109 protein-coding genes (2 of these 109 cut by a window edge) are annotated in these 111002 nt (G+C 67.0%); 41 read left to right on the top strand and 68 right to left on the bottom strand.

Translation table 11 applies throughout. The features are described 5' to 3' along the window. On the bottom strand, positions 1-623 hold the 5' end (the start) of the coding sequence (locus tag ACT531_RS16165) for a glutamate-5-semialdehyde dehydrogenase (protein WP_476018064.1). The gene continues 658 nt to the left of window position 1, outside the view; the window shows 623 of its 1281 coding nt (coding positions 1-623); its start codon is at positions 621-623; its stop codon lies beyond the left edge, outside the window. 63 nt (positions 624-686) lie between these two features. Between ACT531_RS16165 and ACT531_RS16160 the strand changes: the two genes are divergently transcribed. Next, the gene (locus ACT531_RS16160) at positions 687-980 is read left to right on the top strand and encodes a hypothetical protein (protein ID WP_476018063.1); all 294 of its coding nucleotides are present in this window, start codon (positions 687-689) and stop codon (positions 978-980) included. 460 nt (positions 981-1440) lie between these two features. Here the strand turns inward: ACT531_RS16160 and holA are convergent, their stop codons facing one another. Further along, the gene (gene holA / locus ACT531_RS16155) at positions 1441-2496 is read right to left on the bottom strand and encodes a DNA polymerase III subunit delta (protein WP_476018062.1); all 1056 of its coding nucleotides are present in this window, start codon (positions 2494-2496) and stop codon (positions 1441-1443) included. A gap of 188 nt (positions 2497-2684) precedes the next feature. Here holA and rocF point away from each other — a divergent pair, with 188 nt between their 5' ends. After that, a complete protein-coding gene (gene rocF, locus ACT531_RS16150; RefSeq protein WP_015016121.1) occupies positions 2685-3662 on the top strand; it encodes an arginase in 978 nt (325 codons plus the stop codon). A 40-nt stretch (positions 3663-3702) separates the two neighbouring features. Here rocF and ACT531_RS16145 read toward each other — a convergent pair whose 3' ends face one another. From ACT531_RS16145 to ACT531_RS16120, 6 genes are all read right to left on the bottom strand, one after another. Next, on the bottom strand, positions 3703-4200 hold the full coding sequence (locus ACT531_RS16145; protein ID WP_476018061.1) for an LPS-assembly lipoprotein LptE: 498 nt from the start codon (positions 4198-4200) through the stop codon (positions 3703-3705). A gap of 4 nt (positions 4201-4204) precedes the next feature. Continuing rightward, entirely contained in the window at positions 4205-6898 is a 2694-nt protein-coding gene (gene leuS, locus ACT531_RS16140) for a leucine--tRNA ligase (RefSeq protein ID WP_476018060.1), read from the bottom strand. Positions 6899-6997: 99 nt separating this feature from the next. Beyond that, positions 6998-7450, bottom strand: coding sequence for an ExbD/TolR family protein (locus ACT531_RS16135; RefSeq protein ID WP_476018059.1), 453 nt, complete (start codon positions 7448-7450; stop codon positions 6998-7000). Positions 7451-7473: 23 nt separating this feature from the next. Further along, positions 7474-8154, bottom strand: a complete 681-nt coding sequence (locus ACT531_RS16130) for a MotA/TolQ/ExbB proton channel family protein (RefSeq protein WP_476018058.1) — start codon at positions 8152-8154, stop codon at positions 7474-7476. Between the two features lie 12 nt (positions 8155-8166). Further along, complete coding sequence (dapB, locus tag ACT531_RS16125; protein ID WP_476018057.1) at positions 8167-9006, bottom strand: 4-hydroxy-tetrahydrodipicolinate reductase; 840 nt, start codon at positions 9004-9006, stop codon at positions 8167-8169. 63 nt (positions 9007-9069) lie between these two features. Next, entirely contained in the window at positions 9070-9633 is a 564-nt protein-coding gene (locus tag ACT531_RS16120) for an outer membrane protein assembly factor BamE (protein ID WP_291441932.1), read from the bottom strand. Between the two features lie 90 nt (positions 9634-9723). On the opposite strand from ACT531_RS16120, the gene fur reads away from it, so the two are divergent. Continuing rightward, the gene (fur, locus tag ACT531_RS16115; RefSeq protein ID WP_056068069.1) at positions 9724-10140 is read left to right on the top strand and encodes a ferric iron uptake transcriptional regulator; all 417 of its coding nucleotides are present in this window, start codon (positions 9724-9726) and stop codon (positions 10138-10140) included. A gap of 120 nt (positions 10141-10260) precedes the next feature. Here the strand turns inward: fur and hprK are convergent, their stop codons facing one another. The 4 genes from hprK to ACT531_RS16095 all read right to left on the bottom strand — a co-directional run bounded on the left by hprK (position 10261) and on the right by ACT531_RS16095 (position 13656). After that, a complete protein-coding gene (gene hprK / locus ACT531_RS16110; protein WP_015016129.1) occupies positions 10261-11217 on the bottom strand; it encodes an HPr(Ser) kinase/phosphatase in 957 nt (318 codons plus the stop codon). Positions 11218-11266: 49 nt separating this feature from the next. Then, entirely contained in the window at positions 11267-11734 is a 468-nt protein-coding gene (locus ACT531_RS16105; RefSeq protein ID WP_015016130.1) for a PTS sugar transporter subunit IIA, read from the bottom strand. 114 nt (positions 11735-11848) lie between these two features. Further along, the gene (gene hpf / locus ACT531_RS16100) at positions 11849-12184 is read right to left on the bottom strand and encodes a ribosome hibernation-promoting factor, HPF/YfiA family (protein WP_015016131.1); all 336 of its coding nucleotides are present in this window, start codon (positions 12182-12184) and stop codon (positions 11849-11851) included. Positions 12185-12426: 242 nt separating this feature from the next. Beyond that, the gene (locus ACT531_RS16095; protein WP_209816938.1) at positions 12427-13656 is read right to left on the bottom strand and encodes an MFS transporter; all 1230 of its coding nucleotides are present in this window, start codon (positions 13654-13656) and stop codon (positions 12427-12429) included. A 221-nt stretch (positions 13657-13877) separates the two neighbouring features. Here ACT531_RS16095 and ACT531_RS16090 point away from each other — a divergent pair, with 221 nt between their 5' ends. Then, entirely contained in the window at positions 13878-14798 is a 921-nt protein-coding gene (locus ACT531_RS16090) for a phosphoribosylaminoimidazolesuccinocarboxamide synthase (RefSeq protein WP_476018056.1), read from the top strand. Positions 14799-14872: 74 nt separating this feature from the next. Here ACT531_RS16090 and trxA read toward each other — a convergent pair whose 3' ends face one another. Further along, positions 14873-15781: a thioredoxin gene (trxA, locus tag ACT531_RS16085; protein WP_476018055.1), complete on the bottom strand. Its 909-nt coding sequence runs from the start codon at positions 15779-15781 to the stop codon at positions 14873-14875. 151 nt (positions 15782-15932) lie between these two features. Here trxA and purE point away from each other — a divergent pair, with 151 nt between their 5' ends. The 4 genes from purE (at position 15933) to ACT531_RS16065 (ending at position 19656) form a co-directional block, all read left to right on the top strand. After that, entirely contained in the window at positions 15933-16427 is a 495-nt protein-coding gene (gene purE, locus ACT531_RS16080) for a 5-(carboxyamino)imidazole ribonucleotide mutase (RefSeq protein ID WP_015016135.1), read from the top strand. Next, positions 16424-17596, top strand: a complete 1173-nt coding sequence (locus tag ACT531_RS16075; protein ID WP_476018054.1) for a 5-(carboxyamino)imidazole ribonucleotide synthase — start codon at positions 16424-16426, stop codon at positions 17594-17596. Before purE ends, ACT531_RS16075 begins: the two co-directional genes overlap by 4 nt. A gap of 14 nt (positions 17597-17610) precedes the next feature. Further along, a complete protein-coding gene (locus ACT531_RS16070; protein WP_015016137.1) occupies positions 17611-18627 on the top strand; it encodes an L-threonylcarbamoyladenylate synthase in 1017 nt (338 codons plus the stop codon). Positions 18628-18702: 75 nt separating this feature from the next. Further along, a complete protein-coding gene (locus ACT531_RS16065) occupies positions 18703-19656 on the top strand; it encodes an SGNH/GDSL hydrolase family protein (protein ID WP_060986234.1) in 954 nt (317 codons plus the stop codon). 84 nt (positions 19657-19740) lie between these two features. Here ACT531_RS16065 and ACT531_RS16060 read toward each other — a convergent pair whose 3' ends face one another. From ACT531_RS16060 to dacB, 5 genes are all read right to left on the bottom strand, one after another. Then, entirely contained in the window at positions 19741-20427 is a 687-nt protein-coding gene (locus ACT531_RS16060) for an OmpW/AlkL family protein (protein ID WP_288852252.1), read from the bottom strand. Between the two features lie 25 nt (positions 20428-20452). Further along, positions 20453-21595, bottom strand: coding sequence for an SGNH/GDSL hydrolase family protein (locus ACT531_RS16055; protein ID WP_476018053.1), 1143 nt, complete (start codon positions 21593-21595; stop codon positions 20453-20455). 164 nt (positions 21596-21759) lie between these two features. After that, complete coding sequence (locus ACT531_RS16050; protein ID WP_295937088.1) at positions 21760-23058, bottom strand: lipase family protein; 1299 nt, start codon at positions 23056-23058, stop codon at positions 21760-21762. A 133-nt stretch (positions 23059-23191) separates the two neighbouring features. Beyond that, entirely contained in the window at positions 23192-23461 is a 270-nt protein-coding gene (locus ACT531_RS16045; protein ID WP_056743054.1) for a SemiSWEET transporter, read from the bottom strand. 31 nt (positions 23462-23492) lie between these two features. Beyond that, the gene (gene dacB, locus ACT531_RS16040; protein WP_476018052.1) at positions 23493-24968 is read right to left on the bottom strand and encodes a D-alanyl-D-alanine carboxypeptidase/D-alanyl-D-alanine endopeptidase; all 1476 of its coding nucleotides are present in this window, start codon (positions 24966-24968) and stop codon (positions 23493-23495) included. A 78-nt stretch (positions 24969-25046) separates the two neighbouring features. On the opposite strand from dacB, the gene ACT531_RS16035 reads away from it, so the two are divergent. The 5 genes from ACT531_RS16035 to corA all read left to right on the top strand — a co-directional run bounded on the left by ACT531_RS16035 (position 25047) and on the right by corA (position 29365). Next, positions 25047-26027: a DMT family transporter gene (locus ACT531_RS16035; protein ID WP_110960884.1), complete on the top strand. Its 981-nt coding sequence runs from the start codon at positions 25047-25049 to the stop codon at positions 26025-26027. Positions 26028-26073: 46 nt separating this feature from the next. Next, positions 26074-26787, top strand: coding sequence for a tRNA (adenosine(37)-N6)-threonylcarbamoyltransferase complex dimerization subunit type 1 TsaB (gene tsaB / locus ACT531_RS16030; RefSeq protein WP_116748221.1), 714 nt, complete (start codon positions 26074-26076; stop codon positions 26785-26787). A 21-nt stretch (positions 26788-26808) separates the two neighbouring features. After that, positions 26809-27309 (top strand): ribosomal protein S18-alanine N-acetyltransferase, encoded by a 501-nt coding sequence (gene rimI, locus ACT531_RS16025; RefSeq protein WP_015016146.1) that lies wholly within the window; start codon positions 26809-26811, stop codon positions 27307-27309. A 53-nt stretch (positions 27310-27362) separates the two neighbouring features. Beyond that, positions 27363-28157 carry a uracil-DNA glycosylase family protein gene (locus ACT531_RS16020; protein WP_476018051.1) on the top strand — a complete coding sequence of 265 codons (795 nt, stop codon included), beginning with the start codon at positions 27363-27365 and terminating at the stop codon, positions 28155-28157. A gap of 221 nt (positions 28158-28378) precedes the next feature. Further along, the gene (gene corA / locus ACT531_RS16015; RefSeq protein ID WP_015016148.1) at positions 28379-29365 is read left to right on the top strand and encodes a magnesium/cobalt transporter CorA; all 987 of its coding nucleotides are present in this window, start codon (positions 28379-28381) and stop codon (positions 29363-29365) included. Positions 29366-29567: 202 nt separating this feature from the next. Here corA and ACT531_RS16010 read toward each other — a convergent pair whose 3' ends face one another. The 8 genes from ACT531_RS16010 to ACT531_RS15975 form a co-directional block, all read right to left on the bottom strand. Next, positions 29568-30320 (bottom strand): 5'-methylthioadenosine/adenosylhomocysteine nucleosidase, encoded by a 753-nt coding sequence (locus tag ACT531_RS16010; protein ID WP_476018050.1) that lies wholly within the window; start codon positions 30318-30320, stop codon positions 29568-29570. Between the two features lie 118 nt (positions 30321-30438). Beyond that, complete coding sequence (locus ACT531_RS16005; RefSeq protein WP_056068036.1) at positions 30439-32118, bottom strand: long-chain-fatty-acid--CoA ligase; 1680 nt, start codon at positions 32116-32118, stop codon at positions 30439-30441. A 94-nt stretch (positions 32119-32212) separates the two neighbouring features. Continuing rightward, complete coding sequence (gene pntB, locus ACT531_RS16000; protein WP_476018049.1) at positions 32213-33625, bottom strand: Re/Si-specific NAD(P)(+) transhydrogenase subunit beta; 1413 nt, start codon at positions 33623-33625, stop codon at positions 32213-32215. A 35-nt stretch (positions 33626-33660) separates the two neighbouring features. Further along, entirely contained in the window at positions 33661-35259 is a 1599-nt protein-coding gene (locus ACT531_RS15995; protein WP_476018048.1) for a Re/Si-specific NAD(P)(+) transhydrogenase subunit alpha, read from the bottom strand. 63 nt (positions 35260-35322) lie between these two features. Further along, positions 35323-36048, bottom strand: coding sequence for a hypothetical protein (locus tag ACT531_RS15990; protein ID WP_444826001.1), 726 nt, complete (start codon positions 36046-36048; stop codon positions 35323-35325). A gap of 317 nt (positions 36049-36365) precedes the next feature. Then, positions 36366-37430 (bottom strand): class II fructose-bisphosphate aldolase, encoded by a 1065-nt coding sequence (gene fba / locus ACT531_RS15985; RefSeq protein WP_099731867.1) that lies wholly within the window; start codon positions 37428-37430, stop codon positions 36366-36368. 91 nt (positions 37431-37521) lie between these two features. Continuing rightward, positions 37522-38913, bottom strand: a complete 1392-nt coding sequence (locus tag ACT531_RS15980) for a histidine kinase dimerization/phospho-acceptor domain-containing protein (RefSeq protein WP_476018047.1) — start codon at positions 38911-38913, stop codon at positions 37522-37524. Further along, complete coding sequence (locus tag ACT531_RS15975) at positions 38910-39614, bottom strand: response regulator transcription factor (protein ID WP_476018046.1); 705 nt, start codon at positions 39612-39614, stop codon at positions 38910-38912. Before ACT531_RS15975 ends, ACT531_RS15980 begins: the two co-directional genes overlap by 4 nt. Before the next feature lie 92 nt (positions 39615-39706). On the opposite strand from ACT531_RS15975, the gene ACT531_RS15970 reads away from it, so the two are divergent. Both ACT531_RS15970 and ACT531_RS15965 read left to right on the top strand, forming a co-directional pair. After that, positions 39707-40459, top strand: coding sequence for a phosphatase PAP2 family protein (locus ACT531_RS15970; protein ID WP_476018045.1), 753 nt, complete (start codon positions 39707-39709; stop codon positions 40457-40459). Then, a complete protein-coding gene (locus tag ACT531_RS15965) occupies positions 40452-41015 on the top strand; it encodes a phosphatase PAP2 family protein (RefSeq protein ID WP_015016158.1) in 564 nt (187 codons plus the stop codon). The genes ACT531_RS15970 and ACT531_RS15965 overlap by 8 nt, the downstream gene beginning before the upstream one ends. A gap of 67 nt (positions 41016-41082) precedes the next feature. Here the strand turns inward: ACT531_RS15965 and pyk are convergent, their stop codons facing one another. The 5 genes from pyk to speD form a co-directional block, all read right to left on the bottom strand. Then, a complete protein-coding gene (pyk, locus tag ACT531_RS15960; RefSeq protein WP_060986152.1) occupies positions 41083-42519 on the bottom strand; it encodes a pyruvate kinase in 1437 nt (478 codons plus the stop codon). Between the two features lie 107 nt (positions 42520-42626). Then, on the bottom strand, positions 42627-43412 hold the full coding sequence (locus ACT531_RS15955; RefSeq protein WP_476018044.1) for a CPBP family glutamic-type intramembrane protease: 786 nt from the start codon (positions 43410-43412) through the stop codon (positions 42627-42629). Positions 43413-43426: 14 nt separating this feature from the next. Further along, positions 43427-44824 (bottom strand): aminopeptidase P N-terminal domain-containing protein, encoded by a 1398-nt coding sequence (locus ACT531_RS15950; protein WP_476018043.1) that lies wholly within the window; start codon positions 44822-44824, stop codon positions 43427-43429. After that, a complete protein-coding gene (locus ACT531_RS15945) occupies positions 44821-45597 on the bottom strand; it encodes a nucleotidyltransferase family protein (protein ID WP_476018042.1) in 777 nt (258 codons plus the stop codon). Before ACT531_RS15945 ends, ACT531_RS15950 begins: the two co-directional genes overlap by 4 nt. Then, positions 45594-45983 carry an adenosylmethionine decarboxylase gene (gene speD, locus ACT531_RS15940; RefSeq protein WP_343735470.1) on the bottom strand — a complete coding sequence of 130 codons (390 nt, stop codon included), beginning with the start codon at positions 45981-45983 and terminating at the stop codon, positions 45594-45596. The genes ACT531_RS15945 and speD overlap by 4 nt, the downstream gene beginning before the upstream one ends. Positions 45984-46106: 123 nt before the next feature. Between speD and tkt the strand changes: the two genes are divergently transcribed. Together tkt and gap are read left to right on the top strand one after the other, a co-directional pair. Beyond that, positions 46107-48188: a transketolase gene (gene tkt / locus ACT531_RS15935; protein WP_476018041.1), complete on the top strand. Its 2082-nt coding sequence runs from the start codon at positions 46107-46109 to the stop codon at positions 48186-48188. A gap of 88 nt (positions 48189-48276) precedes the next feature. Then, complete coding sequence (gap, locus tag ACT531_RS15930; RefSeq protein ID WP_476018040.1) at positions 48277-49275, top strand: type I glyceraldehyde-3-phosphate dehydrogenase; 999 nt, start codon at positions 48277-48279, stop codon at positions 49273-49275. A gap of 109 nt (positions 49276-49384) precedes the next feature. Here the strand turns inward: gap and ACT531_RS15925 are convergent, their stop codons facing one another. Then, complete coding sequence (locus ACT531_RS15925; RefSeq protein ID WP_476018039.1) at positions 49385-50488, bottom strand: mechanosensitive ion channel family protein; 1104 nt, start codon at positions 50486-50488, stop codon at positions 49385-49387. Positions 50489-50862: 374 nt separating this feature from the next. On the opposite strand from ACT531_RS15925, the gene ACT531_RS15920 reads away from it, so the two are divergent. Then, positions 50863-51240 (top strand): DUF4398 domain-containing protein, encoded by a 378-nt coding sequence (locus ACT531_RS15920; RefSeq protein ID WP_476018038.1) that lies wholly within the window; start codon positions 50863-50865, stop codon positions 51238-51240. A 122-nt stretch (positions 51241-51362) separates the two neighbouring features. Further along, on the top strand, positions 51363-52283 hold the full coding sequence (locus tag ACT531_RS15915; RefSeq protein ID WP_476018037.1) for an OmpA family protein: 921 nt from the start codon (positions 51363-51365) through the stop codon (positions 52281-52283). Between the two features lie 158 nt (positions 52284-52441). On the opposite strand, the gene ACT531_RS15910 is transcribed toward ACT531_RS15915, so the two are convergent. The 3 genes from ACT531_RS15910 to ACT531_RS15900 all read right to left on the bottom strand — a co-directional run bounded on the left by ACT531_RS15910 (position 52442) and on the right by ACT531_RS15900 (position 55040). Next, complete coding sequence (locus ACT531_RS15910; RefSeq protein ID WP_476018036.1) at positions 52442-53461, bottom strand: aldo/keto reductase; 1020 nt, start codon at positions 53459-53461, stop codon at positions 52442-52444. Positions 53462-53548: 87 nt separating this feature from the next. Then, positions 53549-54157 carry a YdeI/OmpD-associated family protein gene (locus ACT531_RS15905; protein WP_110960864.1) on the bottom strand — a complete coding sequence of 203 codons (609 nt, stop codon included), beginning with the start codon at positions 54155-54157 and terminating at the stop codon, positions 53549-53551. 64 nt (positions 54158-54221) lie between these two features. Further along, the gene (locus ACT531_RS15900) at positions 54222-55040 is read right to left on the bottom strand and encodes an RNA polymerase sigma factor (RefSeq protein ID WP_476018035.1); all 819 of its coding nucleotides are present in this window, start codon (positions 55038-55040) and stop codon (positions 54222-54224) included. A gap of 136 nt (positions 55041-55176) precedes the next feature. On the opposite strand from ACT531_RS15900, the gene ACT531_RS15895 reads away from it, so the two are divergent. The 3 genes from ACT531_RS15895 (at position 55177) to ACT531_RS15885 (ending at position 57708) form a co-directional block, all read left to right on the top strand. Further along, a complete protein-coding gene (locus tag ACT531_RS15895; protein WP_110960862.1) occupies positions 55177-55524 on the top strand; it encodes a FlxA-like family protein in 348 nt (115 codons plus the stop codon). 123 nt (positions 55525-55647) lie between these two features. Further along, complete coding sequence (locus ACT531_RS15890; protein ID WP_476018034.1) at positions 55648-56964, top strand: flavin-dependent oxidoreductase; 1317 nt, start codon at positions 55648-55650, stop codon at positions 56962-56964. A gap of 144 nt (positions 56965-57108) precedes the next feature. After that, entirely contained in the window at positions 57109-57708 is a 600-nt protein-coding gene (locus ACT531_RS15885) for an ATP-dependent Clp protease proteolytic subunit (RefSeq protein ID WP_476018033.1), read from the top strand. Positions 57709-57788: 80 nt separating this feature from the next. Here ACT531_RS15885 and ACT531_RS15880 read toward each other — a convergent pair whose 3' ends face one another. From ACT531_RS15880 to ACT531_RS15850, 7 genes are all read right to left on the bottom strand, one after another. Continuing rightward, positions 57789-58742, bottom strand: a complete 954-nt coding sequence (locus ACT531_RS15880) for a Gfo/Idh/MocA family oxidoreductase (protein ID WP_476018032.1) — start codon at positions 58740-58742, stop codon at positions 57789-57791. 24 nt (positions 58743-58766) lie between these two features. Then, a complete protein-coding gene (locus ACT531_RS15875) occupies positions 58767-59633 on the bottom strand; it encodes a class III extradiol dioxygenase subunit beta (RefSeq protein WP_015016174.1) in 867 nt (288 codons plus the stop codon). A gap of 2 nt (positions 59634-59635) precedes the next feature. Then, positions 59636-60076 carry a protocatechuate 4,5-dioxygenase subunit alpha gene (gene ligA, locus ACT531_RS15870; RefSeq protein WP_060986128.1) on the bottom strand — a complete coding sequence of 147 codons (441 nt, stop codon included), beginning with the start codon at positions 60074-60076 and terminating at the stop codon, positions 59636-59638. 4 nt (positions 60077-60080) lie between these two features. Then, positions 60081-61010 carry an amidohydrolase family protein gene (locus tag ACT531_RS15865; RefSeq protein ID WP_476018031.1) on the bottom strand — a complete coding sequence of 310 codons (930 nt, stop codon included), beginning with the start codon at positions 61008-61010 and terminating at the stop codon, positions 60081-60083. 81 nt (positions 61011-61091) lie between these two features. Further along, positions 61092-61775, bottom strand: coding sequence for a 4-carboxy-4-hydroxy-2-oxoadipate aldolase/oxaloacetate decarboxylase (gene ligK / locus ACT531_RS15860; protein ID WP_476018030.1), 684 nt, complete (start codon positions 61773-61775; stop codon positions 61092-61094). Position 61776: 1 nt separating this feature from the next. Then, complete coding sequence (locus ACT531_RS15855) at positions 61777-62811, bottom strand: amidohydrolase family protein (protein WP_015016179.1); 1035 nt, start codon at positions 62809-62811, stop codon at positions 61777-61779. Between the two features lie 35 nt (positions 62812-62846). Then, positions 62847-63539 (bottom strand): substrate-binding domain-containing protein, encoded by a 693-nt coding sequence (locus ACT531_RS15850; RefSeq protein WP_476018029.1) that lies wholly within the window; start codon positions 63537-63539, stop codon positions 62847-62849. A gap of 163 nt (positions 63540-63702) precedes the next feature. On the opposite strand from ACT531_RS15850, the gene ACT531_RS15845 reads away from it, so the two are divergent. Then, positions 63703-64668, top strand: a complete 966-nt coding sequence (locus ACT531_RS15845; protein WP_476018028.1) for a LysR substrate-binding domain-containing protein — start codon at positions 63703-63705, stop codon at positions 64666-64668. Between the two features lie 134 nt (positions 64669-64802). On the opposite strand, the gene ACT531_RS15840 is transcribed toward ACT531_RS15845, so the two are convergent. The 8 genes from ACT531_RS15840 to ACT531_RS15805 all read right to left on the bottom strand — a co-directional run bounded on the left by ACT531_RS15840 (position 64803) and on the right by ACT531_RS15805 (position 72552). Then, positions 64803-65717, bottom strand: coding sequence for a DUF1932 domain-containing protein (locus ACT531_RS15840; protein WP_476018027.1), 915 nt, complete (start codon positions 65715-65717; stop codon positions 64803-64805). A gap of 42 nt (positions 65718-65759) precedes the next feature. After that, positions 65760-66737 carry a tripartite tricarboxylate transporter substrate binding protein gene (locus ACT531_RS15835; RefSeq protein WP_476018026.1) on the bottom strand — a complete coding sequence of 326 codons (978 nt, stop codon included), beginning with the start codon at positions 66735-66737 and terminating at the stop codon, positions 65760-65762. An 8-nt stretch (positions 66738-66745) separates the two neighbouring features. Continuing rightward, positions 66746-67477, bottom strand: coding sequence for an ABC transporter ATP-binding protein (locus ACT531_RS15830; protein WP_056743247.1), 732 nt, complete (start codon positions 67475-67477; stop codon positions 66746-66748). Continuing rightward, positions 67470-68330, bottom strand: coding sequence for an ABC transporter ATP-binding protein (locus tag ACT531_RS15825; RefSeq protein ID WP_476018025.1), 861 nt, complete (start codon positions 68328-68330; stop codon positions 67470-67472). Before ACT531_RS15825 ends, ACT531_RS15830 begins: the two co-directional genes overlap by 8 nt. A 1-nt stretch (position 68331) precedes the next feature. Further along, positions 68332-69327 (bottom strand): branched-chain amino acid ABC transporter permease, encoded by a 996-nt coding sequence (locus ACT531_RS15820; RefSeq protein ID WP_476018024.1) that lies wholly within the window; start codon positions 69325-69327, stop codon positions 68332-68334. Next, positions 69327-70199, bottom strand: a complete 873-nt coding sequence (locus ACT531_RS15815) for a branched-chain amino acid ABC transporter permease (RefSeq protein ID WP_015016187.1) — start codon at positions 70197-70199, stop codon at positions 69327-69329. The genes ACT531_RS15820 and ACT531_RS15815 overlap by 1 nt, the downstream gene beginning before the upstream one ends. 246 nt (positions 70200-70445) lie before the next feature. Beyond that, positions 70446-71630 (bottom strand): ABC transporter substrate-binding protein, encoded by a 1185-nt coding sequence (locus ACT531_RS15810; RefSeq protein ID WP_015016188.1) that lies wholly within the window; start codon positions 71628-71630, stop codon positions 70446-70448. A 145-nt stretch (positions 71631-71775) separates the two neighbouring features. After that, complete coding sequence (locus ACT531_RS15805) at positions 71776-72552, bottom strand: GntR family transcriptional regulator (RefSeq protein ID WP_476018023.1); 777 nt, start codon at positions 72550-72552, stop codon at positions 71776-71778. Between the two features lie 251 nt (positions 72553-72803). Here ACT531_RS15805 and ACT531_RS15800 point away from each other — a divergent pair, with 251 nt between their 5' ends. Both ACT531_RS15800 and ACT531_RS15795 read left to right on the top strand, forming a co-directional pair. Further along, positions 72804-73859 carry an aromatic ring-hydroxylating dioxygenase subunit alpha gene (locus ACT531_RS15800; protein WP_476018022.1) on the top strand — a complete coding sequence of 352 codons (1056 nt, stop codon included), beginning with the start codon at positions 72804-72806 and terminating at the stop codon, positions 73857-73859. After that, positions 73856-74821 (top strand): PDR/VanB family oxidoreductase, encoded by a 966-nt coding sequence (locus ACT531_RS15795; RefSeq protein ID WP_476018021.1) that lies wholly within the window; start codon positions 73856-73858, stop codon positions 74819-74821. Before ACT531_RS15800 ends, ACT531_RS15795 begins: the two co-directional genes overlap by 4 nt. Positions 74822-74938: 117 nt before the next feature. Here the strand turns inward: ACT531_RS15795 and ACT531_RS15790 are convergent, their stop codons facing one another. The 3 genes from ACT531_RS15790 to ACT531_RS15780 all read right to left on the bottom strand — a co-directional run bounded on the left by ACT531_RS15790 (position 74939) and on the right by ACT531_RS15780 (position 80940). Next, a complete protein-coding gene (locus ACT531_RS15790) occupies positions 74939-75292 on the bottom strand; it encodes an HPF/RaiA family ribosome-associated protein (RefSeq protein ID WP_476018020.1) in 354 nt (117 codons plus the stop codon). An 85-nt stretch (positions 75293-75377) separates the two neighbouring features. Then, entirely contained in the window at positions 75378-77399 is a 2022-nt protein-coding gene (locus tag ACT531_RS15785; protein ID WP_476018019.1) for a CHASE2 domain-containing protein, read from the bottom strand. Further along, positions 77371-80940, bottom strand: coding sequence for a TonB-dependent receptor domain-containing protein (locus tag ACT531_RS15780; protein WP_476018018.1), 3570 nt, complete (start codon positions 80938-80940; stop codon positions 77371-77373). Before ACT531_RS15780 ends, ACT531_RS15785 begins: the two co-directional genes overlap by 29 nt. A gap of 294 nt (positions 80941-81234) precedes the next feature. Between ACT531_RS15780 and ACT531_RS15775 the strand changes: the two genes are divergently transcribed. After that, the gene (locus tag ACT531_RS15775; protein ID WP_476018017.1) at positions 81235-82110 is read left to right on the top strand and encodes a gamma-glutamyl-gamma-aminobutyrate hydrolase family protein; all 876 of its coding nucleotides are present in this window, start codon (positions 81235-81237) and stop codon (positions 82108-82110) included. Here ACT531_RS15775 and ACT531_RS15770 read toward each other — a convergent pair. Further along, positions 82093-83037 (bottom strand): LysR family transcriptional regulator, encoded by a 945-nt coding sequence (locus ACT531_RS15770; RefSeq protein WP_476018016.1) that lies wholly within the window; start codon positions 83035-83037, stop codon positions 82093-82095. The two genes, ACT531_RS15775 and ACT531_RS15770, sit on opposite strands and share 18 nt — an antisense overlap. A gap of 82 nt (positions 83038-83119) precedes the next feature. On the opposite strand from ACT531_RS15770, the gene ACT531_RS15765 reads away from it, so the two are divergent. The 4 genes from ACT531_RS15765 to ACT531_RS15750 all read left to right on the top strand — a co-directional run bounded on the left by ACT531_RS15765 (position 83120) and on the right by ACT531_RS15750 (position 86667). Next, positions 83120-83467: a protocatechuate 4,5-dioxygenase subunit alpha gene (locus ACT531_RS15765; RefSeq protein WP_476018015.1), complete on the top strand. Its 348-nt coding sequence runs from the start codon at positions 83120-83122 to the stop codon at positions 83465-83467. A gap of 10 nt (positions 83468-83477) precedes the next feature. Beyond that, positions 83478-84323 carry a class III extradiol dioxygenase family protein gene (locus tag ACT531_RS15760; RefSeq protein ID WP_476018014.1) on the top strand — a complete coding sequence of 282 codons (846 nt, stop codon included), beginning with the start codon at positions 83478-83480 and terminating at the stop codon, positions 84321-84323. Positions 84324-84458: 135 nt separating this feature from the next. After that, positions 84459-85742, top strand: coding sequence for a putative DNA modification/repair radical SAM protein (locus ACT531_RS15755; protein ID WP_476018013.1), 1284 nt, complete (start codon positions 84459-84461; stop codon positions 85740-85742). Between the two features lie 4 nt (positions 85743-85746). Beyond that, on the top strand, positions 85747-86667 hold the full coding sequence (locus ACT531_RS15750; RefSeq protein ID WP_476018012.1) for a TIGR03915 family putative DNA repair protein: 921 nt from the start codon (positions 85747-85749) through the stop codon (positions 86665-86667). On the opposite strand, the gene ACT531_RS15745 is transcribed toward ACT531_RS15750, so the two are convergent. Both ACT531_RS15745 and ACT531_RS15740 read right to left on the bottom strand, forming a co-directional pair. Further along, positions 86631-87632 carry a pyridoxamine 5'-phosphate oxidase family protein gene (locus ACT531_RS15745; protein WP_476018011.1) on the bottom strand — a complete coding sequence of 334 codons (1002 nt, stop codon included), beginning with the start codon at positions 87630-87632 and terminating at the stop codon, positions 86631-86633. The two genes, ACT531_RS15750 and ACT531_RS15745, sit on opposite strands and share 37 nt — an antisense overlap. After that, a complete protein-coding gene (locus tag ACT531_RS15740) occupies positions 87629-88270 on the bottom strand; it encodes a glutathione S-transferase family protein (RefSeq protein WP_476018010.1) in 642 nt (213 codons plus the stop codon). Before ACT531_RS15740 ends, ACT531_RS15745 begins: the two co-directional genes overlap by 4 nt. A 117-nt stretch (positions 88271-88387) precedes the next feature. Between ACT531_RS15740 and ACT531_RS15735 the strand changes: the two genes are divergently transcribed. Beyond that, positions 88388-89326: a LysR family transcriptional regulator gene (locus ACT531_RS15735; RefSeq protein ID WP_476018009.1), complete on the top strand. Its 939-nt coding sequence runs from the start codon at positions 88388-88390 to the stop codon at positions 89324-89326. An 85-nt stretch (positions 89327-89411) separates the two neighbouring features. Continuing rightward, a complete protein-coding gene (locus ACT531_RS15730) occupies positions 89412-89717 on the top strand; it encodes a hypothetical protein (RefSeq protein WP_476018008.1) in 306 nt (101 codons plus the stop codon). A gap of 137 nt (positions 89718-89854) precedes the next feature. On the opposite strand, the gene ACT531_RS15725 is transcribed toward ACT531_RS15730, so the two are convergent. The 6 genes from ACT531_RS15725 to ACT531_RS15700 all read right to left on the bottom strand — a co-directional run bounded on the left by ACT531_RS15725 (position 89855) and on the right by ACT531_RS15700 (position 95044). Continuing rightward, positions 89855-90331, bottom strand: coding sequence for an FKBP-type peptidyl-prolyl cis-trans isomerase (locus ACT531_RS15725; protein WP_060985498.1), 477 nt, complete (start codon positions 90329-90331; stop codon positions 89855-89857). 151 nt (positions 90332-90482) lie between these two features. Continuing rightward, entirely contained in the window at positions 90483-91562 is a 1080-nt protein-coding gene (locus ACT531_RS15720) for a pirin family protein (RefSeq protein WP_110960952.1), read from the bottom strand. A gap of 226 nt (positions 91563-91788) precedes the next feature. After that, positions 91789-93234 carry an MFS transporter gene (locus tag ACT531_RS15715; protein WP_476018007.1) on the bottom strand — a complete coding sequence of 482 codons (1446 nt, stop codon included), beginning with the start codon at positions 93232-93234 and terminating at the stop codon, positions 91789-91791. A 156-nt stretch (positions 93235-93390) separates the two neighbouring features. After that, positions 93391-93879, bottom strand: coding sequence for a DUF1579 domain-containing protein (locus ACT531_RS15710; RefSeq protein WP_476018006.1), 489 nt, complete (start codon positions 93877-93879; stop codon positions 93391-93393). Positions 93880-93911: 32 nt separating this feature from the next. Beyond that, entirely contained in the window at positions 93912-94571 is a 660-nt protein-coding gene (locus ACT531_RS15705; protein ID WP_476018005.1) for a glutathione S-transferase family protein, read from the bottom strand. Between the two features lie 44 nt (positions 94572-94615). After that, positions 94616-95044, bottom strand: coding sequence for a VOC family protein (locus tag ACT531_RS15700; protein WP_422848062.1), 429 nt, complete (start codon positions 95042-95044; stop codon positions 94616-94618). A 111-nt stretch (positions 95045-95155) separates the two neighbouring features. Here ACT531_RS15700 and ACT531_RS15695 point away from each other — a divergent pair, with 111 nt between their 5' ends. Together ACT531_RS15695 and ACT531_RS15690 are read left to right on the top strand one after the other, a co-directional pair. Beyond that, positions 95156-95821: a TetR/AcrR family transcriptional regulator gene (locus ACT531_RS15695; RefSeq protein WP_060984868.1), complete on the top strand. Its 666-nt coding sequence runs from the start codon at positions 95156-95158 to the stop codon at positions 95819-95821. Positions 95822-96180: 359 nt separating this feature from the next. Further along, positions 96181-97863 carry a methyl-accepting chemotaxis protein gene (locus ACT531_RS15690; RefSeq protein WP_476018004.1) on the top strand — a complete coding sequence of 561 codons (1683 nt, stop codon included), beginning with the start codon at positions 96181-96183 and terminating at the stop codon, positions 97861-97863. Positions 97864-97874: 11 nt separating this feature from the next. On the opposite strand, the gene ACT531_RS15685 is transcribed toward ACT531_RS15690, so the two are convergent. Beyond that, the gene (locus ACT531_RS15685) at positions 97875-98855 is read right to left on the bottom strand and encodes a helix-turn-helix transcriptional regulator (protein ID WP_476018003.1); all 981 of its coding nucleotides are present in this window, start codon (positions 98853-98855) and stop codon (positions 97875-97877) included. A gap of 136 nt (positions 98856-98991) precedes the next feature. Here ACT531_RS15685 and ACT531_RS15680 point away from each other — a divergent pair, with 136 nt between their 5' ends. Together ACT531_RS15680 and ACT531_RS15675 are read left to right on the top strand one after the other, a co-directional pair. Next, positions 98992-99720, top strand: coding sequence for an NIPSNAP family protein (locus tag ACT531_RS15680; RefSeq protein WP_476018002.1), 729 nt, complete (start codon positions 98992-98994; stop codon positions 99718-99720). 50 nt (positions 99721-99770) lie between these two features. Beyond that, positions 99771-100307 carry a hypothetical protein gene (locus tag ACT531_RS15675; protein WP_476018001.1) on the top strand — a complete coding sequence of 179 codons (537 nt, stop codon included), beginning with the start codon at positions 99771-99773 and terminating at the stop codon, positions 100305-100307. 114 nt (positions 100308-100421) lie between these two features. Here ACT531_RS15675 and ACT531_RS15670 read toward each other — a convergent pair whose 3' ends face one another. Further along, positions 100422-101315 (bottom strand): oxidoreductase, encoded by an 894-nt coding sequence (locus ACT531_RS15670; protein ID WP_291441864.1) that lies wholly within the window; start codon positions 101313-101315, stop codon positions 100422-100424. A 157-nt stretch (positions 101316-101472) separates the two neighbouring features. Between ACT531_RS15670 and ACT531_RS15665 the strand changes: the two genes are divergently transcribed. Next, on the top strand, positions 101473-102456 hold the full coding sequence (locus tag ACT531_RS15665) for a LysR family transcriptional regulator (protein ID WP_476018000.1): 984 nt from the start codon (positions 101473-101475) through the stop codon (positions 102454-102456). A 16-nt stretch (positions 102457-102472) separates the two neighbouring features. On the opposite strand, the gene ACT531_RS15660 is transcribed toward ACT531_RS15665, so the two are convergent. Next, positions 102473-103270 (bottom strand): SDR family oxidoreductase, encoded by a 798-nt coding sequence (locus tag ACT531_RS15660; protein ID WP_476017999.1) that lies wholly within the window; start codon positions 103268-103270, stop codon positions 102473-102475. Between the two features lie 140 nt (positions 103271-103410). Here ACT531_RS15660 and ACT531_RS15655 point away from each other — a divergent pair, with 140 nt between their 5' ends. Beyond that, positions 103411-104337, top strand: coding sequence for a LysR family transcriptional regulator (locus ACT531_RS15655; protein WP_476017998.1), 927 nt, complete (start codon positions 103411-103413; stop codon positions 104335-104337). A gap of 76 nt (positions 104338-104413) precedes the next feature. Then, positions 104414-105115, top strand: a complete 702-nt coding sequence (locus ACT531_RS15650) for an aspartate/glutamate racemase family protein (RefSeq protein ID WP_476017997.1) — start codon at positions 104414-104416, stop codon at positions 105113-105115. Positions 105116-105121: 6 nt separating this feature from the next. Here ACT531_RS15650 and ACT531_RS15645 read toward each other — a convergent pair whose 3' ends face one another. Together ACT531_RS15645 and ACT531_RS15640 are read right to left on the bottom strand one after the other, a co-directional pair. Beyond that, the gene (locus ACT531_RS15645; protein WP_476017996.1) at positions 105122-106102 is read right to left on the bottom strand and encodes an alpha/beta hydrolase; all 981 of its coding nucleotides are present in this window, start codon (positions 106100-106102) and stop codon (positions 105122-105124) included. Positions 106103-106139: 37 nt separating this feature from the next. After that, entirely contained in the window at positions 106140-106712 is a 573-nt protein-coding gene (locus ACT531_RS15640) for a hypothetical protein (protein ID WP_476017995.1), read from the bottom strand. A 257-nt stretch (positions 106713-106969) separates the two neighbouring features. Between ACT531_RS15640 and ACT531_RS15635 the strand changes: the two genes are divergently transcribed. Both ACT531_RS15635 and ACT531_RS15630 read left to right on the top strand, forming a co-directional pair. Continuing rightward, entirely contained in the window at positions 106970-107734 is a 765-nt protein-coding gene (locus ACT531_RS15635; protein WP_476017994.1) for a response regulator, read from the top strand. Then, positions 107731-109107, top strand: coding sequence for an ATP-binding protein (locus ACT531_RS15630; protein ID WP_476017993.1), 1377 nt, complete (start codon positions 107731-107733; stop codon positions 109105-109107). Before ACT531_RS15635 ends, ACT531_RS15630 begins: the two co-directional genes overlap by 4 nt. Before the next feature lie 123 nt (positions 109108-109230). Here ACT531_RS15630 and ACT531_RS15625 read toward each other — a convergent pair whose 3' ends face one another. After that, positions 109231-111002 carry the 3' portion of a sigma-54-dependent Fis family transcriptional regulator gene (locus ACT531_RS15625; RefSeq protein WP_476017992.1) on the bottom strand. The gene runs 187 nt beyond the window's last position, so only the last 1772 of its 1959 coding nucleotides appear in the window; its start codon lies beyond the right edge, outside the window; it ends in the stop codon at positions 109231-109233.

The raw sequence follows: 111002 nt of genomic DNA, 5'->3' as shown, positions 1-111002 counted from the left end.
CGCGGGATGATCACGTCCACAAACTGCGGCATCGTGATGAGCTGGCCCACGGCCTCGCGGTCGGTGGTCTGCACCAGTTGCACCGCGTCTTGCGGCAGTCCGGCCTCGGCCAGCGCCTGCTGCACCAGCTTGGCCAGCGCCTTGTTCGAATCAATCGCCTCGGAGCCACCACGCAAGATGCAGGCGTTGCCGCTCTTGATCGACAGAGATGCGGCTTCGATGGTGACGTTGGGACGGCTCTCGTAAATCATGCCGAACACGCCAATCGGTACGCGCATCTGTCCCACGCGGATGCCGCTGGGCTGCTGCTTCATGCCGAGGATCTCGCCAATGATGTCGGGCATGGCGGCCAGCTGCTCGCAGCCCTCGGCACAAGTCTCCAGCACTTTGGGGGTGAGCTTGAGCCGGTCCACCATCGGGCCCGCCAGCCCATTGGCCACGGCACGCTCCAGGTCTTTGGCGTTGTCGATCTGGAGCTGGGCCACGTTCTCGCGCAGCAACCGGGCCAGCGCCTTGAGCGCTTTGTTTTTGATAGCTGCTGGCGCTTTGGCCATCAGCGCAGAGGCCGTTTTGGCCTGGAGACCGAGAGAGTGCGTGTATTCAGCGACGTTGAGGGCGTTCATCCGGCGATTTTGCCGCACTTGGCTTTACCCTTGCGGACTTGCCCTACTCGCACATCCCTGGCCATGACCACCACCGCCCCCGCCCAGCTCGCCACCCTGACCGAAGCCCTGCAGGGCTTTGAACGCGGCGACCACACCGCCGCCACCTTCAGTACCCTGGCCCGCCAGCAAACCACCCTACTCGCAGCCCTGCCCCCGCGCTACAGCGAAGTGCTGCTGAACCTGCTGGACCGGCTGGAATCGAGCGCGCTGTTTTCAGAGGAAAGCTGCTCGTTCAGCCAGAAGGATTTGGTGGCGAATTTGCAGATGTGGGTAGAGAAGGCGCGGGGGGTGGTGACTGAATCAGATAGAGCCTAGCTGAATACTCACTCCCAAAATGAGCGATCCCGCGAGATTGCTGCCAGGCACCAAGGCGTCCCACCGACATCCAGCGCCAAAACCAGCAAGCCTCCAGCCGAGAGTAGCCAATCGCCGAAGGCCATCATGATCGCGCCCACAACAAGCACGGTCCCCACCAGCGGCGCTCCAGATGTGCGTCTGTATCCCTCCATTCGACCGTTTGTCCGGAGCGAATAGGACCATGGGCGAATGAAAGCCAAGTAAAGATTCAACGCAGCTACTGCGCCAGCCAGTCCCAGGACCGTGAATGGCCACACGCCACCTTTATCAAATCCAGACGACACGAGGCCGCAAAGCAACGAACCGACAGCCAGAGCAACGGGTAAAAGCAGAAGAGCAACAAGCGACGCGTTTCTAATCAGCAATCGAAAACGCATGGCTTTGCTCTCGAGGTCCTTTGGTGAGAGAAGTCAACCCATCAGCGCGCCGCCTGCGTCAACCGGCACACCTGCAACGCCAGCCTTTGCAGCGCCTGCCAGCCGTCCTGCGGCCAGTCGGGCTGCTTGAGGCCTTTGACGATGCCATCCACCGTGTGGGCCGACTGCAGCAGGCGCACCAGGGCGGCGTCGCTGGCCTTGGGTAGGATGCGTTCAAACAGCCGCTCCTTGGGGCCCCAGATGCGGTTTTCGCGCAAGGCCATGGGCAGGGGGCGGCCGGCGTTCATGGCGTCTTTCACGCGCTTGAGGGCCCGGATGTCTTCGGCCAGCGCCCAGTGCACCAGCACTTCGGCCTCGCCCTCGGCCTGCAGGCCGTCGAGCATGCGCTGAACGCGGGCCGTCTGCCCGGCGAGCACCGATTCGGACAACTTGAACACGTCATAGCGCGCCACGTTGAGCACGGCGGCTTCGACCTGGGCTTGCGTCAGTTCACCCGCCGGGTGCAGCAGGGCCAGCTTTTGAATCTCCTGGTGCGCGGCCAGCAGGTTGCCTTCCACGCGGTCGGCAAAAAACTGCAGGGTGCGCTGGCCTTCTTCGCCCGCCACCACGCGCTGGCCTTGCTGGGCCAGTCGCTGGGCAATCCACTGCGGCAGCTGGCCGCGCTCGATGGGGTCGATCTGGATGGAGGTGCCGCTGCCCTCCAGTGCGGCAAACCAGGCGCCGGTCTTGGTGGCTTTATCGAGGCGCGGCAGCATGACCATGGTGAGGGTGCTGTCGTTGCCCCGGGCTGATTCAGCGATCTGCTGCAGCGCCACGCTGCCGTCCTTGCCCGGCTTGCCGGAGGGGATGCGGATCTCGACGATCTGCTTGTCGGCAAACAGGCTGAGCGAGCCACCAGCTGCCAGCACCGCACTCCAGTCAAAGTGGGCGCCCGCCACGGTGTAGCTGCTGCGTTCGGTGTAGCCCTGGGCGCGGGCCGTGGCGCGGATGGCGTCGGCCGCCTCCTGCTGCAGCAAGGGCTCGTCGCCATGCAGGACGTACAGCGGCGACAGGCCCCGTTGAAGATGCTGAGAGAGTTGGGCCAAGGCGACTTGCATGCGGCAAAGTTTATCGCCTGGGCAGACCCGGCATTGCGCAAATTGCCAGCGGATGCCCTCACAGTGCACAAGGGAGGCCACGAACCGATCAGCTGCAGCGCTGTTCATTGCCGCCCAAAGCCCGGAGAATTCCCCCGGGCGCCCGCGCCCTTCCCCCTCACTGCCATATCCCAGAAAGTCAGATTGCCATGCCCCCCACCGCCCTGCGCAGCGCCCAGCCCACCAGCCTGATCGGCGCCCCTACCGACATCGGCGCAGGTGCACGTGGCGCCTCCATGGGGCCCGAGGCCTTGCGTGTGGCGGGCCTGCAGGCAGCGCTGGAGTCCCACGGGCTGCAGGTGTTTGACCGGGGCAACCTCAGCGGCCCGGCCAACCCGTGGCAGCCGCCGATGGACGGCTACCGCCACCTGCCCGAGGTGGTGGAGTGGAACCAGCGTGTGTTCGACGCGGTGTATGCCGAGCTGCAGCTGGGCCACCTGCCCATCCTGCTGGGGGGCGACCACTGCCTGGGCCTGGGCAGCATCAGCGCCGTGGCCCGCCATTGCGCGGAGGTGGGCAAGAAGCTGCGGGTGCTATGGCTGGATGCCCATGCCGACTTCAACACCAGTGCCCTGACGCCCAGCGGCAATGTGCATGGCATGCCGGTGGCCTGCCTGTGCGGGTTTGGCCCTGAAGCACTGACCGGGCTGGCCCGCATGCCGGGTGGCGGCCCGGCGCTGCACCCGTCACAGATCCGGCAGATTGGCATCCGCAGCGTGGACGCAGGCGAAAAGCGCTTTGTGCACGAGCAGGGCCTGGAGGTGTTCGACATGCGCTACATCGACGAGGTGGGCATGCGCCAGACCATGCAGCAGGCCCTGGCCGGGCTGGATGCACACACCCACCTGCATGTGAGTTTTGATGTGGATTTTCTGGACCCCGACATTGCCCCTGGGGTGGGCACCACCGTGCCCGGCGGCCCCACCTACCGCGAGGCGCAGCTGTGCATGGAGATGATTGCCGACAGCGGGCGCCTGGCCTCGCTGGACATTGTGGAGCTCAACCCCGCGCTGGATGTGCGCAACCGTACCGCCGTGCTGGCGGTGGACCTGGTGGAGTCGCTGTTTGGCAAGAGCACGCTGATGCGCGTGCCCTCGCACGGCCAGGGGCCAACGCTGAGCGCCTGAGCGCCTGAGCACCTGAGCGCGCAGACGCTCAGAGCAGCTCTTAGCGCTTGGCAGCGGCCAGACGGCGCATGAGCTGCTGCACCAGATCGGTCCGCATGTCGCGGTAGAGCAGCGCCTCTTCGGCCTCCTTGGCCAGCGCAATGGTTTCGTTGTAGCTGATGTCGCGCTGCTGCAGCAGCTCGGCGTCAGGAATCAGCTCCACGCCCGTGGGCGTGCGCAGGCGGAACTTGATGCGCAGGCGCAGCTGCAGCTCGCGCACCTGGCCCGACGCGTTGAGGCCCACCACCACGCGCTCCTGCTGCTCCTGCAGCAGGTCGAAAATGGCCTCTGCCGTCGGCATGCTGGCCGGGTCGCGCAGCACCTTGAGCTGGCTGCCCGACCCGTCGAGCGTGCGCTGCAGCTCCCGCGCCAGCGGCGAACTGGCTGGTGCCACGATGTAGAGTGAGCCAAACCCGAACTCCGGCACGCCACGCAGCCGGAATCCGCAGGCCGACAACAGGGCCACCGGGGCCAGGCTGAGCAGGGTGCGTTTGTTCATGGGGTCAGACCACCACGTTCACCAGACGGCCCGGCACCACGATCACGCGCTTGGGCGCCGCACCGGCGGCCTGGGCCACGAAGGCCTCGCTGGCCAGCGCAATGCGTTCGATCTCGGCCTTGTCGGCCTGGGCGGGCACGTGGATGGAGCCACGCAGCTTGCCGTTGACCTGCAGCATGAGCTCGATCTCGTCCTGCACCAGGGCGCCAGCATCCACCTGCGGCCAGGGCGCATCGAGCAGATCGCCCAGCGCACCGGCGTAGCCCAGCCCCGTCCACAGGCTGTGGGCGATGTGGGGCGTGGCGGGGTAGAGGCAACGCAGCAGGATGCCAAAGCCTTCGATCAGCGCCACCTGGGCACCGGCCGAGTCGGTGGCCTTGAAGTCCTCCAGCGCGTTGATCATCTTCATCGCGCCGGAGACCACGGTGTTGTACTGCATGCGCTGGTAGTCGTAATCCACCTGCTTGAGCACGTTGTGGATTTCCAGGCGCAGGGCCTTGGCCTCTTTGCCAAATTGCACGTCCTGCAGGCTGCTGGCGCCCGCGACGCTGGCCATGGCGGCATCGCGGTCGATCGCCGAGAGCTTGAGACCGAAGTTCCAGACGCGGCGCAGGAAGCGGTAGCTGCCCTCCACCGCCGCGTCGTTCCATTCCAGCGTGGCTTCGGGCGGGGCGGTGAACATCGTGTACAGGCGGGCCGTGTCGGCGCCGTACTTCTCGATCAGGTCCTGCGGGTCCACGCCGTTGTTCTTGGACTTGGACATGGTGCCCACGCCCTCGTAATCGATGGGCGTGCCCACGGGCAGCATGCCGTCGCCGCTGGTGGCTTCGTTCTTCAGCTTGGCGCCGATGATCTTGCCGCCTTCGTCGAGCACATGCTCCACATCGTGCGGCCAGAAGTAGTCCTTGCCACCCTTGGCGGTGCGACGGCTGTAGATGTGGTTGAGCACCATGCCCTGCGTGAGCAGCTTGGTGAAGGGCTCATTGACCTTGACCAGGCCCAGGTCGCGCATGACCTTGGTCCAGAAGCGGGCGTACAGCAGGTGCAGGATGGCGTGTTCAATGCCGCCGATGTACTGGTCCATCGGCATCCAGTAATCCGCACCGCCGGCCACCATGGCGTCGGCGTTCTTCGGGTCGCAGTACCGCATGAAGTACCACGAGCTGTCCACGAAGGTGTCCATGGTGTCCGTCTCGCGGCGGGCAGGCTTGCCGCAGACGGGGCAAGTCACGCCCGCGTGGAAGCCTTCGTGCTTGTGCAGCGGGTTGCCCGAGCCGTCGGGGATGCAGTCTTGCGGCAGCACCACGGGCAAGTCCTTTTCGGGCACGGGCACGGCGCCGTGCTCGTCGCAGTGGATGATCGGAATCGGTGTGCCCCAGTAGCGCTGGCGGCTCACACCCCAGTCGCGCAGGCGCCAGGTGGTCTTCTTCTCACCCAGGCCCTTTTGCTCCAGCGCATGGGCCACGGCGTTCACGGCTTCCTTGTACGACAGGCCGCTGAAGCTGTCGGAGTTGATGGTCACGCCGCGCTGCTTGTCGCCGTACCAGTCCTGCCACTGGTGGTAGTTGAACGTTTCGCCGTCCACCAGCACCACCTGCTTGATCTCGATGCCGTACTTCAGTGCAAACGCAAAGTCGCGCTCGTCGTGCGCGGGCACGCCCATCACGGCGCCGTCGCCATAGCCCATCAGCACGTAATTGCCGACCCACACCTGCACCTTTTCGTCGGTGAGCGGATGGGTCACGTACAGGCCTGTGGGCACGCCCTTCTTCTCTTGCGTGGCCAGCTCAGCCTCTGTGGTACCGCCGGTCTTGCATTCTTCAATGAAGGCTGCCAGCGCCGGGTTGCTCTTGGCGGCATGGGCGGCCAGCGGGTGCTCGGGCGCCACGGCGCAGAAGGTCACGCCCATGATGGTGTCGGCGCGCGTGGTGAACACGTACATCTTGCCATCGCCGATCAGTGCGCCGTCTTCGCCAGCGATGTCGTGCGTGAACGCAAAGCGCACGCCTTCGCTCTTGCCGATCCAGTTTTCCTGCATCAGCTTGACGCGCTCGGGCCAGCCGGGCAGCTTGTCGCCGGTCACAAAGCCCAGCAGCTCTTCGGCGTAGTCGGTGATCTTGAGGTAGTAGCCGGGGATCTCACGCTTCTCGACCACCGCACCGGTGCGCCAGCCCTTGCCGTCAATCACCTGCTCGTTGGCCAGCACGGTCTGGTCCACCGGGTCCCAGTTCACCACCTGGGTCTTGCGGTAGGCGATGCCCTTTTCCAGCATCTTCAGGAACAGCCACTGGTTCCACTTGTAGTACTCAGGGTCGCAGGTGGCGACTTCGCGGCTCCAGTCGATGGCCAGGCCCATGGCCTGCATCTGCTTTTTCATGTACGCGATGTTTTCGTACGTCCACTTGGCCGGTGGCACGCCGTTTTTCAGCGCCGCGTTTTCGGCGGGCAGGCCGAAGGCGTCCCAGCCCATGGGCATCAACACGTTGTAGCCGTTCATGCGCAGATAGCGCGTGAGCATGTCGTTGATGGTGTAGTTGCGCACGTGGCCCATGTGCAGCTTGCCGCTGGGGTAGGGCAGCATGGAGCAGGCGTAAAACTTCTTCTTGCTCGTGTCTTCCGTCACGCGGTAAGCGTCGGTGCCGGTCCAGTGGTCGTGCGCCGCGCGTTCGACGTCTTGGGGAGAGTATTTGTCTTGCATGGGGGCTCGGGGGTGAGAGAAGAGTGCAGCCGCAGGGCCGCGCTGCAGGGATTTTAGGCGGTCAGGGGCTCGCGCTGGCGGCCCAGCCGTCCGGGCGCGTCAGCGGGACGGAGCGAGGGGTGCAGGCGACACCGCGTTCGCCGCGGGTTCAGCCACAAATCCGATGCGCTGCAGCCCGGCCAGGTGGGCCGCGCCCATGACTTCGACCACGCGGCCATAGGGCACGGCTGCGTCGGCGCGCAGTTGCACCTCGGTGTCGGGGCGCTCTGCGCCAATGCGGCGCAGGCGCTCGGCCAGCGCGGTTTGCGACAGGGGTTGGTCATCGAGAAAGGCCTGGCCCGAGGCATCGACCACCAGGGTGACGAATTGCGGCGCTGTGCCGGGCGTGGCGCCTTCGGTGCGCGGCAGGTCCAGCCGGATGGAGCTGGCCAGGAGCGGCGCCGTGAGGATGAAGATCACCACCAGCACCAGCATCACGTCCACCAGCGGCGTCATGTTGATGTCGCTCATGGGCTGAGGCCCGGCGGTGCGTTCGAGTCTTCCGAAGGCCATGGCGCGGTCAAGCTTTCTGAAGCTCAGGGCCGAGGATCGGCGGGGACAGATGTGTCGATGACCAGTTCTCGTAGGTCGCGCGCAAACCCTTCCAAGTCAGCCTCAATGCGCCCGAGCAGGCGGCCAAACACGTTATAGGCCAGCACGGCCGGGATCGCCACGGCCAGCCCGGCCGCCGTCATGACCAGGGCCTCGCCCACAGGGCCGGAGACGCGGTCAATGGTGATCTGCCCCGCGCCCGCCATGGCGGTGAGCGCGTGGTAGATGCCCCACACAGTCCCCAGCAGCCCTACGAACGGCGCCGTGGAGCCCACCGTGGCCAGCAGCACCTGACCAAACTGCAGGCGCCCCAGCACATCGTGCAGGGCGTCGCGCAGCACGCGGGTGAGCCGCTGTGACAGGCTGCCGGCTGTAGCCAGCGTGGGCGGAGTAACGTTGTCGTGATTTGCTATTGAATTTGCAGCAACCACCAAAGGAAGCACTAGCGCATCCCGGTCAAAAGACTGCAAACGCTGCTGCGCAAGGGCCAGCGAGGGCGCCTGCCAGAACGCAGCCGTGCAGCGGGCCACGTCGGCACTGGCGCGCCGCATGAGCCGCAGCTTCCACACAATCACCACCCAGCTCGCCACCGACATGGCCAGCAAGACCAGTGCCGCACTTTGAGTGACGGCATCGCCCTGGCGCCACCAGTGGAGCGCGTCCATGGGGTCGGCGGATCAGTGCAAGCCCAGCACGTCGAACATATCGAACATGCCAGTCTTGTGGGCCGCCAGGAAACGCACGGCGCGCAAGGCGCCCTGCGCATACGTGGCGCGGCTGGAGGACTTGTGCGTGATCTCGATGCGCTCGCCGATACCGGCAAACAGCACGGTGTGGTCACCCACGATGTCGCCGCCCCGGATGGCCGCAAAGCCTATGCTGGAAGGGTCGCGCTCGCCCGTCACACCCTCGCGGGCGTACACGGCACAGTCCTTGAGATCGCGTCCCAGAGCTTCGGCAATCACCTCGCCCATCTTGAGCGCAGTGCCCGAGGGTGCATCGACCTTGTGGCGGTGGTGGGCTTCGATGATTTCGATGTCGTACCCCGTGGCCATGGCCTTGGCGGCCATTTGCAGCAGCTTGAGCGTGACGTTCACGCCCACGCTCATGTTGGGCGAGAACATGATGGCGGTGCGCTGTGCGTAGGCGTCGAGTTCGGCCTTTTGCGCATCGGTGAAGCCGGTGGTGCCGATGACGGCCTTCACGCCCAGCTGGCTGCACACGGCCAGGTGGGCCAGCGTGCCTTCGGGGCGGGTGAAGTCGATGAGCACCTCGGCGTTCTTGAGGCCTGCCGCCACATCGGCCGTGATGGCCACGCCGCTGGCATAGCCTAGAAAGGCGGTGGCGTCAGAGCCAACGGAGGGGCTGGCGGCGACGTCCAGCGCACCAGCCAGCACGCAGTCGTCGCTGGCGCGGATGGCTTCGATCAGCATGCGGCCCATGCGGCCCGAAGCCCCGGCAACGGCTACACGAAGGGGAGATGCCGCGGGAGCCGCAGGCGAGGAAGTCGCGGTCATGAAAAGGTCCTGTTCAATGAAAGGGCAGCCAGCGCACCGGGCTCACTGCCAGGGCCGCAAGGGTCAGCGCGCAGGCGCTTCGAGCGGCGGGTAACTGGTGGTGGCGGGCAATGCCGGGGTCGTGGCCGCTGCGGGCGCGGGGCGCTCCTTGACCGGGTATTTGGCCAGTTGCTCCGGAGTGGCCTCCAGCACCGGCACCTTGCCCTTGGCGTTGTCGCGCGCCCCCAGGGTGGCGACGAATTCGGTCTCGGTCGGCATTTCATCGCCTTCGGAGCGCTCCAGGGCATCACCCTTGAAGAACACGGTCAGCTTGCGGGTCTGGACCTCTTCGCCGGGGCGTTTGAGCGTGAACACGTACTCCCAGCGGTCTGCATGGAACAAGCTGGTGACCAGCGGCGTCCCGAGAATCTCGCGCACCTGCTGGCGGCTCATGCCGGGCTGCAGGGCTTCGACCTGTTCGCGGGACACGAAATTGCCCTGCACCACGTCCACCCGGTAGGGTTTGACGATGTTGGCGATGCGGCTGCTGGCGCCATCCAGACTGCCGCAACCGGTCAGGGCGGCCATGCTGGCACCGATCAACACAACCAGGCCCAGACGGGCGCTGTAACGGGCTTGGACGGGCATGGGTAAAAGGCCAAAGGATATGATCGTCCCATTGTAGCGGCAGCCCCTCCAGACCCTGGGCCGGTTGCCCGCCCCCCGAAAGAGCCAGCCATGACCAATATCGACGAACTCAAAAGCACGGGACTCAAGGCCACACTGCCCCGCCTGAAGATTCTGGAGATTTTCCAGAAGGGCGCGCAGCGCCACATGACGGCCGAAGACGTGTTCCGCGTGCTGCTGGAGGAGCGGTCGGACATCGGTCTGGCCACCGTGTACCGGGTGCTCACGCAGTTCGAGCAGGCCGGCATCTTGATCCGCAGCAACTTCGAAAGCGGCAAGGCGGTGTACGAGCTCAATGAAGGGCAGCACCACGACCACTTCATCTGCACTTCGTGTGGCAAGGTGGAAGAGTTTTACGACCCCGAGATCGAGAAGCGGCAGCATGCCGTGGCCAAGGCCAAGGGCTGGCTGGTGCAGGACCACACGATGGCGCTGTACGGACAGTGCGCGGACTGCGCGAAGAAATGACATCCCCCTGAGCCGCCTTCGGCGTCTTCCCCCAAGAGGGGGACGCTCCCAGCGCGGCGGGGCGGCCCTTGCGCGGGAGCCTTGGCATGGGCCGCGCCAGTTTCGTCGGCCTGAGCGCCGCTAGCCGCCGGTATCGCGCTCCATGGCGCGGCGATGGCGTTCGACAAACTCTTGGTAGGTGTCGATGCCGCGCAGCTGCAGGATGGTGTTGCGCACGGCAGCCTCGACCAGCACGGCGATGTTGCGGCCAGCGACCACCTGGATCACCACCTTGAGCACTGGCACGCCCAGTACGTCCTGCGTGAGCGGCTCGTAGGGGAGACGCTCGTAGTCGCGCTCCAGCGTCTCCTTGCGCACCAGGTGCACGATGAGCTTGAGGCGCATCTTGCGGCGCACGGCCGTCTCGCCAAAGATGGCGCGGATATCGAGCAGACCGATGCCGCGCACTTCCAGCAGGTTCTGCAGCAACTCGGGGCACTTGCCCTCGATGGTGGTCTGGTTGATGCGGAACAGATCCACCGCATCGTCGGCCACCAGGCCGTTGCCGCGCGAGATCAGCTCCAGGCCCAGCTCGCTCTTGCCCAGGCCCGACTCGCCGGTGATCATCACGCCCAGGCCCAGAATATCCATGAACACGCCGTGCATGGTGGTGCGGTCGGCAAAGTGCTTGGACAGGTAAGCGCGCAGCACGTCGATGACAAACGCCGACGACTCGTGCGTGGAGAACATAGGTATCTGCGCGCGCTCGCACATCGATACCAGCGCATCGGGTGCGGTCTGGTTGTCGGCCAGCACGAGCACCGGTGGTTCCAGCGTCACGATGCGGGCAATGCGGCGCTTGCAATCGTCGGGGGAGGCGTTGCTCAAGTACGCAATCTCGCGCTCGCCCAGAATCTGGACCCGGTAGGGGTGGATGTAGTTGAGGTAGCCGACCAAGTCGGCGCCGGAACGCGCGGAACGCACGGCCACTTCGTCAAAGCGGCGCTCGGAGGCCCCCAAGCCCGCCACCCACTCCCACTTCAGCAGGCCACGGAATTCTTCGAAAAGGACGTCGGCACTGACAACATTGGGCTTCACGGCGGTTCAGTCAGTGCAAAGGCGGTGTAGGGGATGTGTGTGCCAGGGCTCAGGCAGCCTGCGTGGACTGCCAGCCTGCAATCATGCCGTGCAGTTCCGTGGCATCGGTGCAGGCCTTAAGCTTCTCGCGCAAGGCCGAGTCACTGAGCAGCTCGGCGATTTCGGACAGGATTTCCAGGTGCTTCTGGGTGGCCGCCTCGGGCACCAGCAGAAAGATCAGCAGACCCACCGGCAGCTCGTCCGGCGCATCGAACCCGATGGGGTTGAGCAGCTGGAACACGGCCGCCATCGGCGCCTTGAGGCCCTTGATGCGTCCGTGGGGAATGGCTACGCCATGGCCGAGCCCGGTGGAACCCAGGCGTTCACGGGCAAACAGACTGTCGGTGATCAGCGCCCGGGAGAGGCCGTGCTGGCTCTCGAACAGCAGACCCGCTTCTTCAAAAGCACGCTTCTTGCTGGTGGCGTCCACGCTCACAAGCACTTGAGCGGAGGGCAGGATGGAGGCGAGTCGGTTCATGGTCAAGAGTAACAATTATGCACATATTGGCGAAAACCCTGAGCGCGGCGCGTCAGGCAACAAAAAAACCGCCCGGGTAGGGGCGGCTGCTGTGCCAGGCTCAGGGCTGGCGCATCAAGCGTGCAGTTCGCGCTTGGCGGCTTCGTGGTGATGGTCTTGCAAACGGTCCTTGTGGCGCACGACCTGACGGTCCATCTTATCGACCAGTTCGTCCACGGCCGCATACAGGTCGGCGTGGGAGCTTTCGGCAAACAGGTCGCTGCCCTTGACGTGGATGTTGCATTCCGCTCGCTGTCTCTTTTCCTTTTCCTTTTGCTTCTCTACCGTCAGCAGTACCTTGACATCGACAACTTGGTCAAAATGGCGGGTGATCCGGTCCAGCTTGGTGGTGACGTAGTTGCGCAAGGCGGGAGTAACTTCGAGGTGGTGACCGCTGATCGTCAAGTTCATAAATAAGTCTCCTGTGGCTCTCGGTGGAAAAACGCCGTCCTGGATCAGAGGAGCGGCTCGGCGAACTTGGATGCATCTGTTGTTGACGTCGTGGGTTCACTATGCCCCCGCCCTCCCCGAAATGCAATCCCATACCGCCGCAGGCCGCTGGGTTATGCCCGGCAAGGTGCCAAGCGCCCGAAAAGCGCGCACAATGGGCGGATTGAATGGGCTGGCCAACGTGAGCGCAAGCGCGTCCCTCTTCACCGAGCCGACGGTGTCGCGCCATGCAGCGTGAGACGCCCCACCACCAGCATCGACAGCAGGCTGGCACTGATGCCCACCAGCGCCGCCACCCAGTAGTTCTGCACCAGCCCCTGCGCATCGCGGCTGATGAGGACCCCGCCCACAAAAGACGCCACCCCCATCGCCGCCGATTGCACCGATGCGTTCAGCGTCATGAAGGTTCCCCGCAAGGGCGCATGCGCCGCCGAGGCGATGATGGCCATGCCAGGAATCATGCGGCCACTGACAAAGGTGAACATCAGGGTGGACACCACCAACACTCCCCACAACGGCAAGCCCTGCACCAGCGTGATGCCCAGAATGCACGGCAGCCCAGCGAGGGCCAGCCACCGGAAGGTGGGCACCTTGCCATGCCGGTCGGTCATGCGTCCGAACAGGCGCGCCGTGAACAAGGTCACCACCCCGCCGCACAGGTACACCAGCGGCACCTGATCGGCGCGCACTCCCGCATTGGTCTGCATGTAGATGGTGATGTAAGGGATGACGGTAAAACCCGTAAACATCAGCAACGCCGAGAACAGGAACGCCCACCGGTGGTTGCCATCCGCAAGCACCTGCCGGATACCGCCCAGCACTGACCGCCCGCTGGCGGCCTGAACATGCCCCGTCATGGTCGGCAACGTGCGGGCCGCCTGCACAGCCAACACCCCCACCATGGCGGCAATGCCGATGAACGGCAGGTGCCAGCCCCCGTACTGCGCCAGAATCAGCCCCAGGGGCACGCCCGCCACCGTGGAGACGGAAAACGACGTCATCACAATACCCATGGCACGCCCGCGCCGCTCAAAGGGCACCACGTCCGCCACGATGGTCTGCGACAGAGCAGACAGCACGCCGCCAAAAGTGCCCGCAAGAATGCGCGCCACCATCAGCGTGCCATAGGTAGGCGCAAGGCCGCAGGCCAGCGTCGCCAGCCCGAACAGGCCATAGAGCACCAGCAGCAGCCGCTTACGCCCAAAGCGGTCGATGTAGGTGGAGGCCAGCAGGCCCGATGCCCCCGCCGACAGCGTGTAGGCCGACACCAGCAAGCCAAACTGCGCGTCCGTGATCGCAAACAGCTGCGTGAGCTGCGGGCCCAGCGGCATCATGATCATGAAGTCCAGGATGTGTGTGAACTGGATGCCGGCCAGCGTCAGCAGCAGCCACAGTTCACGGCGGGGAGAAAGCTCAGGGGTGGAAGAAGACACAGCAAGCGGCCATCAAGGCCTGGTCAGGTTCAGGGCCGCCCAGTGTGCCGCAAGCCTGCGTGGGGCGCGTGACCAGCTGCTCAGAGGGCCTGCGAAAACCGCCGGGCTCCAGACCGGCGCGTAAAATCTACCGGCTGCGCCTAGGCCCTGCCTGCCGCATGCACCTCCCCCCACGTTCTTCGGATTGCCCGCAGCGGACACCCACCGCCCACACCGACACCATGACCCAGCCCAGCTCCACCGCCCTGCACACTTCGGCCCTGACTTCGCTGCCCCTGCTGGCACGCGGCAAGGTGCGCGACAACTACGCCGTGGGCGACGACCGCATCCTGATGGTGGCCAGCGACCGCCTGTCGGCCTTCGACGTGATCATGGGCGAACCCATTCCAGGCAAGGGCGAGCTGCTCACCCAGATGGCCCTGTTCTGGTTCGACAAGCTTGGCCACATCTGCCCCAACCACCTCACCGGCGACGCCCCCGAGAGCGTGGTGAGCCCCGAAGAAGCCCCCCAGATCCGTGGCCGCTCGATGCTCGTGAAGCGCCTGCAGCCCATCCCGGTCGAAGCCGTGGTGCGCGGCTACCTGGCCGGCAGCGGCTGGAAGGAGTATCAGGAGTCTCGCTCGGTCTGCGGCGTGCCCCTGCCCGAAGGCCTTACCAACGCCGCCAAGCTGCACGAGCCCATCTACACGCCCGCCGCCAAGGCCGCCATGGGCGAGCACGATGAAAACATCACGTTCGAGCGCACGGTGGAGATGATTGGCCTTCAGCTCGCCACGCGCATCCGCGACCTGAGTATTGCCATCTACAAGGCGGCGGCCGAGATCGCCCTGGCCAAGGGCATGATCATTGCCGACACCAAATTTGAGTTCGGCCTGGCCCCTGACGGCACGCTGGTGCTGATGGACGAAGTGCTCACGCCCGACAGCTCCCGCTACTGGCCGGTGGAAGGTTATGCCGAAGCCCTGGCCAAGGGCGAGAACCCCCCTAGCTACGACAAGCAGTTTGTGCGGGATTGGCTGGAGCAGGCCCAGGTCAACGGCAAGCCCTGGGACAAGACAGCGCCCTCGCCCCGCCTGCCCCAGGCAGTGATCGAGAAGACAGCCGCAAAGTACCGCGAGGCGCTGGAGCGGCTGACAAGCTGATTAGAGCCATCACCCACGTCGGTTCACGAAAGAAAAGGCCCCTAACGGGCCTTTTTCTTTGGGGGGATGGGCCCTCAGCTCAGCACCACACTGGATAACCGTCGGCGGTACGTGGCCACCACCGGGTCTTCGGGCGGGATCTGGCCCTCGGCGACCTTGGGCTTGGGGGCCTCGATCAGTTCGAGGATGGCAACATAGGTCTTGCGGGCGATCTCTTCGCTCCAGGCCTTGTCGCGCATGAGGATTTCGAGCAGCTCGTCCATGGCGTCGGTCCAGCGCTGCTGGGTGATGAGCCAGCGGGCGCGGGCATAGCGGGTGTCGAAATCCCGCTTATTGGCCGCGATTTTTGCTTCAAATCCGGCCTCAGCGGCTGCGTCGTATGCGCCAGACGCTACAAAATCCAGAGCATCCATCCAGGCCTTGAGGGCGCCCAGCTTGCGCGACATGGCGGCCTTGGCGATCACGGGCGCAAACGCCACCTTCGCATCGTCCTCGCGCCCTAGCTGCAGCAGCAGCTTGACGTAGTCAAAGCGCGCGTCATCGTTGGCGGGGTCGGTCACAACGGCATGCTGCAGTTTCTCCAGCGCAGTGCCGGTGTCGCCTTCTGCCAGGGCTTCCTGCGCCTCTTCTTCCTCGGCCTCGGCCACCATTTCTTCGGCGGTGGGTACATGCTTGTCGAGGAAGGCACGCACCTGGCCTTCCGGCAAGGCGCCCATGAATCCGTCTACAGGCTGGCCATTCATCAACAGCACACAGGTGGGGATGCTGCGGATGCCGAACATGCCCGCCAGCTGCTGCTCCTGGTCGGAGTCGATCTTGGCGAGCTTGAAGCGGCCCGCGTATTCCGTCTCCAGTTTCTCCAGCACCGGCCCCAGGGACTTGCAGGGGCCACACCAGGGCGCCCAGAAGTCCACCAGCACGGGCACATTCATCGAGGCGGCAACCACCTCGGCTTCAAAGTTCTCTACGGTGACGTCAATCATGATGTGTGGGGCTTAGAGTGGAGCGGTTTCCGCGCTATTTTGGCCCATCGAAACAGCCCCACACCTGCGAGGGGGGCGCAAAAAGTAAAATCGCGGGTTCCACCTACAGCGGCTGGGCAGACAAAGCCTGCCCGCCAGCACCCTCCACACCATGAAACCCATCCAGATCGGCGTGGTCATGGGTTCCAGCAGCGACTGGGACACCATGCAGCATGCAGTGCAAATCCTTGAACAGTTCGGCATCGCGCACGAGGCCCGCGTGGTGTCGGCACACCGCATGCCCGATGACATGTTTGCCTACGCCGAGGCCGCCGCCAGCCGGGGGCTGAAGGCCATCATCGCCGGGGCCGGCGGCGCCGCCCACCTGCCCGGCATGATTGCTGCCAAGACCCCTGTGCCCGTGCTGGGCGTGCCCGTGGCCAGCCGCCACCTGCAGGGTGTGGACTCGCTGCACAGCATTGTGCAAATGCCCAAGGGCATCCCGGTGGCGACGTTTGCCATCGGCACCGCTGGTGCGGCCAACGCGGCCCTGTTTGCCGTGGCCCTGCTGGCCAACGAGAGCCCCGAACTGCGCCAGCGCCTGGAAGCCTTCCGCGCCGAGCAGACGGAAGTGGCCCGCAACATGACCCTGCCGCCCGCCGCATGACCGCCAGTGACCTGAAGCCTTTGCTCCCTGGTGCAACCCTGGGCGTGCTGGGCGGCGGCCAGTTGGGCCGCATGTTCGTGCACCAGGCGCAGGCCATGGGCTACTTTACGGCCGTGCTTGATGCCGACCCGACCAGTCCCGCCGGGTTGGTGAGCCACCACCACATCCAGACGGGCTACGAAGACCCGCAGGGCCTGGCCGAGCTGGCCCGCCTGTCGGATGCGGTAACCACCGAGTTCGAGAACGTACCCGCCGCTGCACTGGCCGCCCTGGCCACGCAACGCCCCGTGTCGCCCGCCGCCAGCGCCGTGTCGGTAGCGCAAGACCGTGCGCGCGAGAAGGCGCACTTTGTGGCCTGCGGCGTGCCTTGTGCACCGTATGCGGTGATCGAAACGGCAGAACAACTGGCGGCTGTGGCCCCTAGCCTGTTGCCCGGCATCCTCAAGACCGCCCGCATGGGCTACGACGGCAAGGGCCAGGTGCGCGTGAAGACGCCCGCCGAGCTGGCCGCCGCGTGGGAGTCTGTCGGCAAGGTGCCTTGCGTGCTGGAGAAGATGCTGCCGCTGCAGCTGGAATGCTCCGTGATCGTCGCGCGCGGTGCCGATGGGGCGATGGTGCACCTGCCCGTGCAGCGCAACCTGCACCGCGACGGCATCCTTGCCGTGACCGAGGTTTATGAAGGAAATCTGCCGCAAGCGCTAGTGGATCAAGCGGTGAATGCTGCGAAATCTGTAGCAGAAGGCCTACAGTACGTGGGCGTGCTGTGCGTGGAGTTCTTCGTGCTGCAGGACGGCAGCCTCGTGGTCAACGAGATCGCCCCGCGCCCGCACAACAGCGGCCACTACAGCCAGAACGCCTGCGACGTGTCGCAGTTCGAGTTGCAGGTGCGCACCATGGCCCGCCTGCCGCTGACGCAGCCGCGCCAGCACAGCGCCGCCGTCATGCTGAACCTGCTGGGCGACTTGTGGTTTGCCCACGGCGAGGCGGCGCAGACCCCGCCCTGGGCCCAGGTATTGGCCCTGCCCGGCACCCACCTGCACCTGTACGGCAAGCGCGACGCCAAGCGCGGCCGCAAGATGGGGCACCTGAACATCACCGCCGCCTCCCCTGAGGCGGCGCGCGCCACGGCCCTGCAGGCCGCAGCGCTGCTGGGCATCGAGCCCTTCTGAGCCGGGCTGTTTCCATGATCCTTGACGGCAACGACCCCCAGGCCATCGCCGCCGCGGCACGCGCGGTGCGCAGCGGCGCCCTGCTCGGCCTGCCCACCGAAACGGTGTATGGCCTCGCGGCCGATGCCAGCAGTGATACCGCCGTGGCGCAGATCTTTGCCGCCAAGGGGCGGCCCAGCGACCACCCGCTGATCGTGCATGTGGCCAATGCCGAGGGCATTGCGCACTTCGCCAGCCGAGTGCCCGACTTTGCGCAAAAGCTGGTCGATGCCTTCTGGCCCGGCCCGCTCACGCTCATCCTGCCGCGCCTTCCTGGCGTGGCCACCGCCGCCACCGGCGGGCAGGACAGCGTGGGGCTGCGCTGCCCCGCACACCCCGTAGCCCACGCCCTGCTGCTGGCCTGCGCGGCCCCCAGCGATGGCGACGAAGCCGGTGGCCCGCCCGTCTGGGGCGTGGCGGCCCCCAGCGCCAATCGTTTTGGCCGCGTGAGCCCCACCACCGCCCAGCACGTGCAGGACGAGCTGGGCGACGACCTGCTGGTGCTGGACGGCGGGCCCTGCGACGTGGGCATTGAAAGCACCATCGTGGACTGCACGCGCGGTGTGCCAGTGCTGCTGCGGCCCGGCGCCATCACCCGGGCTCAGATTGCAGCGGCCTGCGGCATCGCCCCCCTGTCCAAGGAAGACCTGCCCACGGCCACGCCCCGCGCCTCGGGCACGCTGGAAGCCCACTACGCGCCCAGCGCCAAAGTGCGGCTGATGGATGCCAAGGCGCTGCAGACAAGCCTGGATGTGCTGGGGGCCGACGCGGCCCACATCGCGGTCTACGCCCGCGCCGCCTTGCGCACCCAGTCGTCCAAGCTGGTCATGCGGCGCATGCCCGATGACGCAGCGGCCACGGCACAGCAGCTCTTCGCCGTGCTGCGCAGTTTTGACGACGAAGGCGTGAAGCTGATCTGGATCGAGACCCCGCCCGCCAGCCCCGATTGGGAAGGCGTGCGCGACCGCCTGCAGCGCGCATCCGCCGCCTGAGCCTGCGCGATGGCGCCGCTTTACATCCGTTGACTTTGCGTCGTTAAACTACCCCCCACTTTTCTGGAGAAATACATGGCAGCAAATTGGATGCGCCGCACCCTCATGGTCGCCGCATGTGCGTCGGCCGCGTTGCTCGCGGCCTGCGGTTCCAGCACCACCGAATCGGCCATCACGCCCCAGCGCTTCATTGCGTTCGGCGACGCCATGAACGATGTGGGGCAAAACGGCTCGCGCTACACCGTCAATGACGGAAGCGTCAACAACTGGACCCTGCAGGTGGTGGCCAACTACGGCAAGTCGCTCACCCCGGTCTCTGCAGGCGGCCTGAGCTACGCCACCGGCAATGCCCGCGTCAGCGCCAAGCCCGATGCGGCCGGCAACGCCAGCACCCGCACCGTCACCGAACAGATCGACGCCTTCCTGGCCAGCGGTAGCTTTGCAGCCACTGATGTGGTGATGGTGAGCGGCGGTGTCAGCGACGTGATCGCCGGCATGGCCGCTGTGAACGCAGGCACCCTGACCCAGGACGCCATGGTGGCCGCCGCCCGCAAGGCCGGTGAGGACCTCGCGGCCCAGGTGCGCCGCCTGGTGACGGCAGGCGCCAAGTACGTGGTGGTGACCGGCACCTACGACCTGAGCAAGACCCCCTGGGCCAAGACCATCGGCCGTGAAGCCCTGCTGAGCAACGCCAGCAGCCGCTTCAACGAAGGCCTGCTGGTCGGCATCGTGGACCTGGGCGCCAACGTGCTGTACGTGGACTCGGCCTATTACGTGAACCTGTACACCAGCGTGCCGGGCAACTATGGCTTCAACAACTCCACGGCGGCCGTGTGCACGTCGGTGGACGCGAACAACGGTATCGGCATCGGCGCGGGCCAGGTCAATTCGGCCCTGTGCACGTCCTCCACGCTGCTGTCGGGTGCCAATGCCACCTCGTTCGTGTTTGCCGATAGCGTGTACCTCACACCATCGGCCCAGCGCCAGTTTGGCACCTACGCCTACGACCGCCTGCGCGCACGCTGGTAAGCCGGCGCGCTCCGCGCTCCGCCCAGCAAAAAGCCGCCCACTGGGCGGCTTTTTTGTGGGCCATCGATATACCCCGAATGAAGGTCAGAACCGATAGACCACGCCCAGCGCCACCACGTTGGGGTTGAGCTTGACGTCGATGGTCTGGCCCGTGGACAGGGTGTTGCGGGTCTTCACGAAGGTCTTGTAGTACGCCACGTCCAGCGACCACTGGTCGTTCAGCGCAATGCTCACACCCACCTGCGGCGTGAGGCCAAACCGGGATTCAGCGCTCAGCGTGGTGGGGCGCGAGGGGTTGCCGCCGGTGAGCCCTGTCAGCGCTGCGGTGCCGCGCTCCTTGAAGAACTTGGCGTAAGTCACGCCCAGGCCCACGTAGGGGCGCACCCGCGCATTGGCCTCCAGAAAGCGGTACTGCGCGAACACGGTCATGGGCAGCACCTTGACCTCGCCGATCTTGCCCACGCCGGCGATGGCTCCGGCGCCCATGATGTTGTGCTTGAAAGGCAGGGCCAGGGGCACGTCCACCGCCCAGTGGTCGGTGAGCATGTAGGTGATACCGCCGGCCAGTTGGGTGTCGGCATGCACGTCCACCTTGGTGCCCGTGAAGCTGGGCGCGGACAGGTCGCCACTGGTGACCTGGGGCGCGATTTGCGTGGCGCCCGCGCGCACCAGCCAGCTGCCAGCGGTCTGGGCCTGCGCGCCGCCGGACAGGGTGAGCGCCAGTGCAGCCACAGCGCCAGCCAGGGAAGGGGTGATGGTTTTGTTTTGCATGGTGTTTGAACCCTTCAACTGCCGATTACAGCCAGCCTGCGCGGGCCAGCGAACGCGATACCAGCTGGCTGACCAGTTGGTGGCCATATGGCGTGGGGTGGAAGCTGTCGGAGAACGCGTAGGTCTTCCACCAGTCCACGCCCCCCGTGGCGCCTGCGGGTGGTGTCTGCGCCGACAGGGCGGCGGCCGTGCAGGTGGGGAAGGTATAGCTGGGCAGGCCGTCCGCACCCTGGCCGGTGATGGGGCATGCGGTGTTCTTGGCGTTGGTCAGCCCGAACTGCGCCGGGTTGGCCACCTGGTCGTTGAACGAGGTGTAGAAGTCCACCACCACTACCTTGCTGTTGCCCGCAAAACGTTTGGCCAGTTGGGCGTTGAAGGCTTCGAGCCAGGCCTTGAGCAGGCCCTGCACCTGCGCGCTGGCGGCAGCGCCCGCAGTCGCCGTGATGCCGCCGAGCACCTGCTGCAGGCGCGGCGTCTTGTCGATGGCGGGCATGTTCAGCACCGCCACACGCTGCGCGCCCTTGCTCAAGGCATTGGCCTCGATCGCGTCGTGGAACTTGTCGGCCAGCGCCACCATGTAGGCGCCACCCACCTGGGCCTGGCCCGTGGCACCACCCGCAAGGCCGGCGTTCACCGTGGCCGCAGGCAGCAGGGTGGAGAGCAGCGCGCCGAAAGCCTTGCCGCCATCCTTGGAGGCCGACAGGTAGGCACCGATGAGGTCCGCAGCGTCGTTGCCGCCGCCGTCGATCAGTAACAGGTCCCCCGCGCTGAAGCCGTCAGCCCCTGCGTCGGTCAGCTGCTTGACGATGGAGACAGGCGACGCAGGCGCCGTGAAGTTGTTGATGCGACCGCCACCAATGGCGTAGTTGGTGCAGCCCGCCGCGTTGTTGAACGCGCTGCCGGTGGACACATAGCGGGGGCAGAGCGTGCTGCCGTAGTTGCTGGCCACCAGTTCGGGCCAGATGGGCGTGGACGCCGGGCCTGTGGGGGCGCTGCCTTGCACCGTGAACTTGAAGCCGAACGTGCCGCTGTCGGCGATGCTGTCACCCATGACCTTGACGGTCTTGATGGGCGCCACCGGCGAGGTGTCGGCACCGCCGCCCCCGCACGCCACCAGCAGCGACGCTGCCGCCAGAGAAACCCACAAAGCCTTGCGCTGAAAAACCATCGGTATCACTCCTGTTATCGTAAAAATAGAACGACCGTGCTATTCCTCGCAAATCATATTCGCCAACGCAAAAAAGCCCCACCGGGTAAACACCGGTGGGGCTTAGGGGTGGGGTTCTAAAAGCCTGCGAACCCCTTGGGGGCTTCACGCAGGCATCACAGCTCTCACTTGACCGTGTCGAATACCGCCTTGGCCTGCGCGTGGCAGAAAGGTGGCTCGTAGGTGCCGTGGTAGCTGCCATAGTAGGTGGCAAAAGCTGCCGAGGTGGGGTCGGTGGGAGCCTTGCCGCCAGGACCATAGGTGGCCTGGATGGCGGCGTCCACGTCGACTGTGCTGACGTTTGTCACGCCCCGGCTGTCAAAGTCGGCTTTCATGACGGCCATGTGGACCGCCGGGGGCACCGTGGGGTCGCCCGCGCCGCCGCACAGCATCACGCGCGCCTTGGGGGTCCAGCCCAGCAAGTCGTTCTTTTTGGCGGCCAGGTACAGCGGGTGGGTGGTGCTGGTCTGCGAGCCGGTGATGAACGCCGACTGGAACAGCGCGTCACGCGCCTGGTTGGGTGTGCCCGAGGGCAGCGTGCCCGTGGTCACCAGGGTGGTGTAGTTGAGCGTGGGGTTGGGCAGCAGGTTCTCGATGTAGCCCGAGTACGGCGCCTTGAACACGTCCTTCACGTCGGTGTAGACGTTGCCATAGACCTTCTGCCAGGCGGTGACGAGGTAGGGCACAAAGAACTGCACGCCCGCGATCGCGTCCGGAATGCGCAGCGAACCCGACAGGTTGTAGGGGCCGGCCAAGTGCGCGCCCGCGACCACATTGAATTCGTTGCCGTAGTCCCGCTCGGCCGCGCGCTGCGCCGCCATGGACGAGTGGCCGCCCTGCGAGTAACCGGTGAACATCACCTTGCCCGACAGCGTAGCCCCCACCGTGCCTGCCGCATTGCGTGCCGCGCGCACCGAGTCGATGACCGATGTGGCTTCTGAGTCCGCATGCAAGTAGGGGTGGTAGCTGTAGCCCGACTTGGCAAAGCCCAGGTAGTCGGTGGCCACCACGGCATAGCCCTGCGCGGCGTACATGGCGGCCAGCAAGAAGGTTTCGCTGTCCTGCGGGTTGGCCAGGGTGCGGGGCTTTTGCACATCGGTGCCCTTGGCATAGGCCACCAGCGGGGCTGCGGTGGTGCAGTTGCCAGCTGGCACCAGCATCACGCCCGAGGCGTTGGTGTTTTCGCCGCTCTTGGCACCCACGGTCGCATAGTTCAGCGACACCACCTTCACATCGCACTTGGCCTTGCCGCTGATCGCCTGCAGGCCGCTGCTGGCCGTGGCCGCGTCAATCTGCGCCACGGTGAGCGTGGTGAGCGTGGCAGGCGGGTCGATCAGTGCGCCGCGCGCCGGGTCGTCAGAGCCACCGCAGGCGACAAGCAGGACCGCCGCAGCGGCCACACAGGTAAGGCGGAAATAGGTCATGGATGGATACCTCGGTCAGTGAAGAACGACGCATCGTGCGCGCACCTGCGCTGCAGCATCCATAGGGGATAACGCGGGAGGCCATACCTCGCCAGACACCTAGGCGACAGCGCGCCAAGGCGGCCCCGCCCGGTCAGTCAGGACGGCGTGCGCTGTATACCAGCTTCATGCCCAGGATGGTGCCGGCCAGGGCCAGGGTGATGGCATTGGCCACCACGATGGGCCAGGCCGCCAGCGCCAGGCCGTAGGCCAGCCACAGTGCCACCCCCACCGTGAACACGCTGTACATGCCCAGCGAGATACCGCTCACGTCCCGCGTGCGAAACGTGTGCAGGGCCTGCGGCACAAAGCTGCAGGTGGTCAGGCAGGCGGCCAGATAGCCGATCAGTTCATGGAGTTGCATGGTGGGGAAAACGCAGGGCAGCAGCGATTATTCACTGCTCACGTGCCGTCCAGTCGATGAGGCTGTCGAGCACGGGCCGCGCAGCCCCTGCGTTGGGGTGGTTGACCACCGCCACCAGCACATAGCGGCGCCCGCTGGCGGCATGCACATAGCCTGCCACAGCCATCACGTCGCGCAGGCTACCCGTCTTGAGGTGGGCAGTGCCCGCCCGGCTCTGGCTGCGGCGCAGCGTGCCATCCACCCCCGTGATCGGCAGCGAAGCCACCAGCTCCGGCATCACGGGCGATACCCAGGCCACCTGCAGCATGCGGGCCAGGGCCTGTGCGGTCAGGCGCGCATCGCGGCTGAGCCCGGCGCCGTTGTCCACCTGCGGCAGATCGGCATCGCCCATGCGGGCCTGCCACCACTGGCGCAGCACCTCGCGGGCGCCGTCGAACGTGGCCACGCCGTTTTTTTGCAGCGCCAGGGTCAGAAAGACCTGCTGCGCCATCACGTTGTTGCTGTACTTGTTCACGTCGCGCACCACCTCGGACAGTGCGGGGGATGTGACCACAAACGCGGGCTTGAGGCCCGGGGGCACCTTGCCGTCGCGCACGCTGCCCGTGAGCTTGCCGCCCAGTTCGCGCCACATGCCCTCCACCGCCCGCGCCGCAAAGCCACGCGGGTCGGCCGCCGCCACCGGCCACAGGCGTTCGCCACAGGCGGCGGGGTACACACCCTGGAACGACACCTTCGAGGGGTCCGACAACTCCGCGCGCAGGGCGGTACGCCAGTCGCCACAATCCGCACCCGGCGCCGCCAGCGCCACGGTGGGCTGGCGCTGCACTCCGGCCAGTGGCGGGTCGTACTGGATGCGCGCCAAGCCACCGGCCGCATCGGGCACAAAGGTCATCACCGACGATTTGTAATTGAGCAGCAGGGCGTCCGGTGAGGCGTTGTAGGGCCGCAGCGGCTCGCCATCAAACCGTGCCGGGTCCTGGTCCGGCACGTCGAACGCCGTGCGGTCCAGCACGATATCGCCCACGATGACCTGGATGCCCTGGCCCTGCAGCCGCCGCATCAGCAGCCACAACCGCTCCATGACCAGCTTGGGATCGCCCTGGCCCTGGATGTAGACATTGCCCCGCAGGCTGCCGTCCTGTACCGTGCCTTGCACATACACCGGCGTGTTCCAGACATAGGCGGGGCCCAGCTGCTCCAGCGCTGCATAGGTGGTCACCAGCTTCATCACCGACGCGGGGTTCACAGGCACCTGGGCACGGTGCGCAAGGCGCGGGCTGGCCTTGCCGGCAGCTTGCGCGTCCACCACCACCACCGACAGGGACTCGCGCGGCAGCCTGGCGCGCGCCAGGGCGGCCTCCACCTCGGGCGGCAGCGAGCCAGCAGGCGGCCCGCCCGTCTGCGCCCCCGCCAGGCCCGCCCCGCCTGCAGCCACTAGCCACGCAGCCGCACAACCCACCACACCACGCAGCACACGGCGGCGCCAAAGAGCAGAAACAGACAACATGGCGGGGAGTCTATCGCCCGCGCACCCGCACCAGGCCCCGCGCCAGCACGGCATGCGGCGGGCGCCGATAATCGCCCGATGCGTTTTTCTCCCCGCACCATCGGCCTGCTGGCGGCCGTGGTCACCGTCACCATCTGGACGGGCTTCATCATCATCGCCCGCGCCTCAGCCCAGCGCACGCTCACCCCGTTCGACATTGCGCTGCTGCGCATCGTGGGCGCCAGCCTGGTGTTGCTGCCCTGGGGCTGGTGGATGGTGCGACGGCGCCATGCGGCATTGGGGGCCTCGGCACCGGCGTCCAGCCTGGCGGGCATCTCGCCCCTGCCTTTGCGCACCACGGCGCTGCTGGGCAGCTTTGGCGGGCTGCTGTACGCGCTGCTGGCCTATTCAGGGTTCTTCCATGCACCGGCCACCCATGCGGCGGTGCTCATGCCGGGCAGCCTGCCGCTGTGGACGGCGCTGCTGGCCGCCTGGTTGCTGCGCGACCACATCACCCCGTTGCGCGCCGCCGGCCTGGCGCTGATCGTGGCGGGCGACCTGCTGGTGGGAGGGCGCAGCCTGCTGGCGGCGTTTTCGGGCGGGGACGTGTGGAAAGGCGACCTGCTGTTCATGCTGGCCGCGTCGTCCTGGGCCACCTACAGCGTGCTGGCACGGCGCCACGCGGTCGATGCGGTGCAGGCCACCATCGCCATCACCGCGTTTGCCTGCATGGTGTACCTGCCCAGCTATGCGCTGCTGGTCTGGCTGGGTGCAGTCACCAGCCATCTGGCCCAGGCGCCGTGGAGCGAGATCGCGTTCCAGATGCTGTTCCAGGGCGGGGGCTCCGTGGTGGTCTCGGGCATTGGCTTCACGCGCATGATCCAGCACTATGGCCCCGTGCGCTCCACCATGATCACAGCCCTGGTGCCCGGCCTGTCGGCCATCGGCGCAGTAGTGTTTCTGGATGAGCCGATGCACTGGAACCTGGTGGCCGGCCTGCTGCTGGTCACCGCCGGTATCCTCGTGGGGGTGCTGCGCAAAAGCCAGGCCCCCGCAGCCGCTGCCAAAGCGGCGTCCTGAGCGCCTTTGTCCCGGCCGCGCCACCCCCTACCTCCTAACCCTGCCCATGAATCTGCTTGCCTTTGACACCAGTACCGACACCCTCTCCATCGCTGTGCAGCATGGCGATGGGGTCTGGCAGCACCAGGGGCCCGGGGGCGCGCAGGCCTCGGCGGCGCTGATCCCTGCGGTGCGCGCGCTGATGGCGCAGGCGGGCCTGACGTTCGACACCTTGGACGCGGTGGTGTTCGGTCGCGGCCCCGGCTCGTTCACCGGGCTGCGCACCGCCTGCGCCGTGGCCCAGGGCCTGGCCTTTGGTGCCAAGGGCGGGCAAGGAGTGCCCGTGCTGCCGGTGGACACCCTGCTGGCCGTTGCCGAGGAGGCCCGCCTGCAAAACGGCTGCACCCAGGTGGTGGCGGTGCTGGATGCGCGCATGGACGAGGTTTACCACGCACGCTGCGAATGGTTGCCGGGAGAAGCCCGCTGGCAGGCGGACGAGGACTTCGGCCTGGGCGCCCCCGAGTCGGTGCAGCCCCCCACAGGCTGGACGGTGGCAGGCAATGCCCGCACGCCCTATGGCGACCGGCTGGCGCCAGCCGCCTCACACGTCACGGCCTTACCCACCGCCACGGCCCTGCTGCGCCTGGCACCCGCCCTGATCGCTGCGGGCCAAGCCGTGGCGGCGGGCGATGCCCTGCCGCGCTACATCCGCGATAAAGTGGCGCAAACCACCGCCGAACGGGCCGCGCTGCGCGCCGCCCAGGCGGCGGCCACTCCCTGAGATGTGGTGAATGAATCCCCCATGAGCGCACTGCCTACTTCTTCTGCATTGCCGCCCGGCGCCAGCACCGCCCGCCCCGAGGCGCGCTTCGAGACGCTGACCTTGGCCCGGCTGGATGCCGTGCTGGCGGTGGAACAGCGCGCCTATTCGCACCCCTGGACCCGTGGCAACTTCACCGACGCGCTGGCGTCTGGCTACGAGGCGCAGCTGCTGATGGCGGACGACCACCTGCTGGGCTACTTTGTGGCCATGATGGGGGTGGACGAAGTGCACCTGCTCAACATCACCGTCACCCCCGAATACCAGCGCCAGGGCTGGGCCCGCGTGCTGCTGGACGCCCTGGCCCTGTGGTCACGCGGGCGCGGGGCACAATGGCTGTGGCTGGAGGTGCGGGCGAGCAACCTGCGCGCCCAGCAGATCTACCAGACCCACGGATTCCGCCGCGTGGGCGACCGCAAGCGCTACTACCCCGCCGCGCACGGCCAACGCGAAGACGCTGTGGTCATGAGCCTAGCGCTCTGACCCCACGCCGCACCCGACCCTGCTGAACCACCGATGGCCTGTTTTCTTTCTGTATGAGCCTCCACCTCGATGCGCGACAGCGCGCCATGCTGCAAGAAATGGGCGTCACCGTGTGGGGCCCCTCCCCCGCCCAGGAGGCCACGGCGCAGCCTCCGGCAAGCGCTCCCTCAGCCCTTGCGGCCGTGGCGGCATCTGCCGTCGCGCCGCCGCGCGCACAACCCCAGGCGCCCTCTCCCGCGCCGTCTCCTGCGCCTGCCGAGCGCCCTCCAGCGCCCCTGGTCCACACCACCAGCCGCAGCACATCGCCGGCTCCTGCACCGGCCACAACAGGCACGGCCGCGCCCGCCCTGCGCCTGCACCCGCCGCAGGCGCTCTACCCCGCCACTGACCCTGCGCAAACGCCCGCCGGGCTGGGGCGGGGCTGGCTCATCGTGGCCGAAAGCATGACGCCCACAGAGCCCCTGGGTGGCGAAGCGGGCCGCCTGCTCGACAACATGCTGCGCGCCATGCAATTGCACCGGCACCCGCGCGTGTTCCTGGCGGCTCTGGAGCGGTCTGCGCCCGGCACGGAAGCCAGCGCCGATATTCCTGCAGCCCTGGCCGACGCTGTGGCCCAGCTGCAGCCCGCCATGGTGCTGGTGCTGGGCCATGTGGCGGCACGCGCGGCGCTGGGCCGCACCGAGCCGCTGGGTCGCCTGCGCGCGGGCCCGCATGTGCTGGCCGGTTGCCCGGCGGTGGTGACCTACGACCCCGCCTTTTTGCTGCGCTCGCAAGACAACAAGGCCGCCGCCTGGGCCGACCTGTGCCGTGCGCTGGCCATGGTGCGCAGTGCCGAGGCCGAGGGCTGAGAGCCTGTGGGCAGGGTCCGAGCCCCTTCCATGCCCCCCGCCGGACCGGCGAGACCGTCGCCCGGTGCCATAATCCGCCGCTTGCCTAATTTTTACGGAGACAGCTTCTTGGAAACCTACCCGAGTTGGTAGCTTTCAGCTCCCGGCGCATTTGACTGCTGTGGGGTTGAAAGCACCCCTACCCCCACACCGCAGACGCCAAAAAACAAGGGAGTGAGCCCATGCTCAACATCTTTACGCTCGCCAATGGTCGGCTGTTCCAGGAAGAAATCGAGTCCCTGGAAGAGCTGACCAAGTTCCAGCCGATCTGGGTGGACCTGGAAGCCCCCACGCTCGAAGAGAAGCGCTGGATCAAGCAGCACTACGGCCTGTCCATCCCCGAGGATGCGATGGACGAGGACATCGAGGAATCCGCCCGCTTCTACGAGGAAGACAACGGCGAGCTGCACATCCGCAGCGACTTCTTGATCGATGACGACGAAGACCCCCGTTCGGTGCGCGTGGCCTTCATCCTGAACCAGCACAACACCAACCTGAAAAGCCGGGGCGTGCTGTTCTCCATCCACGACGAAGACGTGCCCGTGTTCCGCCTGCTGCGCATGCGCGCGCGCCGCGCGCCCGGGCTGATTGAAGACGCCAAGGAAGTGCTGCTCAAGCTGTTCGACGCCGACGCCGAATACTCGGCCGACACGCTGGAGAACATCTACGACGAGCTGGAGGCCGTGAGCAAGCAGGTGCTGGCCGGCGACGTGACGGACACCCGCGCTGGCGAGGTGCTGGCCGCCATCGCCCGCCAGGAAGACTTGAACGGCCGCATCCGCCGCAACGTGATGGACACGCGCCGCGCCGTGAGCTTCATGATGCGCTCCAAGATGCTCAACTCCGAGCAGTTCGAGGAAGCCCGCCAGATCCTGCGCGACATCGAGTCGCTAGACAACCACACGGCGTTCCTGTTCGACAAGATCAACTTCTTGATGGACGCCACGGTCGGTTTCATCAACATCAACCAGAACAAGATCATCAAGATCTTCTCGGTGGCCAGCGTGGCACTGCTGCCACCCACGCTGATCGCCAGCGTGTACGGCATGAATTTCAAGTTCATGCCCGAACTGGACTGGTCGCTGGGCTACCCGTATGCGCTGGGGCTGATGCTGGCGAGCGCGCTAGGGCCCATGTGGTACTTCCGCAAGCGGGGCTGGTTGAAGTAGCCCCCTATGGCGCTGCGCGCCTTCCCCCCGAGGGGGAACGCCTCCAGCGGCCCGGCAAAGCCGGTTCCGCGGTGGCGCTGGTAGATACATTGCGCCGGTTTCAGCGCATCGTATCGAACGGCAAATGGGATGCGGTGGAGTGCTCTTTAGAGGGAAAATCTGCCGCAAGCGCTAGTGCAACATGCCTTAGCCGCTATCAATTTCATAGTTTCTGTAAAAACGACAGCACCATGTGCTCGGCATACCGGCTGGCCACGGTCTGCACGAATTGGGCGAAGTCGCCGTGTGCGTCGTCGTCGGCGCGGTCGGAGATGGTGCGCACCGCGGCAAAGGGCAGGCTGTAGTCATGGCACACCTGGGCGACGGCGGCGCCCTCCATCTCCACGGCCAGCACATCGTGCCCGGCCGCGCGCAGGGCGGTGCACAGGCGCTCGGACTCTTGTGCGGTGGCCACAAAACGATCGCCGCTGGCCACCAGGCCCTGGTGCGCCCGATGGGCATCCCCATAGATATTTTTCAAGCCCCAGAGACCGCTTGCGCTAGTGACGCATAGGTTGGCAGCTTCCAAAAGCATAGCAGTCAGTGCCGGATCGCACGCCAGGCGGGCGCGTGCGTATCCCGGCAGCTCCCACCGAGGGAACAGCGGCGAGGCATCCATATCGTGCTGCACATAGTCTTGCGCCACCACCACATCACCCCGGTGGACCCCGTCGCCGACCCCTCCCGCGACGCCCGTGAAGACGATGCGCGCTACCCCAAAATGTTCGATCAAAGCCGTGGCCGTGGTGGCAGCGGCCACTTTGCCGATGCCCGACAGCGCCAGCACCACCGGGCGGTCGTGCAGCTCTCCGCGCCAGAACGCGCGGCCAGCGTGCATCAGCCGCTGCGGGTGCGCCAGCTGTTGCACCAGCGAGCTCTGTTCTTCGGGCAGCGCACTCAGGATGGCAGTGCTCATGCAAAGGTCCTTGGGGTCATGTCATGGGGCCACAAAACACCCGCGCCACCCTGGGCAGCGCGGTCGCAAAAAAGGCGGCCGAAGCCGCCTGGGGATTGTGACGTGCCAGCAGGCCGCGTCACTTCTTGTCGCGCAGTTCGCGGCGCAGGATTTTGCCCACGGGGGTCTTGGGCAGCTCGGTGCGGAACTCGATCACCTTGGGCTGCTTGTAGCCCGTGAGCTCGTGGCGGCAGAACTCCTTGACCTGCGCTTCGGTGAGCGCCGGGTCCTTCTTCACGATCACGAGCTTCACGGCCTCGCCGGTCTTTTCGTCGGGTACGCCCACCACGGCGCATTCGAGCACGCCGGGGCAGTTGGCCACCACTTCTTCGACCTCGTTGGGGTACACGTTGAAGCCGCTGACCAGCACCATGTCCTTCTTGCGGTCCACGATCTTGAAGAAGCCGCGCGCATCCATCACGCCGATATCGCCCGACTTGAAGTAGCCGTCCTCGGTCATGACCTTGGCGGTTTCATCGGGACGTTGCCAGTAGCCGGCCATCACCTGCGGGCCCTTGATGGCGATTTCGCCCGGCTCGCCCAGCGTGGTGACCTCACGGCCTTCATCGTCCAGTAGCTTCATGGAGGTGCTGGGCAGCGGCACGCCGATGGTGCCGGTGTATTCGGTGCTGGTGGTGGGGTTGCAGCTGGCCGAAGGGCTGGTCTCCGACAGGCCATACCCTTCGCAGATGGGGCAACCCGTCTTTTCGAGCCAGAGCTTGGCCACAGCACCCTGCACCGCCATGCCGCCGCCCACCGAGACCTTGAGGTTCTTCCAGTTGACGGTGTTGAAGTCGGGGTGGTTGGCCAGGCCGTTGAACAGCGTGTTGACGGCCGGGAAGCTGTGGAAGGTGTGCTTGGACAGCTCCTTGAGCACCGCAGGCAGGTCGCGCGGGTTGGGGATCAGGATGGTCTTGCCGCCCGTGCGCATGCTCAGCATCATGTTCACGGTGAACGCGAAGATGTGGTACAGCGGCAGCGCGCAGATGCTGGTGGGCTGCTCACCTGCGGGCACCTTCTTCATCACGGGCTCGTTCCAGGCCTCGGACTGCAGCACGTTGGCGATCACGTTGCGGTGCAGCAGCACCGCGCCCTTGCTCACCCCCGTGGTGCCGCCGGTGTACTGCAGCAGCGCGATGTCGTCGGGCTTGATGTCGGGCTTCTTGAGGGTGCCGCGTGTGCCCTGCGCCACGGCGTCATTGAAGCGCACCGCACCCGGCAGGTTGTAGGCGGGCACCATCTTCTTGACGTTGCGCACCACGTAGTTGACCAAGGTCCCTTTGAGCAGACCGAGCTGGTCGCCCATGGCGCACAGCACCACGTGCTTGACGGGCGTGTGCGCGATGCACTGCTCCAGCGTGGTGGCAAAGTTCTCGATGATGACGATGGCCTTGGCGCCCGAATCCTTGAGCTGGTGCTCCAGCTCGCGCGGCGTGTACAGCGGGTTCACGTTGACGACCACGAAGCCCGCGCGCAGCACGGCCGCCACGGTCACCGGGTACTGGGGCACGTTGGGCATCATGATGGCCACGCGGTCGCCCTTGACCAGCCCCAGGCCCTGCAGATAGGCCGCAAACGCGCTGGAGAGCGAATCGGTCTGGGCGTAGGTCACGTCCTTGCCCATGAAGCTGTAGGCCACGCGGTTGGCGTACTTCTTGAACGCCTCGTCCATCAGCGCCACAAGGGAGCTGTACTGCGTGGTGTCGATGTCTGCGGGAACACCTTGTGGATAGGCGGCCAGCCACGGGCGGTCGGTCATTGGGATTGTCTCCTGGTAGGTTTTATGGGGGTCCTGCAAGCACGTCGATGTTTTTCAGCACGATCGTGCTTTTATTGTGGAGGAATTATGCCCGTCAGCTCTTGAGCGCGGTCAGTACCTCATCCAGCATTTTCTTGGCATCGCCAAACAGCATGCGGTTGTTGTCCTTGTAGAACAAGGGGTTGTCCACCCCCGCATAGCCCGAGGCCATCGAGCGCTTCATCACGATGGAGGTCTTGGCCTTCCACACTTCGAGCACCGGCATGCCAGCGATGGGGCTGGACGGATCGTCCAGCGCGCTGGGGTTCACGATGTCGTTGGCGCCAATGACCATTGCCACGTCGGCATCGGGGAAGTCCTCGTTGATCTCGTCCATCTCCATCACGATGTCGTAGGGCACCTTGGCCTCGGCCAGCAGCACGTTCATGTGGCCGGGCATGCGGCCTGCCACGGGGTGGATGGCAAAGCGCACATTCACGCCCTTCTCGCGCAGGGTCTTGGTGATCTCGTACACCGTGTGCTGCGCCTGGGCTACGGCCATGCCGTAACCGGGCACGATGATGACGCTCTTGGCGTCGCGCAGCAGCTCGGCCGTCTCAGCGGAGCTGACGGGTACGGCCTCGCCCTGCGGCTCGGCAGCTTCGCCCTTTTTGGCGGTCGTGCCCGCGCCCGAACCAAAGCCCCCCGCAATCACGCTGATGAAATTGCGGTTCATCGCATTGCACATGATGTAGGACAGGATGGCGCCCGAAGAACCCACGAGCGCGCCGGTCACGATGAGCAGGTCGTTGGACAGCATGAAACCCGTGGCCGCAGCCGCCCAGCCCGAGTAGCTGTTGAGCATGGACACCACCACCGGCATGTCGGCACCACCAATGGCCATGACCATGTGGATGCCGAACAGCAGCGCGATCACCGTCATCACCATGAGCGGCACCATGCCTTGCTCGACGGTCTCGGCGCGCAGGAACTCGCGGCCGAACCAGATCACGATCAACAGCGCGGCCAGGTTGAGCCAGTGGCGGCCAGGCAGCAGCAGCGGCTTGCCGCCGATCTTGCCGTTGAGCTTGCCAAAGGCAATCAGCGAGCCGCTGAACGTGACGGCACCAATCAGGATGCCCACATAAATCTCCACCTCGTGGATGATCTTCTCAGCACCCTGCAGCTGAATCGAAGTATCGACATAGCTGGCAAACCCCACCAGGCAAGCCGCAAGGCCCACCAGGCTGTGCATGAGCGCGACCAGTTCGGGCATCTGGGTCATCTTGACGACCTTGGCCGCATACAGGCCGATGCCGCCGCCAATGACCAGAGCGCCGACGATCCAGGCCACACCTGCTGGGCTCACGCGCGGGCCGAACACCGTGGCCAGCACGGCCAGCGCCATGCCGACCATGCCGAACAGGTTGCCCCGGCGCGAGGTTTCAGGGTTGGAGAGTCCACCCAGGCTCAGGATGAACAAAATGGCCGCGCCCAGGTAGGCCACGGTAGCGAGACTTTGGGACATGTTCTGTGCTCCTCGTTGTTCTTGTCGTTGTCGGATTACTTGCGGAACATGGCGAGCATGCGGCGCGTGACCGCAAAGCCGCCGAACATGTTGATGGCCGTGAGCACCAGGGCCGCAAAGGCCAGCCACAGGATCAGCCCGTCCGGGCGCCCGTTGATGCCCGCATCGGGCGGCGCAATCTGCACCAGCGCGCCGATGGCGATGATGCTGGAGATGGCGTTGGTCACGCTCATCAGCGGCGTGTGCAGTGCGGGTGTAACGTTCCACACCACCATGTAGCCGATGAAGCAGGCCAGCACGAACACCGTGAAGTGTCCCAGGAAGGCCACGGGCGCGTAGGCACCGATGGCCCAGAACAGCACAGCCAGCACGGCAAAAACGATGGTCAGCGTCTTGGCGGACATGGGTGCGCCTGTGCCGTGGCTCGATTTCTTCTCGGCCACCGGGGCTGCCGCCTTGGGCGCGGGTGCCGGCGCCTGCTTGAGCGGCGGCGCAGGCCAGGTGATCGAGCCTTCCTTGACCACAGTGAGGCCGCGGATCGCGTCGTCCTCCATGTTGACCACGGCCACGCCGTCCTTGGCCTTGCACAGCTCCTCCGTCAGGCGCAACAGGTTGGTGGCATACAGCGTGGACGACTGCTTGGCCAGGCGCGAAGCCAGGTCGGTGTAGCCCACAATGGTCACACCATGGCGCACCACGGCCTCGCCGGGCACGGTCAGTTCGCAGTTGCCGCCCTGCTCGGCGGCCATGTCCACGATCACGCTGCCGGGCTTCATGCTCTGCACCATCTCGGCGGTGATGAGCTTGGGGGCGGGTTTGCCGGGGATCAGTGCGGTGGTGATGATGATGTCCGCGTACTTGGCCTGCTCCGCATACATCTTGCGCTGCGCAGCCTGAAAGCCTTCGCTCATGACCTTGGCATAGCCGCCGCCGCCCGAGCCTTCTTCTTCGTAGTCCACCTTGACGAACTCGCCACCCAGCGACTTGACCTGGTCGGCCACCTCGGCACGGGTGTCATTGGCGCGCACGATGGCGCCCAGGTTGGCTGCGGTGCCAATGGCGGCAAGACCGGCCACGCCAGCGCCTGCAATGAACACCTTGGCGGGCGGCACTTTGCCTGCGGCCGTGATCTGGCCGTTGAAGAAGCGGCCGAAGGCATTGGCCGCCTCGATGACGGCGCGGTAGCCGCTGACGCCTGCGGTAGAAGTGAGCGCGTCCATCTTCTGGGCGCGCGAGAGCGTGCGCGGCAGGCAGTCGATGGCCAGCACCGTCGCCTTGCGGGCCGCCAGCTGCCGCATCAGTTCGGGGTTCTGGGCGGGCCAGATGAAGTCGATGAGCGTCGTGCCCTCGCGCATCAGCGCCACTTCATCGCTGCTGGGCGGGCGGACCTTGAAGACGATATCGGATGCAGCCCACAGCGCGGCAGCGTCGCCCACGATCTCGGCGCCCGCAGCGCGGTAGGCGTCGTCACTGAAGTTGGCGGCATCCCCTGCCCCCGACTCCACCGTGACAGTGAAGCCCAGCTTGATCAGCTTCTCCACCACATCGGGCACGGTGGCCACGCGCTTTTCACCGGGAAAGGTTTCCCTTGGCACGCCGATACGCTGCGGCTGCGGGACGGGGCTTGTCTGCATCAGAGGTCTCCTCGAGTTTCGTAATCGTTATGCAAGGCCGCCAGGCAGGGGAGGACTGGCGCGCTAGGGTTTGGATGTGGGCGCAGGGAACGGGAAGGGCGGAATGGCCAGGTGGCCGTCCACCATGCCGGAGCTCAGGCGCACGGCCTGGGCCAGGTCACGCCCCCATTGCAGCGCGGGTCTTCCCGCCACAAGGAACTCCTCGTTATTGCGCGTAGCCGGACGCAACAGCCGCTGGTCCACCAAGGCATCGACCTTCACCCAGGCACCCGCCTCCGTCACGTAGCGATAGCTCAGATAGGTATAGGGCTGGGTCAGAGTGATCTGGCGGGTGCTGAGCCACTCGACAAGGTCCGGCCGGTTCTTGTCCAGCCACTGGGAACTGCTTCCCCATCGCTTGAGGCGCAGACAGTCTGCGCGCACGGGGCTCCCTGCAGCGCCATCCTCCACGGTGACGTCCTGCTGGGTGGGGCAATAACCGATGCCCTGCGGAGAACCACTCAGGTCCCCGGCACGGTTGGTCTGCACACGCAACACGGCCAGCCAGTCTCCCCGCGCATTACGCAGCCCCACATCGCGGGTCTGAAGTGCAATACGCCCTGCAGAGCCCGCAACGGCTTCCTCCGAAGTGCCCAGGTCCTGCCAGGCCCCCGGCGGCAGTACAAGGCGGGCGCGCCCGACTGGATATTCGGACTTGGGAGGAACGGTCAGGGGCGCGCACGCCACCGTGAACACCGTCACAGCCAACACAGGCAACAGCCGCCGGAACTTTGAAATGGTCAGAGTCATAGAGAAAGGTTCATACGAATTCGCCTTCAATCATCCCACGGCACCCAAGTCCGTCCCTCGACGGCTTCTGCCATGCAACAACCAACTCGGTGTAGCTGGTGAAAAATGTGTTGAAAGCGCCCTGGTATCGGACACTTCTTGCGGCGCTGCCGGTGGGCAAGCTGACCGCGAGCTTACATGAAGAAAATCCTGTCGCTGTCGCCTTTGTCTGCAGTAGAGGGAACTCCCCAGTCTCCCTCCGCAAACAGGCAAAAAAAAGCCTGGCAGCACAAAGCAGCCAGGCTGGGCAGCGGCCCCGCAGGGCCTGGTGCAAACGATCAGTTCACCACTTGGGCCAGCGCACCCGAGGCGTACTGGGCGGCCACGGCCTGCAGGCTCAGGCCCTTGATCTTGCTGCCCTGGCCTTCGCAGCCGAACTCCAGGTAACGCTGCTTGCACACCTGCTTGGCCGCTTCCCGGGCGGGCTTGAGCCATTCGCGGGCGTCGAACTTGTCAGGGTTTTCAAACAGGAATTTGCGCACCGCGCCCGTCATCGCCAGGCGGATGTCAGTGTCGATGTTGATCTTGCGCACGCCGTGCTTGATGGCTTCCTGGATTTCCTCGACGGGCACGCCGTAGGTTTCCTTCATCTTGCCGCCGTACTGGTTGATGATGGCCAGCAACTCGGCAGGCACGGACGAGGAGCCATGCATCACCAGGTGGGTGTTGGGGATGCGCTGGTGGATTTCCTTCACGCGGCTGATGGCCAGGATGTCGCCCGTGGGCTTGCGGCTGAACTTGTAGGCGCCATGGCTGGTGCCGATGGCGATTGCCAGGGCGTCCAGCTGGGTGGCCTTCACAAACACGGCGGCTTCTTCGGGATCGGTCAGCATCTGGCTGTGGTCGAGCTTGCCGACGGCACCAATGCCGTCTTCTTCGCCCGCGTCCCCGGTTTCGAGGTTGCCCAGGCAGCCCAGTTCGCCTTCGACCGTAACGCCCACCTTGTGCGCCATGTCCACCACCTTGCGCGTCACTTCAACGTTGTAGTCGAAGGACGAAGGGGTCTTGCCGTCTTCCATCAGCGAGCCGTCCATCATCACCGAGCCAAAGCCCAGGTCGATGGCACCCTGGCAAATCTTGGGCGAGGTGCCGTGGTCCTGGTGCATCACCAGCGGGATGTGGGGGAAGGCCTCGACCGCCGCCTGGATCAAGTGCTTGATGAAGGGTTCGCCCGCGTACTTGCGTGCGCCAGCGCTGGCCTGCAGGATGACGGGAGCGCCCACTTCGTCCGCAGCAGCCATCACGGCTTGCACCTGCTCCAGGTTGTTGACGTTGAAGGCAGGGATGCCATAGCTGTTGGCAGCGGCATGGTCGAGCAGTTCGCGCATCGAAACGAGGGGCATGGTCGTGGGGTCCGTGGAGGGTTGAAGAAGGAGGGCGCGAGGCGCTGTAGCACCTGGCAATGCGGCGGTAACCGCTTGGTAACTCGTAATTTTAACCGGGGGAAAATACGGTGGGCGATGGCAAATCCAACCGGTAGCAGGTGGTAAACGGCGCCGGTGCAGGTGCTGCGCCAAAGTGCCCCCCGTGGATGTCCGCCACGCGGCGCAGGATTTCATGCCCCAGATGCAGGCTGTCCACCGGCACCGCTGCTGTGCGACCCGCCGCGCTCCCCACCTGGTGGCGTGCCCCGTCGTCACACACCTGCAGCCACGCGCCAACAGCGTAGGCGGAGCCCAGCTGGACCGCAATCTGCGTGCCTTCGGGCGTGTGCTTGAGCGCGTTTTCCACCAGATTGCGCACTGCGATGTCCAGCAACACCGCATGGCCGGGCACGGTGAGCGCGGGCGGGGCCGACAGGGCCAGGTCGTCGCCGCGTTTCCACGCCGCCTGGGCATAGTCGGCGCACACCGACCGCGCCAGTGCGCTCAGGTCAACGGGCGCCTTGGCTTCGTGCAGCTCGGCACGGCTGGCGCGGGCCAGGGCCAGCAGCTGGTTGAGAACGTGACCCGCACGCAGAGCATCCTGGCCGATGCGCGCCAGCGACTGGGCCCGGGCCTCTTCCGTCAGCTCCCCCGCCAGGGCGCTGGCCTGCAGCGCGATGGAGGACAGCGGGGTGCGCAATTCGTGGGCCACCTCATTGGCCAGGCGGCGCTCGCGCACCATGGCGACCTGCTGGCGGTCCAGCAAGGTGTTGATCGATGCCACGACCGACTCGAACTCGTTCCAGGCATGGCGCGATGCCAGCCGCTGGGTACTGGCCGGGTCCAGCGCTGCCACGTCGGCCGACAGCGCGTACAAAGGCCGCAAGCCGCGCCACAGCGCGAGCCCCAGAGCCAGAGACACCACAGGCAGCAACCACAGACCGGGCTCGATGAGCTGCCCCGCGATGTCATCCGCCAGCTCGTCCCGCTCGCGCAGCTCCAGCATCACCATGATCTTGCGGGTGCGCCCCGCATCCCATTGCGAAAAGCTGCGCCAGGCCACCTTGTCGGGGCCCAGCGTGAGGTCGGCAAACCCCTCGGCATCGCTGAAAGGCGGCTCGGGCACCGAGCCTGTGATGGACAGCACCCGCCCCTGCGCATCCCACTGCACCACGCTGATGGTCTGCTGGTAGTCGTGCGACTTGAGCCAGGGCGTGGGGGTGCGCTCGGTCCGCTGCGGGCCCTCCATGGCCTCGGTGGCCCGCAGGTTAAGCAGCAGCGCGGCCACGCTGGCCAGGTGCCCGTCGGTCAGCTCGTCAGCTTCATGCACACCGGTCTGGTAGCCAATGAAGACGAAGCTGCCCCAGACAATGGCCAGCGCCCCCAGGGACCACAGCAACAGCTGCCGGGTGAGCGAGGGGCGGCGCCCCGACGCGGGACGAGAAACAGGGGGCGCGTTCATGCAGGCTTTTCCTGCGGCATGAAATAGCCCACTCCGCGCATGGTCTGGATGGCGGCGCTGCCCAGCTTGCGGCGCAGGTGGTGGATGTGCACCTCGACCGCATTGCTCTCCACGGCAGCGTCCCAGCTGTACAGGCGCTCCTCGATCTGCTGGCGCGACAGCACCCGGCCGCGCGCCTCCAGCAGCACCAGCAGCACCGAAAACTCGCGCGGAGACATTTCCACCGGCTTGCCTTGCTGGCGCACCGTGCGGGTCGCAGGGTCCAGCTCGATGTCTCCCAGGCGGATGGTGGGCGACGCCCGCCCCGCCGCGCGCCGCAACAGGGCGCGCAGGCGCGCGTCCAGCTCATCCACATCAAACGGCTTGGTCAGATAGTCGTCGGCCCCCTGGTCCAGCCCCGCAATGCGCTGGTGCACCTGGTCGCGCGCGGTGACGATGAGGACGGGCGTGGCGGGGTCCGGCAAGGTTGCTGATGCGGCGCCGGTGGCGGGTGGACTCAGGCGCAGGCGCCTGAGCAGTTCGCTGCCGTCACCGTCCACCAGCCCCAGATCCAGTAGCACCGCGTCAAAACGCTCGGCGCGCAGGGCGCTCCAGGCGCTGGCGACGCCATCACTGACATCCACCGCATAGCCGCGCTGCTGCAGGTTGCTGCGCAGGCCACTGGCTATGCCCGCATCGTCTTCGACCACGAGTATTCGCATGCGGGCATTGTCGCAGCCCATCAGACAGGGGAGTGACAGTGGCGATGCCAACTTTAAGACGGCGTTAAGTACGGCCGCCTATCTTCCGGCGCATGCAGCCTTCGTCCGTCCCGCCGTCCATCGCGCCCCACGCCCCCTTACACCGCCACACACTGCTTTTCTGGACCCTGGGGGCGCTGGCCTGTGTCGTGGCTTGGGATGCGGCGGGCCAGGACCTGGCCTTTGCGCAGGTGTTCGGGTCCTCCAACGGGTTTCCGATGCGGGACCAGTGGTTTTTTGTGCAGGTGCTGCATGAAGGCGCCCGCCGCCTGGGATGGCTGCTGGTGCTGCTGCTGGCGTTGAGCGTGTGGTGGCCGCGCGGCTTTTTGCGCAAGCTGGACGCCAGCGAGCGCCTGCAAATGGCCGTGAGCGCCCTGCTCTCGCTGGCCGTGGTCAGCATCACCAAGAACCTCAGCGCCACCAGTTGCCCCTGGGACTTGGCGCAGTTTGGCGGCGTGGCGCGCCATGTGTCGCACTGGGCGCTGGGCGTGCTCGATGGCGGCAGCGGCCGTTGTTTCCCAGCGGGCCATGCATCGGCGGGATTCGCCTTTCTGGGCGGCTACTTCGCGCTGCGCCACAAGGCGCCGACGGCCGCGCGCTGGTGGCTGGCGAGCGCATTGCTGGCCGGGTTTGTATTGGGTGCCGCCCAGCAGGTGCGTGGCGCCCATTTCATGAGCCATACGCTGTGGACAGGCTGGCTGTGCTGGACCACCGGCTGGCTCTGCGACCTGGCCGCCACCGCATTGCGGCCCCGCTTTCCGCATTTCGCCAACACCACCACGCCATCGGACGGCTCCCATGCTTGAAATCGATCTGGTCTTGTTTCAGGCCCTCAATGCCGACGCCGCCACCTTGCCTGCCGTGGTAACGGTGGCACGGTGGGTGTCGCAGCAACTGCCCACTGCGATGGGCGGCCTGCTGCTCGGCAGCTTGGTGTTGGGCAATGCAGCGCAGCGGCGCGCCCTGGCCCTGGCGCTCGCGTCGATGGCCCTGGCCTGGCTAGGGGTGCAATTGCTGCGGCTGGCCGTACCGGCGCCGCGACCTGCGCAACTGGGCATTGGCGTGCAGTGGATCGAGCACGCAGCGCGCGCAGGCTTTCCCAGCATGCATGTGGCAGGCGCCGCCGCACTGGCGGCCAGCCTCGCACTGCGGCCGGTCCGCGGGCTCACCTGGCTGGCCGCTGCGGTCACGGCCGCCATGGTGTGGAGCCGCGTCTGCCTGGGCGTGCACTTTCCGTCCGATGTGCTGGCGGGCCTGCTCACCGGGGGGCTGGCCGCAGCGGCCATCCATGCCCTGGCCGCGCGGGCGTCCCGCTGGCAGGCAGCGCTGCTGCACAAGTCGCCACAGGGCAACGCACACTGACCGCCGTCCGGCGCTATCGCCTAGAGGGCGTGGCGCAGGAGTGGTGAGGGAGCGCCCCCTCTGCCAGTCAGCTGGCCACGCAGATCTTCAGCATGTTCGTGCCGCCGGGTGCGCCCATGGGCTCGCCACAGGTGATGGCGTACACATCACCCTTTTGCACGATGTTGCGGCTCTTGAGGTGGCGCTCGGCCTGGTCCAGCGCAGTGTCACGGTCGGCACTGGTGTCCATGAGCAAGGGACGCACGTTGCGGTACATGGCCATCTTGCGTTGCGTGGCCACCTTGGGGGTGAGCGCGTAGATAGGGATGCGGATGCTGTGCCGGCTCATCCACAGGGCCGTAGCGCCACTGTCGGTCATGGCGACGATGGCCTTGGCGCCCAGGTGGTGGGCAGTGAACAGCGCGCCCATGGCGATGGACTGGTCGATGCGGCCAAAGGTCTGGCCGGTGAAGTCAGCATCCAGCTGGTGGTCTTCCGCCGCCTCGGCTGCCGCGCAGATGGTGGCCATCTCTTCCACGGTTTCGAGCGGGTAGCGGCCAGCGGCCGTTTCGGCGCTCAGCATCACGGCGTCGGTGCCGTCCAGCACGGCGTTGGCCACGTCACTCACCTCGGCGCGCGTGGGCACGGGGTTGGTGATCATGCTCTCCATCATCTGCGTGGCGGTGATGACGACCTTGTCCAGGTCCCGCGCCATGCGGATCATCTTCTTTTGCAGTGCGGGCACGGCCGCGTTGCCCACTTCCACCGCCAGATCGCCACGCGCCACCATAATGCCGTCGCTCACGCGTAGGATGGCCTCCAGGTGCGGGATGGCCTCGGCGCGTTCGATCTTGGCGATCAGGCCGGGCTTGTGGCGGAACTCGGAGGCTGCCACGTTGCACAGCTGGCGGGCCATTTCCATGTCGGTCGCGTTTTTGGGGAAGCTCACGGCCACGTAGTCGGCCTGGAAGCTCATCGCCGTGCGGATGTCTTCCATGTCCTTGGCCGTAAGGGCTGGTGCCGTGAGGCCGCCCCCCTTCTTGTTGATGCCCTTGTTGTTGGACAGCTCGCCACCTACTTTGACGGTGGTGTGCACTTCTTCGCCGCGCACCGCATCCACGGTGAGCACGATCAGGCCGTCATTGAGCAGCAACAGGTCGCCCGACTTCACATCGCGCGGCAGTTCCTTGTAGTCCAGCCCCACGCCATCGATGTCGCCCAGCTCGGTGCGCGAGGCATCGAGCACGAACTTGGCGCCCGGCTCCAGCTGCACTTTGCCCTCGGCAAACTTGCCCACGCGGATCTTGGGGCCCTGCAGGTCGGCCATGATGGCCACTTCGCGGCCCGCACGCTGGGCGGCAGCGCGCACGGTGGCAGCGCGGTCGATGTGGTCCTGCGCCTTGCCGTGGCTGAAGTTCAGCCGCACCACGTTCACCCCCGCTCGGATCATCGCCTCCAGCAGCGCCGGGTCGCTCGACGCAGGACCCAGGGTGGCAACAATCTTGGTGGCGCGGCGGGTAGGCATGGACATGTCTCTTTTCTCTCGGTCGTTGGGGATGTAATCGAGTTTCAATTCTCACACGAAGCGGTTACATGCGAGTTACCCGTTCCGCAGCAACAGGGCTCAGCGCGTCAGAGCAGCGGGGACGACAACCAATGCGCCAGCACATGCGCAATGATCGCGGCCTCCAGGCCGTAGCGCGCAAACAGCCAGCCCGCGACCAGGCCAAAAACCGTGTTGCCCACCAAGACGAACGCCACCACCGGCACGGTCAACACGCCGGCCAGCGCCTGCGCGGCAGGCAGATGCCCCACGGCAAACAACACGGCACTGAGCAGCACCGCCGCAGCCACCAATCCCTTGCCCGGCCGCCCCTGCCCGCGCTGCAACAGGCGCCAGCCCAGCCACAGCAGCAGGGTCATCACACCCCAGCGCACCATCAGCTCTTCGGTAATGCCGCCGTAGAGCAGCTTGACCACCAACGGCATGGCACTGGCAGGATCGGAGGGCTGGAGCGCCGTGGGCGCCAGCCGGGACAGCACCCACAGCCACGCTGCGCCAGCCACACCGCCCACGATGCCAGGCAGGAGTTGGGCCCGCAGTGCAGGCCCTGCGGGTCGACCGGCCAGCCAGGCAGACACTGCAGGCGCCTGCAAACCCACGCGGGGCGCCAGCCACACCCCCAGCGCCACGGCCAGCGCCAGGAGCGCCGCCGTTTGCAACCCGCTGAGCAACAGCACGGCCTCTGGCGGCAGCGGCAGCAGGGCTTCGTTGGCCTTCAAGGTGGGCAGCAGCGTCCAGACCACCGCCACCACGCCGGGCATGCCCAGCAGCCACAGCGCGCCGCCCAGCCGCCACTTGCCGGGCTGAGCCGGAGCATGCGCCGCATCGGCTCTGGCAGCGGTGTCCACGGCCATGGTTTTGCCCACGCTCAGGCGCGCATCAGCGCTTCGATCTCGTCGGCCTTCACCGGCACGCCGCGCGTGATCAGCTCACAACCCGTCTCGGTGACGATGGCGTCGTCTTCGATACGGATGCCGATGTTGTGGAACTGCTCGGGCACCCCTTCGGCGGGGCGCACGTAGATGCCGGGCTCGATGGTCAGCACCATGCCGGGCCGCAGGATGCGGCTGGGGCGGTTGGTGATGGTTTCGCCCGACAGCGGGTCCTTGCGTTCGCTGGTCTGGCCCACCTCGCCGGGCTCCACGTAGCTGCCGCAGTCGTGCACGTCCATGCCCAGCCAGTGGCTGGTGCGGTGCATGTAGAACTGGAAGTAGGCACGTTGGTCGATCACGTCCTGTGCGGTGCCCACCTTGTTCTTGTCGAGCAAGCCCAGGTCCAGCATGCCCTGGGCCAGCACGGCCACCGTGGCGTCGTGCGGGTCGTTGAAGCGTGCACCTGCCTTGGTGGCAGCCACGGCCGCATCCTGGCTCGCCAGTACCAGGTCGTACAGTGCGCGCTGCGGGGCGGTGAACTTGCCATTGGCCGGGAAGGTGCGGGTGATGTCGCTGGCGTAGCTGTCCAGCTCGCAGCCTGCGTCGATCAGCACCAGCTCGCCGTCGCGCACAGGTGCTGCATCGGCGCGGTAGTGCAGCACGCAGGCGTTGGCCCCCGCGGCCACGATGGAACTGTAGGCCGGGTACTGCGAGCCCGCGTTGCGGAACGCGTGCAGCAGCTCGGCATCCAGGTGGTATTCGCGCACATCCTCCCCGGCGCGCAGCATGCGGGCCGAGCGCTGCATGGCGCGGATGTGGGCCTGCGCACTGATGGCGCTGGCGCGGCGCATGATGTCCTGCTCATGCGCGTCCTTGAACAGGCGCATCTCGTCGAGCAAGGTGCACAGGTCGTTCTGCTCGGCAGGGCAGATGGCGCCGTAGCGCACCCGCCCGCGCACCACGTTGAGCCAGCCCTCCACACGCGCAGCCAGGCCGCTGTGGGTGGCAAACGGGTACCAGACGCAGGCCGTGTTTTCGAGCAGGCGCGGCAGCTTGCTGTCCAGCTCCGCCATCGAATGCGCGGCGTCCACGCCCAAGGCTGCGGGCGCAGCGGCCGGGCCCAGGCGGTAGCCGTCCCAGATCTCGCGCTCCAGGTCCTTGGGTTGGCAAAACAGCGTGCTGCGGCCGTCGTGCGCCAGCACCAGGCAGGCGCCGGGCTCGGTGAAGCCGGTCAGGTAATAAAAGTAGCTGTCGTGGCGGAACAGAAAGTCGCTGTCCCGGTTGCGCGGACGCTCCAGCGCCGTGGGGATGATGGCAATGCCCCCGAGTCCCAGCTGGGCAGCCAGGTGCGCACGGCGCTGGGCATAGACGGAGGCAGGCACGGTGGTGTTCATGGCGCGTCGAGAGAAAGAGTGTTGAGTTCGGCCAGCCGCTCGGGCGTGCCCACATCGGTCCAGCGGCCGGTGTAGAGCTGCGCACTGACGCGGCCATTGTCCATGGCCCGGCGAAGCAGTGGCGCCAGCGGGGCTTTGATGCCGCTGGGGTTGCCCAGCGGAATGTCGCACCAGGGCAGCGCCAACAGCTCGGCGCGCAGCAGCGCGATGGTGCTGTAGGTGTAGCGCGGTGTGGGGTCGTCGGCGGGCAGGTTCAGCGCCAGGCCGTCGGCCGACAGGCCGAAGTCGCCCCGCGGGTTGTGGGCGGGGTTGGGCACCAGCCACAGATGGGCCAGATGGTTACTGGCCTCGAAGGCCGCTACCGCCGCGCGGTCGAACACAAAGTCGGGCGCAAACACATCGCCCGCCGCCAGCCAGAACACCGGGCCGAGCTGGGGCAACGCACGGGCAATGCCGCCCGCAGTTTCCAGGGCGCCACCAAAGTCCACTCCTTCGTGGGAGTATGAAATTGATAGCTGCTCAGGCATATTCTTCCTGCGCTTGGAGGCAAAAACGCTAAAAAAATACCCGCTGATCTGTTCGCCCAGCCATGCGGTGTTGATCACCGCCCTCTCGACACCCGCGTCCAGCAAGGCCTGCAAGTGCCACTGCAGCAGCGGCTGGCCCTGCACCTGCAGCAGGGGCTTGGGCGTGGTGTCGGTCAGCGGGCGCATGCGTTCGCCCCGGCCAGCGGCCAGCAGCAATGCGGGCACCTGGTGGTGAACAGGACTCATGCCGCCACCCCGCTCACCACACCCCGATGCAGCGCGTGGCGATCCACGGCCGTGGGCTGGAACAAGGCCAGCAGCGTGTCCATCAGCGCGTGCGCCTTGGCCGAATGGTCGGCGCCGAAGTTGCACACATACACATCCAGCGTCACCGCGCGCTGCTCAGGCCAGGTGTGCACACACAGGTGGGACTCTGCTAGCAAAACAGTAGCTGTCACCCCACCAGGGCCATGCGCCGTGGCCGGAAACTCATGAAACAACTGCCCCACAGCCTGCAGCCCGGCGGCGCGCACCGCATCGGTACAGGCCCGACCCAGGGCGGTGGCGTCCAGCAGCCAGGCACTGGCGCAGCGGCAGCCCTGGAGATCGGCAGTGAGGTGCAGTCCTTGCATGGCCCGCACTGTAGTGCATTGCCGCCCTGCACCCAGCGCACGGCTGGCCGATTCAGGCGGGTGAAAGCCGCGCCGGTAAAATGCCGGGTTTCCCCTGAACCTCCCACCCTGAACCACTCCCCCATGGCCAACACCCAGCAATCCCAACAGATGGCAAATGCGATCCGCGCATTGGCCATGGACGCCGTTCAACAAGCCAACTCCGGCCACCCCGGCGCCCCCATGGGCATGGCCGACATGGCCGTGGGCCTGTGGGCTCGCCACCTCAAGCACAACCCCACCAACCCCCAGTGGTTTGACCGCGACCGTTTTGTGCTGAGCAACGGCCACGGTTCGATGCTGATCTATTCGCTGCTGCACCTCACGGGCTACGACCTGCCCATGAGCGAGCTGAAGAACTTCCGTCAGCTGCACAGCAAGACCGCCGGCCACCCCGAAGTGGGCATCACCCCCGGCGTGGAAACCACCACCGGCCCGCTGGGCCAGGGCATCACCAACGCCGTGGGCTTTGCGCTGGCCGAGAAGCTGCTGGCCGCCGAGTTCAACCGCGAAGGCCATGCCGTGGTGGACCACAACACCTACGTGTTCCTGGGCGACGGCTGCCTGATGGAAGGCATCAGCCAGGAAGCGATTTCGCTGGCAGGCGCCTGGAAGCTGAACAAGCTGATCGCCCTGTACGACGACAACGGCATCTCCATCGACGGCCAGGTGACGCCCTGGTTCGCCGACAACACCGCCCTGCGTTTTGTGTCCGCCGGCTGGAACGTGATCGGCCCCATCGACGGCCACGACGCCGACAAGGTGGCTGACGCGATTGCCGAAGCCAAGAAGCAGACCGAGCGCCCCACGCTGGTCATCTGCAAGACGCACATCGGCAAGGGCAGCCCCAACCGCGCCAACACCTCCAAGGCCCACGGCGAGCCCCTGGGCGCTGAAGAAATCAAGCTCACCCGCGAAGCCCTGGGCTGGACGGCAGAGCCCTTCGCCATCCCCGAAGACGTGTACGTCGGCTGGGACGCCAAGGCCAGCGGCCAGCAAGCCGAAGCCGCCTGGAATGACCGCTTTGCCGCCTACAGCAAGGCCTTCCCTGAGCTGGCTGCCGAATTCACGCGCCGCATGAAGGGCGACCTGCCCGCCAACTTTGCCCAGGTGGCCGTGGACACCGTGGTGGCCGCCCACACCAAGGGCGAAACCGTGGCCAGCCGCAAGGCCAGCCAGCTGGCGCTGGAAGCCTTCACCGCCGCACTGCCCGAACTGCTGGGCGGCAGCGCCGACCTGACCGGCTCCAACCTCACCAACACCAAGAGCACGCCCAACCTGCGCTTCGACATGCAGGGCAACGTGGTCAAGACCGAAGTGGCCGAAGGCCAGAAGATCGGTGGCCGCCACATCAACTACGGCGTGCGCGAGTTCGGCATGGCCGCCATCATGAACGGCGTGGCACTGCACGGCGGCTTCATCCCCTACGGCGGCACCTTCCTGACCTTCAGCGACTACAGCCGCAACGCCATCCGCATGGCCGCGCTGATGAAGCAGCGCGTGATCCACGTGTTCACGCACGACTCCATCGGCCTGGGCGAAGACGGCCCCACGCACCAGTCCATCGAGCATGTGGCCAGCCTGCGCCTGATCCCCAACCTGGATGTGTGGCGCCCTGCCGACACGGCCGAAACCGCCGTGGCCTGGAGCGTGGCCCTGTCCAACCGCAACAAGCCCACCGTGCTGGCCCTGTCGCGCCAGAACTTGCCCTATGCGCCCAAGCGCGACCTGGGCGACATCTCGCGCGGTGCCTACGTGCTGAGCGAGCCTGCCGATGTGGGCCTCAAGAAGAAGCCCGCGGCCGTGATCATCGCCACCGGCTCCGAAGTGCAGCTCGCCCTGAAGGCCCAGCGCCTGCTGGCCGACAAGAAGGTGCCGGTGCGCGTGGTCTCCATGCCCAGCACCACCACCTTCGACCGTGAAGACGCCAAGTACAAGAGCAGCGTGCTGCCTGCCGGCGTACCGCGCGTGGCCGTGGAAATGGGCGTGACCGACGGCTGGTGGAAGTACGGCTGCGCCGCCGTGGTGGGCATCGACACCTACGGCGAATCGGCCCCCGCGCCCGTGCTGTTCAAGCACTTCGGCTTCACCGAAGAGAACGTGGCCGATGCCGTGCTGGTGGCCACCGGTGCTGCGCGCCTGAAGCCCGCCAAGAAGGCCCGCTAAAACTTCTTCTGCCCGCTGTGCCCCGCTGCCAGCGGGCGCGCAGCGGCAGATTCCCGATTTCGACTTTGCAACTTTGAAGAGGCTCCCTATGACGATCAAGATTGGTATCAACGGCTTCGGCCGCATCGGCCGCAACGTGCTGCGCTCGGCCATCCAGAACTTCAGCGACATCGAAGTCGTGGGCATCAACGACCTGCTGGAGCCCGACTACCTGGCCTACATGCTGCAGTACGACTCGGTGCACGGCCGCTTCGACGGCACCGTGGCCGTGGAAGGCAACACCCTGATCGTCAACGGCAAGAAGATCCGCCTGACCCAAGAGCGCGACCCTGCCAACCTGAAGTGGAACGAAGTCGGCGCCGACATCGTGATCGAATCCACCGGCCTGTTCCTGGACAAGGTCACGGCACAGAAGCACATCGACGCAGGCGCCAAGAAGGTCGTGCTGTCGGCCCCCTCCAAGGACGACACCCCCATGTTCGTGTTCGGCGTGAACCACGACACCTACGCGGGCCAGGCCATCATCTCCAACGCCTCGTGCACCACCAACTGCCTGGCCCCCGTGGCCAAGGTGCTGAATGACAAGTGGGGCATCAAGCGCGGCCTGATGACCACCGTGCACGCGGCCACCGCCACGCAAAAGACCGTGGACGGCCCTTCGAACAAGGACTGGCGCGGTGGCCGTGGCATTCTGGAAAACATCATTCCTTCGAGCACGGGCGCTGCCAAGGCCGTGGGCGTGGTGATCCCTGCCCTCAACAAGAAGTTGACCGGCATGTCCTTCCGCGTGCCCACCTCCGACGTGTCGGTGGTGGACCTGACGGTGGAGCTGGAAAAGGCCGCCACCTACGAACAAATCAAGGCCGAGATGAAGGCCCAGTCCGAAGGCGCGCTGAAGGGCGTGCTGGGCTACACCGAAGACAAGGTGGTGGCCACCGACTTCCGTGGCGACACCCGCACTTCGATCTTTGACGCGGACGCCGGCATCGCGCTGGACGGCACCTTCGTCAAGGTCGTGAGCTGGTACGACAACGAATGGGGCTACTCGAACAAGTGCCTGGAAATGGTGCGCGTGGTCGCCAAGTAAGCGTTCTTTGAGAAGTTGAAAAAGCGCTAGAGGTAACTACCCTGTTCAAGCCGGCCGCCTGCAAAGGCTGCCGGCTTTTTTTTCGCCTGCGCGGCGCTGGTCCGCAGAATCAAGTCGCGGCCACTGCGGATGCCTGCGGCGGCGTGCTGGCAATGTGCACCGTGCGGGTGGGGAATGCAAACTCCACCCCCATGGCCTTGAACTCGCGCAGCAGCCCCAGGTTGATGGACTGCTGCAGGTCCATGTAGAGGTTGTAGGCCGGGTCTTCGACGATATAGACCACCTCGTAGTCCAGCGAGTTGGTGCCCAGCGCCTTGAAATGCGCACGGTCAAAGCGCAGCTCCGGGTGCGACTCGATGAGCTTGCGCACCACGCCTGGAATCGCCTCCGCCTGCTCGAGGGTGGTGTCATAGGCCACGCCAAAGGTGAACACGATGCGCCGCCGCTCCAGCATGCGGAAGTTGCTGATGGTCTGCTTGAGCAGGTCGGTGTTGGACATCACGATCTGCTCGCCCTGCAGGCTGCGGATGCGCGTGGTCTTGAGACCGATCACTTGCACCGTGCCCGACACGTTACCCACCACGATGAAGTCGCCCACCTCAAAAGGCTTGTCCACCGCAATCGCTAGCGAGGCAAACAAGTCGCCCAGGATGTTCTGCACCGCCAGCGCCACGGCAATACCGCCCACCCCCAGGCTGGCGATGAAGGCCGTGATGTTCACGCCCACATTCGACAAGATGGCCAGCAGCACCACACTCCACAGCAGCGTGCGCAGCCCCCACGACATGAGCGTGGCCGAGGCGCTGACCTGCGTCATGCCGCTGGACGAGTGCCGCTCCACATAGCGGCGCACGCCGATGCCAATCGCGCGCATGCCCCACAGCCCCATCTGCAGCGCCACGGCCACAAACCACAGCTGGCTCAGACGGCTCTCCCAGCGGCCCGGCAGGTCCAGCAGGCTGGCGCCCACCAGCAGTGCCACCACCAGCATTAGCGTGCGGCTCGTGCCTTCCAGCACGTCCACCAGGGTCAGTGCCATGCCGCTGTGTGACTGCGTGGCCCACCCCTTGGCGCGGCGGGTCAGCAGGTGCAGCACCACAAGGATGGCGGCATAGGTAGCGACAGCCGCTGCCAGGGCTACACACAGGCTCCATAGCGGCACCCCCGCAAAAGTGGTCTCCTGGACCCAGGTGAAAAACGTGGATGGCGGCATGCAGTAACTCTCCTCTTCGTTGTGCAAGGGGGATGGGTGGAAAGCGGGCGTACGGTGTACGCAAACAGCCCGCGCAAAGGCATCGGCAGCAGATGGCGCAGCCTGGGAACAACGCGGCGTGCGCGCGTGTTGCCCTTGATCGAGACCCCTGCAAAGCGAGAGTTCCCCAACGCGCCTTCACATCCGTCGCACTCACAGTGTCAGCGCCCGGCGTGCAAATGTTCGTAAGACATGCCCGACAGCGATACAGAGGCAGGACCTACGCCCGCTCGCCGAGCGGGCCCCAACAATGCATCAACACCAGATCCCCCTGGTTGCCCACCCCACAGACGGGTGCGGCGTCTCCAACAACCTCCAGAGGAGTCCCATACACCATGCATTCATCTGCACTGATCCGCACTGCCACAGCGGCACTCGCACTGGGCGCACTGGCCGCCTGTTCGTCCACCCCCGCCCCCACCGAACAGATGGCGGTCACCCGCACCACCGTCAACCGCGTGGCGGCGGCACCGGCAGTGGCCACCAGCGCCCCCGTGCAGCTGCAGCAGGCCCGCGAGAAGCTCATCCAGGCCGAGAAGGCCATGGCAGAAAAGGACTATGTGGCCGCGCGCCGCCTGGCCGCAGAGGCCGAGGTCGATGCCCGCGTGGCCGAGACCCGCGCCGACGCTGCGGGCAATGCCGCCACCCTGGCCCAGGTGCAGGACAGCATCCGCGCACTGCAAGACGAAATCAACCGCCGATCGCCCCGCTAATCCAGCGCCCTGCGCTGTGCCGAGTGCGCCCCACCTAGCGGCTGCGCCTCTCGCCTACCAGCGCCAAGGCCCCCGATGGCACCGCGATTGAATTCACTCCAACACCCAAGGAACACCCGACCATGCCACGCTTTTTTCACCGCACCACCGCCCTGTGCACCAGCCTGATTGCTGTGGGCCTGCTGGCCGCCTGCGCCAGTACCACCCCGTCGCCCGCCCTCGAAGAGGCCCGCACGGCCGTGAGCACTGCGGCAGGCGACCCCGCCGTCAACCAGTACGCCCAACTCGAACTCAAGCAGGCCACCGATGCCCTGGCCCAGGCCGACCACGTGTGGGCCGATGACAAGGACACGTCTGAGACCAACCACCTGGCGTACATCGCCCGCCAGCGTGCCGAGATCGCCACCAACACGGCCCGCGCACGCCAGCTCGATGCCAACATCAAGCAGGCCGGCAGCGAAGCGGATCGCATCCGCCTGCAAGCCCGCACCCAGGAGGCCGACGCCGCCCGCCTGCGCGCACAACAGGCACAGCAGCAGGCCATGAGCGCCGAGCAGCGCGCCGCACAACAGCAGGCACAAGCCACCGCCGCCATGGCCCAGGCCAACGCCGCGCAGGACCGTGTGCGCGCACTCGAAGCCCAGCTGCGCGACATGGAAGCGCAGCAGACCGAGCGCGGTCTGCTGGTGACCTTGGGCGATGTGCTGTTTGCCTTCAACAAGGCCGAGCTGTCGGCCCAGGCGGCACCGCGTCTGGACAAGCTGGCCAACTTCCTCAAGCAGTTCCCGGACCGCAAGCTGCTGATCGAGGGCTACACCGACAGCGTGGGTAGCGACAGCTACAACCAGGACCTGTCAGACCGCCGCGCGCAGGCCGTGCGCGATGCGCTGGTGCAGCGCGGGGTGGACACCAGCCGCATCACCGCACGCGGCTATGGCAAGGCCCACCCGGTGGCCGACAACGCATCGCCCGAAGGCCGCGCCATGAACCGCCGCGTGGAGATCGTGATTGCAGATGACAAGGGGAACCTGCGCGGGAGATAAAGCACACCCCCCTGAGGCGCTGCGCGCCTTCCCCCCGGCTCTCGCACCGCTGCGCGTTGCGGGCAGGGAGACGCCGCCATCGCGGCGGGGCGGCCGTTGGCTTGAGCAACGCCGGTTTCTGCGGCCTATATCAATAAACGCAACAAAGACCGCGCCGCTCACGCTGCGCGGTCTTCAAACGTCTCGGTATCGACTTCACTCGCGCTCTGCGCGTTGTAGCGGCTGCCCACCACCGTGCGCTCGTTGATCAGCGCGTCCAGCTGCGCCATAGTGGCGGCATCCAGCCGCACATTGGCGGCGCCCAAGTCGTCCTGCAAATGCGCCACGCTGGTGGTGCCGGGGATGGGGATGATGTGCTCGGCCTTGTGCAGTAGCCATGCCAGCGCCAGCTGGGCGGGCGTGCAGCCCACATCGCGCGCAATGGCCTGGTAGTCGTCGAGCAGCGCCAGGTTGGCCGCATAGGCGTCGGGCGCAAAACGGGGCATGGCGCGGCGAATATCCTTGGCGTCGAGCGTGCTCACATCGCGCAGCTCGCCACAGAGAAAGCCCCGCGCCACGGGGCTGAACGCCACAAAGGCGGCACCCAGCTCGCGGCAGGCGTCCAGCACGGCGATCTCGGGGTTGCGCGTCCACAGCGAATACTCGGTCTGCACCGCCGCAATCGGATGCACCGCGTGGGCCTTGCGCAGGGTGGCGGCAGACACCTCCGACAGGCCAATGCTGCGGATCTTGCCCGCGCGCACCAGGTCGGCCAAAGCACCCACGCTGTCTTCGATGGGCACCTTCTTGTCCCAGCGGTGCAGGTAGTACAGGTCGATCACATCGGTCTGCAGGCGGCGCATGCTGTCTTCGCAGGTCTGGCGCAGCGTGGCGGGCCGGCCATCGATCACGCGCACCAGCTTGCCGTCGCCGTTCACATCGACGCCCTGCATGCCGCATTTGCTGGCCAGGGTGAAACGGCTGCGGTGCTGCTTCAGCACACGGCCCACCAGGGTTTCGTTGGCGCCAAAGCCATAGAGCGTGGCGGTGTCGAACAACGTCACGCCCGCATCCAGCGCGGCCAGCAGCACGCGCTCGCCCTGCTCGGCAGACACCGGCGCGCCATAGGCGTGCGAGAGGTTCATGCAGCCCAGGCCGATGGCCGAGACGGAGAAAGGTCCAAGGTTTCTTTGTTGCATTCCGCGAGCTTACGGCAAGCGCGGCAACCCACCGGGTGGCTCGGGCTTGGGGCTGGGCTGGGCTGAGCTGGGCTGGGCTGGGAGCGGCTAAGTCTTGGTACTGGGCGGCCGCTTCGCCCACAGTTCAATGCGCTCACCCGCTGCGCAGGCGGCCACCAGCTGCGCAAACCGGGCCTCCCGGGTCGCATCACGTTTGGCGGATGTGACCCAGTGCAGCATCACCTTGCGGTAGCTGGGCGGTGTGGATTCCTGAAAGTACCGCCACGCGGCTTTGTTGCGCTGGAACGCGCGCTGCAGCGCCACCGGCAGCTCGGCCACCCCCGCCTGCTCGTGCGAGTAGATGGCCGACTTGTCGGCCTTGCGGTGCGCGAAAGCGGCCAGCCCCGCAGCCGTCATGCGGCCTGCCGCCTGCAACTGCTCCACCTTGGCGATGTTGACCGCACTCCAGATCGACGACGGCTTGCGCGGCGTGAAGCGAATCGAATACGTGTGCTCGTCAATGCGCCGCCGGATGCCATCGATCCAGCCAAAGCACAGGGCTTCGTCCACGGACTCCGACCAGCCCATGCTGGGGCGGCCCGAGCCCACTTTGTGAAAACCCACCAGCAACTCCGGCGCGCTGGCCGCATGGCGCTCCAGCCACTGGCGAAATGCCTGGGGGGTGGCGAAGAACGTGGGGGTGGTCTGGGAGGCCATGATGTTGCGAACGTCCTTCCTGAGTGCTGCCGGGCGGGCTCTTGCTGCTGTGCCGGTGGGTCGGCTAGGCCACCACGATGTCTTGGGCCAGCTCGGCGCAGGGCCCCAGGGGCAACACGCACAGTGTCACGCCGTCGAGCGTGAGCACCAACCCCAGTTGCCCGCCCACCTGAACCACCCCACCCACCGTGGCCGGTGCGCGCGAGGCACGCGGTGGTACGGGTTGCACGGAGCGCTGCGTCGCCATCGCACTCACGGGCGGCTGGCGCAGCAGGGCCCACAGGGCCTGCGGGTCCCGTAGTTGCAAAGACTGCAGATAAAGGCGCAGCACCGCCGGGTCGCCGTCACTGGGTTCACCGCGTTCATCACCGTGGCGGGCCTGCGCTTCGGCTTGCCGCAGGCGCTGCAATGCGCGGCGCAATTGCTGACGGCTGGCCGCTTCCGTCCGGCCGGTGGCCTGTGCCAGCTCGGCATGGCTGGCATCGAACACCGCATGCAGCAGCACTGCGGCGCCCTCCATGGGCGTGACGCACGCCGCCAGCCGCCGCAATGCGAGCGTGGCTTGCTGCGCCAGCGCGGCATCGGCCTCTGCCGAGGGCACGACCGAATCGGCAACATCGCCATGCGCGGTCCGCGTGGCTTCGGTCAGCCATTGGGCCATCCACTGGCGCCGCCGCAGGCGGTCGATGGCCAGGTTGCGCACCACCGTCAACAGCCACGCCTGGGCCGCATTGAGCGCCGGGGCCTGGGCCTCCAGCGCACGCACGTAGGCGTCCTGCACGGCGTCCTCGGCCTCGGCAGGACCCAGCAGGCGCGTAGCGGCGCGCAGCAGGGTACTGCGGTTGGCGTTCACCAGCGCCATCAGGTGTTCATCGTTCTGCATCGGGGCATGGTGCCACAGGCTGCGGCAAGCCGTACATCGGCAGACCCTGGTTCGGCATGGGGTGGCGGCGCTCAGTTCAAGAGCCCGCTTTGCGAAGGGACCGTCAACTTTCCCTGCGTCTTGCCGATAACCAGGGATGCAAGTTGCCAGCACCACCTCCGTCAAACCTTCTTCCTCCAGCGGCAGCAGCGACATCGCCAAGCTGCAAAAGCAGCTGCGCGAGCTGACGGAGGAACTCAAGGGCGTAGTCAGTTCCGACATGGACGCCAAGGCCAAACAAGAGAAGGCCAAACTGCTGCAGGCGCAGATCCAGATGGTGCAAGCCCAGATTACGGCGATACAGCGCGCGCAACAGCAAGAGCAACAACTGTCCCAGGTGGCGAAGGCCGAAGAGGCGGCGGCCAATGCCGCGCAGCAAAAGAAGACCCAGGCGGCAAAGACTCCATCTGCTGGGCTGGGCAACAACGTCGATACCTACGCCTGAGCAGTAGGGCTTGGTGAGGAGGCTGCCAACCTGCAGCACACCGCCCCCGGCATGCGTCCGGCGCCGCATGGGCCTGCGGCGTCCGCGACAAGCTCCACCCGCTATTGCATGGACAATCTCGGCATGTCTGGCGCACCCACTACTTCACACCCTTCTTCCGCCCACCCCGTGCTGATCGCCGGGGGTGGCATTGGTGGCATGGCCACCGCCCTCACCCTGCACCAGATCGGCGTGCCCTGCATCGTCTTTGAAACGGTGCCGGAACTGCAGCCGCTGGGCGTGGGCATCAACCTGCAGCCCAACGCCGTGCGCGAACTGCACGACCTGGGGTTTGGCAACGACGTGCTGGACACCATTGGCCTGCAGGCACGCGAATGGGCGCTGGTGGGCCGCAACGGGAACGAGGTGTATGCCGAGCCGCGCGGCCTGGAGGCGGGCTACCACTGGCCGCAGTATTCGGTGCACCGGGGTCAGCTGCAGATGATGCTGTACCACGCCGTCAAAGCCCGCCTGGGCGACAACGCCGTGCAGCTGGGGCAACGTGTGGTGGGCTACCGGCAGGATGCGAATGGCGTCACCGCCATCGTCGAAACACGCGACGGCACGCAACGCGAAGTAGCGGGCTCGCTGCTGATTGCGGCCGACGGCCTGCACTCGGCCGTGCGGGCGCAAATGCACCCCACGCAGCCCCCCATCCAGTGGGGTGGCGCCATCATGTGGCGGGGCACCACGCCGGGGGTGCCGGTGCGCACGGGCGCGTCGTTTGTGGGCGTGGGCTCGCTGCGGCACCGCGTGGTGTTCTACCCCATCACGCCACCCGACCCGACCACAGGGCTGGCCACCATCAACTGGATTGCCGAGATCACGGTGGACAACCAGGGCGGCTGGCAGCACGGCGACTGGAACCGGCGCGTGGCGCTGGAGGAGTTCATCCACCACTTTGACGGCTGGAACTACAGCTGGCTGGACGTGCCCGCCATGCTGCGCGGTGCCAAGGACATTTTTGAATACCCCATGATCGACCGCGACCCGGTGCCCACCTGGGTAGACGGCCGCGTGGCGCTGCTGGGCGATGCGGCGCATGTGATGTACCCCGTGGGCTCCAACGGGGCCAGCCAGGCCATCGTGGATGCGCGCGTGCTGGGCGCGCAGCTGATTGCGCATGGCGTGGGCCCGCAGGCGCTGCGCGCCTACGACGACAAGCTGTGCAAGGACATCTCTGCGCTGGTGCTGCGCAACCGGGGTTCTGGGCCCTTTGGCCTGCTGGGGCTGGTGGACGAGCGCTGCGGCGGGGTGTTCGACCACATCGACGACGTGCTGCCGCGCGAGGAACGCGAGGGTTTCATGGCCCGCTACAAGGCGGCGGCGGGGTTTGCCATCGAGACGCTGAACGCGGCGCCCCCGACCATCGCACCGGGGCAGCGCGTGGCGGTGGGCTGAACACTCCAAAGGGGCACTTAGCGGAGCAGCCGGTGCCTCGGCTCCGTGCAGCGCATTTTTGAATGCGCCAGCGCAGGGGATGTCACGCCTGGCATGTCTCGTTCGTCAAGGCAGTCCTGTCACTCTTTTCAAGGACTTGGCCCCATGGACACGCCAGACACCCACACCCCATCCTCCGCCCAGGGCGCCGAGCCGCGCACCTCGTATCTGGAAGAAAAGGCCTTCAAGGCGCGCACCCTGCTCGTCTTCGGCACCATCACCGACACGCTGGCCGCCGATGTGGCGCGGCGGCTGATTGCGCTGGACGCAGAGAGCGCCGAGCCCATCGACATGCTGGTGAGCTCGCCCGGCGGGCACCTGGAGTCGGGCGACACGATCCACGACCTGGTGCGCTTCATTTCTGCGCCGGTCAACATGATCGGCACTGGCTGGGTGGGCAGCGCGGCCACGCACCTGTACCTGGCGGCGCCGCGCGAGCGGCGGTTCTGCCTGCCCAACACACGCTTTCTGATCCACCAGCCCAGCGGCGGCGCGGGTGGCCCGGCCAGCGACATCGCCATCCAGGCACGCGAGATGGTGAAAGCGCGTGAGCGGATTGCGGGCACCATTGCCCGCCAGACAGGCAAGCCACTGGAGGTGGTGCTGGAAGACATCGAGCGGGACCGCTGGATGTCGGCCGAGGAGGCGGTGGACTACGGCCTGGTCTCGCGCGTCATCGAGCACAAGACGGCATTGAAGGGGTGAGGCCGCACACCCCAATCACTATCAAATGAATAGCTGCTAGCGCTTGATGGATAAGCGCTAACAGCCAATTTGGCTTGCAATCAGCCTGCGTTGAGCTGCTGCTCCAGGTTGTGCAGCACCTGGTAGCACGGCAACACCTGGGCCACGCTGGCGTTGGGCTCACGGCCTTCCTTGATGGCGGCGAAGAACTCGCGGTCCTGCAGCTCGATGCCGTTCATCGACACATCGACCTTGCTCACGTCGATCTTTTCTTCCTTTCCGTTCACCAGATCGTCGTAGCGGGCGATGTAGGTGGCGGTGTCGCCGATGTAGCGGAAGAAGGTGCCCAGCGGGCCGTCGTTGTTGAAGCTGAGCGACAGCGTGCAGATGGCGCCGTTGGCGGCCTGGAGCTGAATGCTCATGTCCATGGCAATGCCCAGATCCTTGTGGATGGGGCCCTGGATGGCGTTGGCCTTCACGATAGGGCTGCCCGCCTGGTAGGCGAACAGGTCCACCGTGTGGGCAGCGTGGTGCCACAGCAGGTGGTCCGTCCAGCTGCGGGGCTGGCCCAGGGCGTTCATGTTCGTGCGGCGGAAGAAGTAGGTCTGCACATCCATCTGCTGGATGTTGAACTCGCCGGCCGTGATCTTTTGGTGCACGTACTGGTGGCTGGGGTTGAAGCGGCGGGTGTGGCCGCACATGGCGACCAGGCCGGTCTGCTTTTGCAGGGCGACGACCTTCTCGCCATCGGCCAGCACGTCGCACAGCGGGATCTCGACCTGCACGTGCTTGCCCGCTTCCATGCAGGCGAGGGTCTGGCTGGCGTGCATCTGCGTGGGCGTGCACAGGATCACGGCGTCCACTTCCTTGATGGCCAGGCTGTCGGCCAGGTCGGTGGTGACGTGCTTGATGCCGTACTTGTCGGCCACTTCCTGGGTCTTGGCCAGGTCGCGGCTGATGAGGGAGACGACTTCGACGCCGTCGATGTTCTTGATGCCGTCCAGGTGCTTGATGCCGAAGGCGCCAGCGCCTGCGAGTGCGACTTTGATGGTCATGGTGTGTGTCCTTTGGCGTGTTTTTTAGGTGTTCTCAAGAATCAGGTGGCCCACGGCGGTGTTGGACGCGGGCACATGGTAGAAGCGGTGCGCCACCTTCGGCGGCTTGCCACCGGCCACATCGGCCATGGCGCCGCGCGCGATGAGCCACATCACCAGCTCGATGCCTTCGCTGCCCGCCTCGCGCACGTAGTCGATGTGCGGGATGCTGGCGGCGGCCTCGGGATCGCTGATGAGCTTGTCGAGGAAGGCGTTGTCGAACTCCTTGTTGATGAGGCCGGCACGCGGGCCCTGCAGCTGGTGGCTCATGCCACCCGTGCCCCAGATGTGCACGTTCAGGTCTTCGTCGTAGCTCTCCACCGCCTTGCGGATGGCCTGGCCCAGGTTGTAGCAACGGCGGCCGCTGGGCACGGGGTACTGCACCACGTTGACGGCAAACGGGATCACCGGGCAGGGCCAGGCTCCCGTCTTGGGGTCTTGCTCGCCGCACATCAGCGACAGCGGCACGGTGAGGCCGTGGTCCACATCCATCTTGTTGACGATGGTGAGGTCAAAGTCCTGCTGGATGACCGACTGCGCGATGTGCGCCGCCAGGTCTGGGTGGCCCTGCACCACGGGCACGGGGCGGGGGCCCCAGCCCTCGTCGGCGGGCTGGAACTGCGCGGCCGTGCCGATGGCGAACGTGGGGATCATCTCCAGGCTGAAGGCCGTGGCGTGGTCGTTGTAGACCAGGAAGATCACGTCGGGCTTGTTGTCCTTCATCCACTGCTTGGAGAAGTCGTAGCCCGCAAACAGCGGCTTCCAGTAGTCTTCCTGCGTCTTGCCCAGGTCCAGCGCAGCGCCGATGGCAGGCACGTGCGACGTGAACACGGAGGCGGTGATCTTGGCCATGGTCAATTTCCTTTCTTGCCCGCCGCACCTTGCGGCTGCCGGTGCGCCTGTGCGTCGCCGTCTTCACCGATCACGCGGTTGCCATTGGCCGAGCGGCCGCCGCTGATCATCATGTTGCGGTATTCCTCTTCTGTCATGCCGGTCATGCTGCCCGCCATCTGCTGAAAGCTCTTGCCGTCGGTGGCGCCGATCTTGGCCAGAAAGTAGATGTTGCCACCCAGGCGGATGCACCAGTTCAGGTCGCGCGCCAGCACGGCCTGCTTCTGCTCCTCGGTCATCGCCCACTCGTCCAGATAGGCGCGTTCGTTGGCCTTGAAGCGCGCGCGGTTCTCGGCCTTCATCAGGCTCATGCAGAACTGGTTGAGCCAGTAGCCCTTGCGGCTTTGCTCCGCGTCGAAGATGGTCGTGCCGGGCACGTCCAGGTAGGGTTTGTCGAGTGGCATGGCGTCAGCCTTTCTGGGTCACTTCTTCGGGCCAGTACAGGCGCATGGGGTTGTCCACCAGCAGCTTGCGCTGCAGCTCGGCCGTGGGCGCGATGTGCGGGATGAAGTCCACCAGCAGGCCGTCGTCGGGCATGTGGTCCTTGAGGTTGGGGTGCGGCCAGTCGGTGCCCCAGAGCACGCGGTCGGGGAACTCGGCAACCACCTTGCGGGCGAAGGGCACCACGTCCTGGTAGGCATTTTGCTCGCCGTTCAGCGCCTTGGGGCCTGTCACGGAGAGGCGCTCGGGGCAGCTTACCTTGCTCCACACATTGGGGTGCTGGCGCATGAATTTCAGGAACAGCTCGAACTCGGGGCCGTCCACCGGCTTGTTCACATCGGGGCGGCCCATGTGGTCCACCACCACGGTGGTGGGCAGTGCGGTGAAGAAGTCCCACAGCTCGGGCAGGTCCACCGCCTCGAAGTAGATCACCACGTGCCAGCCGAGCTTGGCGATGCGCGCGGCAATCTCCATCAATTCGTCCTTGGGCGTGAAGTCCACCAGGCGCTTGACGAAGTTGAAGCGCACACCGCGCACACCGGCGTCATGCATGGCCTGCAGTTCCTGGTCGGTGACCGAGCGCTTGACGGTGGCCACGCCCCGCGCCTTGCCGCCGGAGTGCACCAGCGCATCGACCATGGCGCGGTTGTCCGCACCGTGGCAGGTGGCCTGCACCACCACGTTGCGCGCAAAGCCCAGGTGGTCGCGCAGCGCGTACAGCTGGTGTTTGCTGGCATCGCAGGGCGTGTACTTGCGCTCGGGGGCGTAGGGAAACTCGGCACCGGGGCCGAACACGTGGCAGTGGGCGTCCACGGCGCCTGCGGGCACCTGGAAGCGGGGCTTGCTGGGGCCGGCGTACCAGTCAAGCCAGCCGGGGGTTTTGGTGAATTCGCTCATGGAAGAATTACTCTCAATTTGATAGCTATCAGCGCAATGGGAACAAGCGCCAGTGGCCAATAAGGCTTGATAAATTCGCAATCAATCGATATACCGAAGGCCCGCCTTCTCCAGGCCGGGGCGCATGTTGTACATATCAAGGCCCAGCACACCGCTGGCGAGCTTGGCGCGCTTTTCACCTTCAAAGCTCTCGCGCTTTTGTGCGGCGGCCAGCGTCTCCGCCGCACTGGCGGCGGGCACACACACCACGCCGTCGTCGTCGGCCACGATCACGTCGCCCGGCGTGACCAGCGCACCGGCGCACACCACGGGGATGTTGACCGAGCCCAGCGTGGCCTTGATGGTGCCCTTGCTGCTGATGGCCTTGCTCCACACGGGGAAGCTCATCTCCTGCAGCGTCTTCACGTCGCGCACACCGGCGTCGATGATGAGGGCGCGCGCGCCACGGGCCTGGAAGCTGGTGGCCAGCAGGTCGCCAAAGTAGCCGTCGTTGCATTCGGAGGTGACGGCCGCCACGACGATGTCGCCAGGCTGGATCTGCTCGGCCGCCACATGCATCATCCAGTTGTCGCCGGGCTGCAGCAGCACGGTGACGGCCGTGCCGCTGACCTGCTGGCCGCTGTAGATGGGGCGCATATAGGGCTTGAGCAGGCCCACGCGGCCCATGGCCTCGTGCACGGTGGCCGAGCCCAGCGCTGCCAGGCCGTCGGCGGCTGCGCGGTCGGCGCGGTTGATGTTGCGGTAGACAACGCCAAGTTCAAACATGTCAGAGCCCCTTTGCCTTCAGGCGTGAATCGAGTCGGGAGAACACGCGGCGCGTGTTGGCTTCGTAGATCTGGTGCTTGTCGTCTGCGCTCAGGATGGTGGAGGCCTCGATGTAGCGCTTGGTATCGTCGTAGTAGTTGCCAGTGGTGGGGTCGATGCCACGCACCGCGCCAATCATCTCGCTGGCAAACAGCACGTTCTTCACCGGGATCACGGTGTTCAGCAGGTCGATGCCGGGCTGGTGGTACACGCAGGTGTCAAAGAACACGTTGTTCAGCAGGTGCTCTTGCAGCAGGGGCTTCTTCATCTCCTGCGCCAGGCCCCGGAAGCGGCCCCAGTGGTAAGGCACCGCGCCGCCGCCATGCGGAATCAGGAACTTGAGCGTGGGGAAATCCTTGAACAAATCGCCCTGGATGAGCTGCATGAAGGCCGTGGTGTCGGCATTCAGGTAGTGCGCACCGGTGGTGTGGAAGCACGCGTTGCAGCTGGTGCTTACGTGGATCATGGCGGGCAGGTCGTACTCCACCATCTTTTCGTAGATGGGGTACCAGTGCTTGTCGGTCAGTGGGGGGCTGGTCCAGTGGCCGCCCGAGGGATCAGGGTTCAGGTTGATGCCCACGGCGCCGTATTCCTTCACGCACTTTTCCAGCTCGGGGATGCAGGTGGCGGGATCGACACCGGGCGACTGCGGCAGCATGGCCACGGGTACGAAGTGGTCGGGGAACAGCGTGGAGACGCGGTAGCACAGCTCGTTGCAGATGGCCGCCCAGGTGCTGGACACATTGAAGTCGCCAATGTGGTGGGCCATGAAGCTAGCGCGCGGGCTGAACAACGTGATGTCGCTGCCGCGCTCTTTCATCAGCTTGAGCTGGTTGGTCTCGATGGACTCGCGCAGCTCGTCGTCGCTGATCTTCAGATCGGCCACTTTGGGCATGGCTGCGGGGTCTTTGATGCCGGCGATCTGCGCATTGCGCCAGTTCTCCAGCGCCTTGGGGGCCGTGGTGTAGTGGCCGTGGCAGTCGATGATGAGGCTCATTTTTGGGTGCTCCTGGAAGGTGTTCTTGTGATCGGTCAGGCGGGGGTCATGCCCTGCTTTTGCTTGGCGTCCGCCGCAGCGGGAGAGGCCAGGTAAGCCAGCAACGCACGTGCTGCATCCACCTGTTGCGAATGCACGCCAACGCCTGCGGAAAACGTGGTGGTGATCTGGATGGCCGGTGGCAGCGGGCCCACGATCTGGATGCCCTGCACGTGCAGCAGCTCGCTCAGTTGCTGAAAGCCCAGCGCCACCTCACCCTTGGCCACCAGCGAGCCCACGGGCACGCCGGGAGGCGCCTGCACCATGCGTGGGGCGATCTGATCGGAAATGCTCCAGCGCTCGAACAGCTTGGCCAGCGCCACGCCGCTGGGGCCGGTGGACAGGCTGATGCTGGGCGCAGCCAGCACGGCATTGCGCACGGCGTCTTCGCTCGACAGGTCGGGCAGCGGCGCGCCGGCAGGCACGGCCACGGCCACGCCGGAGTGCACCCAGTCCACCTTGCTGCCGGGCACCAGATGGCCCGCAGCCAAAAGCTTGTCGATGGCGTCGGAGGCGAGGATCACCACGTCGAACGCCTCACCGGCCGCCACACGCTTGGCAGCGTCCACACCGCCCACCGATTCGATGGCGGCCTGCGTGCCCGACTGCCGCGCAAAACCGGCCACCAGGTCTGCCAGCACTTGGCGCGTGGCCATGGAAGAAATGCCTCGGATCACTGGCGCCGTCATGCGTTGTCTCCTGCCGGGCTGCGGGTGGCCCAGGCGGTGCGTGCAGTTGTATACATGCCGCCGATTGTGGGCAGCGGCGGCCCAAACATGAAGGCGGCACCGGCACTACCAGATATATCATTCCGTGATCGTTGACCTACAGCTATAGCAGAGAGCCTTGCCCATGGACCTCAAGCAGATCGAATACTTTGTGCGCGTGGCCGAGCTGGGCAGCTTCACCCGCGCGTCGGTGGTGCTGGACATTGCCCAGCCCGCACTGAGCCGCCAGGTGCGCCTGCTGGAGGTGGAGCTGCGCCAGAACCTGCTGGTGCGCAACGGCCGGGGCGCCACGCCCACCGAGGCGGGCAAGCTGCTGCTCGAGCACGGGCGCGGCATCCTGCACCAGGTCGAGCGCGCGCGCGAGGAGCTGGGCCGCGTGCGCGGCGCGCTGGCCGGGCGCGTGGCCATCGGCCTGCCGCCCAGCATTGCCAAAGTGCTGACCGTGCCGCTGACCCGCGCCTTCCGCGTGAAGATGCCGGACGCGGCGCTGGCCATCAGCGAGGGCCTGTCGGTGGCCATGCGCGAATCGCTGACCACCGGGCTGCTCGACATCGCACTGCTTTACAACACCACGCCCGCGCCGGGTATCGAGACCACGGCGCTGCTGGAGGAAGACCTGTTCCTGGTGCAGCGCCGCGCCCCCGGTCAGAGCGAGGCGGAGGCCGAGGCCCTGGCCCGCACGCCCCTGCCGCTCGACGAACTGCCGCGCTTTCCGCTGGTCATCCCCACGCGTCCCAATTCCATCCGGATGCTGGTCGAATCGGAGCTCGCTGCACGCGGGAAACGCCCGCAGATCAGCCTGGAGATCGACGGCGTGGCCGCCATCCTGGACCTGGTGGCCGATGGCGCGGGCTGCGCGGTGCTGCCCATGAATGCGGTCACCACGTCGGGCAAATCGGAAGTGTTCAGTACCCGGCCCATCCACGGCGCGGGCAGCGATGGGGACGGAGAGGAGGAAGGCGGCAGCACCCGCCTGCGCAGCAAGCTGTTCATGGCTGTCAGCTCGCAACGGCCGGCCACACTCACGCAGCAGGCGATGGCAGAGCTGATTCGGACGACGCTGCAGGCGTTGTATAGAAGCCCCCCCTGAGGCGCTACGCGCCTTCCCCCCGAGGGGGGACGACGCCCTCGCTGCGGGGCGGCCCTTGCTCGGCGTCCCTCGCTTTTTGAGCCGCGCCAGTTTCAATAGGCTGCAGTGGTAGCAGCGACCGCAGAAGCGCGTTGTCAGTTCCCGTCGGACAGGGATGACTCACCGCCCAGCACCCGGTCCGCATAGTCCTGCCAGCGCGCGTCCTTGGGCAGGCCCTGAAAGACGCCTTCGCGGGCCAGGTCGGCCACCCACTGCTGCTTGGCGGCGATGGCCGAGGCCATCAGGGGTTCCATGCCGGCCTCGCGCACTGTGTGGGCGGACTCACGCATTTCCTCGGCGCGGCGCTGGCCGTGTTGCACCACGCGACTGAAGAAGTAGCGGCCCTGTTCGTGCCAGTCGATGGAAGGGAAGGTTTCGGCCAGCGTGGGCAGCACATGGTCTTCCACGCCGTAGTGGCGGGCGGTAGCATAGCTTTCAATCACCAGGGCCTCCAGGCCCTTGATCATGATGCTGCGGCACATCTTGATGGCGCTGGCCACGCCCAGTTGCTCGCTCACGGGTTGGGCATCCATGCCCCAGCCGGTCAGCACCGCGGCCAGTGCGGCAGCTTGCGCGCCGCCCAGCAGCATGGGCACGCGGATGCCGTAGGGCGGCACCGAGGTCATCACACCCGCCTCGACATAGTGCGCGCCACGCGCCTCGATGAGCGCCGCCGCTTGCTGCTTGGTGACGGGCGATGCGGAGTTGAGGTCCAGGAACACGGTGCCGGGACGGATGTGCTGCGCGGCCTCCTGCGCCACGGCCAGCGTGTTCGATGCGGTGACGGCCGAGATGATGCAGTCACAACGCGTGCACAGTGCCTGCATCCCATCCACGGCCACCACGCCCGCTTGCGCGGCGTGCTTCTGCAGGGCGTCGCGGTGCGCGGGGTCGGCCAGCTTCAGGTCCCAGGCAGCGACCGAGGCCACGCCGGGCTGGACACGCAAGCCCGCACTGAAGATCTTGCCCACCTCGCCATAGCCCACGAGGCCGATGTGTGTGATGTTCATCCGATTTGCCTTTCGGTCACAAAAGCCGAAGCGCAGCAACCGTCACTGCCGCGCGATCTTGGCCCGGGCGATCACGTCGCTCCAGCGGCGCACGTCGGCCGCCAGGTGCTCGCCCAGTTGCGCGGGGGTGCTGCCCTGGGCATGGAGGTTCAGTTCCAGCAGGCGCTTTTTCACATCGGGCTGAGCCAGTGCGGTCTGCACCTCGCGCGACAGACGCTCCACCACGGCAGCAGGTGTCCTGGCGGGCACGGCCAGGCCGTTCCACGACGTGACGTTGAAGCCCGCCAGTGGCCCGCCGCTTTCGCGCACCGTGGGCACGTCGGGCAACTGCGGCGCCCGCTGCGCGCCCATCACAGCCAGCGGCCGCAGGGCCTTGGCGCCGATCTGTGGCATGAGACCACCCAGGATGTCAATCATCACGTCGATCTCGCCACCCCGCAGCGCCGTGATGACCGGCGGCGTGCCGTTGAAAGGCACCACCTGCGCGTCGATGCCTGCCGTCACCTTGAACAGCTCGGCCGCCAGGTTCTGCGTGGTGCCGATCTGCGGTGTGCCGATGTTGAGCTGGCCGAGGTGGGCGCGGGCATACGTCAGCAGGTCGGCCAGTGTGCGAAAGCGCCCTCCCTCCTTCACCACCACGGCCAGGTCGAACGTGGCCAGCAGGGAGACGGGCGCAAAGTCCTTGAGCGTGTCAAACGGCAGCGACTGGAACAGCGCCGCGCTCACCGCCGTGCCGCTGCTCACCAGCAGCAGCGTCTGACCGTCGGGCTCGGCGCGGGCCACCTGCTCGCCCGCCACCACACCGCCCGCGCTGGGCTTGTTCTCAATGACCACGCTTTGCCCCAACGGGCCAGCAATCTTTTGGCCCACCGTGCGCGCCGTGATGTCGGCTGCGCCGCCCGCCGCATTGGGCACGACGATGCGCAACGGGCGTGAGGGAAAAGCGGCCTGCGCGCTGGCTGCACCGCCGAACGACGCTGCCAGCCATGCCAGGAGGGTTCTGCGGTGCACGGCTTGCATGGTGCGCGCTACCGTGCCACGCCCAGCAGGCGGTCCAGCAGCTCGGGTTGCGCGCTCAGCTCGGCCGCACTGCCGGTGTGCACCACGGTGCCCCGGTCCAACACGGCGGCGTGGTCGGAGATGGCCAGGATGGCCTGCGGATGCTGCTCTACGATGATGGCCGACAGCCCCTCTTCGCGCGTGATGCGGCGGATGGCGCGCAGCAGCTCTTCCACGATGATGGGTGCCAGGCCTTCCAGCGGCTCGTCGAGCAGCAGCAGGCGCGGGTTGAGCACCAGTGCGCGGCCCACGGCCAGCATTTGCTGCTCGCCACCCGACAGCTGTGTGCCCAGGTTGGTCTTGCGCTCGGCCAGGCGCGGGAACATTTCGTACACACGCTCGGGCGTCCACGGCCGCGCGGTGGATCCTTTGCGGCCTGGGCGTGCCACGGCCGTGAGGTTCTCGTGCACGGTCAGCGACTTGAAGATGTTGCGCTCTTGCGGCACCCAGCCGATGCCGGCGGCTGCGCGCTCGTGCGGGGGCAGCTTGTGCAGCGCCACGCCACCCAGGCTCACCGTGCCCGCGTGCTGGCGCGTGGCGCCGGCCAGCGTGTTGATGAGCGTGGTCTTGCCGGTGCCGTTGCGGCCCAGCAGGGCCAGCGTGTCGCCTTCGGGCAAGGCCAGCGAAATACCTTGCAGCACCACGGCTTCGCCGTAGCCTGCGCTCAGGCCTTCAATGCGCAGCAGCTCGGTCTTAGACATGCGAACCTCCAGCCCCCACGCTCCCCGCTGCGCGTGGTTCGCTGCCCCCCAAGGGGGCCCTCGCGCCTTGGGGCGGCCCGGCGTCGCTCGAACCCTCCCCATGGCCCAGGTACACGGCCTTCACCTGCGGGTCGTTGGCAATCGTGTCGGGGTCGCCCTCGGTAAGCACGGTGCCGTTGACCAGCACCGTCATGCGGTTGGCAAAGCTGAAAACCAGGTCCATATCGTGTTCGATCAACAGCACCGAGACATCGGCGGGCAGGGCCGCTACGGTCTGCAGCAGTTCTTCCCGCTCGCCGGCGGGCACACCGGCCACGGGTTCGTCGAGCAGCAGCACGCGCGGCTCGCAGGCCAGCGCAATCGCAATCTCCAGCAGGCGGCGCTTGCCGTAGGCCAGCACGCGCGTTTCCTCGGCCATCACGGAGGTCAGGTGGAACTGCTCCAGCAGTTGTTCGCAGCGCTCATTGACCGCTTTGCGCGCGCCCAGCGGCTGCCACCACTTGCCGCCCAAGCCCTGGTGCTGCGAAACGGTGAGCGCCAAGGTTTCGAGCGGCGTGAGCGTGTCGAACAGCTGGTTGATCTGGAAGGTGCGCACCATGCCGCGCTGCACGCGCTGGTGCGGCGCCAGGCGCGTGATGTCCTGGCCTTCGAGCGTGATGGAGCCTTCGGTGGGCTCCAGCACGCCGGTCAGCAGATTGATCAGCGTGGTCTTGCCTGCGCCGTTGGGGCCGATGAGCGCATGGCGTGCGCCCTTTTGCAGGTTCAGCGTGACATTGTTGGTGGCCGTGATGCCGCCAAAACGTTTGACCAGGCCCTGCGCTGATAGCACGGTGTTGGAGGTGGTGTTGTTCATGTCAGTGGCCTCCCGTGTTGGAGGCAGCCCCGGCCTTGTGGCCCGCGCCAAACCAGGTCCAGGGACGGAACAGGCGGTCGCGCCCGACCAGCACCAGTACCACCAGGAACAGGCCGACCCAGAAGGTCCAGTACTGCGGTGTGATGGACGAGATCACGTCCTGCAGCAGCTTGAAGCCGATGGCGCCCAGGATGCCGCCATACAGCCAGCCCACGCCGCCGATCACCAGGATCAGCATCACATCGGCCGAGCGGTGAAACTCGAAGAGGTCGAGCGAGGCAAAGCCCGTGGTCTGGGTGAGCAGCGCGCCTGCAGCACCGGCCAGCGCAGCCGCCAGCGTGTACACCTGCGCCAGTTTGGCCGTCACCGGGATACCGATGGCCATGGCGCGCAGCCGGTTGTCGCGGATGGCCTTGAGCGTGGCACCAAAGGGCGACTGCACGATGCGGCGGGCCAGCAGGAAGAACACCAGCAGCACGGTGAGCGAATACCACGCGGCCGTGCGGCCATACAGGTCAAATTCGAACTGGCCGAGCACGGGGCCCATCATCACGCCCTGCAGGCCGTCGGCACCGCCGGTCAGCCAGTCGAGCTTGTTGGCCAGTTCCAGCATCACCAGGCCCACGCCGAGCGTGACCATGAGGCGCGTGAGGTCGGTGCCGCGCATGATGGTGAGCGACGCCACCGCGCCCAGCACGGTTGCGGCACCAATGCCCACGGCCAGGCCCACCAGCGGGTCGGGCATCACATGCTTGGCAAACAGCGCGGCCGCGTAGCCGCCCAGGCCGAAGAAGGCCGCATGGCCCAGCGACACGATGCCGGTGTAGCCCAGGATGAGGTCCAGCGAAATCGCGAACAGCGCGACGATGGCGATCTCGTTGATGATGAGCGCATGGCTGGGCAATGCCAGCGGCGCGGCAAAGGCCAGCAGCCACAGCACGGGCTCCCACCAGCGAAAGCGCCGGGCCTGCAGCAGGGTGTTTTGCGGGTTCGCCATCACTTGCCCCCCTTGCGCACAAAGAGGCCCTGCGGGCGCCAGATGAGGATCAGGATCATGAGGCTGTACACAATGAAGGCGCCCAGCTTGGGGATGTAGTACTTGCCCGCCACGTCGGCAATGCCGAGCAGCAAGGCGGCCAGCAGCGGGCCGGTGATGGACGAGGTGCCGCCCACGGCCACCACGATCAAAAAGTAGATCATGAACTTGAGCGGAAAGCTCGGATCGAGCCCCAGCACTTCAGCGCCCAGCGCCCCGCCCAGGCCTGCCAGGCCCGAGCCAAAAGCGAAGGTGGACAGGAACACGATGTTCACGTTGATGCCCATGCCCGCAGCCACGCGCTGGTCGTCCACGCTGGCGCGCAGGCGGCTGCCGAAGCGGGTTTTGGTGAGCACATACTGCAGGCCCACGGTGAGCGCCGCACACACCGCGATGATGAACAGGCGGTAGTGGCCCATGCCCAGGGTGAGTGCGCCGCTGCCGATCTCGGTGCGGCCCTTGAGCCATTCGGGCAGCTGCATGATCTGCTGCGTGGAGCCCACAAAGTAGTCCACACTGGCCACGGCCATGAACACCAGACCGATGGAGAACAACACCTGGTCCAGGTGGGCCTTGTGGTACAGCGGCCGGTACAGCGTGCGCTCCAGCACACCGCCGAGCAGGGCCGTGCCGACAAAGGCGATGGGCAGGCAGACAAGGAACGGTACATCCAGCCGCTGCATGAGCAGCACCGTGATGTAGCCCCCCGCCATGGCAAAGGCCCCGTGCGCCAGGTTGATGAAGTTCATCAGCCCCATGGTCACGGCCAAGCCTACCGCCAGGATGAACAGCAGCATGCCGTAGGCAACGCCGTCGAAAAGAATGGTCAGCATGAAATCACTTCATTGAAGACAAAAGTGCACCACCCTGCCCAGGGCTGTGGAAGTGCGACGAATCACCAAGGCTGAGCGCTCAACGTGCGCGCCCCGGCGTCAACAAGCTCAGCCCGAACGGATCAAGATAAAGCCCCGGCCTCAAAAACTGGCGCGGCTCAGGCCGGTGCCGCCGTGCAAGGGCCGCCCCGCCGCGCTGGCGGCGTCCCCCTGGGGGGAAGCCGCGCATCGCCTCAGGGGGGCTTCTTATTTCGTCTTGCCGGGGTCCTTGACGTCCTTGATCACGTCAAATTCCACGTTGTACAGCTGGCCGTTCACGCGCTCCACCTTGCGCAGGTACACGTCCTGCACGATGTCGCGGGTCTGCGCGTCGATGAACACCTTGCCGCGCGGGCTCTCGAAGATCTGGCCCTTCATGGCGGCCAACAGGGCGTCGCCGCCGCCGGCACCCTTGGTGGTCTTGAGCGCTTCGTAAATCACGCGCATGCCGTCGTAGCCGCCCACGGCCATGAAGTTGGGGCGCAGGCCCTTGTTGGCCTTCTCGAAGGCTTCCACAAACTTCTTGTTCATGGGCGAGGGGTGCGCGGCCGAGTAGTGGTGCGAGGTGACCACGCCCAGCGCGCCGTCGCCCATGTCGTTCAGTTGATCGTCATCCGTCACGTCGCCGGTGCCGATGAGCTTGATGCCGGCCTTGTCCATGCCGCGCTCCAGGAACTGCTTCATCACCGCAGCGCCCGCGCCCGAGGGCACAAAGACGAACAGCGCATCCGGCTTGGCGTCACGCACCTTCTGCAGGAAGGGGGCGAAGTCGGGGTTGCGCAGCGGCACGCGCAGGGCTTCGGTCACCTGGCCGCCGTTGAACGTGAGGCGCTGGTTGAAGAACTTTTCGGCATCGATGCCGGGGCCGTAGTCGCTCACCAGCGTGACCACCTTTTTGATGCCGTTCTTGGGGGCCCAGTCGGCCAAGGCCACAGAGACTTGCGGCAGCGTGAAGCTGGTGCGCACCACGTAGGGCGATGCCTCGGTGATGCTGGAGGTGGCGGCGGCCATCACCACCAGGGGTGTCTTGGACTGCGTGGCCAGCGGGGCGGTGGCCATGGCCGAGGGCGTGATGCCCATGCCAGCCAGCACGTTGACCTTTTCGTTGACGACCAGCTCCTGGGCCAGGCGGCGGGTCACGTCGGGCAGGCTGGTGTCGTCCTTGATGATCAGCTGCACCTTCTTGCCGGCCACGGTGTCGCCGTTCTGGGCCATGTACAGGCGCGCTGCGGCTTCGATCTGGCGGCCAGTGGTGGCTTGCTGGCCGGTCATGGGCAGGATCAGGCCGATCTTGAACACGTTGTCCTGCGCCACGGCGGGCAGCACGGCCAGACCGGTGGAGAGCGCAATGGCGGCAGCGGCCGAGGCACGAAGAAGGTGGCGTTTTTGCATCGTTGTCTCCTGTGGAAAGTCGTTGTATACAGAAAATACTGGCGGGAGTTTGGCGTGGGCTGGGTTATTTCACAAGCGCAAATTCGAGCATTCAGGTATTACCAAATGCAATAACTCAAGACACCCTGGACGCTTGCACCGGCCGTTATGCCCGCTCGCGGATCAGCTGTACACCGGGCAAGCCCTGCACCTGCGACGCCTGCACCGCCGCCAGCAGGTTGCGCCGGGTGATGCGCGAGTGCTCGCGCAGGATGGCCTCGGCCCGCGCGCCTTCGCGCCGCTCGATGGCGTCCAGCGCCTGGCGGTGCTGGTCCTGCGCCACCACCAGCATGTCGCGCGCCTGGGCCGAATGCGTCTGCACCACCACAAACGCAGAGGGCGACGCAAACGGCAGGCCCTTGACGCGGTCCAGCTCGCGCGCCACCACGTCGCTGCCCACCATGCGACTGAGCAGCAGGTGGAACCGCGCATTCAGCTCCACATAGCGCGAGAAACCCTCGTCATCCAGCGTGGAGGGGGCCAGCGTGGCGTCGATGGCGTCCAAGCAGGCATGGGCCTCGGCCAGCAGCGCGGGGGGTACGCCCCGCTCGGCCGCCAGGCGGGCGGCCAGGCCTTCCATGGTCCCGCGCAGCTCAATGGCATCGGCCACATCGGTTTCAGAGAACGTGCGCACGGCGTAGCCGCCACCGGGCAGCCGGTGCAGCAGCCCCTCCTGCTCCAGCCGCATCAGCGCGGCGCGGATGGGCGTGCGCGACACGCCCAGCTTCTCGACGAGCGTCAGCTCGGCGATGCGGGCACCGCCGGGCAGTTCGCCCGCCAGGATCATCTCGCGCAGGCGCAGTTGCGCCTTGACGGCCTGCGAGGCGCCCGCCTCGGCAGCCTCGGCCGGTGGAGCGATGGTCAGTGGGTCGGACAGGTTCATGGTGGGTGATGGATTGAATTCAGCCACCAGAATGTATACAGAAATCAGGACAACTTCCACCCATTCTCGTTAGACGCCATTACAAAACAATGGCTTACGAGATATAAAGAACTGAGATAGCTGTTTTACGGCTTTCTTATGTATACATAAAATCCCCTTTTCCGCACAATTGCGCTACTCCAGCCGCGATCCGCACCCGGGCTGTATACCAAGACTGCGACAACACCTTCCACCCACGGAGAGAGACAATCATGTATCCCAAGAACGCCTGGTACGTAGCCTGCACGCCCGACGAGATCGCGGACAAGCCCCTGGGCCGCACCATCTGCGGCGAGAAGATCGTGTTCTACCGTCCCGCGTCCGATCAGGTCGCCGCGCTGGACGACTTCTGCCCCCACCGGGGGGCGCCGCTGTCGCTGGGCACCGTGTGCGAAGGCCACCTGCAATGCGGCTACCACGGCCTGCGGGTGGAATGCACAGGCAAGTCGGTGTCCATGCCCGGCCAGCGCGTGCAAGGGTTCCCCAAGGCGAAGAGCTTTCCGGTGGTCGAGCGCTACGGCTTCATCTGGGTGTGGCCTGGTGACGCCGACAAGGCCGACCCCGCCACCATCCACCACCTGCCCTGGGCCAACAACCCCGAATGGGCCTATGGCGGCGGGCTGTACCACATTGCCTGCGACTACCGGCTGATGATCGACAACCTGATGGACCTGACGCACGAGACCTATGTGCACTCCACCAGCATCGGCCAGAAGGAAATCGACGAGGTGCCCTGCAAGACCCGCGTGGAGGGCGACGAGGTGATCACCAGCCGCTTCATGGAAGGCATCGAGGCCCCCCCGTTCTGGAAGATGGCGCTGCGCATGAACGGCCTGCCCGACGACCAGCTGGTGGACCGCTGGCAGATCTGCCACTTCACGCCCCCCAGCCATGTGCTGATCGAGGTCGGCGTGGCACTGGCCGGCCACGGTGGCTACAACGCCCCGGCCGACAAGAAGGCATCGAGCATCGTGGTCGACTTCATCACGCCCGAGACCGAAACGTCGATCCACTACTTCTGGGGCATGGCGCGCAACTTCAAGCCGCAGGACCCGTCGCTCACCACCCAGATCCGCGACGGCCAGGGCAAGATCTTTGCCGAAGACCAGCAGATGCTGGAGCTGCAGCAGGAGAACCTGCTGCGTTACCCCGACCGCAAGCTGCTCATGCTCAACATCGATGCGGGCGGTGTGCAGTCCCGCAAGATTCTGGACCGCTTGCTGGCCGCCGAGCGTGCACCGGCCGCAGCCCAGGCGGTGGCCGCATGACCGCGCAGGAGACCCTGCAGGTCCGCGTCGTCAAGAAGCAGACCGAAGCCGAAGGCATCGCCAGCTATGAGCTGGCGCGGCTGGACGGCGCCGCACTGCCTCCGTTCAGCGCGGGATCGCACATCGATGTGCACCTGCCGGGCGGCTTGGTGCGCCAATACTCGCTGTGCAATGCCTCGCACGAGTCGCACCGCTACCGCATCGCCGTGTTGCGCGACCCGGCATCGCGCGGCGGCTCGGTCGCCATGCACGACAGCGTGCACGATGGCGATGTGATCACCATCAGCACGCCACGCAACCACTTTGCGCTGCACCCTGCACAACGCACGCTGCTGCTGGCGGGCGGCATCGGTGTGACGCCGCTGCTGTGCATGGCCGACCGGCTGGCGCGCACCGGTGCCGACTTTGCGCTGCACTACTGCACCCGCTCTGCCGAACGCACGGCGTTTGCCGCCGAAATTGCCGCATCGGCGATTGCACCGCATGCCCACTTTCACTTCGATGCCGGCGCCCCCGAGCAGAAGCTGGACACCGCCACCGTGCTGGCAGCCCCCAGCCCCGACAAGCGGCTGTATGTGTGCGGCCCGGCCGGCTTCATCGACCATGTGGTGACCACCGCCAAGGCCTTGGGCTGGGCGCAGGACCACATCCACCTGGAATACTTTGGCGCCCCGGCGCAGGACACCTCGGGCGATCAGGGCTTTGAGGTGCGCATTGCCAGCACCGGCAAGGTCTACCCCATTGCGCCCGATGTGTCGGTGGTGGAAGCGCTGCGCAAGGAGGGCATCGACATCCTGACCTCGTGCGAGCAGGGCGTGTGCGGCACCTGCCTCACGCGCGTGCTGGAGGGCGAGGTGGACCACCGCGACATGTACCTGACCGATGAGGAAAAGGCCGCCAACGAGCAGTTCATGCCGTGCTGCTCGCGCGCGCGCAGCAAGCTGCTCGTCCTCGACCTGTAGGCGACCCCAAACAAAAGGCGCTGCAAGCTTTTTGGCTGCAGCGCCTTTTTCATACACTCCCGAATTGATAGCTGTTAGTGCATATGATTCATGCGCTAGCGGCCTATTTCACCTGAACTATTCTTCTGCGGCCGCTGCGCGGATGGTCTCGCGGCTATTGCGGTCCTTCACGCGGCCCAGGTCGGTATCGAGGGCGCGGGCCAGTTTGTCGGCCGCGCCGATGAAGGCATTGGCCATCTTGTCGGCTTCATCGGTCACGGTCACAGGCTGGCGGCCGGTGACGCGCGCCTCGATGCGACAGCGCTTGTCATTGGCGCCCGACTTACCGGCATCCAGATCGGTCAGGAACACCTCCAGCCGTGTCACATGGTCCTGAAAGCGCGACAACCGGCTCTTGCACTCCTCCGTGATCCAGCGGGCCAGGGAATCGCCGCCGTGGATGTGGTCGTCGGTATTGACTTGTACTTGCATGGGGAGGGTCCTTCCTGATGAAGTTGCGAAGGCCCCATCATGGCACCGGCATCCATATCCCCGGTAAATACATGTCAAAGGATGTTTACAGCTTGTCCAGCGCCACGGCGGGTTGCCAGGGGGCCTCGGTGGGCAACGCCCTCGCCTCGGCCACGCGCTCCAGCAGACGAGTGGCAGCCGGGTCGCCGGGCAGCCGCTCCAGCACCCGCGCCAATTGCGCCTCGGCGCCGGTCCAGTCGCGCGCATGGAAGGCGGCCAGCGCTGCGCTGCTGGCCTCGCGCACCATGGCGTCGTCGCAGGGCGTGAACACGCGCACGGGCTCGGTCTTGCCCTTGACGATCACATCGTCCAGCGCACGCAACGCCACCGTGGGCGGCAGCTGCGCTGCAGTGGCGGCCGACAGCAGGATGCCGGTGCCAAACGCCTTGTTGGCGCCCTCCAGCCGTGCCGCCAGGTTCACTGCGTCACCAATCGCCGTGTACGAAAAGCGCTGGTCCGAACCCACATTGCCCACCACCACGCGCCCCGTGTGCAGCCCGATGCGCATGTGGATGGGCGGCAGGCCGCGCGCACGCAGGTCGGCCACCAGCGCCTGCATGGCCTGCTGCATGGCGATGGCGGCAGTCACCGCGTGTTCGGCATGCTGCGGGTCGTCCAGCGGCGCACCCCAGAAGGCCATCACCGCGTCGCCAATGAACTTGTCCACCGTGCCGCCCGTGGCGTGCACGATGGGTGTCATGGCGTTGAAGTAGCCGGTGAGCACCTCCACCGTCTGCTCGGCGCTCAGCTGCTCGGACAGCGTGGTGAAGCTGGCCAGGTCGGTGAACATGAGCGTGACCTCGCGCGCCTCGCCCCCCAGGCGCATCAGCTCGGGCTGCGCAATGAGGCGCGAGACCACGGCAGGTGGCACGTACTGCGCAAACATCGCCCGCGTCTGGCGCGCGCGCTGGCGCACCACGGCATAGCCCACCAGCGCGGCCGCTCCATAAATGGCAACCGCCGCCACCGCCGGCAGCAACGGCGGCCACCACAGGCGCAGGCCGGCAAACAGCACCCACGACGCGGCGCCCATGGCCACCACCAGCGCTGCCGTCAGCGCCGCCGCGCCCGCCGGATGCAGCCGTCGGCTGGCCCACAGCAGCACTGGCAGCAGCAACACGGTGATGGCCAGGGTCCACGCGTCTGACACGCTGCGCAGCCCGCCGCCGGTGAGATAGTTGTCCAGCAGCGTGGCCTGCAGCTCTACCCCCGGAAACAGCCGCTCCCCACCGGATGTGCCAAACGGCGAGTTGAACAGGTCGGCCTGCGAGTGCGACAGCTCGGTGGCTGTGCGCGCCGAGCGCCCCACCAGCACGATCTTGCCCTTGAAGAACCCCGCAGGCAGCAGCCCCGGCTCCAGCGCCTGGTAGTACGAGCGCGTGTCAAACGTGCCACGCGGTCCCCGGTAGCCGATCCAGTCGAAGTGGTGCAGTGCGGGCGCCTGGCCACGGGCCTCGGCCGCACGCTGGGCCAGCCGCAGTGCAAAGCCCTCGCGCGCGGCGGGGGCGCGGCGCACCACAAAGTCGTCGTCCGGCTCCACCCCGGCATCGCCCGCGTCGGCGCCCGCATCCAGAAGCCGCTGCAGCGGCTGAATGTCCATCCACAGCGCGGCATTGGCGCTGTCGATCTTTTCGCGGGTGGAGGCCAGCACCACCGGCAAGCCTTGCACCGCCTGGGCAATGGCGCGGTCCAGTGCGGCGTCCTCGGCCTCGGTGGTGGGGTCGGCAAAAACAATGTCCAGCCCCACGGCCAGGGCGCCGTCGGCGCGCAGCCGCTCCAGCAGCGCCGCATGCACGCTGCGCGGAAACGGCCAGGTCTGCTGCAGCTCCTGAAACGTGGGCTCGTCGATCGCGAGAACCACCACCGGCGCGGTCGTGCGGTGGGGGGCCGCCAGCGCCGTCATCACGTCAAAGGTCTTGAATTCCAGCACGTGCCAGGTGCGGCTGAGCGTGGCGACCCCCACCAGCAGCAGCGCCAGCACGCCCGCCGCCACCGAGAGCCACCGCTGGCGCTGCCGGGCCTGCGGCATTGCTGCCCGATCAGAAGCGGTAGCGCGCATCCAGGACATAGCGGGCTTTTTGCCGGTCGGACTTGGGTGCCCACAGGTTCAAGGCCGCAACGCCCACCACCCAGCGCTTGTCCTGCGTTTCCCAGAAGCCCATCAGGTCTACCCCCCAGCCCGGCGCGCGGCGTGTGAGGTTTTCCTTGTCCTCAAACCGCTCCGAGCGGTATACCGCACGCGCGCTCAGGTACAGCCGCTGAGCGCTGGCCCAGGTAGCGCCCAGCGCGACGGTGTGGCGCGGGATGTAGGGAATGCGCCCCACCACCTCGGCACCGCCATCGAGCGTGCGGCTTTCGCTGTGCTGGTACAGGTACTTGGCATAGCCCGACCAGCGGCGGCTGAACATGTGGTTGACGGTGCCACCCAGGGTCTGCAGCGTGCCCCGCTCAAAGCTTGGCGTGTCTTCGAGCAGGTCGCTGGTGGACAGGTTGACCAGTTGCGCATTGCGCATCTCCTCGAGGAACGGCAGGCTGGGGGTGCGCAAATCCACGCCCACGGTGCCGGGGTTGTTCACCCGCAGATGGTCGGCCCGCAGGCCCACGAAGGTGTTGGCGCCCACCTCCATGCCCAGCTGCGCCACCGTGCGTTTGTGGCGGCCACCGGCTTCGACCAGCCGGTCTTCGACGGGAATGCCTGCGGTCTCCACGCTGGCGAGGGTGGAGACGCTCAGGGGCCGCAGCCAGTCCTGGTACGCCACGCGCAGCGTGGTGCCCGCTGCAGGCTGCCACACCGCCCCCAGGCGCGGCGTGACCACGCGCTCGGTGTCCGCGCGGCGGGCCTGGTCTTCGCTCAGAGCATCCAGTCCCACCAGATAGCTCTGCGTGAGGCCGTCCACGCGGTGGCGGATTTGTTGCAACCCCAGCGCGGCGTCCAAGGTCAACGCTGGGTCCAGACGCTGCGTGGTGGCCAGGGTGAGGCCGGTGTAGCGGCGGTCAATGCGGTTGTAGCCTGCCAGTACGAGGTAGTCGCGGTACAGGCCCACGCCTGGGATATCGGCCACCACGGCGGCCTCGCCCGCCAGCAGGTTGTTCTGGCGCTCGCGCACATGCTCCAGCGTCGCGCTCCAGCGGCTGCCGGGGCTCGTGTCCACGGTGTGGCGCAGCTGGATGTCGCTAAAGTCCTTGCGCGGGGCACTGCTCACGCCCATGACAGTAAGGAACGGCGGCTCGATGTAGGCCGTGGGGTAGCGCAGCAATTGCAGGTTGTCCACGCTGCGGCCCAGCTTGATCCAGGTCTGCTCGGTCGGCCCCCACCGGTAGGCCATGCCCAAGGCGCCCTGAGTGACGGTGTCGTCCAGGGCCGTCTCTTGCGCGTTCTGGCCGCGCAGGCGCATGCTGAACTGGTTGGCATAGGCAAACAGGTTGATGCGCTCGGTGGGCTGCATGCCGACCCCCGCGGTGATGGCGTGGGCCCGCAGGTCGCCCTCGCCGGCACGCATGGCGGGAAGACGGTTGACCTGCAGATCGAACGGATAAGCGCTCACATCCGCCGTCTGCGCCTTGAAGAACCACGACACCGGCACATGACTGTTGTCCAGTCCATTGAGGGTGACGGCTGGTGCACGCATGCGGTAGAACTCGTGGTCCAGTGTCACGCCCACCGATCCGTGGCTGCCGGGCTGCTGCAGTAGCGGCGAAAAACGCTGGCTGCCCCCAAACGCCATGGGGTCGGTCAGAAAGCCCTGGAACAGCGCCGAGTTCTTGTTGAACTCGCCCGCATAACGGTCCGCCATGAACAGGTGGCTGCCGCCCCAGTAGGGATAAAAACTTTGCTGCGCCATCTCCAGCGCCCAGTCTTCCATGCCAAAGAACGCCAGCGATGCGCCCAGGTTGGCACTGCCCTTCTGGTCGTTGGCCACCTGGTTGAGTGACTTGAGATACGGCATGCGCGCCACGGCGGCGCGCGCGGCCTCCACCGCTTCGCCGGGCCGGAACAGATCGGTGTGGATCTGCGCCAGCAGCATGTAGGGCACAGGGTCCTTGTCGTCCAGCACGGTGGCCTGCTGCAGGGTGGTCAGCGCATCCTGGTGGCGGCCCAGCTGGTAGTACGCCACGGCGGTCCAGGTCTTGGCGCGGGCATAGCGGGGCTCCATCACGCCTGCCCGCAAGAACGCATCCAGCGCGGCATCCGGCTGCCCTTGCTTGAGGTGCAGCAAGCCCTGGCCGGTGAGCGCCACATAGTCCGCCGGGTTGTCGCCCAGCGCGGTGGCAAAGGCCTGGCCCGCCTCGGTGAACTGGTTCACAAAAGTCTCCAGCGTGCCCAGCTCGCCCCAGGCGCCGGGCGACTGGGGCGACAGCTGCAGCGCACGCCGCAGGTTTTCACGGGCGGGGCGCGGGTCTTCGCGCTCGGCGTGTGCACTGCCCAGGCCTTGCCAGGCGCGTGCATCGCCAGGTGCGAGCGTCTGGGCCTCGGCATAGGCCGCCAGTGTGCCGGGCGCATCGCCCCGGCGCCTGGCCAGCTCGGCGCGGACCAGCGCCAGGTCTGCGTGGGCCGTGCCTTGCGCGGGGGCCAGGGTGGCAGCCGCTTCGTCCACACGGTCGCTCAGGATCTGCACCCGTGCCAGTTGCGCCACCAGCGACGGGTGGGCGGGCCAGCGCTGGAGCGCAGCGCGCAGCGTATCGGCTGCTGCGGCCCCTTCGCCCTCCATGAGCTGCACGTCGGACTGCATGAGCCACGCGGGCAGCGGCGCGGCGTTGGCGGCAGCCACCTGCCGTGCCAGCAATCCGCGCGCGGCCGGCAGGTCGCCCACCTGCAGGGCCACGGCGGCATCGAACACATCCACCCATGCGGGTGCGGCCGTGGTGCGCGCCTGCGCCAGCGCCGCACGTGCCGCGGCGAGGTCGCGCGCCGCCAGGGCATCGCGCACGGGCACCAGTGCTGCAGGCACGGCCTCGGCAGACAGGTGGGGCACCGGGTCGGCCCGCAACGCGTTGACCCACTGGATGCGGTCGCGCGGCTGGCTCAGCACCAGCTTGACCGGGGCCTTGCCCACTTCGGCCAACGCCGCTTCGTTGGCACCCACGGACACCGAACCCTGCGCGTTGGAAAACTCCACCGTGCCCGAGAGCACGGTGATCAGCGTGCGGCCGTCGTCCTCCACACTGATGTCCCAATCGGTGCCACGGATCGCTGCGGTCGCGGCCGGTGTCTCCAGGTTCAGGCGGCTGCCGTCGGCGCGTTTGGTCTGCGTCCACGCACGGCCGGCGTTGAGCAGCAAGGTGGTCACCGGCTGCGCCGGGGTGGCCACGCCCTTGACCTGCAGCACCGTGTTTTGATGCAGGCGCAGCTGGGTGTCGTCCGCGAACAGCAGCGCCATCTTGGCGGCCTGGCGCGTGCGCACAAAGTCGCCCTGGGCCAGCGCCTGGGCGAGTCGGGCAGGGCCCCAGTCGGCTGCGGAGGCGGCACGCTGGTCACCTGTGCCTTGCAGGCTGATGATCTCGGCTGCCGCACCGGCGGGCACGGTGGCCTGTGCCACCAGCGGGCAGGCGGCAGCTGTCGCGGCCACCAACGCAGCCAGGGCGGACAAACGGAATTTTGGATGGGACATTTTTTCTGCTTTCGGGGAAGGCGTGCATCGCGCCACCGGGCGCCCCTCCCTGGCACCGGGTGAGCTGAAATTATGGCGATCAGCCCCCCAGATTTCGCCCGCGCCCCATCGACACGCGGACACATTTCATGAAGAAAGCCACATTTCGTTGCAGGTTGTGACGCTTTGCGTGCCCCGCCATCCCATGGAGGCGACGCGCGGCTCCGCACGGCCCTTTCCTACAGACGCCACAGGGGGCGCAGTGCTACAACTGCAGCAATCACGCGCACAAGCGCTGCCCCGGAGCTTTCCCCCATGCCTGCTGCCCCCCGCCTCAAGATTGGACTGTCCGCCTGCTTTCAACACGCCGACCCTGCACGCCCGCTGTTCACGGGCAAGACGTTGCAATACGTCGAGCAGTCCATCGCCCACTGGCTGATGTCGGCCGGTGCCATGGTGGTAATGGTGCCGTGCCCCACAGGCGAGACCGCGCGTGGCGACGTGACGCTGGACCACTACGCCGAATGGCTGGACGGCATCGTGATGCACGGTGGCGCCGACGTGTGGCCGGGCAACTATGGCGAGGAGCCCTTGCGCGAGGAGTGGGTGGGCGACCGTGTGCGCGACCTGTACGACCTGGCTGTGGTCAAAGCCTTTGCCCAGGTGGGCAAGCCCATCTTTGGCGTGTGCCGGGGCCTGCAGCTCATCAACGTGGCCTTTGGCGGCGCGCTGTACCAGGACATCGAGACCCAGCACCCCGGCGCACAGCAGCACCGCAACGCCACCACCTACGACCAGCACTTCCACGACATCCAGATCCTGCCGGACTCGCACCTGGCCAAGCTGTACCCCAACATGCCACGCGCCCGGGTCAACAGCATCCACCACCAGGGCATCAAGCGGGTGGCGCCAGAATTTGTGGTCGAGGCACTGAGCGAACCCGATGGTGTGCCCGAAGCGATTCGCCTCAAGCCCGCGCCAGGGCGCGGCTACATCGCGGCCACACAATGGCACCCGGAGTTCCACAAGCAGGGCTCGGACACGCTGGACGACACCGCCATCCTGAATGACTTTCTGGCGGCTTGCGAACAAGCCAAGGCCCACCCGCGACCTGCAGCGCGCCCCGCGCCCTCGCTGCGGGAACGGGCCGCGCGGCGGCTGCGTCAAGCACTGTCACGGGAGCGCAACTGACGCAGACGCCGGTGCGCCGGTGCCCGCAGGCAATACCGCCGCCAGCACGTCTTGCAGTTGTGCCCGCAACCAGCGGTGCGCCGCGTCCTGCTGGTAGCGCACATGCCAGATCAGGTACATGGGCAGGCTGGGGCAAGCCACTGGCACCGGCACATGCGCCAGCGCCGCCAAAGCGGTGCGCCCCATCAGCGACGGCGCGGTAGTGAGCAGCGCAGTCCCCCGCACAAACGCGGGCAGGGCCGCAAAGCCCGGCACACGCACCACCATGCGACGGCGCACGCCGCGCGCCTCCAGCAGTTGGTCCAGCTCCAGCCCCCGGCGCGCCTCGTAGGCCACGGTGGCGTGGTCCGCGGCCAGGTACTCGGTCTCTGACAGCGGAGCACTGCGCACGGCGGGGTCGTAGAACACGCGGTATTGATCCTCCAACAAGCGCTTCTGCACGATGTCAGTGCCCTCCGGCGGGCGGGGGCTGATGACCAGCTGGCACGCGTCGGAGCGCAGCAGCTCGGCACTGGGGGCACCGCTGGGTACGATGCGCAGCGTGACGCCCGGTGCCGCGCTGCGCAGGCGGGCGGCCAGCGCGGGCAGCAGCAGATCGCGCTGAAAATCGTTGGCCGCAATGGTCAGCTCGGTCTGCCAATGCAGCGGGTCAAACGCGGCCCCTTGGGCAAAGAGCTGCATCTGGTGCAGCATGTCGCGCGCAGGCTGGGCCAGGGCCTCGGCGCGGGCGGTGGGCACGATGCCGCGCCCGCGCTTCACAAACAGGGGGTCGCCGGTGATGGCGCGCAGCTTGTCGAGCAGATGACTCACTGCCGACTGGGTCACGCCCAGGCGCTCTGCCGCTGCCGTGATGCTGCCCGTCTCCAGCACCGCCAGCAGCAGCTTCAGCAGGTGGCCGTCCAGCTGCGATCCATCGAATTTGCTCATGCATTCGATGATGTTTTCTGGCTTCATCTTTGGCAATGGCGTCGCGACACTGCACTGACTTACATCAAGACCTGGAGACACCATGCCTTCCCCACTGCCCCCCATCCCCGGCACCACGCCGTTCGATGGCGACCAGGCCCGCAAGGGCTATGCGCTGAACAAGATGTGCTTTTCGTTCAACGACGAGGCCAACCGCAAGGCCTTTCTGGCCGACGAAGAGGCGTACATGCGCAAGTACGGCCTGAACGAACAGCAGGCCGCCGCCATCCGCGCCAAGAACGTGCTGCAGCTGATTGCTGCGGGCGGCAACGCCTACTACCTGGCCAAGTTCGCGGGCATTTTCAAGCTGGACATGCAGGACATCGGCGCGCAGCAAACGGGCATAACCAAAGACGAATTCAAGGCCAAACTGGTCGCAGCAGGCAAATAGGGAGACACACATGGCACAACTCATCGGCGGCCTCGGCACTTCGCACATTCCGGCCATTGGCAACGCCATCCACAAGGGCCTGCAAAACGATCCGTACTGGAAGCCTTTCTTCGACGGCTTTCCACCCCTCCACCAGTGGCTGGGCGAGAAGAAGCCGGACGTGGTGGTGATGTTCTACAACGACCACGGTCTGAACTTCTTCCTCGACAAGATGCCCACCTTTGCCGTGGGCGCAGCGGCTGAATACAACAACGCCGACGAGGGCTGGGGCATCCCCACGCTGCCGCCCTTCCCAGGCGAGGTGGACCTGTCGTGGCACCTCATCAACACGCTGATCGAGCAGGAGTTTGACGTGACCACCTGCCAGGAGATGCTGGTGGACCATGCCTGCACGCTGCCGCTCAAGCTCTTCTGGCCCGAGGGAGACTGCCCCGTGGCGGTGGTGCCGGTGTGCATCAACACCGTGCAGTTCCCGCTGCCTTCAGCCAGGCGCTGCTACGCGCTGGGCAAGGCCGTGGGCCAGGCGATCCAGAGCTGGGACAGCGACAAGAAGGTGGCAGTGATTGCCTCGGGCGGCCTCAGCCACCAGCTCGACGGCGAGCGCGCGGGCTTCATCAACAAGGCGTTTGACCTGCAGTTCATCGAGAGCCTGACGACCAACCCAGAATGGGCCACGCAGTTCAGCGTGCACGAGCTGGTGGAAAAGACCGGCACGCAGGGCGTGGAACTGCTGATGTGGCTGGCGATGCGCGGGGCGCTGGCCACCGCCAGCGCGGGCGTGCGGCGGGTGCACAGCAACTACCACATCCCTATTTCGAACACGGCGACTGCCATCATGGCGCTGGAAACCATTTGACTCAAATTTCGAAGTGTTTTTGGCGCCTATCGCTTACCCAACAAGCGCTAGCAGCTATCAAATCAGAAGCCCCCCCCCTGACACCGCTTGACCCCAGGCTGGCGTTGGTCAATCAAATTACTGTAAATTCATACAGTGAATTTACAGTCCAAACTCGCCATCCTGGCCGACGCCGCCAAGTACGACGCGTCCTGCGCGTCCAGCGGCGCCGCGCCGCGCGACTCGGTGGGCGGGCGGGGCATGGGCTCTACCGAGGGCATGGGCATCTGCCACAGCTACGCGCCGGACGGCCGCTGCATCTCGCTGCTCAAGATTCTGCTCACCAACTTCTGCCAGTACGACTGCCTGTACTGCGTGAACCGCGTGACCAGCAACGTGCCCCGCGCGCGCTTCACGGTGGCCGAGGTGGTGCAGCTCACGCTCGATTTCTACCGCCGCAATTGCATTGAAGGGCTGTTCCTCTCCAGCGGCATCATCCAGAGCCCCGACTACACCATGGAGCAGGTGGTGGAGGTGGCCCGCGTGCTGCGCGAGGAACACGATTTTCGCGGCTACATCCACCTCAAGACCATTCCCGATGCGTCGCCCGAGCTGATGCAGCGCGCCGGCCGCTATGCGGACCGCCTGTCCATCAATATCGAGCTGCCCACGGCCGAGAGCCTGTCGGCGCTGGCGCCCGAGAAAAACAGCGCTGCCATCGACCGGTCCATGGCCCGCATGGCCGTGCACATTGGCGAATCGCGCGCGGCGCGCAAGGAGCAAGCCGCGCAGGCCATCGTATCGATGCCGCAATCGCGCACCACGCGCCGGGCCAGCGCGCCGCTGTTTGCGCCCGGCGGGCAAAGCACGCAGATGATTGTGGGGGCGGATGCCACGGACGACCGCACCATCCTGGCCACCAGCGCGCGGCTGTACGGTGTGCACCGGCTGCGGCGGGTGTACTACTCGGCCTTCAGCCCCATCCCCGATGCCGCGCGCGCCCTGCCGCTGGCCGCGCCGCCCACGGTGCGTGAGCACCGGCTGTACCAGGCCGACTGGCTGATGCGCTTTTACGGCTTCACCCACGACGAGATCGTGCCGCCCAGCCAAGGCAACCAGGTCGGCATGCTGGCGCTGGACATGGACCCCAAGCTGGCCTGGGCGCTGGCGCACCGCGAGCGTTTTCCGGTCAACCTCAACACCGCCCCGCGCGAACTGCTGCTGCGCGTGCCCGGCTTTGGCGTGCAGACGGTGGACCGCCTGCTGGCCGCCCGCCGCGTGCGCCGCCTGCGGCATGCGGACCTGGCGCGGCTGCATGTGCCGCTCAAGAAAGTGCTGCCGTTTGTGGAGGCGGCCGACTACCGCCCCGGCCGTGCTTTGGAGGCTGCTGATTTGGCTGCGCAACTGGCACCTCCACCCCTGCAACGCAGCTTGTTCTGACACCATGCAGCGCCACACCATCACGCTGGAGCACCCCACCGACTGGCCCGGGTTTCGCACCGCCGCACGCGCCCTGGTGCAAGCCCAGGTGCCACCGCAGACCGTGGACTGGCGCTGCCAGGCCGATGCCGCTGAAGACCTGTTTGCGCCAGAGCCCCACGGCCACAACGCCCTGCCACCGCCAGCCCCCGATGCGCCCACGCTGCGCGTCCCCCCCGACTTTGTGCGCCTGTGCGAGCAGCTCATCCTGCACCGCGACCCGGCCCGCTTTGCGCTGATATACCGCCTGCTGTGGCGCATGGCGCAGGGCGGCCATGAAGCCGAAGCCGCGCGGCACGACCCGCTGGACGCCGACCGCATGTTGGCCCACCACATGGTCCGCGCCGTACGGCGCGACATGCACAAGATGCACGCCTTTGTGCGCTTTCGGCCGGTGGTGGAGCCCGATGGCAACACCCTGCACATGGCCTGGTTCGAGCCCGACCACTACATCACCGTAGCCAATGCGGGCTTCTTCATCTGTCGCTTCACGCAGATGCGCTGGGCCATCCTCACGCCCGACGCCAGCGTGCGCTGGGACGGCCAGCAACTGCACACCGGCCCCGGCGCACAGCGCAGCGACGCACCGCCGCCCGATGCGGGCGAGGCGCTGTGGCTCACCTACTACCGCCACATCTTCAACCCCGCACGGCTCAAGCTCACCATGATGAAAAAGGAGATGCCCACACGCTACTGGCACAACCTGCCCGAGGCCGCGCTCATCACCGAGCTGACGCAGACCGCGCACGAGCGCAGCGCAAGGATGGTGGAGGCCGAGGCCACCGTGCCACGCAGGCGCATCGCAGCATCATCGCCGCGTTCGCAGCCCGCCGCAGGGGCGGGATCCTTTCACCCCAGCGCCGCCTCGCGCATCACCCGGAACTGAGGGGCCGACACCGCCGGTGTCCAGCGCCACGGCAACACCTGCGGCCGCCACAGGGCGCGCAGCACCGTGAGGCGCAACACGCGCTGTGCGCCAGGCCAGGCGGCACGCGCTGCGCGGTCCCACAGCACCTCGGCCTGCGCTGCAATGTGCAGCAAGCCGCCCTCTTCATAGTCCACCACCAGCAAGCCTGCCAGAGGGTGCAGGGTGAGGTTGCCCAGGGTGTTGAAGAACTGGTTGCCCGGGTAGTCCGGCAGGCTCAGCACCACACCAGCCTCCGTGCGCGCCACCTGCACAAAGCCCGGCTCGCCGCCCCGGTGCGACACGTCCACACCTTCGCTGTGCCCGGCACCGGGGCGCGGCGCCGAGGCACTGGCGATGAACAGCGTGTCGGCCCGCTGCACGAGCGCGATGGCAGCGTCGTCCAGCTCGGCGCCCAGCCACTGCACCGGGCCCGGGGCAACCAGCGCTGCGCGCAGGCCGGGCTCGCGAGCCTGGATGTACTTGGGGCAGTTGCCAAAGCTCTGCACCACCTGCACGCCCAGGCCATCGTCGCCAAATGCGCTCACTCGCCCGTTCATGCGGTTGCGCCGCCGGGTGTGCGGCTCCAGCCCCAGCACGCCCACGGCCGCGCCAGGCGCCAGGTGTGCAAGCACGGGGTCCTTGGAATCCGGCGCGGTGGCGATCTGCATGCGCTGCGCATCGGGGGTGTGCACAAAGCCGGGCGGGCCGGCAAGCATAGTGGCCCACGGCTGGCCTTGGTCATCCAGCACCCCCAGCAGCAAGGTGGGCAGCTTTTCAAACAGCTCGCGGTGCTGGTCGGGCATGTGGTCGCGCAGCACCATGGCCCCCACGGCCGCCATGCGCTCGCGCACGCCCACGCGCGCCTGCAAGGCCTGCTCACCGGGGTGGAATGCCTCGGGCGGCACCGGCACCCCAACCGGTGCAGCGGGCACGGTGGCTGTCATGCCGCCACCTGCTCGGCAGTGGGCAGCTGGTCGGCCAGCACCGGGTAGCCCGGCAAGGCCTGCATGCGCGCCACCCAGGCCGCAATGCGCGGGTAGGCATCCAGCGGCAGCCCTGCCAGATGGGCCTGCGAGGTGTAGCTGACCATGGCCACATCGGCCAGGCTGGGCGCTGAGCCCCCGAGCAACCAGGCCCGCCCCTGCAGTTCGTCCTCCATGAAGGCGAGCAGGCGCTTGCCGGTGGCCTGCGCCACCTCGTTCACGGCACGGCCCGTCAACGTCGCAAAGCGCGGCCCCCCAATGCCCGGCGCCAGAAAGCCCGCCGCCAGGCTGAACCAGCGCTGCAGCTGCGCCTGCCCCACGGCGTCTTGTGGCAGCCAGGCACTGCCGGGGGCGTAGCGCTGCACCAGATACACCAGGATGCCATTGCTGTCGCTCAGCACTTGGCCCGCGTCCACCAGCACGGGCACCTGGCCCAGCGGGTTGAGTGCCAGAAACTCCGCGCGCTGGTGTTCGCCGCGCAGCAGATTCACGTCAATCAGTTCATAGGGCAAGTCGAGCAGGGACAGCATCAGCTCCACGCGATGGCAATGGCCCGAGATGGGCATGCGGTACAGCTGGAGCGGGGTGGTAGGGAACATGGTGAAGCCTCGTCGGTGGGTGAGTGAAAAGATGGCTCGACGATATCTATTGCAAGCTACGATGTGAATAACCAATCACCGCTTTTCATAATTGCGGCATCCGCAATAATTGGTTGCATGGACTATCTCGACACCCTGCGCTGTTTTGTGGCTGTGGCGGACGCTGGCGGCTTTGCCGTGGCGGGCCGGCGGCTGGGCTGCTCCGCCACGGCTGTCACGCGCGCCATTGCGGCGCTGGAGGCGCGGCTGGGTGTGCTGCTGTTCCAGCGCAGCACGCGCATGGTGCGCCTGACCGAGGCGGGCGAGCGCTTCTTGCAAGACTGCCGCCCCATCCTGAACGATCTGCACGAGGCCGAGCAGGCCGCCAGCGGTGCACAGGCCGAGGCCCAGGGCCTGCTGTCCGTCACCGCGCCGCAAATGTTCGGCATCCAGCATGTGGCGCCCATCGTGCAGGGCTTTTTGCAGGCCCAGCCGCGCGTGCAGGTGCGCACGCTGTTCGTCAACCGGCTGGTGCATTTGCTCGATGAAGGCATGGACGTGGCCATCCGCATCGCGCCCCTGCCCGACTCGGGTCTCACTGCAGTGCAGGTGGGCGCGCTGCGCCGCCTGGTGGTGGCGTCTCCCGCCTATCTGGCGCAACACGGGAGGCCGCGCCACCCGGCCGACCTGAGCAACCACCGTGCCATCGGCTTCGCGTTTGACGCACGCACGCCAGCGCCCTGGAAGTTTCGCGATGGCGCCACCGGCCAGCCGCAGTTCACCTGGATCAGCAACAGCAACGAGGTGGACATTGCCGCCGCAGAGGCGGGCATCGGCCTGACCCGTTGCCTCGCTTACCAGGCCGCAGCCAGCCTGCGCGCCGGGCGGCTGCGCATCGTGCTCGCCGAGCACGAACTGCCCCCTGTGCCCGTGCACATCGTGTACCCCGCAGGGCGGCGGGCCCCGGCCAAGGTGCGCGCGTTTGTGGAATGGGCGCGCGAGCGCCTGAGCAAAGAGCCGGTGCTGAACGGGCGCGGCCTGGGGCGCGGTAACGCCTTGTTGCCAATGACTTCGTAACCTGTCATCGCGCCACCGGCGAGGTCCGTTGCATAGCTAAGTCCGACGCTGTGTCGGGCGGTTATCCGATCTGAAAGGATTTCTCATGAACAAGCTCCTCGTTGCCCTGCTCGCTGGTTTCTTTGTGACCGCATCGTTTGCCCAGGCCCCTGCGGCTCCCGCAACACCAGCAGCTCCCGCGAAGGCCGCCGCACCAGCAACCCCTGCCACACCGGCCGCGCCTGCCACCCCAGCGGCCCCAGCCGCCGAGGCCAAGCCTGCAGCAATGCCCGCCGCAGCCCCCGCATCGGCCCCTGCCGAAAAGAAGGCGGCGAAGAAGACAAAGGCCAAGAAGACCAAGGCAGCGGCAGAGAAAAAGGCCGACGCCGCCAAGCCTGAAGCCGCCAAGTAATTCACGACGCTGTGCCCCACAAAAAAAGCCCGCAATGCGGGCTTTTTTGTGCCTAAGCATCCGCCGCTGCACGCTGGGCAGAAGCCTGGACTTCCAAGGTCTGCAGGCGCCGCCAGCCTCAGGCTGGCGAGCTGCCATCAATGGTGGTGGCCGTGCGCGCCATGCACATGGCGGTGCGCAATTTCTTCGGGGCTGGCGGCGCGCACTTCGGTCACCTTGCAGCTGAAGGTCAACGCCTGGCCTGCCAGCGGGTGGTTGCCGTCCAGGTGCACTTCGGGGCCCTTGATCTTGACCACGTTGAACACGGCGGGCTGGCCGTCGTTGCCCACGCCCTGCAGCTGGCCGCCGACCTTCACGCCGGGCGGGAACTCGCTCTTGGGGATGGTGCGCACTAGGCTTTCATCGCGCGCGCCAAAGGCGTCTTCCACTGCCAGCTGCAGCGTGGTGCTGAAGCCCACGGCCTGGCCGTCGAGCGCGGCCTCGACCTTGGGGAAGATGTTCTCGTAGCCGCCGTGCAGGTACGACAGGTGCCCGGCATCCAGCGGCTTGCCCTGGGGCGTGGTGACCTTGTAGGTGATGGTGACGGCGGAGTCTTTGGTGATGGTGGTGGCCATGGGGTCTTGCACTTTCAGCGCGATGATGAATCGACGCGAGACGGATAGGGCTGGGCCGCCAGCCGCCGCGCGGGTCAGAACGAAACCCTGGATTGTCCACGAGGCGCCCGGTGGCATGCCGGGCGCCTCGTTCGGGGCTGGGTGCGCAGCCCTATGCGCCCACCGGGGCCTCGGCCGGGCGCTCTTCCTCCGTCTGGCCGGGGTAGCGCGCAAAACGCCGCGCCTCGGTGCCGTGCACCGGATCCTGGTCGGGCCAGGGCCAGCCGCCGAACTGGGTACGGCGGTAGTCGTTCATGGCCTGCATGATCTCGGCCTGTGTGTTCATCACAAACGGGCCGTACTGCGCCACGGGCTCGGCGATGGGCTGGCCCTGCAGCAGCAGGCATTCCAGCGGCGTGGCGCCGGTGTTGGTCAGCTGCCAGTCCTGCCCGGCCACCAGCTCCAGCGCGGCGTGCTGGCCCACGTCCTGCGGGCCCACGCGCAGGCTGTCGCCCACAAAGAAGTACAGCATGCGGCGCGTGCCCTGGCCGCGCGCGGCGGGCAGCGTCCACTGCGCGCCAGGGTCCATGCGCAGCGTCCAGATGGCCACATCGCCCTCGGGCTGCGAAGCCCAGGACTCGGGTGGCGGCGCCAGCGGTGCAGGCGCGCCGGGCAGGGCGCCCGCCACCACCGTTACCGTGGTGGCGCGACCTGCGTCGTCGTGGTGGACCAGGCGCGGAATGCGCTCGTTCCACAGCATGGTGAAGTGCGGCTCCACCATCTTGTTCTTCGCGGGCAGGTTCAGCCAGATCTGGAACAGCTCCAGCGGGTTGGGCTCGGTGGCGTTGAGCAGCGGGAACATCTCCGAATGCACGATGCCCTTGCCCGCCGTGACCCACTGCACATCACCCCCGCCAAAGCGCGCGGCGGCGCCCAGCGAGTCGGAATGGTCGATGAGGCCCTTGCGCACCAGGGTCACGGTTTCAAAGCCCCGGTGCGGGTGGCCCGGAAAGCCGGGCACGGTGTCGCCGTGGTACATGCTCCAGCCGTCCTTGCGGCTGAAGTCGCTGCCGATCTGGCGGCCCTCCAGCGACACGGCGGGCGCAAACGCGCCGTTGCCTGCGGGGTAGGCGTCGTCATGGTGGGCGCAGAACAGGAACGGGTCCATCGTGGGCCACAGCGGACCCAGCGCCTGGGCCTGCACGACGGGCAGGCTGGCGGCAGACGAAGACACGGTGGGGGAGGACGACATCAAGGACTCCTTGGGTTTGCGCCACCGACTATCGGGCAGCACGCCTGCCAAAGATAAGGCCAGCGGCCGCATTCAGAAGTGCGCTGGGTGGAACAGTGCGGTGCGGCTTACAGGACAGTGCCGCACAGCGTGCGCACACAGCTTCGCCACCATTTCAAGCCAAAATGACTGTATGCGCCAGTGGAATATGCCCGATCAGCTATCAATTAAATAGCACCCTATCTCCTCACACGGCACCCGCGTGGGAAGGCGCGGCGGCGGACGGTGGCGGTGCCGGACGCAACACGAAACCACCCAGCACGGCGGCCACCAGCGAGCACAAGGCCGACACCCAGAACGCCAGCTGGTAGCCCGCATTGAGCGCCTGCTGCACGCTGGCCCCGGCCTGGCGCAGGTGGTCGGTGCGCGCATCGGCCAGGCTGGCCAAGATGGCGAGGCCCAGGGCGCCGCCCATCATGAAGGCCGTGTTCACCACCCCCGACGCCAGCCCCGAGTCTTCGGGCTTCACGTCGCCCATGGCGGCCAGCAGCAGCGGGTTGAGTGCAATGCCGGCGCCCACGCCCAGCAGCAGCATGCCGGGCAGCACGTGGATGACAAAGCGCCCTTCGGTGGGTGCCAGCGCAAACAGGGCCAGGCCCACCGCCGCCAGCAGCAGCCCCCAGCCCAGCGTGCGGCAAATGCCAAAACGCATCACCACCCAGGCCGACAGCCCCAGCGAGCAGCCCGCCATGATGAGGTTGGACGGCAAAAACGCCAGGCCCACCTGCATCGCGTCGTAGCCCAGCACCAGCTGCATGTACAGCGCCGACAGGAAGAACCACGCAAACATCGACGCCGCCCACAGCACGCCCACCACGTTGGAGATGGCCAGGTTGCGCAACCGCAGCAGCGGCAGGGGCACCAGCGGCGCTGCCACATGCGACTCGATGAACAAAAAGGCTGCCAGCAGCGCCGCCGCTGCCCCCAGCAGCCCCAGCGACTGCAACGAGGTCCAGCCCGCCGCGTTGCCGTTGACGATGGCATACACCGCCAGCATCAGCGACGCGGTGATGGTGACGGCGCCCGCCACGTCCAGCCGCTGCCCGTGGGCCTGCCCCTTGCCGCCCGGCAGCAGCGCCAGGCAGGCCAGGTAGATGGCCACACCCAGAGGGATGTTGACCAGAAAGATCCAGTGCCAGCTCAACGCGCTGGTGAGCACCCCGCCCAGCAGCACGCCAATGCTGCCGCCACCGGCGCACACAAAACCGTAGACGCCCATGGCCCGCGCACGCTCACCCGGCTCGGTGAACAGATTCATGATGAGCGACAGCGCCACGGCCGACACCACCGCGCCGCCCACGCCCTGCACCGCACGCGCCGCCACCAGCAGCCCCTGCGTATTCGCCAGCCCGCAGGCCAGCGATGCCACGGTGAACAGCGTGATGCCCGCCAGAAACAGCCGCCGGTGCCCATACAGGTCGCCCAGCCGCCCGCCCAGCAACAGGCAGCCGCCAAAGGTGAGCATATAGGCGTTGACCACCCAGACCAGCGCGGTTTCGGTGAAGCCCAGGTCGGCCTTGATGCTGGGCAGCGCAACGTTCACGATGGTGGTGTCGAGCACGATCATCAGCTCGCCCAGGCACAGCAAGATGAGTGCGGGCCAGCGTGCGCGGCCTTCGATGCGGAGGGTCATGGGACGGTGGAAATCGAAAGAGATTGGCAGCGCAGTGTGTCATGCGCGTTGCGCTGGCGACTGAGGACTAGCGGGGTGCAATACCAGTGCAGCTGTGGATCTGGCTTGGCTGGCCCTCCGGCTACGTCGCCTTTCAGGGGGAAGCCGCGCAGTGGCTCAGGAGGTTCGGGTGTACTTGGCTTGCATGAACTGCTTCCAGCTGCCGTCTGGCTGCTGGCCGAACGAGGTGAGCTTGCGCTGGTTGGCGCTGACGACGGTGATCACATCCCGGTAGCGCATGGTGGCGCCGTCGGCCTTGAAGCTGGGGCCTTCGGTCTCCAGCGTCAGCACCTTCTTGTCGGCATCCAGCGTGCCACGGTACACCCACATATGCGTCATCATCGAGCCCACCCAGGTGCCGACAAACGCCTGCTGGTCCGGGTCGTAGCCCAGCGTCATCAGCATGCGGGCCTCGCCACCCCCGCCGGGCATGGAGCCCGTCCCTTCGCACAGCACCCACAGGCTGCCCAGTGCGCGCACATGTTCAGTGCCCCGGCTGTGCGCGGGGGGTTCGCCCGGGCCCATGTCGGCCAGCGACTCGCAGGTCCAGTCGCCCAGCAGCTGCTGCAGCCAGCGGTGCATGGCGTGGGGTTCGGGGTTCATCATGGGGGTCTCCTGGTGATGTGGTGGGCGCGCGCTCAGTCGCGGTCGGGTGCTCCGAGCGGAAAGTAGTGGCGGTAGGGGCGACCGCCTTCCACCGCGCGTGCAAACGAGGGGCGTGCGAGCAACCGGGCGCGGTAGGCGCGCAGCTGCGGGTAGGTGGCCGCGATGGGGTGCGTCCAGTCGGCATAGAACAGCGAGGGCGCCGCAGCGCAGTCGGCCAGCGAGAACGACTCGCCCGCCGCCCAGGTGCGCCCTGCCCACATGCCCTCCAGCCAGGCGTAGGCTTTCTCCAGTTTCTCGGTGGCCCAGGCCACGCCTTCGGCCTTGCGCTCGGCGTTGCCGGTCAGCGCGGCGTTGACCGCGTGCTGCACCGGGGCCATCACGTGCAGGTCAAAGAAGCGGTCCATGAAGCGCACGTCCAGCGCCGCCCGGGGGTCGGCAGGAATCAGCAGCACGGGCCCCGGGTGCGCGAGCTGCAGGTGCTCGATCACGATGCTGCTTTCCACCACTGTGCGGTCGCCGTCCACCAGCACCGGAAACTTGGCCAGCGGCCAGTGGCGCAACCAGTCGGCGGAATGGCTGACGGGCTCAGCGGGGTCGAGATTGAGCAGCTCAAACGGCGTGCCGTTCTCGTACAGAGCGGTCAGCACCTTCTGGGTGTAGGAGGAAAAGGGGTGGCCGTAGAGGGCGAGCATGCGGGGTCCTGTGTGTGGGTCGGTGTGGTTGGCGGGGGTCGCACTCATTCGGGCGCCACCACCATCCAGGGCACGCCAAAGCGGTCGGCCACCATGCCAAACGCCTGCGAGAAAAAGGTCTTGGTGAGCGGCATCTGCACCTTGCCGCCATCGGCCAGCGCGTCGAAATAGCGTTTGGCATCGGCTGCATTGGCGGGGCTCAGCGCCAGCGAGATGCCCTGGAAGCTGGCATGGCCCGAGCCCATGCCATCCGACGCCATGATCTGCGTGTCGCCCACGGTGAACGAGGCGTGCATGACCATCTCGGGCTTGGGGCCCGGTCCGCTGCCATCGGCGCAGCCCTCGCCAGCGGCGGGCTCGGGGTTGTCCTTGTAGCGCATGAGCATGGTGACTTGGGCGCCTAGGGCGCGGCGGTAGAACTCCAGCGCTTCATCGCAGCGGCCTTCGAACATCAGGTAGGACTCGACTTTCATGGGATCTCCTCGGGAGGGTTGGCGGGCCAGTGAACACCTCGGCGTGCAATTGTGAACACCGTCCACAAACAATAGCAAAGATAATGGACAGTGTCCACATCCGAACGATCCATGACCGTAAGCACCCGCAACAAGGCCGCCCCCTCCCGCACACCTGCCGCACGCAGCACCTATCGCCACGGGGATTTGCACCGCGCGCTGCTGGACGCGGGCATTGAACTGGCGCGCCAGGGCGGGCCCGATGCCGTGGTGCTGCGCGAGGCCACGCGCCGTGCGGGGGTGGCGCCCAATGCGGCCTACCGCCATTTCGCCAACCGCGACGACCTGCTGGGTGCCGTGCGCGCCGCAGCTGTGGCGGCCGCCGCGCGGTCGATGGAGGCCGAGCTGGCCCTGGTGCCCGCCACCGGCACGCCCACCGAGCGGGCCCACGCCAAGGTGCGCGCCGTGGGTGCGGGCTACCTGCGGTTCGCGCACGCCGAGACGGGGCTCTTTCGCACCGCGTTCGGCGGCCGCTTCACGGTGCAGCAAACGCCCGACCCGGCCATGGGCGGCGCCACAGGGCTCAACCCCTTCCAGCACCTGAGCGCTGCACTGGACGACCTGGTGACCGCTGGCGCCCTGCCGCCCGCGCGCCGCCCGGGCGCCGAATACCTGGCCTGGTCCACCGTGCACGGCATGGCGCTGCTCGCCATCGACGGGCCGCTGCGCGGCACGCCCCAGCAGATGCTGGACCTGCTGGGCCAGCGCCTGCTGGATATGGTGGAACGGGGGCTGTAAGCGCGCGGCCTCACCAGGCCCCACCCACAGCCTCTGCATGGCCCTGGCTCGCGGCTCCGTTGCCAGCGGTATCGGTCGCCCCACTCCGGCGCGCATACGCGTGGGCGGGCCGGGGCGGCCCACCTTTCGTTCCCTAGCACGGATACCCATTCGCTGATTTGTAACAAGGACGGATTCCCTGTAGCGGCGCAGGTTGTCGAACTTGGCCTACACGGTCGTGGCGCTTTGTGACTGACAATTCACAAATTGATACGCACGGTTACAACGCACTGCGCGCATCACCCATCCTCTGGCTGGCACCCGTTTGCCAGCTGGTCAGACGGCACCTCGGCCGTGCATGACACCCACCCGGACTTTCCATGGCTTTCCACCAAAAAACCGTCACCCAAAAGCTGGCGTTTGCCTTTTCTGTATTGATCGCGATATTGATCGCCGTTGCCCTCCTGTCGCTGCGCAGCCTGGGCGACGCACGCGAAGACTTCCAGCGCTTTGTGGGCAATGAATTCCACCGGGGTGGCCTGGCGCGCGACATCCAGGCAGCCGCCAATGCACGCGCCATTGCAGCCCGCAACCTGATCTTGCTGACCAGCGCGGCAGACCTGCAGGCAGAGACCTTGGCCGTGACGGCCGCGCACGAGCGCGTGCAGACCAAGATGGCAGAACTGCGCCAGGCCGTGGCCAACGCCGCACAGGTGCCCGCAAGGGAGCGCGAGCTGTTCGAGCAACTGCAAACCATCGAGCGCAGCTACGGGCCCGTGGCGCTGGCCATTGTGGGCCTGGCGCGGGACGGCAAGAAGGACGAGGCGATCGCCAAGATGAATGCCGAATGCCAGCCACTGCTCAAGCAGCTGATCAGCACCACGTCCGCCTACACGCAAGCCGTGGCGGCCTCCGCAGATCAGGAAATCAGCCACGCGGCCGAAAAGTTCGGCAACAAGCGCCTCCTGCTCATCCTGGCCACCGTGGTGTCGATCCTGGCGGCCACGGCGCTGGCTGCGCTCATCAACCGCAGCCTCATGCGCTCTCTGGGCGCAGACCCGGTGCAGCTCAGCGCCGCAGCACGGCGCGTTGCGTCCGGCGACCTGGGCACCGTGTCCGGCAGCGCCACGGCGCCCGCCGACAGTGTGCTCGCGTCGCTGGGGGACATGCAGGTCGCGCTGGCCAGCATCGTGGGGCGCGTGCGCGCATCGGCCACGACCATTGAGGCGGGCTCTCAGGAGATTGCGACGGGCAATGCAGACCTCTCGCACCGCACCGAGCAGCAGTCCGGCAACCTGCAGCAAAGCGCAGCCTCCATGGAAGAAATGACCGCCACGGTGCAGCAGAACGCCGACACCGCGCAACAAGCGGCCCAGCTTGCATCGGCCGCGCGCGCGGCCGCAGAACACGGCGGCACGGTGGTGGCGCAGGTGGTCAGCACCATGGACGACATCACCACCAGCTCACGCCGCATTGGCGACATCATCGGCGTGATCGACAGCATTGCGTTCCAGACCAACATCCTGGCGCTGAACGCTGCCGTGGAAGCCGCCCGTGCCGGAGAGCAGGGCTGGGGCTTTGCCGTGGTGGCGAGCGAAGTGCGCACGCTGGCCCAGCGCAGCGCGCAAGCGGCCAAGGAAATCAAGTCGCTCATCGAGGCCAGCGTGGAGAAGGTGGAGACAGGGTCGGCACTGGCACACACCGCTGGCTCCGCCATGACCGAGATCGTGGGCGAGGTGAACCGCGTGGCCGACCTGATCGGTGAAATCAGCGCCGCCACGCGCGAACAGAGCGCAGGCATCGGGCAGATCGGCAACGCAGTGGCCGAGCTCGACCAGTCCACCCAGCAAAACGCAGCGCTGGTGGAACAGATGGCAGCCGCCGCCCACACGCTGAACCAGCAGGCCCATGGCCTGGTGGAATCCGTGGCGGTGTTCCGCGTGGAAGAGCCCGTGCGCACCGTGGCAGATGTGCAGCGCCCGCCCCAGCAGCGGCCAGGCGCCGTGAAGATGCAGCCCCTGGGCGTTCGGGCTCCGTTCCCCAAGGCGCTGACCGCCGCTTAATCGGGGCACCGCTACAGCGCGCCGTACAGCCGCGCGGTGGCCTGCACCCGTGCCACCAGCGCGCGGCGCAACGCCATGGGTCGCAGCACTTCCACCTGCGGCGACAGCCGCATCAGCTGCCCGCAGGCATGCTCCACCGACTCGATGGGGATCGTCACGGGCGTGCGGCCATCCTTGCGGCGCGACGGTGGAGCGGCAGCCACCGCACGCGCCACCGCGCTGCTGAGCGCACGCAGGCCCCGCAGCCCTTCGGGTGTGGCCAGCAGTGTGGCCTCGCCCGTGTACAGGCCTGACTCAAAACGCCGGATCGACGCAGCCCAGTAGCCGGGCAGGTCAAAGCGTGCGGGGCGCTTGGCCGGTTGGTCGAGCGCCGTGGCAGCGAGGATGTTCGACACCCGGTAGGTGCGCGGCCCGCGCGCATCGGCTCCCATAGGCAAAGCCACCAGGTACCACACGCCCGCTTTCAGCACCAGGCCCAGCGGGCTCACGGTGCGCTCTGCCGTGCGCGCCCAGCCCTCGTAGCGCAGGGTGATCTGGTGACCGCTCCACACGGCGGCCGCCACGGTGGGCAGGTGCGGTGTGGGGTCGCTCTCGCGGTACCAGTCCACCGGGTCCAGGTGCAGACGAGCGCTCACGCGCTGCGCGTCGTCGCGCCAGGCGGCGGGCAGCGCGGCCAGCAGCTTCAGGCGCGCCCCCGCCACATCGCCGCCCAGGCCCAGGTCCTGCGCAGGGCCGGGCAGACCGCTCAGAAACACGGCCTGCGCCTCGGACGGCGTGAGGCCCGTGAGCGTGGTCTTCCAGCCTGGCAGCAGCGCAAAACCCCCATTGCGCCCGCGCTCGGCATAGATGGGCACGCCTGCAGCGCTGAGCTGGTCCACATCGCGGTGCAGTGTGCGGACCGACACCTCCAGCGCCTCGGCCAGCGCCTGCGCGCTCATGCGGCCGCGCGTTTCCAGCAGCATCTGGAGGGACAACAAACGGCTGGCGCGCATGGGCTTTGGCAGGGGTGGTGCAAAAAAAAAGAAGGCCAAAGATAGCGCAAATACCTGCCATGGGTTGGCAGGTATAGCGGCACACACTGCAACCCTGTCTTCGCCTTCTTTCCCCCCCACCTTTTCAGGAGCCCCCATGCCCACCACGGATCCCCACGCCATCGTTGAGCTGCGCCAGTACACCTTGCACCCCCAGCAGCGCGAAGTGCTCATCGACCTGTTCGACCGGGAGTTTGTGGAAACCCAGGAGGCGCAGGGCATGCGCGTGCTGGGCCAGTTCCGCGACCTGGACCGGCCCGACCAGTTCGTCTGGCTGCGTGGCTTTGCCGACATGCCGGCGCGCCACCGCGCGCTGGAGGGCTTTTATGGCGGCCCCGTGTGGGCGGCACACCGCCACGCCGCCAATGCAACCATGATCGATTCGGACAACGTGCACCTGCTCTGCCCGGCCTGGCCCGGCGCCACGGCCGGCCTTCCGCAGCACGCGCGGCCGCAGCCTGGCGCGCAGGGTGCAGCCGCCGGCGTCCTGCAGATCACCGTGTTCCCGTTGCGGGAGCCCGCCACACCCCAGTTGCTGGACTTCTGCCGCCACCGCATGGTGCCCACACTGCTGCGCGGCGGCGCGCGCCAGCTCGCCTGGTTCTGCACCGAGCACAGCCCCAACACCTTTGCCCGCCTGCCAGTGCGCGAAGGCGACCCCGTGCTGGTGGGCCTGGCCCTGTTTGGCGACGAGGCTGCGTTGCAGTCGTTTGCCGACAGCGGCGCTTGGGCGCGCGACGTGGGGCCCGGTCTCGCCCCCTGGCTGGCGGCAGCGCCCGAGGTGCTGCGCCTGCAGCCGACCGCGCGCTCGGCGCTGCATGCGTGACGCACCCGCACACCTCTCCCCTGACGCATCAACCACCCCGGAGCCCCACCATGTCCACCCCAGCCCGCCTCACTCCCATCCCGTCGCCCACCGTCGCGCCCAGTGCCGCGCGCGACTTCGACTTTCTCATGGGCCCCTGGCGCATTCGCAACACGCGGCTGGTGCGCAGGCTCGCGGGCTGCAACGACTGGGAGGTGTTTGACGCCACGGGCACCGCCCACCCATTGCCCGGTGGCATCGGCAACTTCGACACCTTCACACCGCTGGCCTGGAATCCCGGCTACGTGGGCATGGCACTGCGTGTGTTCAACCCCGTGACGCAGCGCTGGAGCATCTACTGGCTGGACAACCTCACGGGCGGCCTGGACCCGGCCACAGGCCTGCTGCTGCCCCCCGTGGTGGGTGGCTTTCAGGGTGGCGTGGGCCTGTTTGAAGGCGAGGAGCTGTTCGAAGGCCGCCCGGTGCGCGTGCGCTTCGAGTGGTCGCAGATGCACACGGGCGCGCCGCGCTGGCAGCAGGCGTTTTCGGACGACGGCGGCGCGACCTGGGAGGTGAACTGGGTGATGGAGTTTGCGCGGCCGGTGTGAGCGTCGGCCGCCCGCGCATCGTCCAGGGTGCACCCAGGCCCCGAAATTTGAACCAAAACAGCCCCTGGCGCCTGATGGTTATGCGCTATCAGCTACCAAAGCAGGAGCGCTAACTCACGCCATCTGGAGTGCTGCTTCCTGCACCGGGAAGTCCGTGGACGCCGCCACCGCACGCCACTGCGCCGTCTCTTTCGCCACAAAGGCATGTTTGTCGGCAATGGTTTGCAGCGTGTCAGTGCCCAGCGGCAGGCGCAGCGGCGGCGTGGGGCTGGCCACCAGCTGCATCACGGCCTGGGCCAGGCGCACCGGGTCGCCGGGCTGGTTCAGGTTGATGCGGCGCGCTGCTTCGCGCACGGCACCAGCGCTCTCGGCGTAGTCCTCCAGCACCCGCGGTGATACGGCCAGCGAGGCGCTGTCCAGAAACTCGGTGCGGAAGTACCCGGGCTCCACCACCGTGGCGTGGATGCCCAGCGGCGCCAGCTCGGCATGCAGCGCCTCGGTGATGCCCTCGACCGCGAACTTGGTGGAGCAGTACAGGCCAAAACCGGCAGCCGACTGCACGCCGCCCAGCGACGAGATGTTGATCACATGCCCTGCGCGGCGCGCGCGCATGGCAGGCAGCACGGCGCGGGTCACATGCAGCAGGCCGAACACGTTGGTGTCGTACAGGCGCAGCACCTCGTCGGCGGTAGCTTCTTCGACCGCGCCCAGCAGGCCATAGCCCGCGTTGTTGACCAGCACGTCGATGCAGCCGAAGCGGTCAAGCGCCGCGCCCACGGCATGGCGGGCCTGCGCCTCGTCGGTCACGTCCAGCGCCAGGGGCAGCAGGGCATCGTGTGCGCCCAAGCGCTTTTCGACCGAGGCGGCATCGCGCGACGTGGCGACCACGGCATCGCCCTGGGCCAGCGCGGCCTCGGCAATGCGCGCGCCGATGCCGCGCGAGGCGCCGGTGATCATCCAGACGCGGGAATACGAGGAATGGGTGGTGGTGGCTGTGGTGGAAGTCATGACAGATCCTTGAGGTGGTGTTGAGCAATGGGCAGTGCCCATGGCGGTGGACTGTAGGCAAGCCATTGCCATGCGACTAGCCCATAATCTCCGGATTCATTCGCAAGCAACGCTTGCCAATCCACCACGCAGCCGCCCCGCACAATACCTGCCCACCATGGCCATCAATGAACTGCGCGCCATCGCCAACTTTGCCAAGGCCGCCGAGCTGGGCAGCCTGCGCCAAGCGGCGGCCGCGCAGGGCATCACGCCACAGGCGTCCAGCCAATTGCTGGTGCAGCTCGAATCGCACCTGGGCGTGCGGCTGTTCCACCGCACCACACGCAGCCTGAGCCTCACCGAAGAAGGGCGGCAGTTCCTGGCCTCCGCACAGCCGGGCCTGGCCACACTGCAGCAGGCGGTGCAGGGTGCGCGGCGCGGGCGTGAGGAGATGGCGGGGCCGCTGCGCATCGTGGCGCCGCGCTCCATCCTGCTGGAGGTGATCTGGCCGGTGCTCGACGAGTTCTGCCGCCGCCACCCGCTGGTGGAGCCCGATGTGCAGCTGGACGACCGCATCGGCAACTGGGTGGAAGACCGCGTGGATGTGGGCTTCCGCTCGGGCTACCCACCGGAGGGCGGCGTGGTGGCGCGGCGGCTGCTCACGCTGCAGCTCATCGTGTGCGCAGCGCCTTCGTACATCGCGCGCCACGGGGCGCCGGCCAGCATCGACGACCTGGCGCAGCACCGCTGCAGCGGATTTCGCCACGCATCCACCGGCAAACCCATGCCCTGGGAATTCCAGGTGGGCGACGACATCGTGGCGCGCACCATCCACCCCACGTTCTGCACCAACGACATCGAGGTGGAGGCCCGTGCGGTGCTGGGCGGCCACGCGGTGGGCCAGCTGGTGGGCCCCACGGCCGCGCCGCTGGTGCGCAGCGGCCAGCTGGTGCCGCTGCTGCCCCAGCATGTGGCGCAGCACCTGGCGCTCTACGTGTACTACGGCAGCCGCACGGCGCTGCCTGCGCGCGCGCGGGCCTTCATCGACCTGGCGGTGGAGATGGTGGCCAACAACCCCGCCTACCTGCTCACACCCAAAGAGCTGGCGACCCACGGCCCGGCTGTACAGAAAAAACCCCGGACGCGAAAGCCCACGCAGTGAGTGCCGTGCTGACCGTTCAGGCCGCAAACCCGCCGTCGATCAGCAAGCTCGCCCCCGTCACCATGCCTGACTCCGGCCCGGCCAGGTAGGCCACCATGCCCGCAATCTCATCGGGATGGGCATGGCGGTTCAGGGCCATCAAGCCGTGCATATCGCCCGCCATGGGGCCGTCGGCCGGGTTCATGTCGGTGTTGACCGGGCCGGGCTGCACGTTGTTCACCGTGATGCCACGCGGGCCCAGGTCGCGCGCCAGGCCCTTGGTCAGGCCCACGATGGCGGCCTTGCTCATGCCGTACACGCTAAATCCGGCCCATGGCACGCGGTCGGAGTTGGTGCTGCCAATGGTGATGACCCGGCCATAGGCGCCGCCCTGGCCCATGTGGCGCACAGCGGCCTGGGTGGCCACGAACACGGCGCGCACGTTCACGTTAAGCGTGTGGTCAAAGTCGGCCAGCGCAAAGCTGCTGAGCTCACCCGCGATGGCGACGCCCGCGTTGTTGACGAGGATGTCCAGGCGGCCCAGCTCTCGCGCGGCGCGGTCCACCGCCTGGGTGAGGGCGACGGCATCGGCGCTGTCGGCCTGCAGGGCCAGGGCCTTGCCGCCGCTTGCCGCAATGTCCGCCACCAGCGTCTCGGCAGGTGATGCGGAGCTGCTGTAGGTGAAGGCCACGGCCGCGCCATCGCGCGCCAGGCGCCGCACGATGGCCGCGCCAATGCCGCGCGCGCCGCCGGTGACGAGCGCAACCTTGCCCGCCAGTGGGCGGCCCGAGGATGTAGGAGCAGAGACCGGGGATGTTTCAGACACAGAAGACATGGTGTTGTTTCTCCAACGAGGTGCATGCAGAAAATGGTTCGTCACCGAACCGGGAAGACTGCAGTGTCAGAAAAACACTCATGCTCTGGTAGCCATGAATGGGATGTATATCTTTCAACCCTTGGTTGAAAATACCCCGCATGCAGCCCCTCAGCCACCTTGAATCGTTTGTGCAGTCTGCCCTATCGGGCAGCTTTTCGGCCGCCGCGCGGCTCATGGGCCTGACGCCCGCCGCCGTGAGCAAGAACGTGGCGCGGCTGGAGGCCAGCCTGGGCGTGCGGCTGTTCCAGCGCAGCACGCGCAGCCTCACGCTCACCGAGGGCGGGCAGCGCCTGCTGGCGCAAGTGGGCCCGCCCCTCACCGCCCTGGCCGATGCGGTAGACCATGCGGCCGAGGCCGAGCAGCAGCCTGCGGGCACGCTCAAGGTCAGCATGGGCCAGGCCTTTGGGCGCGCATACCTGGTGCCGCTGCTCACCGAGTTCTTGCAGCGCTACCCGGCCATCCAGCCCGACTGGCGCTTTGAGAACCGGCAGGTGGATTTGATCGGCGAGGGCTTTGACGCCGGCATTGGCGGCGGCCTGAACCTGAACCCCGACATGGTGGCGCGCACGCTGGGCCCCATCCATCTGGTGGTCGTGGCGGCGCCTGCACTGCTGCAGGGCCGCAAGCGGGCGCCGCGCCACCCGGCGGACCTGGCGCAGTGGGATGGCATTGCCCGGCGCAACATCCGCACCGGGCGCATCAACGTCACCACGCTGCGCAACAAGGCGGGCGATGCGGCCCCCGTGGAACTGCGCCCGCGCGTTGTGTTCGACGACCCCGAGGCCATGTGCCAGGCCGCGCTGATGGGCCTGGGCTTGGCCGTGCTGCCCATGCCGTTTGCGCAGCCCTGGCTGGCGCAGGGCGACCTGGTGCGGGTGCTGCCCGGCTGGTGGGCCGATGCAGGGCCGACCTCGCTGTACTACCCCAGCAAGAAGCTGCTGCCCGCACGCACCCGGGTGTTTGTGGACTTTGTGGTGGAGCAGTTCAGCACGCGCGGCTTTGCGCAAAGGGTGCGCGGGGACTGACGGGCACAGCATGGGGCCCGAGCCACGGCAGCGCGGTGGCAATAATGGGCCTTTGCAATAGCTCTGGACCACATCCATGCCCCAACACATCGGCATCGTGGGCTGCTCCGCCGAAGGGGCTGCTTTGTGTTACCGCACCCTGTGCACCGAAGGCGCTGCACTGCTGGGCCGCCCGCATGCGCACCCCGAGGTGACGCTGCACACACCGTCGCTGGCCGACTATGTGGACTGCCTGGACCGGAATGACCTGCAAGGCGTGGCCGACCTGATGCTGGCCTCCGCCCACAAGCTGGCCCGTGCAGGCGCCGATTTTCTGATCTGCCCCGACAACACCATCCACCAGGCGATGGACCGCGTGCTGCCCCACTCACCGCTGCCCTGGCTGCACATTGCCGAGGTGGTGGCGGCCGAGGCGGCAACGCGCGGGCACCGGCGCCTGGCCCTCACCGGCACCCGCTGGCTGGTGGACAGCGGCGTGTACCCCGGTGCGCTGCAGGCCCAGGGCCTGCAATGGGTGCGCCCCACCGAGGCCGAGCGCAGTGAGATCAACCGCATCATCATGGACGAGCTGGTGCCCGGCATCATTCGCCCTGAGGGCGTGGCCCTGTTCCAGCAGATCATCGCTCGCATGCAGCGCGAGGACGGCTGCGATGCCGTGGTGCTCGGCTGCACCGAGATCCCGCTGATCCTGAGCGACGCCAACTCCCCGCTGCCAACGCTGGACTCCACCCGCCTGCTGGCCCGTGCGGCGCTGCGGCGGGCCATGCAGGCCCACTGAACGCCACTACTTGAGCCGCTGCGCCACCACGGCATCCAGCGAGGCCATGAAGATCTCCACGGCCCGCGTGTAGGCGCTTTCCAAACCCAGCTGCGCGTTGATCTCGCCGTGGGTCAACTCCTGCGGCAGCACCTCGGCACGGCCACCCAGGTCGCGCACGCGGCGGGCCATGCCCTGGGCCTGCAGGCAGGGGTGGTCGGGGCGCTCGGTGGAGCAGACAAACTGGAACGGCGGCACCGGCCCCGACAGTGCGTGGTACGGCGACACCGCCGCCCAGAACAACGGGTTGGCGCCCATCACCTCGTCGTAAAACGGGTAGTGCGGCGCGGTCATCACCACCGGCACATTAAGCGCCGCGCTGTCCAGCGACACGGTGCCCAGCCAGGGCCAGGCCCCCTCGCGCTGGGCCAGGGTGGGCGATGCATTGATGAGCGACACCAGGTGCGCGCCCGCCGAGTGCCCCATCAGGATGAACCGCGATGCGTCAGCGCCCCAGCTGGCGGCACGGCTTTGCGCGGCGGCCAGCGCCATGGCCACGTCCTGCGCCTCCTGCAGCACGTTCACGGCGGGGTACAGGCGGTAGTTCACCGAGATGAATACAAAGCCCTTGGGCACCCAGCGCGCCACCTTCTCCTGCACCACGCGGGACATGGCCTTGTCGCCCGTGCGCCAGGCGCCGCCATGCACCATGAAGATCACCGGCGCGCGTGTGCCGGTGGCCACCGCAGCGCTGCTGGCGGCACCGCCAGCGTCGGGCAGGTAGACATCCATGCGCTGCAGCGGGTCAGCGCCATAGGGCACATCGGCCAGGCGCTGCACACCGGCGGGCAAGGCCGCAGCGGTGTCGCGCAACTGGGCAAAGGGCCCCAGCCCGCGCAGCTGGGCGTGGGCGGGCGGGGTCAGCACGGCGGCCAGCGCACACAGCGCTGCGCCCAGGCCTGTGCGCAGAAACGCGAACGCGGAGAGTGGGGTGGAAGGACGGGACATGCAGGATCTCCTGGCTCAATGAATGGAAGGTAACGAATCAGGGCCGCGCCGGACAGGCCATCGGGGCGCCGCTGGCGTCAAAGCAGCTGGCGCTGCGGGTGCGGCCGGTGTCCGCGTTGTACGAGCTGCTGGTCTGCACGCTGTTGCCGGTGGTGGCGCTGGTGGCCGTGGTGGTGCGGCCCTGCGTCACGCTACCGTCGGCGCTGCGCGTGGCGGCGCCCGTGCTCTGCAGCGTGCCCCGGTCGCCCTGGGCGGCCATGGCGCTGCTGTGGCTGGCTGAGCCATCGGCATTCCTTGCGCTCTGGCCCTGGCGCACAGCGGTGGCGCCGTTCGGGCCCGCCACGGCGGCGCCGCTGCGCACGCTGCCGTGGCCCTGGCCGTCGGTGGTCACGCTGCGGCCGCGCAGCACGCCCCCACCGCCCGGCGCGGCGCGGACCACGCCGGTGCGGGCGGTGGTGATGCCATCGGCGTTGTGCTCCACCGTGTGGCGGCTGCGTGCGCTGGCATCGCTGGCTGCCAGAAGCAACAGTGCCGCCACGGCCAATGCAGCCAGCAGCATGGCGCGGTAGGTGGCAACGGGGGCAGGCGGTGTCGGGGCGGAAGGGAACATGGCGGTGGGCTCCTTGCAACAGAACAGGGGGTACGGAGCAGCAGGGTGCTGCGCTGGCCTGAACTATGGCCGCCAGGTATGAGCCAGTTGTGGCGCCCGCTGCGCGATGTATGACAAAGCATGACAAACCACCGGCGCGTGTCATGCGTTGTCATGCACAGGAGCACCTGCCCGCGCTGGCACCCGGTGTTTTCGGCCCTACCATTGGCACGCAGCCTTGGCTGCACCCACCCACTGCCATCCACCTCCACCGCCCCATGACGGAAGCCCTGGCCAAGATCCTGGTCGCCGACGACGAGCCCGACCTGCGTGCGCTGCTGCAGCGCTACCTGAGCGACCAGGGCTACAGCGTGCGCACGGTCGATGGTGCGGGCCCGCTCGATGTGCTGTTGCAGCGCGAGCGCTTTGACGTGCTGGTGCTCGACGTGATGATGCCGGGCGAGGATGGCCTGGCCATCTGCCGCCGCCTGCGCGCGCAGGGCGAGACCATCCCCATCCTGATGCTCACGGCCAGGGGCGACCCCGTGGACCGCATCGTGGGCCTGGAGATGGGCGCCGACGACTACCTGCCCAAGCCCTTCAACCCGCGCGAGCTGCTGGCCCGCATCCAGGCCATGGTGCGCCGCCAGCGCCTGCTGGGTGCGCACACCGGGCCGCGCCAGACGGGCGGGCGCATCGATTTTGGCGCGTTCACACTGTGGCTGGATGAGCGTCGGCTGGAACGCCACGGGGGCGCCGACGGCGACCGCGCCCAGGACGTGCCCTTGACCACGGGCGAATTCGCGCTGCTGCAGGCGCTGGCACAGCAACCGCACCGGCCCCTGGGCCGCGACCGGCTCATCGCACTGGCCTATGGCCCAGACCACACCGCCACCGACCGCAGCATTGACGTGCAGGTGATGCGCCTGCGCAAGCTCATCGAGGCCGACCCGGCGCAGCCGCGCCATATCCGCACCGTGTGGGGCGTGGGCTATGTATTTGTGCCCGATGGCGCAGCGCCCGGCGGCGGAGGCAAGCCATGACGCCCTCCGCCACACCCCAGGCCAACCGGGGCTGGTGGCCGCGCAGCCTGCTGGGTCGCAACCTGCTGCTGATGGCGGTGCTCATCGTGCTGGGCCAGCTGGTGGCGGCCGTGCTGGTGCGGCAGATGATCTTTCATCCCCGCGTGGCACAGGTGGCCGATGGCGTGGCGCGCAATGTGGGCGCGCTGCGCGCAGGGCTGCAGGCGCTGCCCCCGGCACAGCGGGCCGCATTTGTCGAAGCCTTTAACCAGCAGGCTGTGCGGCCGGCCCCGCCGGTGGCGGCGGAGAACGCTGCGCGGCGTGCGCTGCTGTCGCCCATGGAGCGGCAGTTTGTGCAGGCGGTGTCGCGCCGCCTGGGGGCGGACGATGCGGCAACGAACACTTCGCAACCCGTATGGCGCCGCGACAGCACGGGCGTGCTGGCCCTGCGTGTGGTGCACCAGGGGCCGGAGGGGGCGGAGACCTATTGGCTGAACCTGCCCAGCGTGTTCCCCACGCGCGAGTTCACCGGCGCCTGGCTGGCCGCCACGCTGGCCAGCATGCTGCTGGCGCTGCTGGGGGCCTGGTGGCTGCAGCGGCACATCAACCGCCCGCTGGCGCAGGTGGTGGCGGCGGCCCGGCAGCTGGCGCAGGGCCAGACCCCTGCGCCGCTGCCCGAGGACGGTCCCGAAGAAATCGCCACCGTGGGCCGCAGCTTCAACCACATGGCGCACAGCCTGGCCGCAGCCGAGCAGGAGCGCGCGCTGATGCTGGCCGGTGTGTCGCACGATCTGCGCACTCCGCTGACCAAGCTGCGCCTGGGCGTGGAGATTGCCGGTGCGCAGGTGGATGCACCCCTGGCCGCGAGCATGGCGCGCAGCATCGACGAGATGGACGGCATCGTGGGCCAGTTTCTGCAGTTTGCGCGCAGCGGTGAGGCAGAGGCGCCCACCACGGCATCGCTCAACGACCTGGTCCAGGCCGTGGCCGAGGCGCAGGCCGACCATGGGCGCACCGTGCGGCTGGCGCTGGGCACCCTGCCCGACGTGCCGGTGCGCCCCCAGGCCCTGCGCCGCGCGCTGGACAACTTGGTGGAAAACGCCTGGCGCCACGGCACACCGCCGGTGCTGCTGCGCACGGGGATGGATGCCGACGGCGTGTGGCTGGAGGTGCAGGACCAGGGCCCCGGCATCGCCCCGGCAGAGCTGGACCGCATCCGCCAGCCCTTTGCGCGCGGCGATGGCGCGGCACGCTCGGGCGCGCCAGGCGCGGGGCTGGGCCTGGCCATTGTGGAGCGCGTGGCGCGCAGCCACGGCGGGCGGCTGGAGCTGCACAGCGCGGCGGGCGCGGGCCTGCGGGCGCGACTGGTGCTACCTCTCGGCGGACAGGCCTGAGGCCGCCGGGCGCGCCCAGGGCACGCTGCGCACTGGAAATTCAGCCAAAAGTGCCGCAAGCGCTAGTGCAATATGCGGTAACAGCTCTTAAATAAATAGCAACCCCGTGAGTCCGGCAGACCCTCAGGCCACCGGCATCTTCAGCTTGCGGTACAGCGTCTGGCGGCTGATGCCCAACTGGCGCGCGGCCTGCGACACGTTGCCGCGCGCAGCCTGCAGCGCCTGGTCTATGGCGGCCTGGGACAGCTGCTGCAGGCTCAGGCTGGCAGGCAGGCCGTCCACACCAGCGCCCGCTACGGCATCGCTGCGCGGGCTGGAGGGCACCGCCGTCAGCGCCTGCACCAGGTCGTCGGGCATGTGCTCCCAGCCCAGGGTGTCTTCGCCCTCGGCCAACATGGCGCAGGCCGTGCGCAGCACATTGGACAGCTGGCGCAGGTTGCCGGGCCAGGGGTAGGCGGCCAGGCGGGTCAGCAGGTCGGGCGCCACCTGCACTTCAAAACCCAGACCCTGTTCCGTCGCCAGGTCGGCCAGCAGACGCTGCAGCAGCGCCACAAAGTCGCTGCGCTCGCGCAGTGCGGGCAGCTGCACCGTGAGGCCGTTGATGCGGTAGTACAGGTCTTGCCGAAAGCGCCCCTGTTCCGCCGCCTGCATGAGCTGGTTGTGCGTGGCGCAGACGAGTGCAAAGTCCACCGGCACGGCCTTGCTGGCACCCACGGGCGTCACGCTGCGCTCCTGCAGCACGCGCAGCAGGCGGGTCTGCAGGGCCAGTGGCATGTCGCCAATTTCGTCGAGGAACAGCGTGCCACCATGGGCCTCGCGCAGGCGGCCCAGGTGGCCCTCCTTGCGTGCACCGGTGAAGGCACCGGCCACATGGCCGAAGAGTTCGGATTCGATGAGGTGCTCGGGAATGGCTGCGCAGTTGATGGCCACAAACGGCGCATCGCGGCGCGGGCCGCTGGCATGCAGCGCACGCGCAAACACCTCCTTGCCCACGCCCGACTCGCCCTGCACCAGCACCGCAATCGGCTTGCCCACCACGCGGCGGGCCTTGTCAGCAGCGGCGCGCCAGCGGGCGTCGCCGGTGTCCAGCAACGCGAGTGCGTCTTGCTGGGGCACTGTGGCCGCCGCAGCGGCGGGCCGTGTGGGGGTGGCAACCCAGGCGGCGTCCATCTGCACCTGAGCAAACAGCAAGGCGCCCTGCAGTGTGCGCAAGGCCTGCGGCTGCTGGGGGCGGCGCTTGTGGTGCGAGAGCAGGTCATCCAGCCGCACGTCCAGCGCCCGCTCCAGCAAGGTGGCGCCCACGTCGCCCGCGTGCAGGCCCAGCTGCGCCAGGGCCACGCGGTTGGCGCCCACGATCCAGCCATCGGCCGACACGGCCACGATGCCTTCGGCCACGCTGCCGATGCCCTCCGGATCACGGTGCAGGTGCAGGCGGATATTGCGTTTGCAGGTGGCGGCCAGCAGGCGGTTTTCGATCATGCGGGCGGCCGTGCTGACCAGGCCCAGCGCGTGGGCGTGGCCGTTGCGGTAGTCGCCCGAGATGTCGAGGATGCCCAGCAAATCGCCCGTGGCCGACAGGATGGGCGAGGCCGCGCAGGTGAGAAAGTTGTTGCGCTCCAGAAAATGCTCGCCGCCATGCACCTCCACCGCGCAGGCCTCGGCCAGTGCCGTGCCGATGGCATTGGTACCCCGGTGGGCCTCGTGCCACGAGGCGCCGCTGGTCAGCGCCACGCGCTCGGCCTTGTCCACAAAGTGCGGGTCGCCCAGCGTGTGCATGAGCATGCCGCGCCGGTCGGCCAGCACCACCACGCTCTGGCTGTGGCGCACTTGCTCGAACAGGTATTCCATCACTGGCCGCGAATGCGCCAGCAGTTCGGGGTTGCTGGCCAGCACCT

Source organism: Acidovorax sp. DMC1, from assembly GCF_056314325.1.
The sequence above is the reverse complement of the archived record's forward strand: the minus strand, read 5'-3'. Positions and strand labels throughout refer to the sequence as shown.

Coding starts and splice junctions, on each gene's coding strand:
- holA (WP_476018062.1), bottom strand. CDS start 2,496: ATGCAAGTCGCCTTGGCCCAACTCTCTCAGCATCTTCAACGGGGCCTG.
- ACT531_RS16090 (WP_476018056.1), top strand. CDS start 13,878: ATGACCCAGCCCAGCTCCACCGCCCTGCACACTTCGGCCCTGACTTCG.
- ACT531_RS16135 (WP_476018059.1), bottom strand. CDS start 7,450: ATGGCCTTCGGAAGACTCGAACGCACCGCCGGGCCTCAGCCCATGAGC.
- ACT531_RS15630 (WP_476017993.1), top strand. CDS start 107,731: ATGACGCCCTCCGCCACACCCCAGGCCAACCGGGGCTGGTGGCCGCGC.
- ACT531_RS15800 (WP_476018022.1), top strand. CDS start 72,804: ATGTATCCCAAGAACGCCTGGTACGTAGCCTGCACGCCCGACGAGATC.
- ACT531_RS15890 (WP_476018034.1), top strand. CDS start 55,648: ATGTCTGGCGCACCCACTACTTCACACCCTTCTTCCGCCCACCCCGTG.
- ACT531_RS15820 (WP_476018024.1), bottom strand. CDS start 69,327: ATGGCGAACCCGCAAAACACCCTGCTGCAGGCCCGGCGCTTTCGCTGG.
- ACT531_RS15840 (WP_476018027.1), bottom strand. CDS start 65,717: ATGAACATCACACACATCGGCCTCGTGGGCTATGGCGAGGTGGGCAAG.
- ligA (WP_060986128.1), bottom strand. CDS start 60,076: ATGCCACTCGACAAACCCTACCTGGACGTGCCCGGCACGACCATCTTC.
- ACT531_RS15850 (WP_476018029.1), bottom strand. CDS start 63,539: ATGACGGCGCCAGTGATCCGAGGCATTTCTTCCATGGCCACGCGCCAA.
- ligK (WP_476018030.1), bottom strand. CDS start 61,775: ATGTTTGAACTTGGCGTTGTCTACCGCAACATCAACCGCGCCGACCGC.
- ACT531_RS15980 (WP_476018047.1), bottom strand. CDS start 38,913: ATGAACGCGCCCCCTGTTTCTCGTCCCGCGTCGGGGCGCCGCCCCTCG.
- ACT531_RS15795 (WP_476018021.1), top strand. CDS start 73,856: ATGACCGCGCAGGAGACCCTGCAGGTCCGCGTCGTCAAGAAGCAGACC.
- ACT531_RS15735 (WP_476018009.1), top strand. CDS start 88,388: ATGGACTATCTCGACACCCTGCGCTGTTTTGTGGCTGTGGCGGACGCT.
- ACT531_RS15660 (WP_476017999.1), bottom strand. CDS start 103,270: ATGTCTTCTGTGTCTGAAACATCCCCGGTCTCTGCTCCTACATCCTCG.
- ACT531_RS15925 (WP_476018039.1), bottom strand. CDS start 50,488: ATGCCGCCATCCACGTTTTTCACCTGGGTCCAGGAGACCACTTTTGCG.
- ACT531_RS15675 (WP_476018001.1), top strand. CDS start 99,771: ATGTCCACCCCAGCCCGCCTCACTCCCATCCCGTCGCCCACCGTCGCG.
- ACT531_RS16055 (WP_476018053.1), bottom strand. CDS start 21,595: ATGGTTTTTCAGCGCAAGGCTTTGTGGGTTTCTCTGGCGGCAGCGTCG.
- ACT531_RS15955 (WP_476018044.1), bottom strand. CDS start 43,412: ATGGCCGTGGACACCGCTGCCAGAGCCGATGCGGCGCATGCTCCGGCT.
- ACT531_RS15645 (WP_476017996.1), bottom strand. CDS start 106,102: ATGTCCCGTCCTTCCACCCCACTCTCCGCGTTCGCGTTTCTGCGCACA.
- ACT531_RS16010 (WP_476018050.1), bottom strand. CDS start 30,320: ATGAGCACTGCCATCCTGAGTGCGCTGCCCGAAGAACAGAGCTCGCTG.
- ACT531_RS15705 (WP_476018005.1), bottom strand. CDS start 94,571: ATGCTCGCCCTCTACGGCCACCCCTTTTCCTCCTACACCCAGAAGGTG.
- ACT531_RS15710 (WP_476018006.1), bottom strand. CDS start 93,879: ATGATGAACCCCGAACCCCACGCCATGCACCGCTGGCTGCAGCAGCTG.
- ACT531_RS15635 (WP_476017994.1), top strand. CDS start 106,970: ATGACGGAAGCCCTGGCCAAGATCCTGGTCGCCGACGACGAGCCCGAC.
- ACT531_RS16105 (WP_015016130.1), bottom strand. CDS start 11,734: ATGAACCGACTCGCCTCCATCCTGCCCTCCGCTCAAGTGCTTGTGAGC.
- ACT531_RS15730 (WP_476018008.1), top strand. CDS start 89,412: ATGAACAAGCTCCTCGTTGCCCTGCTCGCTGGTTTCTTTGTGACCGCA.
- ACT531_RS15750 (WP_476018012.1), top strand. CDS start 85,747: ATGCAGCGCCACACCATCACGCTGGAGCACCCCACCGACTGGCCCGGG.
- hpf (WP_015016131.1), bottom strand. CDS start 12,184: ATGAACTTGACGATCAGCGGTCACCACCTCGAAGTTACTCCCGCCTTG.
- ACT531_RS15815 (WP_015016187.1), bottom strand. CDS start 70,199: ATGCTGACCATTCTTTTCGACGGCGTTGCCTACGGCATGCTGCTGTTC.
- ACT531_RS15765 (WP_476018015.1), top strand. CDS start 83,120: ATGCCTTCCCCACTGCCCCCCATCCCCGGCACCACGCCGTTCGATGGC.
- ACT531_RS15880 (WP_476018032.1), bottom strand. CDS start 58,742: ATGACCATCAAAGTCGCACTCGCAGGCGCTGGCGCCTTCGGCATCAAG.
- ACT531_RS15695 (WP_060984868.1), top strand. CDS start 95,156: ATGACCGTAAGCACCCGCAACAAGGCCGCCCCCTCCCGCACACCTGCC.
- gap (WP_476018040.1), top strand. CDS start 48,277: ATGACGATCAAGATTGGTATCAACGGCTTCGGCCGCATCGGCCGCAAC.
- tsaB (WP_116748221.1), top strand. CDS start 26,074: ATGAATCTGCTTGCCTTTGACACCAGTACCGACACCCTCTCCATCGCT.
- ACT531_RS15915 (WP_476018037.1), top strand. CDS start 51,363: ATGCCACGCTTTTTTCACCGCACCACCGCCCTGTGCACCAGCCTGATT.
- ACT531_RS15780 (WP_476018018.1), bottom strand. CDS start 80,940: ATGTCCCATCCAAAATTCCGTTTGTCCGCCCTGGCTGCGTTGGTGGCC.
- ACT531_RS15770 (WP_476018016.1), bottom strand. CDS start 83,037: ATGAGCAAATTCGATGGATCGCAGCTGGACGGCCACCTGCTGAAGCTG.
- ACT531_RS15995 (WP_476018048.1), bottom strand. CDS start 35,259: ATGCAGACAAGCCCCGTCCCGCAGCCGCAGCGTATCGGCGTGCCAAGG.
- ACT531_RS15665 (WP_476018000.1), top strand. CDS start 101,473: ATGGCCATCAATGAACTGCGCGCCATCGCCAACTTTGCCAAGGCCGCC.
- ACT531_RS16035 (WP_110960884.1), top strand. CDS start 25,047: ATGCGTTTTTCTCCCCGCACCATCGGCCTGCTGGCGGCCGTGGTCACC.
- ACT531_RS15785 (WP_476018019.1), bottom strand. CDS start 77,399: ATGTCCTGGATGCGCGCTACCGCTTCTGATCGGGCAGCAATGCCGCAG.
- ACT531_RS15895 (WP_110960862.1), top strand. CDS start 55,177: ATGCAAGTTGCCAGCACCACCTCCGTCAAACCTTCTTCCTCCAGCGGC.
- rimI (WP_015016146.1), top strand. CDS start 26,809: ATGAGCGCACTGCCTACTTCTTCTGCATTGCCGCCCGGCGCCAGCACC.
- ACT531_RS16045 (WP_056743054.1), bottom strand. CDS start 23,461: ATGCAACTCCATGAACTGATCGGCTATCTGGCCGCCTGCCTGACCACC.
- ACT531_RS15835 (WP_476018026.1), bottom strand. CDS start 66,737: ATGCAAGCCGTGCACCGCAGAACCCTCCTGGCATGGCTGGCAGCGTCG.
- ACT531_RS15640 (WP_476017995.1), bottom strand. CDS start 106,712: ATGTTCCCTTCCGCCCCGACACCGCCTGCCCCCGTTGCCACCTACCGC.
- trxA (WP_476018055.1), bottom strand. CDS start 15,781: ATGATTGACGTCACCGTAGAGAACTTTGAAGCCGAGGTGGTTGCCGCC.
- ACT531_RS16120 (WP_291441932.1), bottom strand. CDS start 9,633: ATGCCCGTCCAAGCCCGTTACAGCGCCCGTCTGGGCCTGGTTGTGTTG.
- leuS (WP_476018060.1), bottom strand. CDS start 6,898: ATGCAAGACAAATACTCTCCCCAAGACGTCGAACGCGCGGCGCACGAC.
- ACT531_RS16065 (WP_060986234.1), top strand. CDS start 18,703: ATGGCAGCAAATTGGATGCGCCGCACCCTCATGGTCGCCGCATGTGCG.
- ACT531_RS15910 (WP_476018036.1), bottom strand. CDS start 53,461: ATGCAACAAAGAAACCTTGGACCTTTCTCCGTCTCGGCCATCGGCCTG.
- pntB (WP_476018049.1), bottom strand. CDS start 33,625: ATGTCCCAAAGTCTCGCTACCGTGGCCTACCTGGGCGCGGCCATTTTG.
- ACT531_RS16130 (WP_476018058.1), bottom strand. CDS start 8,154: ATGGACGCGCTCCACTGGTGGCGCCAGGGCGATGCCGTCACTCAAAGT.
- ACT531_RS16005 (WP_056068036.1), bottom strand. CDS start 32,118: ATGACCGACCGCCCGTGGCTGGCCGCCTATCCACAAGGTGTTCCCGCA.
- rocF (WP_015016121.1), top strand. CDS start 2,685: ATGCCCCCCACCGCCCTGCGCAGCGCCCAGCCCACCAGCCTGATCGGC.
- purE (WP_015016135.1), top strand. CDS start 15,933: ATGAAACCCATCCAGATCGGCGTGGTCATGGGTTCCAGCAGCGACTGG.
- ACT531_RS15775 (WP_476018017.1), top strand. CDS start 81,235: ATGCCTGCTGCCCCCCGCCTCAAGATTGGACTGTCCGCCTGCTTTCAA.
- ACT531_RS16050 (WP_295937088.1), bottom strand. CDS start 23,058: ATGACCTATTTCCGCCTTACCTGTGTGGCCGCTGCGGCGGTCCTGCTT.
- ACT531_RS15690 (WP_476018004.1), top strand. CDS start 96,181: ATGGCTTTCCACCAAAAAACCGTCACCCAAAAGCTGGCGTTTGCCTTT.
- corA (WP_015016148.1), top strand. CDS start 28,379: ATGCTCAACATCTTTACGCTCGCCAATGGTCGGCTGTTCCAGGAAGAA.
- ACT531_RS16070 (WP_015016137.1), top strand. CDS start 17,611: ATGATCCTTGACGGCAACGACCCCCAGGCCATCGCCGCCGCGGCACGC.
- ACT531_RS15975 (WP_476018046.1), bottom strand. CDS start 39,614: ATGCGAATACTCGTGGTCGAAGACGATGCGGGCATAGCCAGTGGCCTG.
- ACT531_RS15685 (WP_476018003.1), bottom strand. CDS start 98,855: ATGCGCGCCAGCCGTTTGTTGTCCCTCCAGATGCTGCTGGAAACGCGC.
- ACT531_RS15790 (WP_476018020.1), bottom strand. CDS start 75,292: ATGCAAGTACAAGTCAATACCGACGACCACATCCACGGCGGCGATTCC.
- ACT531_RS15680 (WP_476018002.1), top strand. CDS start 98,992: ATGCCCACCACGGATCCCCACGCCATCGTTGAGCTGCGCCAGTACACC.
- ACT531_RS15700 (WP_422848062.1), bottom strand. CDS start 95,044: ATGAAAGTCGAGTCCTACCTGATGTTCGAAGGCCGCTGCGATGAAGCG.
- ACT531_RS15945 (WP_476018042.1), bottom strand. CDS start 45,597: ATGAGTCCTGTTCACCACCAGGTGCCCGCATTGCTGCTGGCCGCTGGC.
- tkt (WP_476018041.1), top strand. CDS start 46,107: ATGGCCAACACCCAGCAATCCCAACAGATGGCAAATGCGATCCGCGCA.
- ACT531_RS15655 (WP_476017998.1), top strand. CDS start 103,411: ATGCAGCCCCTCAGCCACCTTGAATCGTTTGTGCAGTCTGCCCTATCG.
- ACT531_RS15670 (WP_291441864.1), bottom strand. CDS start 101,315: ATGACTTCCACCACAGCCACCACCACCCATTCCTCGTATTCCCGCGTC.
- ACT531_RS15760 (WP_476018014.1), top strand. CDS start 83,478: ATGGCACAACTCATCGGCGGCCTCGGCACTTCGCACATTCCGGCCATT.
- ACT531_RS15865 (WP_476018031.1), bottom strand. CDS start 61,010: ATGAGCGAATTCACCAAAACCCCCGGCTGGCTTGACTGGTACGCCGGC.
- ACT531_RS15745 (WP_476018011.1), bottom strand. CDS start 87,632: ATGACAGCCACCGTGCCCGCTGCACCGGTTGGGGTGCCGGTGCCGCCC.
- ACT531_RS16145 (WP_476018061.1), bottom strand. CDS start 4,200: ATGAACAAACGCACCCTGCTCAGCCTGGCCCCGGTGGCCCTGTTGTCG.
- ACT531_RS15885 (WP_476018033.1), top strand. CDS start 57,109: ATGGACACGCCAGACACCCACACCCCATCCTCCGCCCAGGGCGCCGAG.
- ACT531_RS15715 (WP_476018007.1), bottom strand. CDS start 93,234: ATGACCCTCCGCATCGAAGGCCGCGCACGCTGGCCCGCACTCATCTTG.
- ACT531_RS15845 (WP_476018028.1), top strand. CDS start 63,703: ATGGACCTCAAGCAGATCGAATACTTTGTGCGCGTGGCCGAGCTGGGC.
- dacB (WP_476018052.1), bottom strand. CDS start 24,968: ATGTTGTCTGTTTCTGCTCTTTGGCGCCGCCGTGTGCTGCGTGGTGTG.
- pyk (WP_060986152.1), bottom strand. CDS start 42,519: ATGCCTACCCGCCGCGCCACCAAGATTGTTGCCACCCTGGGTCCTGCG.
- ACT531_RS15950 (WP_476018043.1), bottom strand. CDS start 44,824: ATGAACACCACCGTGCCTGCCTCCGTCTATGCCCAGCGCCGTGCGCAC.
- ACT531_RS15875 (WP_015016174.1), bottom strand. CDS start 59,633: ATGGCCAAGATCACCGCCTCCGTGTTCACGTCGCACGTGCCTGCCATC.
- ACT531_RS15650 (WP_476017997.1), top strand. CDS start 104,414: ATGCCCCAACACATCGGCATCGTGGGCTGCTCCGCCGAAGGGGCTGCT.
- ACT531_RS16075 (WP_476018054.1), top strand. CDS start 16,424: ATGACCGCCAGTGACCTGAAGCCTTTGCTCCCTGGTGCAACCCTGGGC.
- ACT531_RS15855 (WP_015016179.1), bottom strand. CDS start 62,811: ATGAGCCTCATCATCGACTGCCACGGCCACTACACCACGGCCCCCAAG.
- ACT531_RS15900 (WP_476018035.1), bottom strand. CDS start 55,040: ATGCAGAACGATGAACACCTGATGGCGCTGGTGAACGCCAACCGCAGT.
- ACT531_RS15740 (WP_476018010.1), bottom strand. CDS start 88,270: ATGTTCCCTACCACCCCGCTCCAGCTGTACCGCATGCCCATCTCGGGC.
- ACT531_RS15830 (WP_056743247.1), bottom strand. CDS start 67,477: ATGTCTAAGACCGAGCTGCTGCGCATTGAAGGCCTGAGCGCAGGCTAC.
- ACT531_RS16060 (WP_288852252.1), bottom strand. CDS start 20,427: ATGCAAAACAAAACCATCACCCCTTCCCTGGCTGGCGCTGTGGCTGCA.
- ACT531_RS15905 (WP_110960864.1), bottom strand. CDS start 54,157: ATGGCCTCCCAGACCACCCCCACGTTCTTCGCCACCCCCCAGGCATTT.
- ACT531_RS15805 (WP_476018023.1), bottom strand. CDS start 72,552: ATGAACCTGTCCGACCCACTGACCATCGCTCCACCGGCCGAGGCTGCC.
- ACT531_RS15965 (WP_015016158.1), top strand. CDS start 40,452: ATGCTTGAAATCGATCTGGTCTTGTTTCAGGCCCTCAATGCCGACGCC.
- ACT531_RS15920 (WP_476018038.1), top strand. CDS start 50,863: ATGCATTCATCTGCACTGATCCGCACTGCCACAGCGGCACTCGCACTG.
- ACT531_RS15825 (WP_476018025.1), bottom strand. CDS start 68,330: ATGAACAACACCACCTCCAACACCGTGCTATCAGCGCAGGGCCTGGTC.
- fba (WP_099731867.1), bottom strand. CDS start 37,430: ATGCCCCTCGTTTCGATGCGCGAACTGCTCGACCATGCCGCTGCCAAC.
- ACT531_RS15720 (WP_110960952.1), bottom strand. CDS start 91,562: ATGTCGTCCTCCCCCACCGTGTCTTCGTCTGCCGCCAGCCTGCCCGTC.
- dapB (WP_476018057.1), bottom strand. CDS start 9,006: ATGACCGCGACTTCCTCGCCTGCGGCTCCCGCGGCATCTCCCCTTCGT.
- ACT531_RS16020 (WP_476018051.1), top strand. CDS start 27,363: ATGAGCCTCCACCTCGATGCGCGACAGCGCGCCATGCTGCAAGAAATG.
- ACT531_RS15810 (WP_015016188.1), bottom strand. CDS start 71,630: ATGCAAAAACGCCACCTTCTTCGTGCCTCGGCCGCTGCCGCCATTGCG.
- fur (WP_056068069.1), top strand. CDS start 9,724: ATGACCAATATCGACGAACTCAAAAGCACGGGACTCAAGGCCACACTG.
- speD (WP_343735470.1), bottom strand. CDS start 45,983: ATGCAAGGACTGCACCTCACTGCCGATCTCCAGGGCTGCCGCTGCGCC.
- ACT531_RS15970 (WP_476018045.1), top strand. CDS start 39,707: ATGCAGCCTTCGTCCGTCCCGCCGTCCATCGCGCCCCACGCCCCCTTA.
- ACT531_RS15990 (WP_444826001.1), bottom strand. CDS start 36,048: ATGACTCTGACCATTTCAAAGTTCCGGCGGCTGTTGCCTGTGTTGGCT.
- ACT531_RS16160 (WP_476018063.1), top strand. CDS start 687: ATGACCACCACCGCCCCCGCCCAGCTCGCCACCCTGACCGAAGCCCTG.
- ACT531_RS15725 (WP_060985498.1), bottom strand. CDS start 90,331: ATGGCCACCACCATCACCAAAGACTCCGCCGTCACCATCACCTACAAG.